Raw genomic sequence first — 115,343 nt, forward strand, 5'->3', positions numbered from 1 at the left:
TAATAAATACTGATAATTTCTGAATGACTTCATCAATGGAGCTCTCCATCGGCATATCAATTGCCTCAAAAAGCTGCGCCTGGAGAGTTGTGTTTACCACATCGGCGATGGAACTTGCTGTGGTATACCCGTGACAGAGCACAATCCCTGTCGTATCCATGAGTTTTAATTTATTATTGTACGAGTGGATATTAATCATAATAAATACCCGGTTCATCGGAGAAAGTACAAGATTAATATTTGATAAAATCTGCTTTTCAAGCAAATCAGCCAAATAATGAAGATCCGGCATATTTTCTACCAGAAATTGATACATCTTCTGAATTCTTTCCTGGTTCTCCCTCTCCCAGATCTTGAGCTTTGAATTATGATTCTGCTGGGCAATCAGCATTCTGGCAATCACATACGAACAATTGGCCGGAAAATTGATATGATATGTTCCTCTGATATTTGCAATCATACCTGCCACAATATTTTCCAGCGGATGCAGCCGGGTATCCAGAAAGGACTCCTGAAAAATCAGAATATCGTAATAATGTTTCAGTGTCCTTTTGCTTCGCTCTAAAAATTCTGAAAAAGAACCCTCCACTTCTATTGTCTCTTTATAATTGTCCGCAAGATTCTGCCACATTTCCAAAATCTTGTCCCCCGAAGAGTCAGCCTGAATCATATCCAGCCGGACCATAGCGGAATCTTTCTCATCCGGGCTTAATATTTCCAGCATACCGGCAGGAAGATGATACTGATAGATGCTCAGTTCCTGAGGTGAATTGCACTGTGCATATGCATTTGCCGAGATCATTTTGATACATTTTTTAAGTTCCGTAATATTATTTTCAAACCGGTAGTTGACAAGCTTGTAAATTAGCTTTTCAGAAATATAAATCATACGGTTCAGGCGGTCCTGCTCTTCCCTGAATGCACGGACTATAAATTCTTTCCTCTCGTCCTCATTCCTTTCTATCCATGAGGGCACTTCACAAACCACGGGGATATTCACCAGAAGGCCGGGCGACATCCGTCTGCCCGATTTGATATCCATACTTAAAATCATCCGGACACCAACCATCTTTGCACTCTTTTTTTCTCCGTCTCTGTTCTTCCCCCCTGTCGTAATATAATCCGCCAGCCTTTCCTGAACCCGCTCGTCCAGCTCTGGGATGTTTTCCAAATACAGAATCCCTCCGTCCAGCTTCTCCAGCAGTCCTGCTTTAAGTCCGCCTTCAGGATCTTCGCTCCCAAAAAGTAATTCTTCATAATGAAGTGCATCTTCCCCTGAACTGAATTTGATTCTTTGAAAGTTTTGAGGATTTTTTAAAATCTTATGTTTTACGCAGTACTCCTGGATTAACTTCATCAGAAATGTTTTTCCGCTCCCCATTTCCCCTTTCAGAAGAATCGGAAGCCCGCCCGGATACAGCAGCGCAGACTTTATTTGTGCAATACAGTAACTTAGGCTCCCCTCGCTGCCAATTGCCTTGTCAAAATCACTTTCCTTTGATACAAATTTTTCAATTTCTTTTGTCAGTTCTAAAATACTTAGATATTCATTTTTTTCAATCTGCATGTGATACTTGTGTTCCAATACCAGACGGTTGAGATAATACACTGGTCTGGAATTCACTTTGATAACCGTTCCTTCCTTTACCATTTCATTCAAATATAAGGAAACCAGAGACCGCGACATATGCAGTTGATTACAGATATCTACCGTTGTATAGGATGATACATATTTCATATCAAATTTCTTTGTCTGTTTCTCAAGATATTCATAAACTTGTTCTTTTGAGCTTACATGTACCATATTTGTCACCTCCTTTACTTTCCTTATGGCACAATCATACTTCAAAACATTTACCATTTCTTTTCTTTTAAAAAATTATAACACTAAATACGAAACATTTTCTGTTTTCGACACTTCTCGGGATAAAAAAAATTAGTGTGAAAAGATTCTTAACACTAGAGTGTAACTGTAAAGGGTGTTGCTATGCACACCCCTGGGCTGTGAATCGTAATAGCAGTAATACCGTCTGGACATTTTAAATGGAGTAAGGTATGATTTAACAAAGAAAAGCCGCACGGCTGATATACGGGCGGCAGCGCATAATAAGGCGGGAAAGAAGGCTCAATATATGGAAGAGTTTACACATTTTGACACCCAAGGCAATGCCATTATGGTAAATGTCAGCCAAAAGCAGGATACTGAACGTGAAGCAGCTGCAAGCGGGATGATATGGATGTCCAGGGAATGCTACGAACTTGTAAAAACCGGAGATATTAAAAAGGGAGATGTCCTAGGGGTAGCCCGGATTGCTGGCATTATGGGCGCTAAAAGAACCTCCGAACTGATTCCTCTGTGCCATATGTTAAATCTGACAAGTGCAGAGCTTCAGTTTGCATATCACGACCAGTGCTGTGCAATAGAAGCCATATGCACTGTGAAGACGGTCGGTAAGACCGGCGTGGAGATGGAGGCGCTGACCGGAGTAAACGTCGCACTGCTCACCATTTATGACATGTGTAAGGCAGTTGATAAGGGCATGGAACTAGGCGAGATACGTTTACTGAGGAAATCAGGAGGAAAAAGCGGGCTTTGGGAAGCGGACAGAGGAGAACACTGACATGGCTGTTGAAATGACGTTTAAAAAGAAACTGGGAAGTTTCACACTGGACATGCACCTGAAAAGCACCAGCCGCCGCATCGGTATCCTGGGAGCCTCTGGGTGCGGAAAAAGCATGACCCTGAAAAGTATTGCGGGAATTGTCACGCCAGATGAAGGCAGGATCATGATAGATCAAAAAGAAGTATTTAATTCTGGAAAGAAAGTAAACTGGAAACCGCAGAAGAGGAATGTAGGATATCTGTTTCAGAATTATGCCCTGTTTCCGAATATGACCGTAGAGGCTAATATTGCTGCCGGTTTAAGAGGATCCAAGGACGAACGGGCTAAAAGAGTTGAGGAGATGCTCGGAAAGTTCCAGTTGAGCGGTCTGGGAGAGCGGCTGCCGGGCGAATTGTCCGGCGGCCAGCAGCAGAGAGCCGCTCTGGCAAGAATCATGGCATATGAGCCGGATATGATCCTGCTGGATGAGCCATTTTCCGCGCTGGATGTATTTTTAAAAGACAGGCTGCAGCAGGAAATGATCGAAATACTAGCCGATTATGAGGGTACAGTTATTTTGGTGTCCCACAGTAGGGATGAGATCTACCGGTTCAGCGAAGAACTTTTGATTATGGACGACGGGCAGGTCATCTGCTGCGGGAAGACAAAAGAAATATTTACAAATCCGCAGTGGAAAGAAGCAGCCAGGCTTACGGGATGTAAAAACATCACGCAGGTCACCCATCTGGGAACAAATGCCCTTATGGCGCCTGACTGGGGAGTGGCGCTGAAGTTACATCGGGGTATTCCCGCGGATATCCGGTATATTGGAGTACGTGCTCATGATTTTGTTCCGCGGTGGGGCGCTGCTGCCAAAAACTGTATTCCCGTAAAGGTAAACAGCATGGCGGAACTGCAGTTTGAACGAAAATATTTTCTGAAAGGAGCCGAAGATGGTGCCGAGGAAATATGCTGGTTTGTACAGAGGAATGATTGGAATATGCTGGACGAAAAGGGAATTCCTGATTATCTGCAGGTTCCGGAAGACAAGATATTGCTGCTAAAATAAGAATGGCTGCCGTTTGTTTTATAAAGGCTAACGGCAGCCGTAATTCTGTTTTAAAATTATATCGAGAACTTTATGTATAAAATCGAGGAAATATCATAAAATATATTGACAGCTCCCATGGAATATGGTATTTTATAAAAGTTGTTGGGAACAATAACATTTCATGGGGGATTAGCTCAGTTGGGAGAGCGCCTGCCTTGCAAGCAGGAGGTCACGAGTTCGAATCTCGTATTCTCCACTATCGCTCAGTGCAAAGGCACTGGGAGACAATTAGATAATAATCCTCGATAGCTCAGTGGTAGAGCATTCGGCTGTTAACCGAAGGGTCGTTGGTTCAAGCCCAACTCGGGGAGTTAAAAAAAACCTGTAAATGCAAGCATTTACAGGTTTTTTTATTCAAAGGAACCTTTCCATAAAGCAAAACAGATCATATGTTTGTAAGAGCGAACGTATGGGTGTAAACAAAAAAATTCGGAATCATATCGCTTATAGGGCAATATTAGGTTCCAAGTTAGGAAACCACAATGGAGCTCTTTGTTATCGGAACTACTTACACTCTGCAGAGTAAAGAAGTTTTTCCGTTTGCTTGATCTGTGTAAGCACATATTGGAGCAAAGCCGACATTCCATCTGAAAACAGGTCAGTATTTTTTTCATCCAAAGCACGATTCATCACCTCAATAGTGCCCGATATTTCGCCGCTTCCCTCTTTCCTCCATTGATCCAGTAGAAAGGGGTATGAAAGGAGCAGAAATCCCGAAAGTTTGCCGAATGTCTCAAAAAAAGAAGATAATGGATAAAGAACCATCAAGTAGTCCATTAGCAGTATAGCTACATCCAGAACACAGCAGTTTTTCTTATCCGACAAGATCTTCTTCATTTCTTGAATATGCTCGTTAGTAAGTTTTGAGAATTCCCTGTCAACCACATTTTTGAATACAACCAAAAGAATTTCGGCGCTTTCTCGTGCCATTACAATGTTCTTTTGTATGGTGGGCCGCTGCAGCTTTTCATAATTGGGAGGACTAAATACAATTCGATTTCCAACGCCGTTCATGGAGTAAATCAGCCCCATATCCCGCAACAAACTCACCGTGCGCCTTACTGTACTTACGGAAACAGAAAGCTCCAACGCCAAATTTTCATAGGATGGAAGCATTTTTCCCTCCCAATACTGCCCGCTGATAATGCCATAAATCATCTTTGCAGCCAACGTGTGGCAGTGCTGAGGCCTGTCACGGTATGTCTGCCAATGAAAGGAAATCTGCTTCGGCTTAGGAGTTGTTTTAGCCGCCTCCGTAATAAATGCCAGCAGCGTGGTCTGCGTAAGAGCCTGAAATCCGGCGAACGCTTGAAATAAGCCGGCTCGGTCTAGAGCCTCACAGCTCGATACGGTCATATTGTAGTATTCCTGATATTCCAAGCTGCTCTCTTCACTGAAGGATGCCATACAAGGAAACTGGAAGAAAGAAACCACATCTGAAAACAAAGTATTAATCAGCTGGTTATCGACAGCGCGCAGCATGATTTCGCAGCAAAACATAGAAATGGATACGATGTTAGAGCCTTTTTCCCTGCAAACGCGCAATATTTGCATCAGATCATTGTCAGTGAGCTTTTGACAACCAGCATAAAAAAATGGTGTTAAAAGGAGCACTGCTATATGGTAAACTACATTAATCTCATCTTTGCGGGCGAGGTAATAATTTTGAGTGTACTGGAGCGCTTCACTTGGCGTGGTCTTATAGATAACTTCTGTATGCCTTCCCGGTGAGACAAAAATCAGGTTGTCCTGCTGCAGCTTTTTTAATGCGTTCCGTACTGTTTGCGGTGCTACCTGAAATGTGTTGCCGATTTGTTCAATGGTTGGCAGTAAGTCTCCTTGATGGAGTTGCCCAAATAGAATGTGACATTTGTAATAGTCATAAATCAAATTATATTTTTCTCGCTCCACAATCAGAGTACCTCCATGCAGTCATAAAATCATGCCGTTTTTTTATAATTATATTTCTATTATACTCTATTTGGCGCTGACAGTCTATTACTTTAAAAACACACAGTTGCATCCGGCTCAATCCCATATTTTAATCAGCTTTCTTCCTATTTTTGCTATCGTAGGGCCGAAGGGATAGGGAAAAAGGCAATATAATGTTGATTTATGGCAAAAAAATTGGTATAATCAGATCATATATACACACATGAACAAGGAGCGGAATCTTGACTTTCGGATATCGTCCCGCCTGAAGAAAGAGGGATAGTATGGACAGAAACATACTTTTAATTGTAGATGATGTAGAGCTTAACCGGATGCTCCTTCGGAATGTCTTTGAGGAAGAATATAATATTCTGGAAGCTGAGAATGGTGAACAGGCGCTTTTCCTGATAAAGCAATATCAGGATTCTATTGCAGCGATTTTGTTGGATATCGTCATGCCGGTAAAAGACGGCTATGAAGTATTGGAGAACATGAAGCAAGCACAGCTGACGGACAAACTTCCTGTGATCGTGGTCACCAGCCGGGATTCTTCGGATGATGAAGTGCTGGCCTTTGATCTGGGTGCCGTCGATATTGTATCCAAGCCCTTTGAGCCCCATGTGGTCAGCCGCCGGGTACATAACGCCGTGGAACTGAGCCAGAACCGGGAGCATCTGGAACAAACTGTGGAGGAACAGGCGGCCAGTCTGCAAAGATCCACCAATTTATTGGTGGATGCACTTTCCTCCGTGATTGAGCATAGAAGCGTGGAATCGGGGCAGCATGTCCTCCGCATTCGGACATTTACCAAGGTGCTGCTGGAGAACGTCATGCAGAGCTATCCAGAGTATGGCCTGAATGAACAGGAAATTGCCATGATCTCCAGTGCTGCGGCGCTCCATGACGTGGGGAAGATCGCCATCCCGGATATCATCTTAAATAAACCGGGGAAACTCACCGAAGGAGAATTTGAAATTATGAAGATCCATGCGGAAAAGGGCGGAGAGATCCTGTCAGTTCTCAATCCCATCCACGATAAAAAATATTTGCAGTATGCTTATAATATCTGTATGTACCACCACGAACGGTGGGATGGCAAGGGATATCCGGAAGGACTCAAAGGGGAAAACATCCCCATCTGCGCCCAGGCGGTCGGTGTGGCGGACGTCTATGATGCGCTGACTACACAGCGGGTGTATAAGGGTGCATATACGCCGGAGACAGCGTTCAGTATGATTTTAAATGGTGAGTGCGGGCAGTTTTCCCCCAAATTGCTGGAGTCATTTAAAAATGTTTTTCCAACTTTCATGAAACTGACTTATCAGTATGCGGATGGTATTTCTCTTAAAGCTACATTTGCGAAAGAGGATCTGGCCGAAAAGAAAACTGTTGTAAATCCCACCACGTTGGAACTTGGACAGTTGAAATATTTCGCTATGCTGCGGTATGAAGGCGCCACTGTGATTGAAGCGGATGTGGACACAGGTGTTTACCATATCACCTATAAGCAGAATAGTGACTTTGATATGCTTAGCACGGACGGGTCGTTTTTTGATGTCTATAATGAGTTCATCCTGCACTGCACCCATCCGGACGATCAGGTCGGGTTTGATGCTAAAACCTATTTTTATGACTTTATTGCCAGCGGCAGCCTGGCAAAGACGCGCCGTTACCGCATTCTCCGCGGTGCGTCGGGAAATTTTGTGTGGTATAAAGCAACGGCTCTGCGCCTCACGGCGGACAACCCGGCAATCCACAAAATCCTGATCATCTGGAAAATAGCGCCAACGGAGCTGTGCGATACACCGGAGCGGAATATCGCCCGGCTGCCTAACGAGGCCAATGCGCTGATAGCCGCGATGCAGTGCGCCTACGATCAATATGGCACGATTTTAAATATCAACGACGGCTTCATGGCCTTGCTGGGTTACAGCCGGGCAGAGCTGACATCTCATATCCAAAATCATTATATAGAGCTGGTCTGCGCGGAGGACCGGGCAACCTTGCTGAAAAATGTCCACAGACAACTCTGCAGAAAAAATGTCTTTGAAACGGAGTACCGCGTTCAGACCAAAGACGGCCGCATTCTTTGGGTTTTGGACAAAAGCCAGCTTTTGGCAAAGCCGGATGGTACAGAGTATATCAATACGATCCTGACCGATATTACCAAGACCAAACAAGAACAGGAAGAGCTGCGGCTGAGCATGGAGCGGCATCGGATCATCATGGAGCAGTCCAACGACATTATTTTTGAATGGGATATTCGAAAAAACAAGGTTCTTTACTCTGCGAACTGGGAAAAAAAATATGGGTATACGCCTATTTCAGAAGAAATCGATCTGCGCATTGCCAACTCATCCCATATTCATCCGAAGGATATTCCTGCCTTTTTGAGCTTGATGCACAGTGTCTCCTCCGGCGCACCCTATGGGGAGGCAGAGCTGCGCATTGCGAATGCAGACGGACAATATATTTGGAACCGGCTGCGCGCCACCACCCAGTTTGACCAAAGCGGGAAACCAGTCAAAGCCGTAGGCGTGATTTTGGACATCGGCACGGAAAAACAGCGCGTTCAGGACCTGATCGACAAATCCGAACGCGATCCCCTCACTCATCTGTTTAACCGGGAAGCTACCGAGCGCAGGATACAGCATATTTTTGAGAAAGCGGAGTCGGACTGCAAATCCGCCATGATGATTATTGATCTGGATAATTTTAAAATGGTGAACGACACCTTTGGGCACCTGTTCGGTAACGTGGTGCTGGCAGAAGTTGCTGCGCAGATGCGGCTGATATTCCGTCCGGGCGATATCCTTTCCCGCATCGGCGGTGATGAGTTTCTGGTCTACATGAATGATATTTCCAGCAAAAATGGGCCCTGCAATCGGGCGGAGCAGTTAATTGAGGGGATTCGGGGCGTTTTGCGGGAAAAGCTGGGCAGTTTTGTCTTGTCCTGCAGCATAGGACTTGCTTACTTCCCAGAGGACGCCCGTGAATTTCAGAATCTGTTCCACTGCTGTGACCAAGCCCTGTATCACGCAAAAGCCCAGGGGAAAAATCGGTATGCGCTCTATGATAAGGCTATCATGGAGCAGTGGGGGGATTTCCCCGGGCAGCCGCTGATGATCGCAACGACCCGTATTGAATCTAATGAAACCTACGAACAGGACACTGTGGAGACGATTCAGCAGGTTTTTCGGGTATTGTACGGGGAGACGGATATGGGACAGGCAATACAAAGCGTTCTCTCACTGCTGGGGCAGAAGTATCAGGTGAATCGTGCCTATCTGGTAGAAAGCGTGGAAAAAGGCAGACATAATAAGGCGGTCTATGAGTGGTGCGCAGAAGGGACGGTTCCGCTGAAAGAGAAATTTCCGCATTTGCCGTATTACGATGTTCAGGCCACCAATCATTTGCTTGATGCCAGCGGAATCTTCAACTGTCCCGATGTTGATATGCTGCCGGAGAGAGAACTTAAGCTGCTTCGTACCCGCAGCGCCGAGGCTGTGCTTGGCTGTGCGTTTTTTGACGGCACGGAGTTTACGGGCTTCATTGGATTTGACAGTGCGGGGAAAAGGCGGTGGACTCAGGGACAGATCAGCGTTTTGAGCTTTTTATCAGAATGGCTGTCCGCTTTCCTCATCAAGAAGCGTGCGCAGGATAGTCTGGCAGATTTTAATCAAAATCTTTGTTCTTTGCTGGATGCACAAAGCTCCTGGATTTATGTGGTGGATCCGGATACCTATACGCTCAAGTACATCAATGCACAGGCACAGCGTTTGCTTCCTGGCGCAAAAGTCGGTATGTGCTGCTATGAGACCCTTTTTGGGCGCAGCACGCCCTGTGGGCGGTGTCCGATGAAGGAAAAGCTGGCCTGTCCGGAGGGAGCGGAACAGATGGAGCTTTATAATTCTATGCTGAAGATTTGGAATTTGGCGGAGGCATTCAATATAAAGTGGGACGGTGCGGACGCCTGTATGATCACCTGTCAGGACATCACCAGATATAAGGCGTAGGGAGAATCGCATATGTGACAAAGCCGGTCGGAGGAATGTGATCTGGCCGCGAATTTTGAAGGAAGAGGTAACTAAATCATGGATGCAAAAAAATTTCTTGCGGCCTGTGGCGGGGATTATGAATGCACGATGCGGGGCTTGATGGGGAATAAAATGTTGTTTTGCCGTCTGCTTCCGAAGGTGTTTCAAAATATAAATTTTCAAAAATGGAAACGGGGGGAACAACAAAGTGAGTGAACGCACTAAATTTGAGGAAGCAGCCTTGGCTGCCGAATTAGGTATGTATCGGGAAATTGCTGATGAAGCGGCCGACACTCTATGCGTAGTGGAGCAGAAGAGCCATAAGATCCTCTATTTCCATGAGGCCAAAAAGTTAGTTTCCAATACGGACAGCTGTGTTGGGAAAAAATGCTATGAGGTCTTTCACGGACGGGTAACGCCTTGCCCCTTCTGCACTCTCCGGGATGGAGTACATGGAGAGGACAGACAGGTGGAATCCCCCTGGGGCAAGAGGATCTATCGCATCCATAGCCGGGCGACGATATGGAATGGAGAACCAGCATTCATCCAGCTCCTCCGTGATGTGACCGAGGAGGAAGCGGAACGGCAAAGGAAAAAACGGCTGGAAGAATATTTTCAAACGCTGGTGGACAGTCTGCCCGGCGGTGTGAGTGTGGTGCGTCGGCAGAAGGACTGGAGCATCACACCGGAATATTTATCGACCGGCTTTGCGGATATGACGCATACTTCGTTAGATCAAGCTTGGGCAACATACAGGCAGGATGCCCTGGGCGGCGTCCATCCGGACGATGTAGAGCGGATCAAAGCGGAACTGGAAGAGGCCTTTACCAACATAGATCGCCACTATGAACTCACCTACCGCCTGCTGGACGGAACAGGCGGATATATTTGGGTGCGAAACACCCTGACAATGCTGCCTGACGAGGATGGCGGCCTGCGGCAGTACTGCTATCTTCGGGATATTACAAAAGAACGCGAAGAACAGGAGCGAACCAGGGCGCAATATAAAAAGCTGATCCTGCGGCATTATCAGGAGCCGGGAGATAATACGCTGGTGCTTGGGCACTGCAACATTACACAAAATAAAATTTTGGAGGTCAATGATTTTACCAGCTCAGGCTCCATTAAATCGCTTGGCACGGATCGGGAGTCGTTTTTTAATGCCATTTCACAGATGATCGTGGATACCGGGGATCGGAAGACCTTTTTGGACAGGTATCTCTCCGCTCCGATGCTGGAGGCCTACCGCCGAAAAGAACTGGAGCAGATTTTTACCTGCCTGACCCAATTTCCAGGCGAACTGGTGGGATGCTATGCGCAGTATAAGGTGAATCTGGTGGAAGATCCTGACAGCGGAGATCTCACCGGAATCCTGTCCGTAACCGATATCACGGAGCAAGTGGTAACCAATTTGGTGCTGCGGCGCTTATCCGATACTGGCTACGACCACATTCTTGTATTGGACATATTCAGCAATCGCTGTACAGTGTTTTCCGGCACTTTACGTACAGATTGTATGCCGCCGCAAAACGGCGACTATATACAGATGATGGAGTATCTGCTGGAGAATTGTATCTTGCCAAAGGATCGGGACACGTATCGAAAGCACCTGGATACCGTGCCTATGATGGAACGTCTGAAGAAAAACGGCGCGTACAGCTTTGATTATTCCATGGTGGATGGGGATGGGAACATTAGCACCAAGCGCATGACCGTATTTGCAATTGACCTGCGGCTTGGCAAGGTGGGGCTTTCCCAGATGGATATAACAGAAACAGTCAGGGAACAGCAGAGCCTTTTGAATATGCTGGCCTATACGTTTGAAATAGCTTCTTTTATTGATATCAATACGAAGCGGATGGTCATGCACACGCGCGAGACGGTGCTGGAAGATCTCTCCCCCTTGTCCATTGAGGACTGTGATTATCACATTCAAGCTGGTCTGGCCCCCTACAATACAGCTGGACAGAATATGGACGAGGTTCGGCAGCGGTTTCTATTGGAAACCATACTGGAGCAATTGAAGGAGCATCCTTTAGGCTATGATTTTGTATATGCCTATCAGGGAGAAGATAATCTTCAGTACAAAAAGATCAATATTCTATGGGGCGACCGGAATCATCGAACCGTGTGTATCGTGCGTGCAGACGTCACGGAAATGCTGGCAGAGGAACGAAAAAACAAGAGGGAACTGGAGGATGCGCTTTCTCTGGCCAAGCAGGCCAGCCAGGCCAAGACTGATTTTTTCTCCACTATGAGTCATGATATCCGTACCCCAATGAATGCCATCATGGGTATGACTGAGTTGGCGCTCGGCCATCCGGAGGATCCAGATTATGTAAAAGAATGTCTTGGGAAGATCTCTCTTTCTTCCAAACACCTGCTGAACCTGATCAACGATGTTCTGGATATGAGCAAGATCGAACACCGGGATATGGAGCTAAATCGGGAATGTCTCTCTTTGAACGAACTGGTGGAACAGGTTTGCACGATGGTCAGGCCCCAGGCGCTTGAAAAGCATCAGCAGTTCCATGTGAAGATCGGAACCATCTCACATGAATACTTTTATGGGGACGGCTTGCGGATCAATCAGATACTGATCAATATTCTGGGTAATGCGGTGAAGTTTACGCCGGAAGGCGGTCAGGTGGATTTCCTGGTGGATGAACTCCCTGCCGTGAACCGTGTGCATTACCAGTTTGTCATTAGGGATACAGGCATAGGAATGTCGCCGGAGTTTCTTACCCATGTTTTTGAGCCTTTCGCCAGAGGTATGCGCGTAAGCCGCGTCCAGAGTACTGGCCTGGGGCTAAGCATTACCAAAGGTTTGGTGGAACAGATGGGTGGAACGATTTCCGCAGAAAGTCAGGAGAGCAAGGGTTCTCTATTTCAAATTGATTTGGAATTTGAAGCGGGAACTGCAGCCCCGCCAAGCACAAACGAAAAAGAGCATCCGATTATCTCTAAAAAAGCCACAGATATTCTGACAGGAAGCCACTTCCTAATCGCGGAGGACAATGAAATCAACGCGGAGATTCTGCAGAGCCTGCTGGAAATGCATGGTGCCAGATCGCAATTAGAAACGGATGGTGAAAAAGTAGTAAAGGCGTTTTCGTCGAACCCACCGGGGACTTATGACGCCGTTTTGATGGATATCCAGATGCCGGTGATAAATGGATATGAGGCGACACGTGCCATCCGGGCGCTTCCGCGGGAAGATGCCGGCACGATCCCCATTATCGCCATGACGGCCAACGCCTTTGCCGAAGATGTACAGACCGCGCTGGAAGCGGGGATGACCGCCCATGTGGCTAAGCCTATTGATCTGGATGTGCTGCAAACGACTCTAAAAAACGCGCTGTCACAAAAGCTGAGGCTTGAGGAGCGCCAACAGAGGTGACTATATGATAAAACATCAAATACATGGAGGTATCCGCTGCCTTGCCGCGGCATTTCTATCGACACTTTTGGCTGTATCTTTCTTCTCCCCCTGCGCGGCCGCAGCGGAGTCAGAGGAGACTGTCCTGCGGGTGGCCTTCCCCGACGCGGAGGGTTACACTTCTCTTTCAAAGGATGGTTCGCCCATCGGTGTGGTAGTGGATTATCTTAACGAGATTTCCAAATACACCGGCTGGAAATACGAATATGTCTCCACGGGCAATGCAGTGGGAGACTTCCAGGATGGAAAATTTGATCTGATGGGCGGAACCTTTTACAACGAAAGTCTGGAAGAAATATTTGGCTACCCGGATTATAACTGCGGCTACACGCAGGCAAAACTGATGGCCAGGAAGGATGACGCCTCCATCCGCAGCTATGACACAGGGACGCTGAATGGAAAGACCATCGGCGTGTATGACCGATCTACCGAAAATATCCAGCGTCTCAAGGAATGGCTGACCATTCAAGCTCTGGACTGCGAGATTCGCTATTATGGCCGTGATGCGCTTGAAAATGGAAATCTATACAATCGATTAGAGAATGGGGAAGCGGATCTGTTGCTGGGCTATGGAACAGATATACCGGACACTCTATACACAGCAGCATCCTTCGGCGGTCAGGCCCATTACATTGTCACCCAGCCAAATAACCAGGCGATATTGGATCAGCTCAATATGGCGCTGGAGCAGATCTATGCCGCAGACCCGGAATTCGCAGAAAAAGAACAATCGAAGAACTTCGCGGACAACCTGACGGGATATGCGGTTTTAACAGAACAAGAATTGTCGTACATCGCAGAAAAAGGCACTGTTACTGTAGCGGTTCCAAATGATTGGCACCCTATGTACTGCGTGGACATCGATGATTATCATGAGGGGTTTGTGCCGGATGTATTGGAGAAAGTGACAGAATATTCGGGTCTGCAATTCACATATCTTACCTGCGACTCCTATATGGATGCAATAACTATGGTACAAGAGGGAACAGCCGATATACTGGGCTTTTTTATGGGCACTGAGGAGAGCGCATCTGATCATGATTTAGCCAGAACGACTGCCTATGCCGGCCTTTCTCCGATTTTGGTCCGAAATAAAAATGTCACCTATCCTTCGGAAGGCAGAGTATGCGGCGTGATGACCGGCCGGAGCAAATCGAAGTCTGTTGTCGCGGACAAGGTAGTGTATTACCACAGCGCCGAAGAAGGATTGAGCGACGTCAACCGGGGGAAGATTGATTTCTTCTATGGAATAGCTGCACATACGGAAAACATCATACGAACAAAAAACTTGACCAATGTAGTCCAGGTGAGCCTTCCAAACAGCAACACAGAAGTTAGTTTTGCGGTTTCAAAGCCGGTGGGCACACCGCTGTTCTCCATTTTGAATAAGGCTGTCAACAATATGACAGAATCAGAGAAAGAAGCCATCAGCAGTTCGAACATGGTTTCCATTGGGGATACGCATATTACACTGTCCAGCATCATCGCCTCCAATCCCCAGTTAGCAATTACCGTAGTCGCTCTGTTTTTGCTGTTGATTCTGCTCTCGGTGAGCCTTTATTTTCACTTTCGGCTGCGGGCTGCCAAGATGCGGTTGGGATGGGAGAAAGCGGAGGCGGACAGCCGGGCCAAAACCGATTTTCTTTCCCGCATGAGCCATGAGATCCGCACACCTATGAACGCCATTGTAGGATTGGCAGATTTGACCGAACAGCTTCCGGGTCTGCCGGAAAAGGCACAGCTCAACCTGGGAAAAGTCAAAGCCTCCTCACATTACCTTCTGAGTCTTATCAACGATATTTTAGATATGAGCCGTATCGAAAGCGGAAAAATGACACTCAACTGTTCGCCCTTCTCCATGGATGAACTGCTCGACAATATTGAAAGTATGCTTGCCACGGATGCCGAACGCCGTGGTTTAGAGTTTCATATAGAGAGCAACGTGCATGCGGAAACTTATCTGGGCGACAGTGTCCGTTTGAGGCAGGTGCTTTTGAATCTGCTGTCCAATGCTTTCAAGTTTACATATGAGGACGGCAGCGTTACGCTTCGTGTAGATGGCGCACCCGCCGGCCAGACTGATCAGGCGCTTACCGTTCAGGTGATAGATACCGGCGTGGGAATCGCACCCGAAAGCCAGGAGCGTGTGTTCCAGAGCTTTGAGCAGGTAGGAACCAGCTCCACCAAGAGTATGGGAACCGGTTTGGGACTTCCCATCAGCCGAAGCATCGTGCGGCTCATGGGCGGTGATTTGCTTTTGCGCAGCGAGCTGGGCCGGGGCAGTACCTTTTATTTTACGATTACCCTTCCTTTTGGGGAGCATAGTCAGCAGCCTGAGTTATGCCCAAAAACGGATTTGACTCTGCACGGTATCCGGATTCTTTTTGCGGAGGACAATGATCTGAATGCAGAGATCGCCATGGAACTCTTGGGAGCCCAGGGAGCCGATATACAGCGGGTGGAAAACGGAAAACTGGCGGTGAAACGTTTTGAAGCAAGCACTCCCGGAGAATTTCAGGCAATTCTCATGGACATCCAGATGCCTGAGATGAACGGGCTGAATGCAACAAAAGCCATCCGAAACCTGAACCGGCCTGACGCCCAGACGATACCGATCATTGCAATGACTGCCAACTCTTTTCAGGAAGATGTAGATGCGGCTCTGACGGCAGGTATGTCTGGCTTTGTATCAAAACCGGTAGATATCAATGTCCTGTTCAGTGAACTGCACAGAACCATTCGAGCGGCGGAAAACACATAACTTTGGTATACAGTTTTATCCCATCCTGGATATGAACAGATCTATCAAAGGGGTTGGGGCGAGGAAGCGTTTGGCGGAAAGAATGGTACAATAGCATCCACATAGATTCGATTACAAAAGCCGTAAAGCGCATTTAAGTTATGGATGTTAAATCCTTTCTCATTAGGCAACGTCTTGGAATAGTTGTCAGGCTCGTGGGGATTCTGGGCTGAATCAAATTTACATCCCTCCGCAGCTAGCCGGCGATCCCCCCCATACCGTCTGATATGGGGGGGAGATTACCCAATTCTGCCATTTTGTTTGATCAGGATGATTAGAATATGGTCTGGAGGACTTATAATACTGCAAAAAAACTGATCCCACCTTCATTCATCGAGTATTCCCATCATCGGTATAATTCCGTTAAAAGTCAGATTGACCATTTTTTGGGTCATAAATTCGGCACTATACTTGAAATTACTTTTTATATAAAACTTAAGCAGCCCATAGTGTGCTCCGATTATGTAATTAGTCAGAACATCCAACGGAATAATATCCTCAAATTTATAGGTAATGGGGCGTAACATCGTAGTATACCAGTCAATTCCCTGCTGCAGAATCAAGGCGTCGAATTCTAAAGAACCATTAGGACCTAATAGTAAAGAAAAAAGTTCACCATGATCCCTGACATGGCAAAACCAGTTATAGTAGCACTCGTATGCCTCGCCCTTTTTCATAAGCTTATTTGGATTTTTAAAAGAATCTGATACCGCTTTTGTTAACCCTTCAGCGGTTTCTCTCATCGTCTGTTCCAAAAAAATATTAATATCTTCATAGTGGCTGTAAAATGTAGAGCGATTAATCTGGGCTTTTGCACATATATCCGTAATTGTTATACAGTGAATACTCTTCTCTTTCAACAACTCGATCAAAGCATTTTGAATTAGTGATTTGGTTTTTATTTTCCGTAAATCTGCCATTGTAATCTCCCTTCCACCTCATTCGGCTGTTCTTTTGTTTTCTTCCTCTTTACTTTACTGGTCTATATAATTATAACATAATATGTCTCCTATTATAATAATCAATTTCTCAGACTTTGTAGGTTTTCTTGGGGTTACTCACCACAAAAAAAAGGGGTGACGGTTAAACAACAAAACTTATTTTTTTAATGGTCGAAATCTGTGTTTTTAACTGTTAATATTAAGAAAAAGCAAAGGCCGATGCAATAGATGTTAACCATGTTTAGTTATTGAAAGGAGAGAAATATACAGTGATAGATATTTATGGAATTTTCAAGAAGATACCAGGTGGATCATTGCTTTTCCCGATGTTTACTGTGGCATTAATTAATACCATTTTTCCGGACTTACTGACCTCTTTTGGGGGAATGACAACCGCAATGTATAAAACAGGTACATTGACCGTTGCGGGAATCATCTTGTTTGCAACCGGTGCAGGTATTAATGTTAAGACATTAGGAACAGTTCTCAAAAGATGCGGTGCTCTTACGATAGCCAAATTTGCAATCGCTTTCGGTTTTGGCACTCTCTTCGTAAAAATGTTTGGTGTTGACGGTATCTGGGGAATTAGCGCAGTTGCATTTGTTACGGTTATCTGCAGTACAAACCCCGGAGTATTCATGGGATTAGCAGCAGACTATGGCGAGCCTGCGGATTTAGGAAACTTCGCAGTAATGAATCTGGCTTCCATGCCTTGTTTCCCTATCATGATATTAGCAACCGCAACGGGCGGAGCTTTCGATATCATGAGTGTTATCACCATATTAGTTCCTTTCTTTTTAGGAATGCTGCTTGGAAATATCGACCCGAATTTTGCTAAAATGATGAAGCCTGCCACCCCAATTCTGATTCCATTTATGGGAGCCTGCTTCGGCTCGTCAATCAACCTTATCAGCGCTTTAAAAGCAGGTTTATCAGGTGTTCTCTTAGCCGTTGTATTTCTGATTATCAACGTTGTAATTATGCTTTTTGTAGACAAAATTATCAACCGGCGTCCTGGTTACTGTGGTACAGCCTGGTGCAGCGTAGCCGGTATCGCAATGACAGTACCCGCAATGCTTGCTGCCGACCCGACTTATGAGGCATACATCGGCACAGCAGGTTCACAGATTGCATTGGCCATTGTTATTACGGGCCTTGTAAGTCCATTTATTACAAAATGGGTTGTGGGGATGTGGGGATCGCCAAAGGTTCCATCTAATAAAGAGAAAGCAGTTGTTATTAAGTCAGCAGCTAATTAAACTTAATGCAGTATTAATATCAGTTTAAAAAAATAATATATAAAAAAGGAGAATGATTTATGAAGATTATCGCAGCAGAAGAACATTTTGTTATGCCGCCAAAGCCTGGTGCACCTGCACCGAAAGGATTACCGCCGCTGGAACAGGGCACTATGCTCGGAGCTCCCTGGTTAACCAATCCAGCGTGTGCAATGGATCTTGATGATGTTCGTATTGGTATTATGGATCAGGATGGCGTGACAATGCAGGTACTTTCCACTCCATTCGGCCAGGTTTGGCCAGCTGAAGTAGCTGTGCAGAACTGTAAGGAAGCGAATGATTTTCTGGCAGCAGCTATAAAACGCCACCCAGATCGTTTTGCAGGCTTTGCAGCAATTCCAACGGCAGTTCCGGAGGCGTGCGCTCCTGAGCTGGAACGTGCAGTGAAAGAATTAGGATTTGTCGGCTGCCTGATCGGTAACCGTGTGAATGGAACGAAATTCCTTGATGATCCTGAGTTTGAAGATCTTCTCGCAGCCTGTGAGAAACTTGATGTACCGATTTACCTCCATCCAGGAGCTCCGCCGGCAGAGATCACAGCGCTGTGCTATTCCGGATTTAATGACGAAATGGTCTCCGCATACTCCCGCTATGGTATGGGATGGCATACAGATGTAGGCCTTCATATGCTGCATATGGTTATGTCAGGTGTATTTGACCGTCACCCGGATCTTCAGATGATCCTTGGTCACTGGGGAGAATTACTGCCCTATTACGTTGATCGTTTTGATACCGCTATGCCGAAAGAATTTGCAGGACTTAAGCATAACCCAAGCTATTATCTGCGCAATAACATGTATGTTACATCCAGTGGTATTCAGTCACCGGAATGCTTTGAATTCTGTGTGAAGGTCCTTGGTGCTGACCGCATTATATACTCTGCAGATTATCCATTTGCTTCTGTTGAAGGAGCTGATAAGCTCTTCAATTGTCCGAGTATCAGCAAAGAGGACCGGGAAAAATTTGCGCATGGCAATGCAGAGCGTCTGTTCAAGCTCTAAAAGCCCTTAATGTAATCGCATTTTCGATGATAGTAAGAAGACTGACTGTAAGACAAATTCCTAAAAACCTCCGGGCTATTTCAGTTCGGGGGTTTTTATATGCCCTTTTCATATAAGATTTCCTATATCCCAGCCCTTATATATCCCATCTCCTATTATCTGTTTTTCCATACATCCCAGCTTTATCTATTAGAAGTTTCCATATTATATTTTACATAGATATGTTTTAGTTTCTATGTGTTTATCCAAATTTCTTTTCTTTTTTATTGTAATCATGCTATACTGGATTTAATGGAGGAATAGATACGTTAAGATAAATAATTGTTTGGATTATACCCCTAAACGAATACAATGAATTCACTAATCAGGAGGATGGATATGAATTACCAGATACGTGAAATAGCTGAAGCAGAATACCCTTTATTAGATACTTTTTTGTACGAAGCAATCTTTATTCCCGAAGGAACAGAAGCGCCGCCAAAATCCGTTACAGCATCGCCTGACCTCCAGGTTTATGTCTCCGGTTTCGGTACACAGGAGGCTGATAAATGCCTGGTTGCAGAAGCCGGCGGTAAAATCGTGGGGGCAGTCTGGGTACGGATTATGAACGACTATGGGCATATAGATGATGTAACTCCGTCATTGGCCGTCTCTGTTTATAAAGAGTACCGGGGTATTGGAATCGGAACCGCTCTGATGAAAAGCATGTGTTCTCTGCTAAAGGAAAATAATTACAGACAGGTTTCCCTGTCTGTTCAGAAGGCCAATTATGCCGCAAAAATGTATCTTGATCTAGGTTTTCAGGTTGTACATGAGAATCTGGAGGAATATATCATGGTAAAATATCTGGAGTGTTGACCGTACGCTCCGGATCCCCCCTATTCTCCAACAGTGGCCGCAGATACGTCCGCGATAACCTATATACTGTTTTTCTCTCCAACTGCACAAAGCCAGCCCTTATCATTTGTGTCTATTTTAATATTTGTAAAACCAGCCCGCTGCAATAAAATCTGAATCTGCTCAGAATTATATACCGTCATTCCTTCGATGATTTCCGCCCATTGTTCCCCTTCTTCATCTTCACCATTGGACTCATTACAAATCATAAAGATTCCATTCTCTTTTAGAACCCTGTATACCTGTTCAAAGGCCTTAGTAAGGTCGGGCCAGTAATATATCGTCTCAAATGCGGTTACCACATGAAACGATGCGTCTGTGAACGGAAGGTCCATCACGTCTCCATGCAGGATTTCACATCGCCCAGCCTTAATTGCCTCTTCATTCATCTTCCTGGACTCTTCTACACTGATCTGCGAGTAATCAATTCCTTTTGCCTTGCCATAAACGCTTTTTTCAAGCAGCGTTTTTATATTTACCCCGCCGCCGCAGCCAATATCTAAAGCTGCGTCACCTTCGTGTATTGTAATGTGGCTGAAGCCCCACTCTGCCATAGCGATGTGTCGGCTGTTCATCTGATGAATCATCTTTTTCCCGTCTAATCCTTCGGGCTTGCATGCATTCTGATAAAATCCCATCTTATTTCTCCCAATAATTTATTAGCTCTAAGTCGTATCATAATCAGCAAAATCTTTCAAACAGGCTGACAATTTGTAACAATCCAGGCTTGGCTGAACTGTTACGACAATTTTCATTATATCCATTTTTTTCAAGTTTGTAAATGAATCTTCTTATATATTTTATATCAGATATAGTAACGGGCATAGTAACTTTAGCTGTTACCGTTCTGATCCAATGAAAGGGCACCATAAAACAACTGGTTCCCCAGTTATTTTACAGCACCCAATATATTAAAACACCAAAAAACTTTGTTGCATCTATATTAAAACTTCAGTAATTTCTGAAGCAGGATATTTTTGTCATACAAGAACGTCAGTATTGCACTGTCCTCGATCAGGTCAAAACACATTTTTCCGACTGCCGTAGTATATACGAGAGTCAGGATAAGAAACGCGATCCATACAATCAGGAGCGCCACAAAAATCCCCGCCAGTGCGCCTGCAAAACGGTTGAGCAGGCCCACGACCGGAAGTTCTCCGATGATATCCACAGCGGCCATCAATGCCCTTACGATGATGATGGCAAGCAGGAATGTCACCAGAAATGATACTATTTTTATAGCCATTCTGGATATATAGGAGGCCACGTATTCCGGAAAGCTGGATACATTGAGCTCGCTGTATATCTCAGAGTTATTATTTTCCAGAATGATGTTTTTCATAAAGGATGGCAGCGCCGAATTCTCGATCTGCTTTATCTGTGCGTCTTTTGGGATCTCCCCCACTACTTTAAGGACATCCTCTGCAGTAATCCCCAGCTGTTCCCAGTCCAGCTCTTTTAGGTTCGCCAGATCGTCTCCGCTCAGCCCGGCAAGGGGGGTACCGCTTAAATCCACTTTTGACAGTTCTTCTGCCGAGATCTCAGGCATGAATGCCTCAGTGCATTTTGTTTCTATCATTTCAGAAATCGGCGTATATTTGGTCAGTGCGTGTGCTACGTAAGGGTTCAGTACAATCATAAGTACGATTGTAAGCACAACAGATACCAAAGAAAGTGCTATTCTGAAAAAGCCTCTCAGATATCCCACTGCCATACAGATTATAAATATAACGCCGACCATGATTAATAACCAGTTATTCATATCTTCTCCTATTTCACCAGATAAACGACTCTCAGTTCATCGGCGCTCATCACCAGGTATCTGTTTATCCCCCGCGCAGGGATGACTTCCAATGCATTGGTCTGCAGGTCACCTTTAAACCGCATGATTCCGTTCTTTGTGATAATACAGCATTTGGTTCCCTCAAACATGATGATCTCATCCTCATGCATTCTGACGCTGCTGTATTCTCCAGCAAATGCTTTGTTCATGACCTGTTTGCCTGACTTATTATACAGGCGGGCCTCGTACCCCGACTTATCCTTATTCAATAGCACAAAGCCTATGTATTTGTCTGTATGAAATACGCTTTTTATTTCCTGATTGATCTCCACTTCCTTTTTCTTCTGCGGTATTTCCTTTCCCTCATATATGATAAAGGAACTGTCACTGACCGCAACGGATGTGGTATCGTCCATAAAATATACCTCCGGGATGATACTCCCGTCGTACTCCTCCATACTTACTTCATAATCGGTTCTGGATTTGCCTTCCTCGCCAAAATTGTAGTAGGCAACCCTGGACTTCACGGCCCCGTCCTTCGTGGACAGGTAAGAAACGGCTAGTGTCATGCCGTCCCGCGACAGATCCAGGGCAAGGGGATACCCCGTGCTGTTTAGTGTGGCCTGATGTTCTACGAGAATATTTCCCGTGGCATCGTATGTTACGATCATTGGGGAGCCTTCATTTTTCAGGATTGCACTTACAATTCCCTGGCTGGATACCGACATTTTTTCGATTGGGAGCGTCGTCTCCATTTCGCCCTTCAGGCCCTTTTCCGTGAACACCAGTATGGAGTTGCCTCCGCTGTCCCCCACAGCAAATGTTTCTTCATTGACATCAATCACCGGATTCTTCATCTGGCATGGCTGAATCCACTGCTCTTCATTCTTTCTGTTCAAATATACGATACCATCCCGGCTGTATCTCACGATTCCGTCGCCGAACTGGGCATACCGGTTGGTGTCCGAAGTTTCTTCTTCGTATGATGCAGCCTTACGTACACTGGTGTAGGACCTGTTTTTCACCAGCAGGTACGATCCGCTTACAATCATGATGATCAGCAGCACGGCTATGCTCCATCGCTTTACCGCGTCTTTTCTGTGCCGCTTTGCCGACTGTTTTATTTTTTCCAAATCCACCGGGCCGGCCAGTTTCAAATATGGATTTTTCTTTTGCGTCATGTCTGTCCCCTTAATGCGTTCTTTCGTCTTACCAAAAGATTATAACATCATTTTATGGTAATAGCAATTTCTGCCCGACGTAAATCAGATTTCCATCCGTCAGACCGTTCATTTTGCAGATCGCATCCACATGGGTGACATCTCCATATGTTTTCCGGCTTATTATCGCCAGCGTATCGCCCTGTTCCACGACATATACGCCATCGCTTCCGTTGACACCCGCATCTGTTTTCGCCGCATCGGCATCCTGACCGCTTTTGTCAGTATCCTGCGGCTGATCCGAATCGGCGGGAGCCTGTCCTTCATCGTCTTTCTGTCCGGTATCCTCCTGAGCATCCTTTTGCCCGGCCTCCTGCTGTAGTGGTTCACCCGATGGTTCATTGGTAACTGCAGTTACATTCCCACTGGTCTCCTTCGCCTCCACAGGCTGCTTGTCCGAGGACGTGGTACTCGTCAGATTGTTCAAAGCGGTCTGCACCGATTTCATTTTATCAAAATTGTTGATCGTGGTGACACCCATGATAATGACAATCAGCACCAGGCACGCGCTGACGGCGTACATCAGGTGGTTGCTTCTTTTCTGCTGCTGTTGTTCCTCGCGGGTTCTAACCAGACTGCGAAAGTCCTTCGCAGCTCTATCCTCAACAGTTTCCGAGGGACACACCCCATTCTTCTTTCTAGTCGAGATCATATAGTTCTGCATACATGGATTTTTTTCATAATATGTATAATGCCCGCCGATTTCCATCAGGTCATTGAACTTCAGTGCAAAGTACACCTCGTCCTTCTCCACAGGATCTTTCATGATAAACACCGTATTTTTCTTGGGGAACGACTTTCTGTGGAGCTTCACCGTACTGTGTTCCGGCGTCAGCGGTACCCCCTGATGCGCAACAAACCAGCCCAGCATCTCTCCGTCTTCAAAATATTGTTTGCAGTCCTCGTAGGCTGTTTTCCATGTATCCTCGTCTATTACATAATCGCTGCCCGATAATTTTAAATCGTGCATTTGGATCGCTCCATATATGTACACATACTCCTCATCATCTGTTTTCTGGATATCTCCTACCAGGAATGCACCGATCGGTCCCTCCCCCGCTTTTTCGCACAACTGGGCGAAAAATGTATCTACATAATCTTCTACATAAATCTTCGGGCTGTCACTGACATTCCCGATTTGACGCACATTTTTAGGAATTTGTCTCTCCATTACACTCACCTCTGAATAAAATTTTTCATAAGCATAGCATAACGAAAAGGCTGAATTTATCGCTTGGTGTCAGGTGCGTTCGACAAAAATACTGTGAAGGGGTCTGACCCCTTTGCACTCCGTTTTCAGAATATTCTCAATTTTTCGCTCCGAAAGTCCTGTATCCTGCATGCATGTTACAAAGAATTCCCGCCTTATTTTCCTGACTGTTAATACGATCTGAATATCTTCAATTTGTTTTTCGAACATGTATTTCTGAACTAAAATTCTAACTCGTTCATAGTTATGAAGCCTCTCATCTTCAACGGTGTCGAGAAATGACTTTTCTTCAAACAGGCGATGGAATCCCCAGAAGTCTTCCGGGTTTGGAAAACGGGTTCTTAACATGTTGTATGAGCCCTCATCTATGAGCTCTGCAGTTTCCGCGTAATATTCCGCCGCACTGCTGAATTCATAGTCAAAAGGGTGTGCTGCTAGGTTAATTTTGACCGGATTATTGTGGATATAACGCAGGCAGCACCAGTAATATTCTTCTGATTCTACGCAGTCACTATAATAACGTCCCTGGAATACGTGGCCGGTTCTGTCGTATTTGGCATTATAATACTCAGCATATGTCGAATTGATGCGCTGCATGAACCTGGGCAGGATATCATACTTGGCTTTCATCATGATATGTATGTGATTAGACATAACGCAGTAGGCATATATTTCAGTCAAATAGTCTGCCTGCCTTTTTTTCAAAATATTCAGAAATGCTATCTTGTCGCTGTTCTTCTCAAATATCTTTTCTTTGTTGTTGCCGCGGGCTATAACATGATAGACTTCTGTTCCGCTCTCTCTTCTGTTCTTCCTTGGCATATAACTCCTCCTCTGTCTTTGCCTGAAACGATTGTCTAAAATGAATTTTAAATATGCTTACTGTGAAATGTTGTTCCGAAACGGAATTGAAAATAATTGGAATGGCTTTCGCCACTGATGATCGGATATTCTACCGAACGGCTTATTGTTCTGTCCTTAAAGAGTATGATCAGATTAAAATTAGAATATCATATTTTTCTTAAATTTTCTATGAAAAATTGAAACTGAATATATGAAGTGTTATTATGGATATAAATTTGGATATAAATTATAAATATTATTTACACATAAATAAATACTTAGAGGTGTCTGTCATGAGATTTCAAAATAAATTATTGCATAACCTCCGCCGTGAGGCTTCCGATAAGAAGGAAGACCTGCGCCGTGACTGGGGGGATGAGTTTTATGAATGCATTAAGGATATTGCCGAACATCCCGTTGTATTACGCATGAAGCTGTATCCTCACCATGGCCATACCAGCTGCTATCAGCACTGCCTTCATGTCGCTTATTACAACTATGTCTGGTGCAGATTTTTTCAGCTTGATGCGCGGTCGGCCGCCCGTGGAGGTATGCTTCACGACTTGTTTCTATATGATTGGCATACACATGCTGCCCGGACCGGAGATCATTTTCACGGAATGACGCATCCAAAATGTGCTTTTAAGCATGCGAAAAAGTTTTTTGAACTAAACTATAAGGAAGAAGATATTATCCTGAGCCACATGTGGCCGGTAACGCTTTTCCGTGTTCCCCGGACTAAAGAGGGTTGGATCACCACATTTACAGATAAATACTGCGGGACTCTGGAGACAAGCCAGCGGTAGTTCAAAATTCAACGGGGTCAGACCCTCCTGCGGAGAGGGTATGACCCCGTTAATATTCTTTAGAACCTAAAGGAAACTTTTTACTTTCTTATATATACTTTCAGCATCGAGCCCGTATTTCTTAACCAGTTCTACTGCCGGCCCTGACTCTCCAAAAGTGTCATAGATGCCGATCTTCATAACTTTTGTGGGCGCCTTCTCTGAGAGCACATCACACACAGCACTGCCCAGTCCGCCAATCACGGAATGTTCCTCAACTGTAACGACTTTGCCGGTTTCCTGCGCAGCTGCAACTACCAGATCCTCGTCTAAAGGTTTAATGGTATGAATGTTAATCACTTTTGCATCGACTCCATCTGCCGACAGCATTTCCGCTGCTTCCAGGCAGTTTGCTACAGGAAGGCCCGTTGCGATGATTGTGAGGTCTTTTCCCTCACGAAGCACAACCCCTTTTCCGATTTCAAATTTATAATCCGTCTTATCGTTGATCACCGGCACGGCCAGTCTTCCAAAACGCATGTATACCGGACCCACATGTTCATATGCTGCCTTCACTGCTGCCTTTGCTTCTATATCGTCGGATGGATTAATCACAACCATACCCGGTATTGTCCTCATCAGGGCAATATCTTCGTTGCACTGGTGCGTCGCACCGTCTTCGCCTACGGAAATCCCTGCATGTGTAGCGCCGATCTTTACATTCAGCTTCGGATATCCAATGGAATTGCGCACCTGCTCGAAAGCACGACCTGCCGCAAACATGGCAAATGAGCTGGCAAACGGCACTTTCCCGGCTGCCGCCAGCCCCGCTGCAACTCCCATCATATTGCTCTCGGCAATACCACAGTCGATATGTCTTTCCGGAAATGCCTTCTTGAATACACCTGTCTTAGTTGCTGCTGCAAGGTCTGCGTCCAATACTACTACATCTTCATGTTCTTTACCAAGTTCAGTCAAAGCATTGCCATAACTTTCTCTTGTTGCAACTTTCTTTACTTCTGACATAATGCTTCACCCACTTTCTCTAAATCTTTCATGGCAACTTCATACTGCTCGTCATTTGGAGCCGTTCCATGCCAGGAAGCCTGATTTTCCATAAAGGAAACGCCCTTTCCTTTTACCGTCTTTGCGATGATTGCAGTCGGCTGCCCCTTTACTGTTCTCGCTTCTTTAAATGCAGCATCAATCTGATCGAAATCATTTCCATCAATGTTAATTACATGGAAATTAAAAGCCTCAAACTTTTTGTCAATCGGGTATGGTGAGTTAACCTCATCAATTGCTCCGTCAATCTGCAGGTTGTTATTATCTACGATTACAACCAGATTGTCCAGCTTTCTGTGCGCTGCAAGCATAGAGGCCTCCCATACCTGTCCTTCCTGGATCTCCCCGTCACCCACAAGGGTATATACCCTGTAAGCATCCCCTGAAAGCTTGGCTGCAATTGCCATTCCTACTGCTGCTGAGATTCCCTGTCCCAGAGAACCGGATGACATATCAACACCCGGAATGTGCTTCATATCCGGATGTCCCTGAAGATAAGAGCCAGTGTGGCGCAGTGTCTTCAGATCTTCAACCGGGAAATATCCTCTGTTAGCCAGTACGGAATATAACCCGGGAGCCGTATGCCCCTTAGACAATACAAAACGGTCACGATCCACTTTCTTAGGATCCTTCGGATCAATATTCATTTCTTCAAAATACAGATATGTGAAAAGATCAGCTGCGGATAAAGAACCGCCCGGATGGCCTGATTTTGCACTGTGAACTGCAGTCACAACGCCCTTGCGGACCTCATTTGCAGTCTTCATCAATTCTAACTTATTCATTGAAATTCCTCCTGCTTCATAAGGGGTCTGACCCCTTTGCCCCTGTTTGTTAAATTATTCACCAAATACCGCTCTATAATCTGCCTGGAACTTTGCGATTCCTGCGTCTGTCAATGGGTGATGTGTCATCTGCTCGATCACGCTGTATGGAACGGTTGCAATATCTGCTCCTGCAAGTGCACAGTCTGTTACATGGATCGGATTGCGCACGCTTGCTGCGATGATCTCTGATTTGATGCCTGCAACTTCAAATATCTGTGCGATCTCCGCTATCAGGTCTGTTCCACGTACGGAAATATCATCCAGGCGTCCCAGGAACGGAGATACGTATGTGGCTCCGGCTCTTGCCGCAAGAAGAGCCTGATTTGCGGAGAAGATTAATGTCACATTTGTCTTAATCCCTTCAGAAGAAAGGGCTTTACATGCCTTTAGGCCTTCTACTGTCATCGGAATCTTAACGACCATGTTCTTGTGAATCTTCGCAATCTCTCTGCCTTCTGCAATCATGCCTTCTGCATCTGTTGTGGTAGCCTTAACTTCGCCGCTGATCGGGCCGTCTACGATCGAGGCAATTTCTGCGATTACTTCCTCAAAAACTCGTCCTTCTTTTGCGATCAGTGAAGGGTTCGTTGTCACTCCACAGATAACTCCCATATCGTTAGCTTTCTTAATATCTTCTACTTTTGCTGTGTCGATAAAAAATTTCATGATTTGTTCCTCCTTGAACGAAAATCCCTTAGTTTCTATATTATAATTATAAGCGCTGGTAAAGGGCGGGTCAATAGCCCGAAAAACTATTAATAATTTTATTCTATTAATATAATCAAAATATTAATTGTCTTTTAGTTGTTATTGTTCCTCTATAATACGACCATAAAATCTATACACGCCTTTTATGGTTGTTTATATGAGAAACTTTTATGAACGCGATTGTTTTCTATTTGAATTATTAATAATAAATTTTATCGCCGCATTAATTTTTCTTTTTTCTGCTTCGGGGATATGAAGTCGTTCCTCTTGTAACGATCCGTGGTTCATACTCAACATGATAAATACTGACAGGTTCCATCTCGGAATACTGTTTGTCCCGCGTCTTTATTTTCTTCATAATAATATCGCAGGCATCCCGGCCTTTATAAATTACAAAGTGCTCTATCGTCGTTAAGGATATGTTATGCATTCTTGCAAACAGTGTATTGTCACAGCCCATTACGGACATATCACCGGGTACTCTGTATTTTTCATCATAAAGAGCATCCAGGATACCGAAGGCAATCATGTCGTTCAGCCCCACAATGGCCGTCAGATTATGATATTCCGCCAGCAGCTCCTTAGTCAGGTCATACCCGATTCTGTACTCAGAATCAATTCCCGGAATATCCTTATCAATCTGCTCATTGGCCGCTTTGATAATCACGTTTTCCCCCAGGCCCGCATCCTTAAATTCTTTGAGAAATCCCTCCACCCGTTTTGAGCGCTGCTTCTGCCTTACTGTTAAAGGCGGCGCAATATATGCCACATGCTTGTGTCCCAGTTCCAACAGGTGCCGGGCCATAATTCTGCCGAGCTTGGAATTGTCAAGCTCAACGGCATCCACATCCAGCTTCTCATTTTGATTATTAATGATGGCAAATGGAATCCGCTCCGACATTTCCGCCACAATGGGCATAAAACATCTGCTTGGGTTGCAGGTATAGATCACGCCCTGGGGGTTCAGCGACGGCATCATTTTCAAATAACGCTCTTCCAGCTCAAGGTTCCTCTGAGTGTTACAGACAAACAGCCCAAATCCCTGCTCTGTGGCCCGGGATTCAATCCCCTGCAGCAGCATCACATAATAAGGGTTCGTCAAATTAGGACAAAGCACAACCAGCAGCTTTTCCCGTTTACTTTCCTTTTTCCTTTTTCTCTTAGGCAGTTCATACCCCAGTTCCCGGGCCGCTTCCTCGACCTTGCGCACCACGTCCTTTGAAAAGGAAACATTATACTTTTTATTAAGGACCATGGAGACGGTGGATTGTGATACCCCCGCTTTGCGCGCCACATCTGAAGATGTCACCTTTTTCTTATACATCATCCCACTTCCTTCGTACCTGATTCATCTGCCTACAGTTCAGTTCTGCCTTCCAAAGCCCGAAGGAGGGTCACTTCATCTATATACTCCAGATCGCCGCCCACCGGAACGCCACTGGCGATCCGGCTGACCTTAATCCCTGTAGGCTTTATCAGCTTGCTGATATACATAGCCGTCGTCTCACCCTCGAGACTGGAGTTGGTGGCTATAATCACCTCATCGACGTCCCCCTGCAGACGCTCCATAAGTTCCTTAAGCCGGATGTCCCCCGGCCCGATACCAAGCATGGGGGATATTGCTCCATGAAGGACATGATAAACGCCGTTGTATTTCCCGGTCTTCTCATAGGCCGCCAGGTCCCGGGGCGTTTCCACCACCATAATTGTCTTCTGATCCCGATCCGGGTTATTGCAAATCGGACAAAGCTCCCGATCCGTCAGCGTGCAGCACTGTACGCAGTACCGCACATTATTGCGCGCATCCACAAGCGATTTGGCCAGATTATCCACCTGCTCCTTTGGCATATTAATAATGTGAAAGGCCAGGCGCTGCGCAGACTTCGCCCCTATCCCGGGCAGACGGGAGAACTCTTCAATCAGCCGGCTGATTTGGTTACTGTAATAATCCATTTAGTATCACTCCTGTTTCTTCGTTACATCCTTAACAAAGTAGTCCAAAAGGGTCAGACCCTTCTGCAAAGGGGTCAGACCCTTCTGCAAAGGGGTCTGACCCTTTTGAGCACCATTGTCAGAATATTTAGAACATTCCCGGCATTCCACCGCCAAGTCCTCCCGTCAGCTTGCTCATTGCTGAATTGGACTCTTCATCCACTTTTCTCAGGGCTTCGTTGGTTGCCGCTACGATCAGATCCTGAAGCATCTCGATGTCTTCCGGATCCACTACTTCTTCCTCCAGTTTCACGCTCAGTACCTCACGCTTACCGTTCATTGTTACCTCCACTGCGCCGCCACCGGCTGTTGCCGTGTATTCTTTTGTCTCAAGCTCTTTTGCCTGCTCCTCCATCTGGCGCTGCATCTTCTGCGCCTGCTTCATTAAATTTGCCATATTGCCAGGCATTCCGCCGCCTGGAAATCCACCTCTTTTTGCCATAACTAATCCTCCACTATGATTTCCATATTAATTTTCTTTTCGATGTCTACAAATGTATCTTCAAAGTGCCGCCCCTCTTCTACATGACGGACCTCCACTTCCACTTTCTTTCCGATCCGGTTCTCAATCAGCTCTTCCAGCTCCTTACGGTGCCCTTCTGTGCCAACCACCTCTGCCTCCAGTGTTCCCGGCATTACAATCATCAGCCGGTTGTCTCCCCCCAGGCTCAGCCTGGCCTTCTTGAGAAAGGTGCGGAGCATTCCGGAGGCCTCATCTGCAATGGGTCTGAAGTTCTTCACAACTTCCTGGATATCTTCGGGGATCGCGTTGGGCAGTTCAGGTTTTGTCTGCTTTTGCGGCCGGCCGGCCGTACTGCCGTCGCTGCTGACATAAACAACCTTTTCCGTAACTGCGCCTGCAGAAATGCCCTGTTCCAGCTTCTCCTCCACAGCGCGGATGCGGTCCAGCAGTGTATCCTGCTCCACTTCCATGGCGGGAGTACACAGTTTAATCAGCGCAACTTCCAGCATAACCCTCTTCTGCGTTGCATATTTGAGCTGCCCGGACAGCTCGGAAAAAATACGGATATAGCGGAGCAGCATATCGGGCTCGATCATCTGAGCCTCCTCCTTCAGCTGCAGCATATTCTCCGTAGATACATCAATCACATCCTCTATATTATCAGATGTTTTCACCAGAAGCAAGTTCCTGAGATACCATGTAAAATCTGAAGAAAGCTGGGTCAGTTCCCGCCCCTGCATCACAAGGTCTTCCACCGTGTCCAATACCCTTGGTATATCCCGCTTTATGATATTACGCAGCAGCTGGCTGAACACATCCGTGTCCACCGCCCCCAGTACTTCCAGCACATTGTCATAGGTCAGCTTCTGCCCCAGATAGAAGGCAATACATTGGTCCAGAAGGCTCAGCGCGTCACGCATGGAACCGTCCGCCGCTTTGGCCACATACCGGATCGCCTTATCTTCCACATCCACCTGCTCTGTCACCATCAGCTCCTGAAGTCTGGCCGAAATCGTCTCGATACTGATCCTCTTAAAGTCATAATGCTGGCACCTCGAGAGAATCGTAATGGGTATCTTGTGCACCTCCGTGGTTGCCAGTATAAAGATGACATACTCCGGCGGCTCCTCCAGCGTCTTCAAGAGCGCATTAAAAGCGCCTATGGAAAGCATATGCACTTCGTCTATGATGTAGACCTTATACCGGCCCTCCGTAGGGCGGTACGCCACCTCCTCCCGGATCTCCCGGATGTTATCCACACCATTGTTCGAAGCAGCGTCAATCTCAATCACATTCATCGACGTCCCCGCCGCGATTGATCGGCACATCGCGCATTCCCCGCAGGGACTGCCATCCGCCGGGTTCTCGCAGTTAACTGCCTTGGCAAATATCTTGGCCACCGTAGTCTTCCCGGTTCCCCGGGTTCCGCAGAACAAATAGGCATGGCCAATCCGGTTTGCCTTAATCTGGTTCTGCAATGTTGTAATAATATGATCCTGTCCCTTTACATCCTCAAATGCGGTGGGACGGAACTTTCTGTAAAGCGCCGTATACGACATGAATCACACCTCTGTCTAATTTTATTTATCCCGCAGCTTACCTAGTATAAGCCAATCTAAATACCTTATACCAGTTACCGGAACACTTCATCCCCGAAACTGATTCCCGTCATCTTCGCCTCTTTAATCAGGCTGCAATTCGGATCCACTGTCTTAAGCTTCCCTGCCACATCCTGAAGCGGCATCTTAGTTGTCTCTCCATTTTTCATGGCGATCATATAGCCGAACTCTTCTTTCAGAATCAGTTCTGCCGCCGCCGCACCCACTCTTGTGGAAAATACACGGTCGTACGCGCATGGAGAACCACCCCTCTGGGTATGTCCCGGAACCGTAATGCGCACTTCTTTGTCCGTCTTCTGCTGAATCTGCTCGGCCAGTTCATAGGCAATAGACGGGTACTTTCTCTTAGCCAGCTTCTCCTTATATTCCTTCTTCTTTAGCTGAGCATCCTTCTTAGAAATCGCTCCCTCGGCAACCGCCAGTATGGTAAATGGCTTACCCGCTGCAGAACGCTTCTGAATCACATCAGCAATGACGTCAATATCATAAGGAATCTCCGGAAGCAGAATAATATCTGCGCCCCCCGCAACCCCCGCATGCAGTGTTACATGACCCACCTTATGTCCCATTACTTCTATAATAAATACACGGCTGTGTGAAGTGGCCGTTGTGTGGATTCTGTCAATTGTATCCGTGGCAATATCCACTGCGCTCTGGAATCCGAAGGTCATATCCGTTCCCCAGAGATCATTGTCAATCGTCTTGGGAAGAGTGATCACGTTCAGCCCCTCTTCCCTCAGCATATTAGCCGTCTTATGCGTACCATTGCCGCCTAATATCACAAGACAGTCCAGGCTCAGCTTATGGTATGTATGCTTCATAGCCGCAACTTTGTCCAATCCGTTCTCATCCGGTACCCGCATCAGCTTAAACGGCTGTCTGGATGTCCCCAGGATCGTACCGCCCCGGGTCAGAATCCCCGAAAAGTCTTTGGAAGTCAGCATCTCAAAATTCGCATAGATTAAACCCTTATAGCCATCTTTAAATCCATATATCTCTACATCATCACGTTTGGAACATACGCCCTTCACCACACCGCGCATTGCAGCGTTCAATGCCTGGCAGTCTCCGCCGCTCGTCAGCATACCAATCCTCAACATAATCGATTCCTCCTTATTTAAGCTTCTGCCGCTTCCGCTGCAGATCTTATAAACTACAATCAGCTCCACCGTAAGGTGAAGCTGCTCTTACTCTTATGATTATACCCCATTTTGGATACCGTAACAAGAAAATATTCATTTCACGGGGTCGTTTCGTGGACTCGTCGTTACTGTGCACACCTTACGGGCGTGCACAGTAACGGCTCGTCCAAATGCACACTGGCTGTACCAAAATGTAGACCCGGTTTTAAGAAATCCCTGGAGACTGGATGCTGTCCCTTCATTCTGCGCCTTATTCTCCAACAAACCTAAAGCTTTCACATTAAAAAGCGGCCATATTTATCTCATTTTTGCACAAAGGGATTGTAAAATCAGCCAAAAAATTGTACAATATGAACAAGTAATACGAAAGAGAGGACACACTATGAAACAGAATAATATGTTAGCGATGATTTTAGCCGGGGGCCGGGGTTCACGCCTGCACGAACTGACCAATAAGGTGGCAAAACCGGCAGTTTCATATGGCGGTAAATACCGCATTGTCGATTTTCCTTTGAGCAACTGTGCCAACAGCGGGATTGATGTCGTGGGGGTGTTGACACAGTACGAATCCATTTTATTAAATAGCTATGTTGCTGCCGGCCGCCGCTGGGGGCTGGATGCCCAGGACAGCGGAGTATATGTCCTTCCGCCGCGGGAAAAAGCGGATGCCAACCTGGACGTCTACCGCGGAACCGCAGATGCAATCTCCCAGAATATTGATTTTATCGACAGCTTCTCACCGGAATATGTCCTTATACTGTCAGGCGATCACATATACAAGATGAATTATGCCAAGATGCTGTCCTACCACAAGGAACACCAGGCAGACGCAACAATCGCGGTAATCGAGGTACCGATGAAAGAGGCCAGCCGTTTTGGGATCATGAATACGGACGAAAGCGGCCGTATTGTAGAGTTTGAGGAAAAACCACCGCAGCCCAAGAGCAACCTGGCTTCCATGGGCATTTACATATTCAACTGGAAGCTGCTGCGCAGGATGCTTCTTACAGACATGAAGAATCCTGATTCCAGCCATGACTTTGGAAAGGACATCATACCTACGCTTCTGAACGACAGGAAAGAGCTGTTCGCATATAAATTCAAGGGCTACTGGAAAGATGTGGGGACCATTGATTCTCTGTGGGAAGCCAATATGGATCTTCTGGACAAGAATAATGAGCTGGATCTCAATGATTCCACCTGGAAGATCTACACTGAAGACGGATATACCCTGCCTCATTATGTCGGTCCAGAGGCCGATATCAAGCGCGCTTTCATCACACAGGGGTGCAAGATCAACGGAGAAGTGAAGAATTCCGTCCTGTTCACTGGCGCTACGGTCAGAACCGGGGCAAAGGTCATAGACAGTGTCCTTATGCCGGGCGTTGATGTTGAGGAGGGCGCATGCATTACGAGGGCACTCATCGCCGACGGCGTTAAGGTCGGTAAGAATGCGGTTGTAGGCAGCGCAGGAAGCGAGCATATCGAACTCGTTTCTAAAAATGTAAAGGGGGAAGAATAATATGGATAAAGCATTTGGAATCGTAAATCCTGCCGGCAACCACATCTCAGTAGAAGGACTTCAGTCATATCGCACCATCGGGGCATTTTCATTCCTCGGCAGATACCGCGTTATCGACTTCCCGATCTCGAATATGAGCAACAGCGGGATCGACCAGATCCAGGTCTATGCGCGCAGTAAACCGCGTTCGCTTGTGGAACACCTGGGAACAGGGCGGCACTATAACATCAACTCCAAGCGGGGGAAGCTGCGTGTCCTTTTCTCTGAAAACAGCTCTGACAATGACATTTACAATACTGATATTGCCGCATTCCTTGAGAATCTCGAGTGCATTGAGAGAATGCATTATCCGTACGTTGTCATTGTACCGAATTACATGGTGTATACGGAGAACTATGACAAGCTTTTGGATACGCACATAAATTCAGGCGCCGACATTACTCTCTTGTATCACTCCACAGACAATGCCAAGGAAACATTTCTGAATTGTGACCTGTTAAACCTGAACCGTCAGAAGGGAGTTCTTTCTATAGAGAAAAACCGCGGAACAGCAAAGAGCAGAAATATTTTTATGGATACCTATATCATGAAAAAGGAGCTGTTTATTGAGCTGATCCATAAGGCTAAAAGCCTGTCCTCCATGTATACGCTTGCACAGATTGTAAATAATCAGTGTAATGAACTGGATATCCGCGGAGTATCCCACAGAGGTTATTTTGCGTCAATTACTGACTTTAAGAGCTATTATGACGCAAATATGTCGCTGATAAATTATAAGAATGCCATGAATCTATTTGACGAGGAATGGCCGATCTATACAAGGACGAATGACTCTTGTCCGACGCAGTATTTCGAGACGGCTGCCGTTAAGACCTCTGTTGTGTCTAACGGATGTCTGATAGAAGGAACTGTGGAGAATTCGGTGATCGGACGGGGATGCACCATCCATAAGGGTGCTGTTGTTAAAAACTGTGTGATTCTGCCCGGAGCGGTAATTGGGAAAGATGTACATATTGAAAATCAAGTTGTGGATAAGGGAGCGAATTTGCTCCATGCAAAGGAACTGATTGCGCCGCCGGAGAGGCCGGGGTATATCAGGCGGGGAGATACTATTTAGCGGAGTTTGTAAGAGAATGGGGCCGTCGGTAAATGATTGATTCATACTATATATTGCAGCCTGACTTCATAGTCCGCCTCAATATGTAGTCTGTAAATATCATTTCCCGACAGCCCCAGCTGTCTTATCTCTTGCCAGGTAAGCAGGAGATGTTCATTTGATTTTTCTATATAAGATCCCCATCATCAAAGGGATCTCCGCATTCGGGACAGAATTTCGGCGGATGGGCCATGTCTTCAGGCTCCCAGCCACATTTGTCACAGCGGTACTGAGGGACGCCCGCAGGTTTCTTCGCACCGCACTCTGTACAGAATTTGCCTTTGTTTACGGTACCGCAGGAACAATTCCAGCCCTCTGCCGGGACTTGCCTTGGGGCACCGCACTCTGCGCAGAACTTCCCCTTGTTGCCTGCACAGCCGCAACTGCAGGTCCAGCCGTCTGCTGACGGAGCCTGGCTGACCGCCCCTGAAGGCTGGCCTGCCTGGTTTGTCTGCTGCTGTCCCATCTGATAGAGGTTCTGGCTGTTCATTCCGCCCATATTGTTTGCCATCCCCATCCCCATAAATGCCATGGCTGAACCTGTGCCTTCATTCTTAGCTGCGGACTGCATGGCAGCTGCCTGAGCTCCTGTCAGATATGCCGCTGCCATAGTCGGGTCTCTGAAGACTGCGGATCTCTGCAGTTCCTTTATGTATGCCTCATCTTTTTCGGATGCGCGGATGCTGCTGATGGCGATGGATACCATTTCGATTCCTCTTGTACCGTTCCACTTATCGGACAGGATGTCCTTTAATGCATTGGTGAGCTCCATTGTATGCCCGGGCAGTGAACTGTAGCGGATACCCATTTCTGATATCCGTGCAAATGCGGGCTGCAGGGAGTTCAGCAGCTCACTTTTCAGCTGGCTTTCCAGATCCCGAACGGTATATTCGTATTCAAAGTTTGCACAGACATTTTTATAGAATAATATCGGATTGCTCAGGCGGTAAGAATATTCTCCGAAACAGCGGACTGAAATATCCATATCCAGGCCTATATTCTTATCTGTCACTCGAAATGGTACAGGATTCGGTGTGCCGTATTTGTTTCCCATGAGTTCTTTTGTGTTAAAGAAATAGACTCTCTGATCCTTTCCTGTGTCTCCGCCCATTGTAAAACGCTTTTTAAAAGTATTGAATGCCTCTTCCACTCCCTCTTCATATCCGTCATAGAAAATAGAGGGTTCCGTGGAGTTCTCCCATACAAATTCCCCCGGCTCCGAAGAGAATGCCACAATCTCTCCCTGATCAACGATCATCATGCATTGTCCTTCATTCACTGCTACGATTGAACCGTTGCTGATGATATTATCCTCTCCACGTTTATTAGAACTTCTCCTGGATGTGCGCTTCATCCCCTTTGCAGCGATGATACCATCCCCCAGGGATTCGCAGTAAAAATACTCTCTCCATTGATCCGCCAGCACTCCTGATGCTGCTCCGATTCCTGCTTTTAATAAGCCCATAGTTAGTTACCTCCTGATTTATGAATCCTCACTTATCTCGTTAAATCGTTTTCTATCTGTCCTAAAATGTATTTCTGCTTTCGTCCGGACGGTTCTTACTTTTTCTTCAAAGGTTTTTTTATGATACTGCTTGTCAAAAACACTTCATCTTTCTGAACCTGCACCGATGCATCTGCGTTTCGGTATACCTCTGCATCTCTCTGTTTATATGCCGTATCCAATTTTGCTTTCATACCAAACATGTAGATGAAGCTGATAATCAGTCCGCAAATCATTGCCGGGATTATGTAGCTTACAGGCGTCTTTGGTTTGGGAGATGTTTTCGACTCTTGTTGGTTCTTCCCGGTTCCTGCCGCTGTTCCACTGTTTGACGGCTGGTAATTCTGACTGCTTTCTGACTCATTTGCGTCGGCATCTCCGTTCCCTGCACTCTGTCCGCCTGTCTGAGAATTCATGCTTTTTTCATACAGCGGCCCAATTTCTTCCAGAAAAACCTTAAATCCCGCTCCGTACTGGCCGGTGCTAAGATAATTCTGAACCACATTATTAAACAGCGGCCTTAAATCATTTTCTGGTATAAATTTATTTTCATATCCTAGTTGAAGAATATTACACATGCCGGTGCTCGTTTCAAATATGAACATAATAGTGTGCCTGTCATCTCCGATACCATATCCATTGTCGTCACGCAGTTTTTTTGCCTCAGCCCCCATATCTGCTTCCGGTATCTGATTTTCTATTACCAGAACTACATCGGTCTGATATTGTGTGATAATAGCATTGATCTGCTCTGTCAACTCTGCCTCTTCCTCATTAGATAAAAGTTCTACTTCATCAATCACTTTCGGCTGACCCGCTTCCTCATTGGCTGATACTGGTATTACATTTACCAGAAACAGGCAAAGCAGAGCTGCTATAAACCGTATTTTTTTCATTCTCTGTCCCTCTCTCGTCATATGTATTCTCAATAATTCCTATCGCACCGCAATTCCATTCACTTTAAGAAAAACAGCAGCATTAGTAAATATATGATCACACTGCTTCCCACAAACGTCCCCAGCGCGTATTTCCAAAACAGCCCCCTGTCGACAGGCAGATTTCCTGCAAACTTGCCTGTCTGCCCATTCACTGCGTAATGGTATGTCTGGCCTTTATACTTTACGTCTAATGTCCATACAGGCATCAGGGCATACTTTACTTTTCCATTTTCACAAGCAAGTTTGCAATACTTCTGCTTAATAGTATGATACTCTTTTTTATTAATAGATTGATTTATGATATCTTCAAATGTCCTTTTGATTCTTTCCTCTGCCCGTCTCCGGCAGTTATCCTTAGGCACATCATACTTAAGCGCTTTATACCCTGACAAATACCCCGCCTCAAACGGTACCGCCTTCTCGATCCCATAAGGTTCAATAGCTTCCATATAGGTATCATCCATCTCAGCAGAGCCATCTACAGGAACATGTTCAAAAAACATATCCCCTTTTCTGGTAACAAGATATAAATCTTTTTGAGTAAACTCATAGTAATCGTCCTGCCACGTGTTTATCTTTTCCGCATCATAAATAACAGACCCTTTTGCCCGGCAGCTGAACAGCCAGAAAGGAACATAGATTCCGGTTATTTCTTTTATATTATGCTCCGACTGGAAACCTTTTAGCAAAAGTTTCTTTCCTTTACAATGCTCCTTAAATATCTGTTTTACCTCGTCCTTGTTCAGTTGGAATGGGATAACCAAATCTGGTTGAAACTCTCCTGATACCTGTCCCGGCAGGATTATCGGACTGTCACAATAGGGACATTTTGTGGCGGCAGTAGTCTCATCAGCATCCACATCGCCGCCGCAGGATGGGCAGGTATAAACTTTCTTTCCATCCTTTTCTTTTACCGCCCATTCGCCCTGGACGCCCCGGGAATCTTCCTCCCAATCGAATGTATCCTCCTGTGCTTCTACTGACTCTACAATCTCTGCATACTGCTGGATTATTTCCATATCTATTTCATTATCACAGGATGGGCAGCGAAGCTTCTGGATATCACTGCTGAACACCAGACTCCCCCCACAACAGGGGCACTTATAGCCTTTTGTACTCATATTGCATACTCCTCTTCTCATTAGTCTTATTTGGGTAAAAATATCGTTTTTGCTTTACATTTATTATATCATAGTCATTGGGAATTTGATATTACCCTCTCTTCTTTTCTTCTACGGACTGATCCTGTTCCTTCTTTATAGGTTTTTTCGTGATATCGCTTGTTAAGAATACCGCCGTTTTACGAGTATGAAACGACGCATCTGTGTTCCGGTATGCATCCGCATTACTCTGATCATACTCCGTCTCCGGTTTCCTGTTCATAAAAGCCCTCCATATTAAGGTGATAATCCCTCCGCATATCATTGCGGGAATCAAGTAAATTAAGGGGGATTTTTTCTTCGGAGCAGTTTTCACATCCTTCTGAGTCTGACTTGTATCTTTGGCTGCGCCTCCGTCTGCCGGCTGCTTTTTTCCATATAATTCTGAAAGCCCTTCCAGATAAATCTGAAAGCCCTCGCTGTACTGACCCGGGCTTAGATAATTAGTAGCCATATTCTTAAGCAGCTGCGTTAAATCGCCGCCGGCCAGAAACGTATTTTCATTTCCAAATTGAACAACTCTACAATTACCGCTGTTTAATTCAATTATGAGCATGATTGCGTTCTTGTCGTCCCCGATCCCATATCCATTCTGGTTATACAGATTTTTTGCCTCGGCATTTAAATCAGCTTCCTGTATCTGCCTTTTCATTACCAGAATTACATCTATTTGATATTTTTCACCAATGCCATAAATCTGTTCTGTCAGTGCTGCCTCTTCTGCCTCGGATAGAAGCTCCGCTTCATCCATCACTTTCGGCGGGCTGGCCTCTCCGCTCGCAGAAACAGGCATAACATTTACCAGAAACAGGCAAAGCAGTACTGCCATGAATCGTAATTTATTCATTCTCCGTCCCTCTTCCGTAATATGTAGTTTTCATATTCCTAATGTCGCTACAGGTTTATGACTCAGAAAAATATAAGAAGCAACAGAAGATATACAATCAAAGTACTTCCCGCAAACACCCCCAGCGTATTTTTCCTGTACATCCCCTTATCAGTCGGCAGATCACCTGACAGTTTTCCGGTCTGTCCGTTCACTGCAAAGGGGTATATTTTGTCTTTATATTTTACATGAAACGTCCAGAGCGGCAACAAGGCATACTGCACCTTACCTTTCGTGCAGGCAATACTGGAGCTTTTTTGAAAGATAGAATAATACTCATTATGGTTGACTGACTTGCTCATAGCTCTTTGAAGTGAGCTCTTTATCTTTTCCTCTGCTACATTCCTGCATTCTTCTTTGGACACATCGTACCGAATTGCTTCATAACCGGACAGGTAACCTTCCTCAAAAGGAACCGCTTTTTCAATCCCATATGGTTCTATGGATTCCATATAACTTTCATCTTTCTCAGAGGAACCGCCTACAGGAAGGTATTCGAAGAACATATCTCCTTTTCTGGTAACCAGGTATAAATCTCTTTGGGTGTATTCAAAATCATCATCCTGCCATTTTTTTATCTTTTGAGCATCATAGATAAAAGTTCCCTTTGCCCGGCAGCTGAACAGCCAAAATGGAACATAACTCCCAGTTACCTCCTGCATTTTATGCCCGGACCGGAGAGCCTTTGGCAAAAACTTCTTTCCTTTACAGTACTCCTTAAATATCTCTTTTACACCCTCCTCATCCATCTGAAAAGGTATAATCAGATCAGGGTGATATTCCCCCGACACTTGCCCCGGCAGTATTACAGGACTGTCACAATAGAGACAGGTTGTAGATGCGGTTGTCTCGTCGGCATCCACCTCCGCGCCGCAGCATGGACAGATATAAAGTTTCCTTCCTTCTTCTTCTTTCACTCCCCATTCAGTCTGGCTCTCCCCGGCATCATCCTCCCACTCAAATGTATCCCCCTGCGCTTCTACTGACTCTACGATCTCTGCATATTGCCGGACTGTATCCATATCGATCTCATGATCGCAGGAAGGGCATTGAAGCTTTTGGGTATCACTGCTGAACACCAGACTGCCACTGCAGCACGGACACTTATAGCCTCTTGTACTCATAGTTCACACTCCTCTGCTCTCTTGTACATCGTCCGTCAAACAGCTGCTCATTTCAATAGACCGCATTTACGATGTACTCCTATCATTTTAGTAAAAATGCCGCTTTCACTTTGCTTTTATTATAACATAGTATTTTTATATTTTATATGATAAAAACGCAAAACCGGGCAGTCATCCGAAAGGATTTCTGCCCGGTTGAAATATATTTTATTTTCTATCTGAGTCTATCCAGTTCTATATTGTCGTAAGCCCACGATTCCATACAGTATTCCAATTGCAGCCGCTCCCGTCACGGCTGCCCCGCCCCCCATAACCTGCATCCAAGTATTATACAGCTCCTGTTCCGGCCAAAACTGCTGAAAGGCTGCAAATTGTCTGAGGGCCTCTGTCTTCGTTTTCCAAAGGCTGCTGAAAAATTCGAAATCCGACCAGTAAGTGGGCAGATAGTCTCTTCCCAGGCCGGAGAACATGATTCCCAGAATCACAATCACTAGCAGCATGATCCAGCCTGCTGCCACCAGGCACTTGGACAGAACTGCCGGTTTCCTGGTTTTTCTGGCGTATACCGCAGCGGCAGTACAGAAGGCAGCGCACAGCATAGCCAGACTAACTGCAAATATGATTTTTGCCGTGGCCGAGTAGAACTGCCCGTCTATTACTTCTTTATGGGATCCTCCAAGATATACTTCCAGCATACTGACAATATTCTGCACGGACTTGCTGTCCGGTTTTCTTTGGACAGAAATGCCGTCAAATGCGCTTCCCTTTTCCGCAGGGATCATACAGACAGCCTCTTCTCCTGATAATATTCCGGTTATGCGGTAGGTCTTCCCACCAGTTTGAATTACATTTCCGGATGCATCTTTGACCCCAAACAGGGCTATAGAAGTCTTTTGATCCAGCAGGCAGACACCGGTTTCACTGCTTAGAAAATACCTGCCGGACTGCAGTGTTTTTCCAAACACTGCTTCCGGCTGTCCCTTGACACTGAAACAGTCTGCCTGCTGTTTCCTGCCCGTCTGCTCTGCGGATATCTCCTTCCGGCCATGATTCTTCCACACCGCGGCTAAGGCAAGCTTTTTTGCTTCTTCACTGTCCATCAGCTGGTCAAAGGATTCCTCCGGGATCATTCCCTCCTGGTAACTCAGAGACAGATAACCGGAATGAGTCTCTGCCGCCTGTGTGCGGCCGAGCAGCCATAGATCCGCCAAAATCAGCGCCGCAGCAAGCAATAAATAGAATGTCAGTTTGCGTTTTCCATTATCCGTACCTGGTCACCTTCTTCCACATATTTTTCCGACGACACAATGATTTGGTCTTCTCTGCTAAGCTCTGCTATGACAGCGGCGTTCTGGCTGTCCTTTTCCAGTACGTTTACAGGAACCCTTTTGGCGCTCTGTACCGTCCCCAGCATTCCGGAGCTTTCAGTAAGAATCAGGCAGTACGTACCGTCAGTGCCTTCATGCAGCGCACTCAGCGGTATCATCTGCTCATATTCCTCCTGGGACTCGGTCTTTGCCGTCCAGGTAAATGCCTTGTTATAAACGCCCTCGACTCTTTCTGGAAGCGGCGCATACCAGAATGCTCCTGCTTCACCGGAGGCACCGCTGCTTGATTGCCCTTCGCCCTGGCTCTGTCCCTCTTCCTTGCTTTGGCTGCTGTCCGCATTTTCGACGGACTCGATTTTTAAGATGCGCTTTTCAGAAGATGGCAGCGTAATCTCAACTTCTTTCCCTGCCGATAACTGCTCTTTATCTTCCCCGCTTACACTTCCACGCAGCCTCCAGCCTCCGTTTCCCAGAACCAGTATCTCTGATCCGGTGGTAACGGCGCCTTCCTGGATTCCAGACCGCAGTACCACACAATCCTGCTCCGCACAGATTTTTCCTCCGGCTGCCTGATACTCACGGAGCTTTTGAAGCTCACGCTCCGCCTGCTCTGTCTGAACGTTTAGGTCCTGTACCCCCAGCTCGGCCGCTTCCCGGGCATTGGCATCATTTGCCTCCTGGGCGGCATCTTCCCGGCATGCCAGGTCATAGGCATTCTGGGCATCCTCCAGAGCCTGATTCGCAGACTGCACTTCTGCCTGTGCACTCTGGAGCGCCTGGTAAAGCGCCTGTTTTTGTTCCTGGATTCCTGGGTCTTCTTCCGTATCAGGCTGTCCGGCGGTCTCCTCTTCCCCCGGTCCGCCGGCTTCTGCCTTGTCGTATGCAGCCTGTGCCTCTGCCGCCTTCTGTTCTGCCTCTGCCAGTCTGTTCTGCGCAGACTGCAGCGTCAGGGCCGCCCCCGCAGCCGAGGATACTCTTTCACTCCCGCGGGCGGTAACCTGCTGCTGTTCCCTCTGCAGGCGCAGCCTCTCTACTTCGGCCTGTTGCTTGTCAATGGTTTTTTGAAGATATTCCTCCCTGAACTGTACCAGACATTCTCCTGCTTTTACCGTACTGCCTTCCTTTGCGGCACTCTCGACCTGCTGCTGGGGCCAGGGAAAAAGTTTTGTCTCCTGTGCCGGTACGATCTGCCCTTTTCCTTCCCAGGTGTAAGTCAGGCGTCCCTTTTTTATTTTCTCCACCTGGACCTGTGCAACCAGCATGGATGCAGCGGCTCTGGAAATTACGGTACAAAGCGCCATCACAGCCAGAAATACTGCCAGAATCCGTATGGCCCGTTTTTTATTCTTATCCATCTATGATCTACTCCTTAATCCCTGATGCAACAATTCCCTGTTCCAGATAATCCTGTCCGAAAAAGAACAATAACAGCGCCGGCGCCAGCATAATAATAGACGCAGCAAATGCAAGGGCCGCCTTTGAGGCTGTTATCTGCGGCAGGTACAGCGATAGCGGCCAGTAAGCCTTTGTCTTGAGATAAGTCATCGGCTGCTCGATTGCATTCCAGCTCTCCAGAAATCCCAGAATCAATATTGCAAAAATTCCAGCTTTTCCAAGTGGCAGGCCCACATGCAGAAAGATCCGCAGGCTACCCGCGCCATCCACCTTAGCAGCCTCAATCATATCCCCTGGTATGGCGGAAAAACTCTTTCGCAGTATGAATACCGGCAAAGTGGAAAACATCCCCGGCAGAATCACTGCCGTCGGCGTATCCATTAGATGTACCGAACTCAGCACCAGATAGCCGGACACCATAGTTACCTGAAAGGGCAGAACCATCAGAAGCATATAGAGAAACCACAGCACCCCTTTTCCCGGAAACCGAAATCTGGCAAATGCCCATGCTGCGGGAACTGCCGTGAGAAGCTGACCAGCCAGTATGCCGCCGGTCTGGATACACGAGTTCCAAAACGCCGTAAAAAATTCCGGCGAATCAAGCAGGAGCCGTACATATGCACGCAGTGTGGGGTAAGCCGGGATCAGCCGGAAACCAGACATCCCCTCCAGGCCGGAAAGTACCGGCCCGCACAGTTCTCTCAATTCCTGTACTCCCATGAAAGAGTAGGAAACCAGCAGGAACAGTGGAAGCAGAATGATCACCAGCACCAGAATCAGACACAGCCGGACAACGGCTCCTCTCCCGGCGGCTGATTTATAACTGACCAAGCTGCCCCTCCCGCTTTTCTCTGTGATTTCTCCATAATTCCTCACCACCCAAGACACCTCCTATTCCCAGCATAAGCAGTACCGCCGCGGCTGTCATTTTCTGGATGTCCAGATTTGTAAACCAATTATTAAATAAATGCTGCAGCATGTATATGCTGTCGTGGGGATAATCCCCCGCAATCAGATATGCTTCCCGAAACACACGGAATGCATTGATAAAAGACAAAAGCGCTGTCACGAATACCGTTTCTTTCATCTGGGGCATCGTGATATACCGAAAACAGCTCCACCTTCCCGCGCCCTGCACCTGAGCAGCCTCATACTGTTCCCGTGGTATGGCGCTCAAGCCTGCCAGCCACAGCACCATATCATATCCCAGGTTCTTCCATATATAGCAGGCCGTCAGCACCCAGAATGCCTGATCAGAGGCCAGCCAGTCCTGTCCCCCGCCCCCAAGCTTTTGAAGCAGGAGGTTGAGCCAGCCATGCCTGTCAAAAATCATCTGGAAACAGACTGCCACAGACGCCACGGGCATAGCCATAGGCAGAAGCACACCGGTCTTTGCCGCTTTTTGAAACATACCGGTATTCCGAAGCGCCAATGCCGTGCACAGTGATAGTAAAAGAAGCAGCGGAATACAGATCACCATAAACCGTGCAGTATTTCCCGCTGCCCTTCCAAACGCCTCGTTTAGCAGCACCGACTGATAATTCCTAGCTCCTACAAATCCCTTTCCGGAAGCCTGAAGAAAAGACCGGCGGATAACATCCAGAAACGGCAGGAAGACAAACCCTCCTACTCCCAAAAGGCTTGGGAGCAGAAACAGGTATGCCGTTCTTATTTCTTTTTTTCTATTCTGCGAGATAGGTATCCACCTTCTGCGCGATTGTCTCCGCCGCTTTTGTGGCATCAATACTTCCCTCCAGATATTTGTCCGTTGTCTCCTGGTAAATGTTCCATACGATCCGATCCTGATTTACCGGTTTTGTCAGAGAATGGCCAAGCTCCATTAAATGATCCACTTCCTCTACCGTGGGATATGTGGCGGATATTTCAACGGTATCATCTCCGATCCTCGTGCTGCTCATCATCGAAAATGAATTTGCATACTCACTGTCCACCTCGGCGGCCACGCCCTTCATCGCGCTTTCCATAACCGGAAATCCATCATCAAGCTGTGCCGACTGTATTTCTTCGGAGAATAAATATTTCACGAAATCTTCCGCAAGATCTTTCACACCGCTGCTCTCATTAATCCCCACAACACCTACCGGATTATACATATTCTGAACTGCGGACGGTTTCACGTTCAGCTCCCGCATCATAGCGTATGGCAGCATCATATTCTGCACACTGGATATCTCTTCCGTGGACACTGCGTCCGGATATTTCATGATACCCGCGCCCATAATATTGTTAAACGGCCCAGGAGCATATTCATAGGAAGTGTTGTATTCTTCTCCTTCAAATTCCGCAGCCCGTGCATTCACGCTGATTTTCGATTCCAGCTCCAGAAGCTGCACCAGCCTGGCCTGGTCAATTTTACCGTCGGGGTCTACAATTTCGTCCTGGTACAGCTGGAATAGGAAATTACGGATATAATCATAGTCTGCAACGCCAAACACGGAGGCCTCCGGATTGGCATCCATATAGGCCTGGAGTGTATCGATGGATTCCAGAGCTGCTTTTACCTCTTCGTCGCCGAACAGGATTGGTATCTTGAACTTTACAGGCATCCCGTAAATATTTCCTCCACTCTGTGCGGTATTCTTCAACATCTCTTCCAGATAAGAATCCTGTCCCATCAGGTCATCAGCAAGGTCTGTCAAATCTTCCAGCATTCCCTTTTCGATATAGGAATCAACCGGCAGGCCATCCAGCAGCAGCACATCGGCTCCGTTCCCGCCAAGCAGTTCCGTATTCAAAGTGCGGATATCGTCTGTGCTCACCTCACCTGCTGTTTTACCGGATGTATTGAACTCTACTTTCACATCAGTATGTTTTTTCTGGAATCGAATAATTGCCTGACGCACAGTATCATTTTCTGACAGGCCGAAAACTTTGAGTGTTTTCTCCGGCACAGAAGGAATACTGGGGTCAAACACATAATACTCCAGTAGGTTCGTTCCCGCTTTATCCTGACTGTATAGTACATAGAAATCTTCTTTATCTCCCATTACCACAGAGACAGGACTATTTACCGGCGAGCCCATAGCTCCCATACTCCCCTCCATCAGAATCTCGCTGATGTCGTTTCCACTTTGTTTTCTGCTGATTCCGTCTTCTGAAACTGTATACCAGTTGCTGCCGTCGCTGCAAAGCTGTCCATGTTCGCCATTTTCCTGCTTCAGTGTCCCTTTCTCAGCCAGGCTGCCACTCTGGTATAAAGTATAGATTCCTTCCTCCGTGTTCACTGCCACCATCCCGTCACTGCCCTTTGCCATTAGCTTCTCTGAATTGCTGACCGACTGGATCGTCTGGATCTCGCTGACAGTTTCCAATGTATCTGGTGAAAGAATCACAACTTTCTGCTGGTATATATCCTGCAGCCAATAATTTCCCGCATCATCGACCAGCAGATCTGCTACCATAGGCGTCCCGTACTCTGTCTCCTGCTTTAAATAGGCTGCATCCAGCGCTTCCCCTGCACCGCCCTCTTTCCCCCGGGCCAGCTGAAACTGCTGTGTCTCCATATTCACACTCAAAAGTACCTGTGTGCCATCCGCTGTCTCCTCCATATCAACCAGATACGGGGGCTGATCCTGGTATAACTCCGCTATCCATTTAACCGGAGTTTCCTTCCATTCTCCATCTTTATATTCGTACCTGTTTACTTCCGGTCCTTTGGACCCGAACAAGAGGGGATTCCCGTCTTTGGATTTAGAAAAGCTGATTCCGCCTTCTCCATCTTTAAAAGGCAGTTCAATATCCTTTTCTATATAGCGCCCCTTTCCCGCGTTATCATCTTTTGTATCTCCTTTACCGCACCCTGTCAGCAAACCGGCCGTAAGAGCCAGCGCCAGTATAAATGCCAGTGTTTGTTTTATTCTGTTTTTCACTGCTGTACCTCCCTTTCTATATCAGAGTACTCTATCAATACTCTTAATCATACAGGCAGAATCTCAAAAAATCTTGAAAGCCTGGAATTATTTCTTAAAGATTTTTTTGAGATTTATCTGCTATACTATATTTAATACACCAGAATGTTTTGAAAAGAGGTATTATTATGCATATACTGATCGTGGAAGATGATAAAGAATTAAGCCAGGCCCTCCAATTGCAGCTCAAGGCCAGAAACCACACTTCTGACTGCTGTTATAAGGGAAGTGAAGCTTTATACTATGCCATGAAGAATTCCTATGACCTGATTCTGCTGGACCGGATGCTCCCGGAAATTGACGGTCTCTCCATTCTGCGTTCTATCCGGCAGAACCATATAAACGTCCCTGTTATCCTGACTACTGCACTGGATACGGTAAACGACCGGATTGACGGACTTGACTGCGGCGCGGATGATTATCTGGTCAAGCCTTATGCAATTGAAGAACTGATGGCGCGCATCCGCGCGCTGTCCCGCCGCCCGGGTGTGCTTCTGGAGCATCAGGAACTTCACTTTTCTGACCTGAGATTTACCCCGGACAGCCGTACCCTGCGGTGCCAGGAAAGAGAAGTGCAGTTGTCCGGACGGGAAGCGCTGCTGATGGAATACTTTCTGCGCAATCCGGAAATGGTTCTTGCACGGGAACAGATCTTTGCACGCGTGTGGGGCTCTGATGCCGCAGTGGAGGACGGCAATCTGGATACTTATATTTATTTTTTAAGAAAACACCTGAAAACACTGCACAGCCAGAGTGCCATTTCTACCGTACACGGCCTTGGCTACCGCCTGGAAGGTTAAGTAACCGCATCTGGCTCATTTAAAGCCGCCAGTGGCGAGGATCCAGACGCCCGGCCCCATTACTTTATTGGCTCGGATGCCGTGCAGCGTGATGCACGGCTCCGAGAATAGCAGCACTGGAGGCACATCATGTTTCATAAATTTAAACAAAACCTTATCCTTTTATATACCCTGACAACGGGTTTGATCCTGACGCTGGTTGTTTTTATGGCTTTCTTATTTTCTGCCTTTTCCCAGAATAACCGCCGGGAGGCTGCATTTCAGAACAATTTATTTACTCTGACATCCAAACTGCAGACCGATTCCCAGTTTACAGACGCTTATCTGGCGGAAATGGAGTTGAGGAACGGCCTGCTGATATACATAGAAGAAAACGGGCACCCGCTCTTTTTTCCTGGCGCCTGGGAGCCGGACGGCGGGCGGGATGCCCTGCTGGACCGTGCGGCTGCTGAAGCCAAAAAAGAGGGCATCTATGAAGGCTCCCAGCCCATTTCCTCCGACCTGCTGAAGAGTTCTGTCTTTCGTATTAAGGGTGCACACTATGATACCTGGCTCGGTAATGTGATGATCATCCGTACAGAGTCAGGTTATAAGAAAATGATCCTGTTATCCGATGAAACCCAAAACCGCAGAAGTATCCTAAAAACAGGGCTGCTTTACCTGCTGATGGATCTACTCGGGATCTTCCTGCTGTATCTAAGCGGCAGGCGGTTTGTCCGCCGCTCTACACAGCCATTGGAAGAAACTTACGAAAAACAGAGAGACTTTGTCTCGGCAGCCTCTCATGAACTGCGCTCGCCTCTGGCCGTCATACAGGCAAATGCCTCAGCCATCCAGGATGCCCCCGGGGAAAGTCCCCGGCTTCTGGCTGTGATTCAAAGCGAATGCGACCGGGGAAGCGCCCTCATCAAAAACCTGCTGCTTCTTGCAACTGCAGACAGCAAAAGTCTGTCCCTGCATAAGCAAAACCTGGAAATAGACGACCTGCTTCTGCATTTACTGGAACTGTATGAACCGGTCTTCCTTGCCAAAAACGCCAGGCTGCTGCTGGAACTTCCCGAAGAAACGCTGCCTTACGTCCAGGCTGATCCCCAGCTCTGTCTGCAAATATTCACAATACTTCTGGATAATGCGGCTGCGTATGGACTGGAACAAAGCTCCAGCCCGAAGGTTCTGTTGAAGGCAGACTGCAGCAGCGGCTCTGTGTACGTATCAGTAACTGACTACGGTGTGGGTATCCCCGGCGATAAAAAGCTGCAGATATTTGACCGTTTCTATCGGGGCGACAGATCCCGCAGCCACAAAGAACATTTTGGGCTGGGTCTGTCCATTGCAGCAGAACTGGCAAATGCCCAGGGGCTGGATCTGGACGTACAGGATACGCCGGGGGGCGGGTGCACTTTTGTTGTCAGATTTCATGTTGTACAGGGATAATCGAGTGGACGGATAAGGCTGTCTATTTGTAGATAGTAATCAGATACACTGGGTGAAACTAACAGGAACATTAAAATATTGTAAACGAAGAGGGATGATATCCATTTTCGATATCATCCCTCTTCACTCGCTTTAGAGATCATGTTTCCATCTTTATTTTCTGTTTTGTTGATACCCAACGGAAGGCTGAAAGTTACTGTGCTTTCTTATGTTTTATTGTGCAGCGTTTCTCGAAAGATGTCAAGTGGAATCAAAACATACTCCTGCAGCGTTAGCCTCCCCCATCAAACTTATAACCAATTTTAATTTCTCTGCAGCGCCGAATCAAATGCAATATTCGAAGGCGAGAAGTTCATTTTCTTTATATATTCCAGGGATTCTCTCGCCCCGCATTCCCGTTCCATCCCGCTGTCTTCCCACTCAACAGAAAGCGGCCCCTCATATCCCATCGCGTTCAGCTCCCGGATAATACCGTCAAAGTCAACATCCCCATGTCCCACCGAGACAAAGTTCCATCCCCTGCGCAGGTCTCCAAACGGCAGGCAGGAGCCCAGTATTCCGTTCTTACCGTTTAGATTCACCTTTACATCTTTAATATGAACATGATAAATCCGTTTCCTGAAGTCACGTAAAAATTGCTTCTCATCAATCCCCTGCCATACCAAGTGACTTGGGTCAAAATTAATGCCGAGTGTTTCTCTGAATCCGAATCGTTTTAACAGCTCCTCCGTCGAATAATAGTCAAATGCAATCTCCGCGGGATGAACTTCTAAAGCAAATTTCACACCATACTGATCAAATACATCAAAAATAGGTGTCCATAGTTCGTAGATTTTCTGGTACCCTTCTTCGATCATTTTTTCCGTTGTCTGCGGATAGGAATACCAGTACGGCCACAGCGGGGAACCCGTGAATCCAGTCACCACTTCTACGCCCATCAATGCGGCTGCCTCCGCCGTACGTTTCATTTCCTCAACCGCCCATTTTCTGATTTTTTCCGGATTGCCCTTACAAGAATCCGGTGCAAAATTGTCCAGGCGCGGCTCCCATTCATCACCAACGCACTGCCCCGTCAAGTGCGCGGATATGGCGAAGCATCTTAAATGATGCTCTTCCAAAGTTTCTTTTAAACCGGATATATAGGATGGATCAGAAACCGCCTGTCCCACATCGAAATGAGCATGTGTCGCCAGCTCGATCCCCTCATACCCCATATCTTCGCATAATCTTGCTAATTCTATAACTGACAAATCTCCAAACTGCCCCGATGCGATAGTAATCGGACGGCTCATATGCATTTCCTCCTTTAGTGAAAAGGGGTCTGACCCCTTTTGTTATTATTCTTTATTAAACAGTTTATCCTGCCTTCCCTCATAGGGATTCTTAATGATAAGGGGCTTCATAAACTCAGCAACCTTTTCAACCCCGTCCATACGGCTCATAGTCACATCCTCATGTTCATAGCTGAGCGATCCGTCGAATCCCACCATCGACAATTCCGTGATCAGCCTTTTCCATTCTACCTGGCCCCAGCCCGGGATTCTGAATCTGTATGTATGGTCCAGTGCGGACATGTCGCCATGCATCAGTGTGCCGCCTAAGGCAATATTTTGTTTTGCCAGCTCAGCATCCTTCGCATGAACATGGAAAATGCGGTCTTTTAACCGATCCACAGCCACAGCGGGATCAATGAGCAGGTATAAAATATTGGCAGGATCAAGGTTATAGCCGAGCGCCGGATGATAGTTAACAAGCTCCAGGGCCCTCTCCGCCGTGTGGATATCATAGACAAAACTGTTCGGATGGATTTCAATTGCAAACTTTACCCCATATTCCTGGAACTTATCTAAAACAGGTGTAAAACGCTCCGCAAACTGCTCTTCATATTCGCTCCATCCTTCTCCATACGGAAAGAAGAAAAATCTCCCCCAGTTTTCAACGCCCGGATACCCCACAACAATCGGAACCTCCAGTGCGTTTGCCGCCTGGGCAGTCCGGATCAGACTCTCTGTTCCGTGTTTGATTTTTTCTTCTGCCGTACCCTGATATATAAAATCCGTTTCTTTCCCCGACGGCCCCATAATCAGGAAGGAATCCGCGTGGTTGCTCAGCGCCTGGATACTCATCCCATAATCAGAAACCATCTTATTGATATCCTTGGCATAATTTCCTTTAATAACATCGATTGTTTCTAACTGTCCGTTGCCTTCATATGCGGGTATCTCAAGTGTTTCATATCCATACTGTGACACCAGTTTTACCACTTCTTCGAGCGGCTTTTCACTAAAATTTGCTGTAAAAAATCCTAACTTCATTTTTTTCCTCCTTTTTTCGGTAAAATATAGCCGTATTACAAAAAATCTGTTATTATCAATTCAGTATCCTTGGACAGAAAGGCGGATAATTAGTATGTATTATATCGAACGCAAAAGTAAAATTCTCGAATTACTCCAAGAAGAACGCAGCGTCAGCGTAGACTCTCTGGCCATGGCTTTTGATGTTTCAAAAGAAACAATCCGGCGTGATCTGCGGCAGATGGAAAGCGAAGGTTTACTGACAAGAACCCACGGCGGCGCTGTTCCGTTAACCACAGCTTTTACGGTTCCCGCCCCTTCTCCGGCAGAACCACCTGTAGACATCCGCAGCACTTTTAATAACGATATTAAACATTCTCTGTGCAGAAAAGCCGCTTCTTATATTAAAGAGGGGGATAATGTATATATCGACAACAGCTCAACTACCGTTTATCTGGCTCAATATATCCCGGAAAATATACAGGTTACATTTATTACGAATTCGATTTCTTTTCTGATCGAATCTTCACAATTAAATAATCCAAATCTGACTTTTGTCTGCCTTGGCGGAATCTTAAATACGAACAATTTATCCACATATGGAAATATTGCGCTCCGTAATTCACATGATTATTTTCCAAACAAGGCCTTTTTGTCCTGCACTGGCATATCTGAAGAAAGACAAATTACAGATTCCAGTATCAACGAAGTAGATATCAAAAAGGAAATGATTCACAGGGCAAAAGAAGTGTTTATATTATCTGACCATACCAAATTCAACAAAAACGGTCAGATTTCCCTATCCAATATCGAAAATATCCACCACATCATAACAGACCCTATTGTGGATTCTTACAGCCACAATTTCATCGACCGTTCGCATACAGATATTATCTTCGCTGAATGATCTTACTTTTCAGAGCTGTTTAAAACCATCTGCAAAAGTACCGCCACAATAATAATTGCGCCCTTAATTGCATCCACAAGGAATGAATTCACGCCCATCAGGTTCATCATATTGTTAATAATACCAAGGGTAAGCGTTCCCAGAACCGTAAAACCAATCTTCCCTTTCCCACCGGCCATGCTTGTTCCGCCGATTACGGCTGCCGCGATGGCGTCCATTTCATAGCTGGATCCCGATGATGCCGAATTCACGCTGCCCAGTCTCGATGTTTCCACAATTGCCGCAATTACAACTAATAAAGATAAAATTGAATAAGCAAAACATTTCACTCTGACTACACGCACGGTTGCCAGCTCGGCCGCTTTCTGGTTGCTCCCCACCGCATAGATGTGCCTTCCCGTTGCGGTGTGCTGGGCAAACAAATATACAAAAACCGCACACACGATCCAGACAATGATGGGCATTGGAATCACACCAAATAGATTCGTATTCGAAATCGAAAGATAGGAATCCAGCTTATCTCCTGCTGCCGTCAGTCCGCCCCCATTCAGCCAGTACTGTGCAACAGAGCGGTAGATACTCATACTTCCCAATGTGGTAATAAATGCAGGAATTCTGAATTTTGCAACCAACAGACCCGTAATGATCCCCAAAACAAGCGCCATGATAATGCTTGCTGCCAATGTTAACACAATGCTCTGCGTCTGGTTAAATATCTGTATAATAATGACGCCGGTAAACGCCAGCTGCGATCCTACGGACAAATCGATTCCTCCGGTAATAATCACCAGGGTCATACCCAGTGCAATAATTCCGATAACTGAATTGTTTCTTAAGATATTAATAATATTATTGAATGACAAAAACATGCTTCCCTGAAATATCACCGCCAGGACAAACAATACGGCAAATGCAATCAGCGCACTGTTGCTGCCGGCCCATCTTTTCCAATCTCTGCCTTTCACTTTCGTATCCATATATTCACCTCATTTCCTATATTGTCCCGCCGGTAGCCGCTATCATAATATTCTCTTCATTGGCCTCTTCCCGGGAAAACTCTTTTCGCATTTCTCCATGGAACATCACGTATATCCGGTCGCAAAGCATTAAGACTTCGTGCGCTTCACTGGAGAGAACTACAAAACTGACTCCCTGTTCCGCCAGCTTCATAATAATACTGTAAATCTCCAGCTTCGCTCCGATATCCACTCCCTGCGTCGGATTGTCCAAAATGACCAGTTCCGGATTTGAGCTGAGCGCCCGCGCCAGCATCACTTTCTGCTGATTTCCGCCGGAAAGGCTTGTAATCAGGTCACCCGTATCTTTTACCTTAATGTTTAACTGCTGCACATAATCATCCACCAGTTTTTTATCTTTCTTATGATGAATAAAGGGCCCTCTTCTGATCTTGTCGATAATGGAGATCGTCGCGTTTTCACCCACACTCAAGTCTTTAATAATTCCATTTTCTTTTCTGTTTCTCGGAAGGTATGCGATTCTGGCCTGCCTGGCTTTCTGCACATGATTCATTTTGCGTTCCGTGTTATGTAAATAAATCTTTCCTTCATAGTCCTTATTGCACCCATAAACCGTACTCATAAGTTCAAAACGGCCGTCTCCAAGCAGTCCGGTAATTCCAACAATCTCCCCCTTCCCGACTGAAATATTAATATCTTTAAATTCACGATCCCGTGAAAGATTTTCCGTTCTCAGTATCTCTCCGCCGATTGTCCGGTCCTTGTACAATTCATCGTAGTTGAGGTCTTTTCCCACCATATACCGCGCAAGATCTTCCTCCGTAATATTCCCATCCACTCTGCCGGACTGCACCACGCAGCCGTCCCGCATGATCGTATAGCTGTCGCAGATCGCAACGACTTCGTTCAATTTATGAGAAATAAATATAATGCTGACACCCTGTTCCCTCAGGTTATTCATAATCTTAAAAACATGCTCTATTTCAACGTTTGTGAGAGCCGTGGTGGGCTCATCCATAACAATTACCTTTGCCTTCTTCATCAGAGCCCTTGCGATTTCGATGACCTGCTTATAAGAAGCGTTCAGATCAGATACCATGGTCTTTGGATCCAGATTGATATCCATCAATTCCAGAATTTCTTTCGACTTCTCATACATCGCTTTTTTCTGCAGCTTTCCCTGCTTTTTTATTTCACATCCGAGAAAAAGATTTTCAAAAACATTCAGATCGTTGATTAATGCCAGCTCCTGATGAATAAATGCAATTTCTGAAGCTTGTTCCACGGCCGTCCCATCCACCTGCATGACCCTTTGGTCCACGGTAATCTCCCCTTTGTTTCCGGGAATGATGCCTGTTAGAATATTCATCAGGGTCGTTTTACCCGTGCCATTCTCACCTAAAAGAGCGTGAATACTTCCCTTTTCAAGCAGGAAATCGACTCCATGAAGCACTTCATTTCTGCCGTATGATTTTACAATCCCTTTCATCTGCACAACATAATCACTCATTTTATCACCTCTGTTCTAAAAACGCCTGAGCAGCTACTCTCAGGCGTTTTATGTTATTTTTAACTGCGGAATTTAATATGGTGAATCCGCATTGATATAATCAGCAACATTTGAGGAATCTACTGTCTCAGGTTCAAGGATTGTATCTTTCTCAAATTCTCCGCCCTGCTGGATTTTCTGTGCAAGCGCAATTGCATCTGCTATCATGGATGGGCTGTATGTTTCCGTAAAACAGTGAATGCTGTCTTCAGACTGGATCTTCTGATACCATGCCTGAGCGCCGCCGCCGCCGGAAATATATTTGATATCGGTTCTTCCTGCCTCCTGAACGGCTTTCAGAATACCAAGTGAAGGCTCATCATCAATGGAGAATACCGCATCAATCTCCGGGTTTGCAACCAGCATATCCGTCGCCATTTTCAGTCCTGCCTCCTGTGTAAATCCGTCCGCCGTTACCTGGATCAGTTTCATGTCCGGGAAGCTCTTTTCCATTTCTTCCGTAAAGGCCTCTGTTCTCTCCACACTTACGGAGCCAACGCTTGGGGCTGACATCACAGCAATTGTTCCTTTTCCTTCCAGGACATCACCCAGGTATTTTGCGCCTTCACGGCCGATTCCCGCATTATCACCCGCCAGATATGCCGTATAATCTCCGGTTACTTTACGGTCAAACACAATTAAGTTAATATTAGCATCCATAATTTTCTGGGCCGCAACAGACACTTCGTCATTATGCGGCAGAAGCACAATAGAGGTACATCCGAGAGAAATTAATTCCTCAATATCATTTGCCTGGTCATTGACGCTGTCAGATGTCAGGATTTTATAGCCTGACCCTTCCTCTAACCCCAGCGCCTTTACCTCTTCCTGTGCGGAATAGATGCAGCCTGCCATCCAGCCATGGTCTGCAGACGGAAGGGCAATTCCAATCAGGCCGTCCTCCGTGTTAACCGTTCCTTTACTATCCGCTTCCTTAGCGTCAGCTTGCTTATTATCCGATTTTGCTGTGCTGTTTTCCTGTTTCGCATCCGTTGCCGCAGAATCTGATTTCCCGTTTCCACATCCTATACACATGGTAACTGCCATCGCCGCGATCAATAAAACTGATAAAATTTTCTTTTTCATTTCCAATTCCTCCTTCTATGTATGTGAAACCCTGAGGTTTCCTTTTTCTTTTCTTGTTCTGACAAGTTCTTCATGTGCTGTTTTATCATATACACAGCAGCCCACCTTGCTCTGCTGAATCAGCAGCTCGAGGCATCTGTCACACAACAGACAGTATTTAATCTCATCTTCTTTTCCCTCTGCCAGTTTCTTCGGGAGATAAGGATCGGCAAATGACTGGCGTCCAAGCCCAACCATATCTGTAACTCCATTCTCAATACACCATGCCCCGTAATTCAGGAGATTGCTTTCCTCCGGTGTTGTTGCACATAAATCATTCTTTCCGCTTCTAAACGGTGAGAAGTTGGAACCGATGACTACGGTTTCCGGTTTCAGCGCCTTTCTGAATTCTTTTGCCCAATACTGATGTAAGTAAGCATAATATGGAACATGTTTGTCAACCTGCGTTAAACCTACCGTAATGGACGGGCTTCCCGCTGACTGAATAATAAAGTTCGCTCCTCTTGCCTCCAGGCCCTGGATCAGCTTAATTGGCTCTGTCAGATCCATAATCGGAGAATCCGGACCCTCTGTTCCAAATCCTCCCGGGAATCCCTCCCAGGCTGAGATCTTGGAACCGACCAGGAAATTGGGATCTGGAACTGCTTTTCTGATTCTTTCGATTAATTCAAAAGCAAAGCGGCTTCTGTTTTCCCAGCTTCCTCCGTATTTCCAATCCCTGCTGTTATGCGGACGGATCATCTGACAACCGAGGTATCCGTGGGACAACTTCATATCAATGCCGTCCGCGCCCGCCCGGTAAGCAATCTCTGCCGCCGTCACGAAAGAATCCATAATTCTTTCAACATCTTCTTCTGTAAGCAGATCCCCGCCATATCCCGGCAGCGGATTCGGTGTCACCCTTCTGGAAAACTCCGGATTGGAAATCTCCCCGGAATGGGTTAACTGGAAGATAAACAGCGTCTCCGGGTTTGCTTCATGCACCCTTCTGACAAACTCAGTCAACGGCTTTTCATTGGCCGGCATAATCGTCAGCTGATTATCTCTTGCCCTGCATTCCCTTGTTACAGTGATTGCTTCTAATGAAATTAACCCCGCGCCTCCTTTTGCAAGATCACAGTATCTCTGGATTGTCTCTTCTGAGGGGTTCCCTGTTTCATCTTCTTTGTTGCACTCCATCGCCTGTATAAAAAATCGGTTCTGCGCAACTCTGTTTCCAATTTTAATTGGCTGTAATAATGTTTCTTTGTAAGACATTATAATCGCTCCTCCTTTGGTTTCTTGTTTTTGTTTATGACCGAATATTAACACACTTGTCCTATTTTTACAACAAATTTGCACGTTTTTATTTCTTTTTGTCTGTTTTTCACAAATATCCATTTCTGTTTTTGTGTGTATTCCACATATTTTAAACTATAACTTGCGTTTATGCCCGTTTAGTGTTAACATTCAGTCATAATCAAAACCAAACATGCTTGTTTTTAGTATGTAGAAAGGAGAAAACATGATTCATACACTTACTCTTAATCCAGCCATTGACAAACTTCTGTTTTTGCCCGAATTCAAAAAGAACATCACCAATCGTCTGCAAAGTGATGATGCTTCTATGGGTGGAAAGGGAACCCATGTCTCAATGAATCTGCATAATATGGGGATCAACAACAGAGCTTACGGTATTGCGTATGGTGAGACAGGCTCCAAAATTATTCAAATGCTTGAGCAATATGGTATTGAAGTACATTTTTTGCAGAAACCAGAAAAAAACAGCCGTACCAACTATATTATTATCGAAGAAAACGGCGATTGCTCTACGCTGGCTTCTCCCGGTGTTTCTCTTGATCAGGATATCATCGATGAAATCACCGCTCGTCTAATAGAAGAACTGGAACCAGACGATTCACTGATCCTATCGGGTGACACCAGCAATTGCTACGATCCCTGTGTCTACAATTATATGCTGCAGAAATTAAAGGATAAAAAAATCAAAATTTTTCTCGATGCAAGCGGCCCGACCCTGGAGAAATGCCTCGATGCATCCCCTTTCCTGATTAAGCCCAACCAGGATGAACTCTCCCAGTTATGCGGAAAGGACCTGCAGACAGAAGCTGATATTGTTTCGGCCATCGAATCATTATCCCGCTGCAGCATCCCCATTATTGCAGTTTCGCTTGGCGGAGACGGTTCCATTGTCAAATATAACGACACCATTTACCGGGTAATCCCGCCGGAAGTATCCGTCTGCAATACCATCGGATGCGGCGACTGTTTTCTATCCGGGATGATCTACGGCATAGAGAAAAATTATCCCATCGAAAAAACGCTTACTATAGCAACGGCCGTCTCCGCTGCAACCGCAGAATCCAGATTCTCTGTCGGTTTCGATCCCGTAAGAGCGAAGAAATTAGCCGGTCAGGTAAAGATCACTCAACTCAACTAGTGTACTGGCACATTGAGATTTAGCCAGCTATTCGGCTGAATATCAATAAGACAGTGAACCAAAACAGAAAGAAGGTATAAAAATGTCAAACTTATCTTATTATGAGATGCGCAAAGAAATGTGCAAGGTCGCAAAAATGATGTGGGACAAGAGGCTTACCAATGCAGCCGGAGGCAATTTTGCCGTCCGCGTTGACGAAAACAGAATCCTGATCTCCCCCTCCCTGATGTCTGAAAGAAACCACTGTGAAATGGAACCGGAAGACTTTTTATTAATCGACTATGACCAGAACATATTGGAGGGGACAGGAAAACTTTCCAGAGAAGGGTTAATGCATGTGCTGATACTAAGCAATTTCAAGGAAATCGAGTGCACCATTCACGCTCATCCCTTCTACTGTATGCCTTTTGTCGCAGAAGCAAAACCCATCCCCAATGTCACAGAGGCCACCATGGGACGCGGCGAAGTCGGATGTATCGAATGGACCAAGGCCTATTCCGAGGAGCTTTCACGCAACGTGTATCAGTATTTTGAAGACCACAGGGAAACTGCCGAGAAAAAACCAATTGGAATGATTATGCCCAAGCATGGAGTCGTCGTGTCCGGTCCAAGTATTTATCTCGCATACAGCATGTTGGAAAGAATCGAATGCGATGCTTTCTGCACGATCGCCAAGTCCTTAATTTAAAAGCAGGTACCCCTTATGTACATAGAAGAGCGGCATGAACGTATTATCAATACTCTTCAATCGACCGGACGGATTGATGTGAAAAAACTTGCAGATACTTTTCATGTTTCAAGAGAAACCATTCGAAGAGATTTAAATATTTTAAGCGAAAACGGGCTGCTGCTGCGCACCCACGGGGGCGCAGTATTAAGCAGGCAGGAATCGGCGCCGTCTTCAGCCTCTGAGGCGCCTGTCAGCGTCCGAACCGTACAGAACATACCGGCAAAAGAAAAAATATGCAGTTATGCGGCAAAATTCATCAAGGATGGGGACACCATATTCGTAGACAACAGTACAACCTGTATCTACTTATACAAGAATCTCCCCCCGGAAATGCAGGTTACCATCATAACAAATTCCATTTCCTTTTTAGCGGAATGCGCCAAGGCAGTTAACCCAAACCATACGGTGGTCTGTCTAGGCGGGATATTAAAAAGTTCCAATTTATCCTTCTACGGAAATATTACGATGAAGAACGCAAGACAGTATTACCCCAATAAGGCCTTTATTTCGTGCACCGGAATCGCATCAAAATCGCGTATTACGGACTCGGGAGTGCAGGAAATCGATATAAAAAGATTTCTGGTCGAAGCGTCAAAAGAAGTATTTCTATTGGCTGACCCCCGTAAATTCCAGCCGATCGGGCAAATCTTCTTATGCGAATATGCCGACATCGACTATTTAATCACCACAAATGAGGCCGATTACGCTTATCTGGGATTAAGCGATTCCGAATCATCCAAAATACACATTGCACCATAACGGAGGTTGCCAATGAATCTAATAGCTTTCGACATAGGCGGCAGCGGCGGAAAAATGTTTCTGGGTAAATATACGGGCGGCAGTATTTCCCTCCACACACTCCATCGCTTTGAACATGCCGCAGTATCAATGAACAACGGATTATACTGGGATGTCCTCAGGATCTATCAGGAATTATGCAGAGGAATCAAAAAAGCAATCGAAGCCGCAGACGACCAGATCGACTCCTTTGGAATCGATTCTTTCTGCAATGATTTTGCTCTGGTTTCTCCGGAGGGCGATCTGGTAACACAAATGCGCAGTTACAGGGATAACAGAACCATCCGCTGCCTGGAGCAGCTCTACCAGATTATGCCGGAAAAAGAACTGTACCAGGCCACCGGGAACCAGAATGCACCTTTCAACTGCCTGATGCAGCTGGGAACAATGGTTCTGGAGAACCAGTCATACCTTTTCAAAAACAATACGCTTTTATTCCTGCCGGATCTGCTGCTGTACTATATGACAGGGATCAGAAAGACAGAGTTTACGATTGCATCCGTCAGCCAAATGTTCGACTTTTCCACAAGCAGCTGGCATCCGGGGATTTTAAAAAAGTTCTCAATTCCAAAACAAATCTTTGCGCCCATAGCGGCTCCCGGCAGTATACTCGGGAGAACATCTGAAGCATTTAACCGGGAACTGGGGACTACAGGTTTTCCGGCTGCCACCGTCTGCGAGCACGACACCGCATCCGCCTTTCTTGCCTCATCAGGCTTGCCCAACTCCGCCATCATCAGCTGCGGGACGTGGGCAATTGTGGGCGCAGAAACGGATGCCCCGGTCATCAACAGTTATGGATACAAATATAACATCGCAAATGAAGGCAGCATAAAAAATCATCACCGGATATTAAAAAATGTTATGGGAACATGGCTGCTGCAGGAAATCCGTGCGGAATACAGGTCACGAAACCTGGAATATACTTATACCGAAATGGAGGCCGCCGCCCTTACCGCACCGCCCTTCGCCTATCTCATCGATGTAGATGATGAAAGATTTTATTCACCCGGCAGCATGATAGAAAAAATACAGGATTATTGTATGCTCCGTTATGGAAGCGCTCCCTCTTCGCTCGGCCAAATTGTCCGCTGCGTAAATGAAAGTCTGGCAATGAAGTATCGCTGGAATATCGAGAAAATAGCACATTTAACTGGAATTCACTTTGAATCCGTGAATATAATCGGGGGCGGTTCCCAGAGCGGCCTCATGTGCCAGTTTACGGCGAACGTAATGAATCTGCCCGTCATTTCCGGTCCTGCAGAGGCCACGGCACTCGGAAATATCATCGTCCAGTTAGCAGCCCATAAAAAGATAGAAACGATAGCACAGGGCAGAGAACTCATCCGGAATTCTTTTGCCGCCAAACGCTATACCCCCGTGAATGCGCAGGAATGGGAAAAACAGTATACTACATTCAAAAATCGATTTTTATCTTAACCTAACGCGCGGCTCACCAAAAGTACGCCAAGACGTGCTTCAATATTAAGAAAGAAGGGATTTTATTATGAAAATTTACAGAGCAGGAATTATCGGTACCGGCTTTATAGGCGCGGTACATATCGAAACACTGCGGAGGCTTGGAAATGTAGAAGTAGCCGCATTGACGGATACATGCAACGCGAAAGAAACAGCCGAAAAATTAAATATTCCGTCTTACTTTTCAGACTACAAAAAGATGATCGACAGCGTGGAACTGGATACGGTCCACATCTGCACCCCAAACAACACGCATTACGAAATAGCAATGTACGCCATGGACCACGGCATCAGCGTGATCTGTGAGAAACCCATGTGCACGACAATTAAAGAGGCTGAAGCTCTTGTCGCAAAGGCTGCTGAAAAAGGGCTGGTTAACGGAATCAACTTTCACAACCGCTTTTACCCAATGAATAACCATTTAAAAAATATAATAAGGGATGGAGAGCTTGGGGATATTTTTTCGATTACCGGTAATTACACACAAGACTGGCTTTTATTCGATACCGATTACAGCTGGCGCTTAAGCGCAAAAGAATCCGGAAACACCCGGGCAGTATCCGACATCGGATCCCACTGGATGGATCTGGCGGAGTACGTGACCGGACAGAAAATCGTGGCAGTCAACGCCGACTTCTCGACAATACACGCGAAAAGAAAGAAACCCAGGAAAACCGTACTGGCCTTCTCAAAAGAAACCTTTCAGGAGGAGGACTATGAACCTGTTGATATTGATACCGAAGATAATGCGAATATCCTCTTCAAATTCAGCGGCGGTGCAATCGGAAGCGCTTTCTTCTCACAGGTAATCGCAGGGAAATCGGTAGATATCAATCTGCAGATCGGAGGATATAAAAAATCTGCGGAATGGCACAGTATGAACTGCAACGCGCTCACCATCGGAAACCGCGACAGTTTCAATGAAACCATTGAAAAAGGAATTGCAACCGTGCATCCCGAAACCAGGCCGCTGATTGCCTATCCATTCGGGCATGCCGAAGGGTTCCCGGACGCTTTCAAACAAAGCTTCCGCAGTATTTACGACCACATCGCCGATCCGACAGGCTCCTATGAGCATGCTGACTTCGAAGACGGACTGCATGAAATGATTTTGTGTCAGAAGATATTTGAAAGTAATCAAAGGCAGGGGTGGGTCAACATAGACGGTGAATAGTGGTAAACGCTGCGTTAATTCAATAGCAACCGTTCTAATTTACAAAGAATGGAACAAAGCGGATTCATCTGCTGCCACCGTATAGCCACACCCAGCGCACAGTCTTTTTCCTGCCTGCCGGATGAACCAACTGAAAAACCGGGAAGCCTGTTCCCCGCATGGGGCAGGCTTCCCAGTTTTTCAGCGTTCCTCCTCTGTTTTAATCTCAACTTTTTTACCTGTCTCTAAAATTAAGAGCTTCACCAGGATTTCCGCCGCCTTCTCAAGTGCATGCATGGCGCCAAACACCAGGGAAAAATCATCCCCCGTAATGATTACCCCGTGGTGCGCCCATATCACAACGTCATGTTCTCTTATGTATTCCGTGGTTAAACTGCTGTTCTCTTTCCCTGTTACCTTCCAAGGAATGATTGCCACGCCGTTCGGGATCACCTTCTCGCATTCTGCACTAATCTTAACCAGCTCTTGAGTAAACTTATCACTTTTCAGCGGCAGGTAATAGGTGAGCGTAATCAGATTACTGGGGTGTGCATGGTACACAACTCTCGCATTTTTTCCGATGGACTTCCGTTCTCTGTGACACAACAGATGGATGGGAAGTGACAGTGTGGGCTCAATACCGGTCTCTGCGCCCCACACCTTGCGGTATCTCCTGCCTTCTTTATCCAGCTCTATCATACAGATTGTTTCCCTCGGGGCATCCATAATATCTCTGAAACTTATATCCTCGCACGTCACTAAAAAGAATTCTTCAGCTAGCTCCGGGACAGACACCAAAAGCGGCTCCCATTCTCCCGGTTGCAATTCCTCCTTCACATCTTCTACTTCACGGGCCTTCACCCTGTAAGAAAGATTCCCTCCATGCCGTTCATTCCAGTTATGCTCCCACCCATCATTCGCCAAACGTATAAAACCATTTACAAAATCCGCATATAGAAAATTCATAAGCTCCTCCTTAGATGATCAATAATTAGGAATCATCACTCCCTATGTATAATCTATCATAACTTTTTTTAAATAAATCCACAACTAAAATTCATTTCCAGGTGATAATTTTGCGGAATTTAGTGACGCGCTTTAGTCTCGGCGCGGATGGGGGCGCTCCATAAAGGGATAGCCGAAAACCTCCCGGAGAACATCCATGTCCTTTCAAAAACGCGGCCGCGGACCTAAGAAATTCTAGGCGGGAAACAGCCCTGAAAATGGAGCACCACTGACACATCACGAGAAATCCGATGATTTCTCGCGCTGGGTCAGCTGATTTTTGGATTCGGAATCCAAAAATCTCTCCATTTTCCGGGCTGTTTCCCACCAAGAATTTCTAAGATCCGCTTTGAGCGTTTTTGAAAGGACATGGATGTTCTCCGGGAGGCTTTCAGCTATCCCTTCATGGAGCTGGCGCATCCAACCGGCAGGAAAAAGCTCGTTTCTAAGGAGGGGCCTCAAGCGGGGGCAGCGTATGGTATTGAATTGGCGGGACTTTTATGTCCCAGTAGGTGTACGTAAGCAAGGAAAACAGCTTCCAGTTAGTACACATCTGGAAGTTGAAAAACACGCATAGCCAATCCACATCCGCTGCCCTGGTCCGGGATCCCGCCCGGTTGGCGAGCTTTCCTGCCGATTGGATGAGCCAGCTTTATGACAGGGAGGCCGGGGAGGTGCAGGGGCTGTATATGCCGTTGCGATATGCTGGAGTGCGCTTAGTGATTCTTGAACAGCCGATGCCGGATAGGCGGGGAAAAACTTGATCTCCAAATCAAGTTTTTGCTGAACCCAGCGCGGGAAATCATCAGATTTCCCGTGATGTGTTCAGCGTACCCGCCTATCCGGCATCGGGTGTTCTAGAATCACTTAGCAGCACGGGTGCATATCGCAACGGCATATACAGCCCCAGCGCCTTCCCGGCCTCCCTGTCATGAAGCGTCCCCGTCCGTCGACAAGTCTAAAGCTTGCCAACTAAATCCCGTTTTAGATTCCTTCGTACTACAGCCACATTTAAATTCCTATAGTAAATTTTTTATGTTTGTGCTAGAATAAAAAGGGTTTTGGCACTCTTTGCCAGACCCTTTTCACCAAATTTAGATTAAATATTAAGGAGAACAATTATGGCAGTCATTCGACCCTTTCAGGGCGTGCGGCCCGCAAAAGAACTAGCTTCATCTATTGCCGCACTGCCTTACGATGTATATGACCGGGAAGAAGCCCGGGAAGTAGTGGACAAGAACCCACTTTCTTTTTTAAAAATTGACAGAGCCGAGACACAGTTTACACCGGATACGGATATGTATTCCCAGCCTGTATATGACAGGGCCAGGGACACTCTGGAGGAGATGATCCAGGACGGTTCTTTCGTCAGGGATGAAGATCCCTGTTACTATATCTATGCCCTCACGATGAATGGACGGACCCAGACCGGGCTTGTGGGCTGCGCTTCGATCGATGATTATATGGAGAACCGGATCAAGAAGCACGAAAATACCAGAGAAGACAAGGAGCTGGACAGGACGCGTCATGTGGATACGTTAAGCGCACAGACCGGGCCGATCTTCCTGGCCTACCATGCCCGCCCTGAGCTGGATACTATGATAGCAGCAGTAAAACTGACTGCTCCTCTCTATGATTTTACAAGCGAAGATTCCGTAAGGCATCAGGTCTGGAAAATCAGCAGTACAGAAGATATTACCCAAATCGCTCATATTTTCGAGGGAATTGATAATATCTATATAGCAGACGGCCATCACCGTGCTGCGTCCGCCGTAAAGGCCGGACTGAAGCGCCGCAAGGAACATCCCGGCTTCAGCGGTGAGGAGGAGTTCAATTACTTCCTTTCCGTCCTGTTTCCGGCAGAAGAACTGCACATCTACGATTATAACAGGGTGGTGGCGGATCTGAACGGTTATGCATTTGACGATTTTCTGGATCTGCTCAGAAGCGGTTTTGACATTACTGATATGGGGCACGAGGTCTGTCGCCCTGCCTGCAAGGGCGAGATCGGACTTTATGGAAACGGCCGCTGGTACCGGCTGACGGCAAATCCGCATCTGTTTTCGGAAGATCCCGTGAACAGGCTGGATGTATCCGTCCTGCAAAATGTAGTCCTTGGTCCGCTGCTGAATATCCGCGATCCCAAAACAGACAGCCGGATCCGCTTTGTAGGCGGTATACGGGGGCTTGATGTACTTGCAGAGGCCGTAGACAAGGCCGGTGACGGCGCTGCATTTGCCATGTATCCGACTTCGATGGAGGAACTGCTTGCAGTGGCAGACGCCGGGCTGCTTATGCCGCCCAAGTCCACCTGGTTTGAGCCCAAGCTCAGAAGCGGGTTCTTTATCCATCAGTTCGAAAGATAGATTGCAGGTACAGTTCCATTATATGAATAAAAAAGGAGATGTAATAAATGGAAAGAAATGGCCTTTGCTGGTGCGGCAGTGGAAAGAAATATAAAAAATGCCACATGGCAATTGAAGAAAAAATAAAGCTTCATGCGGACAGAGGCGAGATCGTACCAAACCGCAAACTGTTAAAAACCCCATTCCAGATTGAAAAGATCAAAGAAAGCGCCGCCCTGAATACCGCGGTGCTGGATGCAGTCGCAGAGCAAATCCACATCGGAATGAGCACCGAAGAGCTAGACAAGATCGTTTATGATGTAACAACAAAGAATGGCGGCATCCCCGCTCCCCTGCATTATCAGGGATTCCCGAAAAGCGTATGCACTTCATTAAATAATGAGATATGCCACGGAATTCCGGATAAGAATATCATTCTCCGGGAGGGCGATATCATCAATGTGGATGTATCAACCATTCTGAACGGCTATTTTTCAGACGCCTCCCGCATGTTTAAAATGGGAAAAATCTCTGAGCGCGCCGAGCGCATTATAAAGGTAACGGAAGAATGCGTGGGGCTGGGCCTGGCTGCTGCTAAGCCCTGGGGACATCTGGGTGATATAGCGGACGCAATCAACACACACGCACAGGCCAACGGGTACTCCGTTGTAGAAGAGATCGGCGGACACGGCATTGGGCTGCAGTTCCATGAAGACCCGTTTGTCAGCTATGTAACGCCTAAGGGAAGCGAGATGCTTCTTGTGCCTGGTATGATGTTCACCATTGAGCCGATGATTAATGAGGGAAGCCCTGATTTCTTTATCGATGAAGAGAATGACTGGACCGTTTATACCATTGATGACGGGCTATCCGCTCAGATCGAATATATGGTTATGATCACCGAGGATGGGGTTGAAGTATTAGCCAAATAAGATCCCATTTAGAGAAGCCAGGGCCGCAAAGAGGGCATCCCCCTTTGCGGCCCCTTTGTATGCCGTAGCGGCGCTTCCTTCTCCCTCAGGCATATCTTCTGACCCTTAATTCCACCCCAATGGATTCCGCCAGTTCCCTGCTTGCCTCAATCTCCTCCTCCGGCAGTACATCCACTACAGTCATCTTTACCTGGGGAATCATTTTCTCACACTTCTCGGCAAATTCCAACAGGGCTTCAAATGCATTTTCAAAATTAGGCCGTGTAACCCGGGTGTACTCTTCTTTAGTAGGCGCATTCAGGCTGATGGATATAGAATCCGCCACCTCCGCCAGTATAGGCACTATATCCTTTCCATGGTACAGATTACCCAGCCCGTTTGTATTAACCCGCACCGAAACGCCATATTTTTCTTTGGCATACTTCGCGGATTTTACCAGATTCTCCAACGCACAGGTCGGTTCCCCGTACCCGCAGTATACCAGCTCCTGATATCCCTGAAAATCAAACTCATCCATAGCCCCAATGATTTCTTCCAGAGAAGGATCCTTTTTATGCCAGAGGGTCTCCGCATCCCCAACTCCGTCCTCGTGGCTGCGAATGCAGAATTCGCACCGGCAGTCACATAAATTTGTAATATTAGCATACACCTGGTTCTTATACGTATATAAAATATCAGCCATCTCATTTACCTCTTAATCTAAATATTTTCAAACCTTATAACTGTTATCGCTATCAGCACAGATGCAGTAATTTCTGCGTCTTATCCTTTACACGCGCCTTATCCAGCGCTGCTGCCAGCGCAAGGAAGATCACCGCGCTTCCGCCGGACTGCACTGCGCTTCCGGCCAGCGATGCCAGCGGAGCCACAAAGGAACCAAAAAGAATCCCCTCTGCCAGATAATATCCCGCCGCAGAGATGACCGCGGCAATAAATGGAGCCGCGATATTTCTGGGCGCCATAATCCGGCCTTCCCGGCTTGTAAATGGCAGTGTGATCAGCATTTTTATAATAATTGTGGCAGGCGCCCACATCGGTGCGGTAAGCAGATCTGCCATCCCCCCGCCGATCGCAGCGGCAGCCAGCGCGTACGGCCTAGGAAGAAATACCGCCCCCAGATAGATCAGTGCATCCCCAAAGTGAATGTAGCCGCCGTTTGCCCCGTAAGGGATATGGCAGATGTAAGCTGTCATAATCGTAATCATAGCTGCAAACAGTCCGGCTGCTGTTATTTTTGATGTGTTATTCCTCATGTGTCCCACTCTCCTTCTCTCTATTCTGACGCTGCTTCGGGAGCAGCATACCAAGGTGCTGTTCATAATCCACACCATCATTGCGCGGGATGCCTTCCCTCACAGAATCTGTGATTGCCCGTTCAATAAAAGCTCCGGCAAGTTCTATACTGGCGGATATCTCGTCCCCTCTCGCCATCCCCGCCGCAACAACGGATGCGAAGAGATCTCCCGTCCCGGAATAACTTCCTCCGATATATGGAAACGCGGAAAAACTCTTCTTTCCTCCGCTAACCGCCAGATTTCCCATTTTCACAACACCGTCTTTAGCATCCCGGAAATGTATACCCGTCACCACTACATTCTCCGGCCCTCTCTTCATCAGGTTTGCGGCCATCTGCTCAACTACAACGAGCAGATGCTTCTCATCGGTTAATTCCCGGATCATTCTGAAGTCCGTATCTGTCAGGAGACAAAGCTCGGTCAGGTTGGGCGTCACCACGTCGGCCTGAAGAACCAGTTCCTTCATGAGGCTGCACAGTTTTTCTGTAAACATGGTATAAACCTTCCCATTATCCCCCATCACCGGGTCTACCAGTAGAAAGATCTTCTTCCTCCTGAACGTATCCAAAAATTCTAAAATATTTTCAATCTGCCGCTCACTGGCTACAAATCCTGTGTAGATTCCGTCGAACCGGGCATCCATCTTTTTCCACTCCCGCCGGAAATACTGCATCTTATCTGTATAGTCATCGCAATAGTAACTGGGATACCCTGTCTGTGCGCTCAGAACCGCCGTAGGTAGCGGACATGGCTGTACTCCCATGACCGATAACACAGAGATGGCGGCCGTCAGGGAGCAGCGCCCGAATCCCGACAAATCATTGATGACTGCAATTTTCTTAGTCATAATATTCCCTCATTCCTTTCTGCCCCAGCTGTTTACATGCCATGATAGCACATAACTGGTTCACTCTAAATGTCCAGTTATACACATTTTAACCAGGCCACTCAAATCTTTAGAATACTGTCTGCATCTCCCAAATGGTTTTATGTATACCCAAAGGGCATCCCGTAATGCATGCCCTGCGGGCGGGTCTGCAGCCTAGCTGCAGAATAATGTATAGGAAATCCCAGCGAAATTTACTATATCACGAAAAAAGGTTCTTCCGACTCTTGGGTACGGGATTTACCCCGTTCCTGTGTCAAAAGAACCTGTTTTATTTTTTATATGTATATCCCCACTGCACTTTGCCTTTTGTTTCTTCCCAAAGCCCCGCATATGGCTTCTATAGCCCGATCATCCCAATTACCGCGCCTTTGGATACTCCGTACAGAGCAGGCGGTAAGGCTTTTCATCCTCCTCTATTTCCGGAAAACGCCCGATCGGCTCATAGAAGCAGTTATCATTTTCATCATCATTACACATGGATACTTCTCCCAGTAATACGGAACCGCCGGTCTCCGGAACAATGAAATCATGATACATATATGGAGTAATCGTAATACTCTGGCCTGGTTTTAAGCAGATCTTCGTCCCCGCAGGAACCACTTCTGTTTTTCCGTCTGTATGTACAACAACGTCTGTATCCAGCATAGATTTGTCTTCCGCTCCATTGTACACAGTGATATATATATCGTTTCCGCCGCGGTTTATAATATCTTCCATCTTGTTCCAGTGATAATGCATCGGAGCCGTCTGCCCCTCGTACAGCATTAAAAGCTTTTCCGCATACGGCTTGGGATATTTATCCGGCAGCTTTTGATTCCCGTTTCGGATTGTAAGAAGAGAGAATCCCACCTTATCAAAATTACCAAGGCCATAATCTGTAATATCCCATCCCAGGCAGTTGTCACGAACCTCATCGTATTCATGTCCTATGTCCTGCCATTCATCTGCAGTCAGCTTTGCAAACGGCGGTATTTCAAATCTGTGTTCTGCGATTAATGCCTCCATGTCCTTGATCACTGCATTGATTCTTGAACGTTTCATACTATAACCCCATCCTTTCTATGTCCAAATAGCAGGGCGCCTGGTCCCTGCTATCTATTATTAAATATAGCTAACTTATATCTTATACTCTGATAAAATCATTTCAGGCCTGTCTGCCTGCTTCATCTTTATCCATTCTTCATTCGTAACAAAATTCAAAAGTGCGTCAATCGTCGCCATTACGTTAGTTTGCGCATAGTCTTTGTAGTAGTTGAAAGGTTCGTCTTCCCCGCTGGACAGCAGTACATAATCTGCAAGCTCCGAGACCGGAGATTCCACATGGTCTGTAATAGCAATGATCTTAAGCCCTTTTTCCCTGGCCAGTTCCATTCCCAGAACTACGGGTTTTGACGTGCCGGATTTTGAGATCGCTATCACAATATCTCCCGGTTCCGCGAGGTTAATATGGTTCATAAAAAATTCCGCTGAGGCTTCAAAGGTACTCCTTATTCCAAGCCTTCCCAGCCGGAACCCCATATACTTTGAAACAGAACAGGTATTCCCGATTGCTATAATATGTGCTACATTGCATATCTTTAAAAGGTTCACGCAGTTCCACATGGTTTCGGCATCTATTCTCCTGCCTATCGCTATCAGCTTCTCTGCATAGTCGTGGAACAGTTTTTCTATTGCCCCGCTGCTCTTCGGAATCACGATGCCTTCGTACTGCTTTTTCCCCAAGTCTCTTGCCAGAGTAATCCGAAACTGATAATATCCTGTATATCCGATATGATGGCACATACGCACAACTGTAGCATCGCTTACCCCGCTCTGCTTTGCAATCTCCGATACATTGGAATCCACTGTTTTCTGTGGGTTTTGCAGAACAAAATCCGCGACCTTTTTTTCTGCTGCAAATATTTCTCCATACTTTTCTTTTATGACATCAAGGACTTCCCTCTGTAAAATATTATCATTTTTCAAAGCTCTCTACCCCATATACTTGTTTCGATCCACGCCCGGCAATTTCCCAGAGGACGACCACATCTTATATAAATGTGTATATTGACCTCATAACTATCGTTAAAATTTCCGAGAGTGTTCCGTTATTATAGTATCATATATGCCGCCCTCTGTCACTAATATTCTGTTGCGCACAGTGTCTTTATGTTCTCTCTTGGCAGCAGTTCAGGCAGGCCCGAACTGCTCCCTTTTTTGCCTAAAAGTGACAAAGAGTTTTCAGACGCTCCTCTAAGTATGGCTGTAACCTGGACTGCACATACTCCGGCAGATTGATAATCTTAACCGGATCCGGATTGCCTGCATTCTCCTGGGAAAATGCCGCCACTGCATCATAATATCTGCCTAAAAATTCTGTCCCCAGGTTGAATTTGTTAATTCCCTTAGAGAATGCTGTCAGCAGCTGGTCGTCCGGTATGCCGCTTCCTCCGTGAAGCACCAGCGATACATCTGTAGCCGCATGGATCTCCTCCAGCCGCGCTATATCCAGATGCGGGGTGTCTTTATATTCACCATGTGCATTTCCAATAGAAACAGCCAGTGAATTCACTCCCGTCTCCCTGCAGAATTTTTCTGCCGCATCCGCTTTTGTAAACAGATCCTCATTTGCATTATCAGAAGAAGCGGCAGCTCCCACATGTCCGATTTCGCCCTCTACACATACGCCTGTCTCATGGGCCTTAAGCACTACTTTTTTGGTCAGTGCAATATTAGTTTCCAGATCGTTCATAGACCCATCAATCATAACCGACTCAAAGCCGGCCCCTATCGTATTCATAATGGCATCATACGTAAAATCGTGGTCCGCATGCAGCCCAATCGGCACCTTCACCTCGCCCGCCAGTTCCTTTACCATGGCCGCATAATTAGCAAATCCTGTTGTGTGCTGGACCGTAACATGCTCCGGGTACAACATAACCATTGCCGGTGTGTTCGCTGCCTCTGCAGCATATACGACCGATCTTGCCATCGTATAATCCATACAGATGAATGAGATCACCGCAGTGTTGCTTTCCTTCGCCATTTTTAATATATTTTCTGTTTTTTCATACATTGTGTATTCTCCTTCAAATGATATCTAATTTTGTCTGTTTTCTTTCAACAGGCCCGGCAGAAGCCCGCCTGCAAAAGAATCGCCCAGGCCGACTACCGTCGGATTCTTCACATAGCTCAAATCTTTACAGGGGATACAGTAAATCTTCTCTCCCAGTCTCTCTCTCATTCTATCACAGAATGCTGCGCTTTCCTTTTTAACCGGAATATCTTTGGTCTGTTCATAGTCTTCCGGCGTAAAATTGTCCCCGATCCGGAAGCGTGTTGCTGCCATCGTGACTCCGCCCTCCAGAGATGCTTTCATTGCAGCTGCATTCTCCCCGTAGACCAGTGCCCACGCGGCAGAATGAACCAGAATCAGCTTGATGCCCGAATGGTCATAGACATAGTTTACCGCTTCTTCCACTGCCTCTGGATCAAGTATATCAATCGACTTCCCAATATACTGCTGCAGTTCGTCTTCATTCATACTCAGCACATCGATCTGAGGCGCCAGCTGCCGGTGGACATAGCCGCGGAAATTCTTCTTCACATAACATCCATCCTCCATGACTACGACCGCCTCATCCGGCAGATAGGAGAAGAGTTTCTTCGTTTTCTCCATCCGGTCTTTCAGCACGTCCGTGTCCAGAAGTTCTGAAAAAGAACCCAGCAGGAACACTTCACACCCGCCGATCATCTTACCGAATTCATCCGGCAGGACAGGCATATTCAGGCTGTCTTCATCCCGGGAAATCAAAATACGGTTCTCTCTGGGAGTCACGAAATCAATGTCATTTGCCTGAATCCTCACGCCCTTATGGCACTGTAAAACCACGTGCGGAAATATCTTATTCTGATCCGGTCCCACCCCCGGCAGAGCCCGGATCTTTGACGGCAGAAGCCGTTTTACATGTTCATTGTAGCAGCTGGTCTGCAATACGCTTGGATACCCCAGGCGGTCCAGAATAATTCCTGCGCGGGTAGGGGTTCCCCCCAGTGTCACTTCATAGTCAAAATGATTCGCAAACTCAACGCACACCTCCGACGTGGACGGTACCATCTCACATCCGATGCCTGCCTGTAAATGGGCAAGGCTCATAATCCAAATTGCGCGTTCCGAATCAACCTCGATATCCAGCTTCAGCTCATCCGCATGGATATCAAATGCCTTAATCTGCGCTTCTACCACCTGTGTATCCCATTTCAGTTCATAATCTACACATGTATGAAAGCCTAATGCAATTCTCTCATTCATTCTGCAGTCTCCTTCGGTCTCATAAAATGTTTCTTTCTTATTATCCTGAAACGGATAACCCTCTAGTATAATGATGCCTTTCCTGCCGCCTGGAACAGATCAATCTTATCAAAAGCCACCTTCTTCATTGCTTCCACGCAGATAGGCTGGATTTGGTTTGGCTCTCGCAGAGACGCATCCTGAAGAACCTCTCTCATCTTCTCATAATAAGCTGCCTTAATATCGCTGGAAATATTAATCTTATTTACGCCGTGCTCCACGGATTTTGCAATTTCTGAATCCTTGTTAGAAGAGCCGCCGTGAAGTACAAGCGGTACGTTTACCACTTTTTTAATTTCATCCAAAATGTCAATACGAAGTTCGGGCTTCTTATCCTTCGGATAAATGCCATGGCAGGTTCCGATTGCGATTGCCAGACAGTCAATCCCCGTCTTCTCAATAAAATCCTTTGCCTGCATCGGGTCTGTATATAGGATCTCATCCGGTGCTGTTGTCTCTACTGAATCCGTATTTCCTATAGTGCCAAGTTCCCCCTCTACGGACACATTCACCGCATGTGCGGCCTCGCAGACTTTCTGGCATGTTGCAACATTTCCCTCGTACGGCTGGCTGGAAGCGTCAATCATAACAGAGGTAAACCCTGCACGGATCGCCGTAATTACCTGGCCGAAAGTTCCGCCGTGATCCAGATGGATAACCGCCGGTATAGAAGAATTATGTATTCTCTCCACAATCCCCTTTACCATCTCCGTTGAGATATGGCTTAATTCATCCGGATGGATTGCAATAATCACAGGTGCATTTTTCTCCTCAGATGCCTCCATGATACCGTTAAACATATTATAGTCGCTAATGTTAAATGCAGGTACAGCAAAATTATTCTCATTCGCAACATCAAGTAATTCTTTCATGTTCATTAACATAGTCATTCTCCTCTTTTCTTCAAATTAATATAATATATCCATTTTCCATTAGCCCTTTACACCGCCGGAAGACATGCCGGCAATAAAGTATTTCTGGAAAAAGATAAACAGAATCAGTACTGGTATGGATCCGAGTACGCTCATGGCCATCATCTGGCTCCAGTCATATGCATGCTGTCCCATCAATAAGTTGATGCCGATCGGAACCGTACGCATATTGGTTGTCTGTGTCAATGCCAGCGCAAACAGATATTCATTCCATGCCTGCATAAAGGTGTACATTCCTACAGAGACCATTCCAGGTATCGAGATCGGTACTAATACAGTCCAAAGAGCTTTCCATCTGGACCCGCCGTCAATCATTACCGCCTCGTCCAGCTCCTTGGACAAGGTATTAAAATAACCCGTCATCATCAGGATACAATACGGCAGTGTCGTAATCAGATAGGTTAGAATCAATGCCAAATATGTATTAAAAAGCTTCATTGCAACAATCATGCCCATGTACGGAATCAGCAGTACAATCGGCGGAATCGCCTGCACGCTGACAATCAGGGAATTAAAAATCTCTTTTCCCGGAAAGTCAAACCTGCTGAATGCATATGCTGCAAGGATTCCGACAAACAATGTCAGCAGAACTACGCAGCCTGCTACAATATAACTGTTAATGAAAAATCTTACCTTCGTGGAATCCGTCAGCACTGCAATATAGGACGATAAACTGGCTGATGAGTCAATAAATTTGGGCGGCCAGGAAAAAATGGCCGAATTGGATTTCAGTGAAGAGCAGATCATCCACAAGATCGGAAATGCCGAAAATAAACCTCCCAAAACCAAAAGAATAGAAACTATGACCTTCGTCGATTTTTTATAACTTCCAACCATCTCCTATTCCCTCACTTTCTTCTGCTGTTTCACATAGAAGATTGCAACGAATATGCAGACTACGAGCAATATCGTGGCTGCCGTTGCCGCCATACTATAATCAACCTTCTGGAACGCTTTTTTGTAAATATATATACTCACCGTCTCTGTTGCATTTACCGGGCCGCCGCCTGTCAACATCCAGATAACATTGAAGGACTGCAGCGTCCAGATAAAATCCAACATTGCGATACTAATCAAAATTGGTTTCAGTTGCGGAATGGTAATATGCAGAAAACTCTTAACACCTGTCGCCCCGTCAATTGCCGCACTCTCATACAAATCCCCGGAAATTCCCTGCAGGCCTGCAAGAATGCTAATCATATAAAATGGATAACCACACCAGATGTTGATAAAGCAGATCACCGCCAACGCAAGCTCTCTATTACTCAGCCACTCCGTATTTTGGGATATCTGCGGAAAAACGGACAGAAGATAGTTAACAATACCCGACGGCTGTAACATTAATTTCCACAGAATCGCAACAACTGATGCCGTAAATACCCACGGAAGAATATAAATAACACGGGCAATTGTTTTGGTTCTGGTCCCAAAATATTTGGTATTCAGCAGCATCGCAAATAACATACCCAGAACCAAATGTGCAACAACACTTATCACCACAAAGATGATAGTGTTCGATATTGCGCCTAAATACTCGCTGTCTGCAAATATGGCCTTATAATTTGCCAATCCGACAAAATCCGGATTCTTTGAGACGACAGCCCCATCCACAAAAGAGTAACCGATTACCATGCAGATAGGGATAACCATAAAAACAATCATTAGCAGTATTGTTGGGGCAAGATATCTGTATGGCGCAGTTTTTTTTGCTGTTAACTTCAAAATCAGTCCCTCCTATTATCCTGTTCTAACTTCATATGCAAAAAATCTTTTATGAAAATGTTAAAACTTCTTTTTAGAAATGGGGGGCAGGGAATTTCCCCCTGCTCCCCAATCTTATTTACCTTTAAATTATTTACTTTCCTGCTTCGTCAAGGTACCCCTGCCAATTTGAAAGCAGTTTAGCGCTGTCGATTTCACCTTCAAGATATGTAGTCAGATCGTTTGTCATAGAAGTCATAACATCTGATGCGTTAGGAAGGCCAATAAATTCATTAATTACATAGTTCTTCTTATATAACTCATAGTAAGACTGGAACTGTTTTGGTGCCTCGCTATAATCCGGTTCAGCAACAGTACTGTTCGGGAATGCTGACATAGTAGCCGCCAGTCCTGCAGATGCGGAACCATCTTTTCCATCCATGCCGCCAAGCAGGTAGTTTACAAATTTAGCTGCTTCTTCCTTATTTTCACTGTTTTCTGTAATACCTACAGCCCAGCTTGCATAGCAGATACCGCTCTGGTCTTTGTAGTCATCTTTTACAGGAATCGTAGTAGCTTCAAAATTGATGTCTGTAAACTGGCTCATAGTAGCTGCAGATGCTACTGTAAATGCACAGTTGCCTGCTGCAAAGTTACTTGTCATCTCGGACTCTTCCAGTGTGCTCATACCTGGATATAAGGAACCATCGTCATAAAGTCCTTTGAACATCTCAGCGAGTGCCGCCAGACCAGCGTTGTCTTTTGTCTTGTATGCACCGCTGTCATCCTTCAGGCTGATTCCTGATCCCCAGCCAGTTCCCATAAAGACATTCTGGATACCGTTTGCGTTTGTTGTACCCAGGTTCAATGCAAATGCGGATTTTCCTGCTGCTGTAATCTTCTTGCAGGCATCCCTCAGTTCGGTCCATGTGGTTGGAATCGCTTCAACTCCGGCCTCTTTCAGGATGTCCATGTTCACATACATTGGATATGCAAAATTCAGAACCGGGACAACATAGCTGGTACCGTCTACTTTCCATGTATCGCTTGCAAGACTGCTGTCTACGCCAGCGTCTTCAGCAGCAGTCAGAATACCCATATCAACAAATTCTGAAAGCCATGCGCCGTCTACACTGATGATATCTGCAATGGTACCGTTCGTTGCGCCTGCTGTAATAGCTGTCTTGGTGTCGGCCCAGGGTGCTGTTAATAATTCTACTTTCACGCCTGTCTCTTCTTCATATTTGGCACAAATATCATCCAAATATCCGTCCGGGAGCTCTGCCCCCCACCACTGCTGGAACTTCAGTGTCACATCACTTTTAGCGTCGGACCCGCCTTCATCAGCTTTTGCTTCTGTCTTGGCATCTGCTTTTGATTCTTCCTTGCCTCCGCCGCATGCTGCCAGACTTACCACCATAATGCCCATCATACCAACGGCAAGCCCCTTTTTCATGATCGTACTCAGTTTCATAATGACTCCTCCTTTAATATTTGTGCCTCTATGCATGTAATTTATTTTCATGGGTTGCTGGATTTCATTTCTTTTAGTGCCAGCTTTCTTTCATCATGCATGTTCGGCTGTTATATTGTGTAATTTTATTTTATCACAATTTCACAATAAGTCAATATTAACCATTTAATCGATTTAATCTTTGTGCATTATTCACAATCCCGTTATATTTTTAACAAATATTTATGAAATAATTTTTCTCCGATTTTAGAAATTTTATTTCATGCCTCGGATTTATTAACCGGACAATCCCCCTGTTTTTCCCTCTTTTAACACACTCTCAATGCCTTAATCTCTGAAAAAGTCTCAAAAATGACAAACAAGAGAATATCTCACGAATATTTCTGCGTGATATTCCCTTGTACATTATTTCTAATATGAAAACAATCTTCACCTGCAATACTTCTCAGCCAAGCATTTTATTTTCCGAAACACAATAGATCACAAATACGTTCTGCACTTATATAGAGCGTCCCCTATCTTCCTAACCTCACGATCATACGTAAATACCCCATTCACTTCTTCTTCCACATCCGAAAGTTGTGTATAGACGCTTGCGCACAGTCCTTCGGGGATCAACGCTTCCACCTCTTTTTCCAGCTTTTTATACGCCCGGTTGAGCTTTCCTCTATCCGTATATATTCCATATCCATACTGAGTCAGGCAGGCGCTGTGGCCCTCCTGTCTCATCGAATAGCCGCCGTATTCAGACAGAACCACAGCCCTTCTCTCCTCCGGTTTTATCCGAAGCTTAAAAAAATAATTATGAAGACTCTGGATATCCCCGCCTCCCTGGTCGAACCATCCGCTGGCCTGGTCAATCAGACGGGTGGGATCTGATTTTCTCAAAATCTGCGTCATATCCGCAGTCTGGAACTGCCCCCATCCTTCATTAAATATTACCCATACAGCAATGCTTGGGTGCCCCTTCAGCCGCTCTGCCGTCTCTTTCATCTCCTTTATAAATTCCAGACGCCCTTCTTTCCTTTCTCTGGCCAGAAGCCTGGTGTACACATCCCTGATTTTCCGGTTCCTCCAGGACAATATGGTGGCTGCATAGGTCACAAACCACGGTTTATACTTCCCGCCCCCATTCACCATGTCCTGCCACACAACCATACCCAGCCGATCACAGTGATAATACCACCTCTGGGGTTCAATCTTAATATGTTTGCGTATCATATTAAAGCCCATATCTTTCATGGACTGTATGTCGAATATAAACGCCTCGTCGGATGGCGCCGTATAAAGTCCGTCCGGCCAATACCCTTGATCCAGCACGCCTTTCTGAAACTGTACTTTATGGTTCAGGCAGATTCTGGGTACTCCAGTCTGGTCAGGCTCAATTGTAAACGTCCGCATAGCAAAATAACTCTCTGCCCTGTCCTCCCCCAATTCCACGGTAAAATAGTAAAGAAAAGGCTCCTCACATGTCCACGGACATACCTCAGGCAGAGAAACCTCAATCCCAGCTCCCGGCATCCCCCGCGCACTGCCCCAGTCCTGTATTTCCTGGATTCCCCAATCTGTCACGTCGCCGGGCGCACACATAGGACTGCTATATAACCCCGGCTTTCTGACACGGATTTCAACCGGAATATCCGCATTTGCCTCCACCGTAATCCGTACCTTTTTTCCGTCAAAATCCGGCTCTGCATGAATACTCAGTATATACTGTTCCGGCACGTCCTCCATCCAAACGGTCTGCCAGATCCCGCTCTGAGCCGTGTAGAACATGCCGCCTCTGTCCAGCTTCTGCTTTCCCCTGGCATGATAGGAAGTATCGCTCAGATCCTTTACGGCCAGCACGATTTCATTTTCTCCCGGTTTTAAATATGTCGTGATATCCGCCTCAAAAGGCAGATAACCGCCTGTATGCCGCGCGGCCCGCCTGCCGTTAATAAAAACTACACAGGACTGATCCACCGCTCCAAAATGAAGCAGCCGTCTACCGGCCTTCCTGCCGGTTTTTGTCTCTTCGCTAACCCGGCAGTCATCCGGCTGCGGCATCTCAAAGGTTCTCCGGTACCAAAGATATTCATCCGGCTGAAGCTGCCTCCCCACACCGGACAGAACACATTCCGGAGAAAAGGGCACCAGAATATGTCCGTTATATTCCGACGGCATGGAAAAAGCTTTTGTAAAAGCGCATTCCCATTCCCCGTTAAGATTGATATAGCTGTCCCTTACCATAAGGGGCCTCGGATATTCCTCCAGCACATGCTCCCTGTCAAGTTCCTTCCCCCATTTGGTATAAAGTTGTTTCATAAACATCCTCCTTTCAACGGCACAATCCGCACACCATGATATATGTCTGCAGCATCGCAGCGTGTGCATCCCCTGGAGGGTTTTATATAATAGGAAAGTTCCGGGCACTTTTCTATTATATAAAAAATCCCTTAGATTATATCATACCACTAATCTAAGAGATTTTCTTCCTTCTGCTTTAATCTTCACGTTTTGTTCTCATAACAAGCGCCGAATGCCGTCCCATATTCAGCACGACCTCCCCGCTGTGGATCAGATAAACATCCGGCTCCACGGTATAGCCCTCCTCGTAACTGTAGAGCAGGCGTTCCATCCTGCCCGTCACGGGCACTTCCGCCATCCAGACCGGAACCGTAACTTCCCGCAGCTCTTTGCTGTTATTGAGGACTACCACAATCTGCTCATCCTCCTGGAATCTGCCGTACGCCAGTATATTATCCGCCCAGTACAGCATCCGCAGCGACCCCTGCTTCAGAGGCTTCTCGCTCTTATGAATGCGGATCATTTCCTTATGGAATTCCAGCATCTGACGGTCTTCTTTTCCCCATGGATATGTCCGTCTGTTATCCGGGTCCGTAAATCCGCAGAGGCCCGCCTCATCCCCGTAATATATGGTAGGCGCACCGATCCATGTCATCTGGATCACAACTGCTTCCCGCATAACCGCATGGTTGACCCCTTCCTCTGCTGCTCTTGAGCCTAGATGCTCCACTCTACCGACAATGTGGTTGGTACGGGTCAAAAAACGGGAATGGTCATGGTTAGACAGTTCGTTCATCGCAACCTGCAGCGACGGTGTCAGCATGGTGGCCATAAAATGCCGCATTGTTTTCACAAAGTTATCGCCATTGCCCCAGAGATCTGTACGCCGCTCATCGCTGTGCTTCTCCATTCCGGTCAGAAACCATGTCACCGGTTCCATAAATGCATCGTAATTCATGACGCTGTCCCACTCATCCCCCTGCAGCCATTCCGCCGGGTCGCCGTAATGCTCCGCCAGAATCAGCGCATCCGGCCTGGCCTTCTTCACTTCCTGCCTGAACCGTTTCCAGAACATGTGATTATACTCGTTGCTGTACCCAAGGTCTGCCGCTACATCCAGGCGCCAGCCGTCTACATTAAATGGAGGGGAGACCCATTTCTTTCCAATATCCATGATATACTGCTCCAACAGCGGAGAATCCTCGTAATTCAGTTTGGGCAGCGTATCATGCCCCCACCATCCGTCATATGCATAGTTGTACGGCCAGGCAGAATCGCTTTCATTAAAGAAATGAAAAAATGAGCGGTACGGACTATCCCAACTGACAAACGCACCTTTTTCATATCCTTCCTGCTGCTCGTAGATCCGCTCTTTATCCATCCACTTGTTGAAGGAACCACAGTGATTGAATACCCCGTCCAGAATCACACGCATCCCCCGGCTGTGCATAGCCTCCACCAGATCGATAAACAGCTGGTTGGAGGCCTCTAGGTTCGCCCTATTACCGGTGCGTTTCTGGTATTTGGTGGCCTCGATATTATCTGCGGCCCACTCCGGAAGAACCAGCCCTCCGTCTTCTGCAATCTTCCCATAGTGTGGATCTATATAATCATAGTCCTGTATATCGTATTTGTGATTGGACGGCGAGACAAACAGCGGATTAAAATAAATAACCTCCACGCCCAAATCCTCTAAGTAATCCAGCTTATCCATGACTCCCTGCAGATCCCCGCCGTAAAATCTCCGGATATCCATGGCCTGAGGCAGCTGATCCCAATCCGTTACTTTCTGGCACGGCTCCCCGATATAAATATATTCCCAGTCCTCCACATCGTTGGACTCATCGCCGTTAAAGAATCTGTCAACAAATATCTGATACATCACAGCCCCTTTTGCCCAATCCGGCGTAGAAAATCCCGGAACTATGACAAAGGCGTAGAAATCCATAATCTCCTTCGCCACTCCGCACCTGTTAAAATAGCAGGTCTCCCCATCTTTTTTCACCTCGAAGCTGTAGGAAAATGGTTCGTTCCCCAACTGCCAATCTATCTCATAATAATCAAACTCCCCACGGGAGTCTGTCTTCTTCATTTTAAACCCACCCGTTTTGGTTAAAATACAAACTTCATCTGCATCATCCTTTGCCGTTCTGAACTTAAGCTTCACTTTCTCATACTCATCAGGCTCTGCAGGAATCACATAGCTGGACGTTCCATCACAAAATAGTGCGTCCTTATTCATAAAAAACCTCCTTAGGGGCAAGCCCTCCCTCCTCTGGAAGTACTTGCCCCATTACTCTTCTACTCTCCAAAAAGTGCTTCGAATTCACTTCTCGTAATTTTTTCTTTTTCCAACAGCAAATTAGCACAAGCCTGTAATACAGAATCGTATTCTTTTAGAATAGATCTTGCTTTCAAATAGCATTCGTCAATGATTCTCTTCACTTCTTCATCAATCGTGCTGGCTACCTTCTCACCGTAGCCCCTGGATGTGTGTCCAAAATCCCGTCCGATAAATACTTCATCGCTGTCGTTATCATAGTTGATCAGCCCCAGCCGCTCAGACATACCAAACTTCATAATCATGGAACGGGCAATCGCCGTTGCCTGTTTGATATCCTGTGATGCGCCTGTGGTGATATCGTCAAACACTTCCTCTTCCGCCACACGTCCTCCAAGTGACACCGTAATCTCCTGGAGCATATGCCCCTTTGTATTGAACATATCGTCTTTTTCCGGCAGAGGCATCGTATAACCGCCCGCTCCTCCTGTCGGAACAATGGATACACTGTAAACAGGCCCCACATCCGGAAGCACATGGAAGAGAATCGCATGGCCGGCCTCATGGTACGCGGTAATCCTGCGCTCTTTTTCTGAAACAATACGGCTCTTTTTCTCCGGCCCGATTCCAACTTTTATAAAAGCGTGGCGGATATCGGACTGCTGCAGGAATACTCGGCCCTCTTTTGCAGAAAGGATCGCCGCCTCATTCAGCAGGTTTTCCAAATCCGCGCCGGTAAATCCAGCCGTGGTCTGTGCAATCTGCTTCAGATCCACATCGTCTCCCAGCGGTTTATTCTTTGCGTGGACTTTCAGGATTTCCTCTCGTCCGCCCACATCCGGGCGCCCAACGATTACATTTCTGTCAAATCGTCCCGGCCTTAAAATTGCGGGATCGAGAATATCTTTTCTGTTGGTTGCCGCCATCACGATGATGCCTTCATTCACACCAAAACCATCCATCTCTACAAGCAGCTGGTTCAGCGTCTGCTCCCGTTCATCGTGTCCGCCGCCCAGTCCACTTCCCCTGCGCCTTGCAACGGCATCAATCTCATCGATAAAAATAATACAGGGGGAATTCTTCTTCGCATCCTGGAACAGGTCACGCACACGGGATGCGCCGACACCGACAAACATCTCCACAAAATCGGAACCCGAGATGCTGAAAAACGGAACTCCGGCTTCCCCTGCAACGGCTTTTGCAAGCAGCGTCTTACCGGTTCCAGGAGGTCCCTCAAGCAGGACGCCCTTGGGAATTCTTGCACCAACCTGAATATATTTTTTAGGAGACTTGAGGAAATCTACAATCTCTTCCAGCTCCTCTTTTTCCTCTTTTAAACCTGCCACATCCGCAAATGTCACCTTTTTGTCCGTATCCGTGGTCATCTTTGCGCGGCTCTTGCCAAAATTCATCGCCTTGGCATTGGCCCCGCCTCCCTGACGGTTCATAAACATAAAGATCACGGTGATTCCCAAAAATGTGATCAGAAGCGGTACCAGTATGGTTGTAAACCACGAATCCTGGGGAACATCCAGCAGTTTATACTCTATTCCCGCTTTATCCAGAATATCCTGCGTCTTCTCTACATCAGATGTAGTAACTTGTTTTACAGCCCCGCTGTCCTTAAGCGTCACGGTCACAACACCGGTGGGAGCGGTCTTATTCTGCTTAATGATAACATCCTGTACATTTTTATCTTTTACTTCCTGTACAAAGCGCTGGTTTGTCATCTCCTGGTCTTTCACCTGGAATCTGTTTGTAAGCCACAGTGCAAGGAAGACAATCACAATAAATGTAAGAAATGTCGCACCGCCCATGCTTTTATACTTTTTGTTGTTCAATGGTGTGTACTCCTTCCTATTCTACTCCTTCCACCACACCTATATATGGCAGATTTCTATATTTTTGAGCGTAGTCCAGGCCATAGCCGACTACGAATTCGTCCGGTATCTCAAATCCTACATAATCTACTTTCACGTCTTTTTCTCTTCTCTCAGGCTTATCCAGGAGCGTGCACAGATGAAGGCTCTTTGGGTGGCGCTGTCTTAACGTTTCCATAAGATAGTACAATGTTCTTCCGGAATCAATGATATCCTCCACAATCAGGACATCCTTTCCCTCGATCGACTCATCCAGGTCTTTGGCAATACGCACTACTCCGCTGGATGATGTTCTGTTACCATAGCTGCTTACACTCATATAATCGATGGATACCGGCACGGTAATCCTCTTGGCAAGCTCGCACATAAAAAATGCGCCGCCCTTTAAGATGCAGATCAAATGAACCTGCCGTCCCTCATAGTCTTTGCTGATCTGTTTCCCTAATAATTCGATTCTTTCGTCAACTTCTTTTTCTGATACTAAAACCGTAATCTTCTCTGACATCACTTTTTTCCTCCGTTACTTTTATCTCCAGCACCCGGTGCGTCTGCACGGTTATCTGGCAGGCACTGCTCATACGATACCCCAATATCCATATAATCTGCTTCTCATCTGCAATCAACGGAACACAGTCCCGCTCTTCGGACGGTATCTTCTCATTAATAAAATAGGACTTGATCTTCTGGCTCCGTCCGTCTTTATCAATCACAATGCTGTCCCGTCCCTGTCTGGGCCTGATAATCAGGTCACCTTTTATTATATCATAGTCAAACCATTTCGTGTAGGTTTTTTGGGGTGCTTGTTTTGCCGAAAAATCAGCTTGTTTTTCCAGTATACTACAGCATATCGTCAGATTCAGTTCCGGCACCCTGGTAATTCCCGGTACACGTAATTGTATAGGGGCAAAACCCTTTTTCTGCATATCTGTTTTCTTCTTCAGCACAACACCGTCATAATTCCTGACAGCCTTCACTGAATATGGCAGGTCCCTGCTTCTGCCGGTCTGTTTCTCAAACAGTCCGGCCACAGCTTCCACATGCGCCATGGTAATATCCCTTTCGGCTCCTGAGGCCCTGCTCAGGCATCTTCTGATCAGAAGGCCCTGCAGCACCCGGTGAAGCTTCCGGTATCCGGCTTCATAAATACAAAGGCTCCCGTCCTTTTGCTTGGCAACGCAGTTCTGGCAGGCCTGCTCCGTCTGCATCTCCATATAATCCTGCAGCCCGCGTATCTGCTCCATCGCCTCATTCATATGGCGCACGGCCTGCGCATTGACCTGTTCTTCCAGAACAGGGATCACCTGATGGCGCAGCCGGTTTCTCGTATAGTCATCCTCCTCGTTCGTCTCATCCTGGCAGAACCCGCAGCCAATCTCCTCTACAAACCGCTCGATCTCCCTGCGGTTCAGGCAGAGCAGCGGACGGATGATATTTCCTGCCACAGGCTGAATCCCGCCAAGCCCCTTCAGCCCGGTTCCCCGGGCCAGATTCATAAGGAGCGTCTCCGCGTTGTCATTCTGATGGTGGGCCATAGCAATTTTAGTTCCCCCGCACGCAAGCAGAGTCCTCTCAAAAGCCTCTCTGCGCACAACACGGCCAGCCTCCTCAACAGATTGTTTCCGTTTTTTGGAAATTGATTCCACATTTTCATGATAAACCACACATTTTACATCCTGTTTCCTGCACAGTTCCTGCACAAACACCTCATCGCGCTTAGCATTCTCCCCGCGAAGCCCGTGATTCACATGTACAGCCACAATCTCAATCCCCATCTTCTCACGAAGTTCCAGAAGCACAAAAAGAAGGCATACCGAATCCGCTCCGCCCGATATACCTGCGACAATCTTATCTCCACTCACAATCATCTGATAACGCTCAATAAACCCCAAAACCTTTTCCATAAGTAAACTATAACTAATTTTTGAGGGAAATGCAAGGGGGAGTACGCCTGGCTGAAATGAGGAGGAGGATGCCGGGGAAGAAACGGGTAAGGGCACGGGAAGTGACCCGCTTACGGAGAAGTACTAACACCAAAGACACCGCCCGCGGGGGCACGTACATCATGCAGCGAGAAAGCTTGATGCTTTCTCGCCTTAGGATGTACTGGGAAGTGATTTTGGAAAATCACTTCCCATCCCCCGCGGGCGGCGTCTTTGGTGTAAGTACTTCTAAACCGTGCGCTCTACACTTCCCGTGCCCTTACCCGTTTCTTCCCCGGCATCCTCCTCCCCATTTCAGCCAGGCTATGTTCATCCTTTTACTTAAAAAATTAGTTTGATGGGGATTCACTGGCGGGGCCAGTGAATCATCTTGGATACTCAGCAATAATCCACCCCAGCCCGAACCGCTCCGCAAATTCTGCAGCCATCCGCCGCCCCCGTCAGTGCGCAACCCGCGAAGCGGGCGACTATTACGGCCGGATGCGCCAAGCCTTGGGAAACGGACATAGCGGCGTCTGGAAGCATGGGATGGCTGTTAGCTGGAGTAAAGTAAAAAAGCAGGAAAACCGGGGTAATTTTTGTGATTTCGAATCACAAAAATTCCTGGACCCAGCGCGGGAAGCCATCAGGGCTTTCCGTGATGTGTCCAGGCTGCCCCGGTTTTCCTGCTTTTTTACACTACTCCAGCTTACAGTCATCCCCCGCTTCCAGACGCCGCTATGTCCGCTTCCCAAGGCGCCCCCTCCGCCAAAAACCTCCTGCTCCCCCTAGCACTCCCAGAGGCCGACTACCAGGACTGTCATGTCATCCATGGGCGCCGCGTCCCCGTTCCAATTTAGTACCTGTTCGAGGATGTGATGTGCCATTTCTTTTGGGTTATTCATGGCGGTTCCCTGAATAATCGTCTCCAGCAGGATGTCCTGCTCTCCTACGGGGAGGGCATCCATGATGCCGTCGGTTACCATGATGACGAAATCGCCGTCCTCCAACTGGCGTTTTACTGAATCTATTTCGATGGTGTGCAGGACGCCGATTGGAAGACTGGTGGAACTCAGGTGTTCTACCTTGTCCTTTTTTTTGATAAAGGTAGAGGACGCACCTGCTTTTATTAATTCACAGGTGCCTGTATATAAGTCAAATACACTCATGTCTATTGTGGAGAAATGAATTTCTTCCCTCCCCATGACCAGGGTTGTGTTGATCATCTGTATGGCGGTTTTTTCCGGGAAACCGGCTTCCAGCAGCTCCTCCAGAAGCTCAATTACGAGCGTGCTTTCACGGCACGCTTTTTCTCCGGAACCCATGCCGTCCGATAAGGCCACTCCCTGACGGCCTCCGGACAGCTCCATCATCATGAAGTTGTCACCCGATATCTGGCTGCAGCCTTTTCCAATCCGCGCAACTCCCTGCAATGTATAGAATGCCGGGCCTTCCATGCATACTACGGTCGTATAGTCTCTTCCCAGCATCTGACAGTGTGCCCCGTCCAGTACGAACCGCCGCCCCATCACTTCTGATACGCCCCTGACCAGCTCCTTTGTTGTGACACATTCATTCTGCATGGCCCGGGCGGTTATATGCACCTCGTACTTTCCTTCGCGGTTCATAAAAAAGTTCGTGTACAATACCCGTATTCCTTTCCGTTTCAGGTGCGCGCTGATCTTCTTCTCCAGACGCTCGTCAGTAAACATGCTGTCCTCCAGCTCTTTCGCCGTACTGCGGATCATATCTGCAAATGTATCCATCTGAACGGCGCACCCTTCCCGGCTCTGGGCAATCCTGTTAATCCAGATCATATTCTGCCGCGCTTCATGGAAAGCCTCCAGCATCTCCCGCAAAAATCTGGGAGCCATAATACACCTTTGCTGCAGCTTTCTTTTTGTCTCCGTGTTCAGTTCATTGCCATAACTGTCCACTGCCGACAGTATCTCGTATCCCATCTGGTAGGTGTGGACAAAGTTCTCTCCCCAGCACCAGGAACACTTTTCACAGTTTTTGCAGACCTTTCCTTTCACTTTCTCGAACATTTCCTCTATTTCTTCGCTACTGAATGTTTTTTTCTTTTCTTCCAGTTTTAAAAATGTGTGGGACAGTTGTTTCAGGGAATCTGCAAATTTTTCAATCTGGGCCACATAGGGGCTGGAATGTAATACTTGTCCTTCTTCCATGCTTTCCCCTCCTATTCTTCGTATTTTCTACAAAACATAAAAATGAGTTTCGTTTCAGAAACCAATCTCTGCGGCATCTGCCATATTGCGCATCTCCCCCGCCGGCTTATCGCAATACGGTATATCCGCTGGAATATTCTATACCACGACAAAAGCTCCAGGAATTCTCCTGGAGCTTATCTTTCGTAGTATTGTTATTGAGCCGGTTTAAATATAATCTCATTGGGGTCAACAAGACCCAGCTTCTCTTCAGCAACTTCTTTTATGTACTCGTCTGTCTTAACATACTCTTCGTATTCTTTTATCTCTTCGGCGCGCTCTTTCTGCTCATTGATCTGAGCTTTCAGCTCTGCCTCCTGTTGCTTATAGCTCTTGTTCTTGGCCTGCAGGGTCACTGCATTCACCGTCAGCACGCATCCCAGTAATACTAGTATCATAGTAATTAAGGCTGCACTGCGCCGATGGTAACCAAAACCAGAACTCCGCTTACGGCTTTTGCGCCGCTGTGTCCCTGTAGATTTCTTATTTGCCATTCATACTCACCCAACTTATCATCTTATTAAACACCCCTGCTTAATAAATTCATTCTATCGGTTTTTCTTTCTTTTTTCAAGGCTTTTCTTCATTTTCCCGTATATTTTTTTCGCAATTGAGAGTATGAAATTCGCCAGCACTATTCCGCATACAACACCTAGTATGAAGAACCATCTTATGCTACCATATGTTGTCATATACATCTGTCGGAACAGATACACGCTCACTCCGAGCCAATACAACAGATCTTCCAGATTTACAACCACGATATGGTGAGGTATGAGGCGCCTCATCAGCCTGAGTATCTGGTAGCTGAAAAGTATCACTATCCCGGACAGCCCCGCGTAAAAAAATATAATCGCTTCTTTTCCGATTCCCAGCATCATAGGCGTGCCTACTTAAACAGTTTTGCGAAAAAATTTTCATTCTGCCGGCCGGCCTGATTTACGCTGGAATATGCAATGCTGTCGATATTGCCTGACAGATCCACTTCTCCCTTTTCTACGCTGAGACGGTTCACATGCAGATCGGTTCCTTTAACCATCAACATGCCCTGTTCCGTCTCCAGCAGGATTTCATTTAAATCAAAAGAAAGAACATCCAGGACACCGGTGACCATACTTGTCTTTCTGTTATTTACAACGAGTTTATGCGCCTTGGGCATTTGCCGCTCTTCCATACACTTTCCCCCTTCAACTTTGCTTTTCTATAGAACTCTTCACTATATATATGAGGGGTTGTATCAAAATATGTATGCCCGTGGAAGATCCCTGGCGCTTACGCCGGCTGTTCCTTTTTACAGATACCGGAACAGCTCTTTTGCTTCTTCTTTTTTTGTGGTGTCCTGCAGCTGAAGCACCTCCGCCTTCACAGTCTTGGTGCCAAATTGAATCTCAATGATGTCCCCCGGCTTAACCTGCAATGATGCTTTGGCAACATTTCCGTTTACAAGCACACGCCCTGCATCGCAGGCTTCATTAGCCACAGTCCGTCTTTTGATCAGCCTGGACACTTTCAAAAACTTATCTAACCGCATTTCTTTTTCCTTTCTTGCTTATGAATAGATTTCATGTTGTCTCACTTTATTTTCATTCATCTGTATGCTTCTTACTCTTCAAAGAGAAAAGAAAGCACTTACAATGCGTACATCATAAGTGCTCTCTGTATGTTTATCTCTTATTGATCCATTACAATTAAGCGTTAACTTCATCCTTTAAAGCCTTGCCAGCTTTGAACTTAGGTGCTTTACAAGCTGCAATCTTCATAGTCTTGCCAGTCTGAGGATTTCTTCCTTCTCTTGCTGCTCTTTCGCTTACTTCAAATGTACCAAAACCAACTAACTGTACTTTATCGCCTTTTTTTAACTGATCGGATACCACATCGATGAATGCCTTCAGTGCTTTTTCAGAGTCCTTCTTGGAGATTTCTGCCTTTTCTGCAATAGCTGCTACTAATTCTGTTTTGTTCATGGATAAATTCCTCCTCTTTATTGTACTAGAATATAATATTCTAACAGTTTAATAAAGGCGCTCATGTACTGGCGTTCACATGATCAACCCTTAAGTACTGTTATAACTGTTTCCCATATTTTTGTCAAGGATTTTTCCGGCATTCCCGCGTTTTTGGGCACTTTTTTAGGCTTTTTTAACATTTCCAAGGCTCGGTTTCCGATTGGAAAATTATCCCTGACACGATATGTTACATCATCTTGTCAATCATTGCAAGGACTTCTTTACCCATTTTTTCTGAAACAGCATCTGCATCTTCAAGAGATGTCCCCTTTACACCGTAATAGAACTTCACCTTCGGCTCTGTTCCGGATGGCCTTACACACAGCCATGCATCGTCTGTCAGATCATAATACAACACGTTGGAGTTTGGCAGACCGGTTGCTGTGACTTCCCCAGTCGCCATATCCTTGATGGTATCTGCCTTATAATCTCTGGCCTTGAGGACTTTATAGCCTGCAATCTCTGTCGGAGGATTCCTGCGGAGCGTCTCCAGGATCTCCTGGATCTTTGCCAGGCCTTCGATCCCCTTAAGCGTGATGGACTGGATATCATCTTTGTAATATCCGTAACGGTCATACATCGCGATCATCGCATCCCACAGATTCATTCCTTTTGTTTTGTAATATGCTGCTGCTTCGCAGAGAGCCATTGTAGCCACAATTGCGTCCTTATCCCTTGCATAGGTACCAATCAGGCAGCCATAACTTTCTTCAAATCCGAATAAATACTCTCCCTTACCACTTGTCTCAAACCCGAGAATCTGCTGTCCAATGAATTTAAAGCCAGTCAGGACTTCTATCAGGCCTGCGTTGTAATAGTTAGCAATAGCGTCTGCCATATTGGAGGTAACAATCGTCTTAATCAGATATCCATCATCCGGAAGTCCCTTTAATTCTCTGCGCTGCCCGATCTCATAATCCGCGAGCAGACAGCCTGACATATTCCCTGTCAGAGTATGATATTCCCCATTCTTGTCCTTCACACGGACGCCAAGCCTGTCCGCATCCGGATCTGTTGCAAGCACAATATCAGCATCGATTTCTTTGGCCAGTTTCAGCCCCAGGTCAAATGCCTCCGCAGCTTCCGGGTTCGGGTATGATACGGTAGGGAATTCGCCGTCCGGCAGTTCCTGTTCTTTTACTACGTAAACATTCTCGAATCCAAGCTCCTTTAGAATACGGCGCGCCGGTATGTTTCCGGTTCCGTGCAGCGGACTGTACACAATCTTGAGTTCTTTGCCGACAGCATCGATGGCATCCTGGTGCAATACCTGCTTTTTCAACTCTGCAATATATGCATCATCGATTTCTGCACCGATCACTTCGTAAAGTCCTGCAGCCTTTGCCTCGTCCAGTGTCATCGTCTTCATGGTAGTATAGTCTTCTACAGCCTTTACCTCATCCATGATTCCCTTGTCATGAGGCGGCGTAATCTGTGCGCCGTCTTCCCAGTATACTTTGTATCCGTTGTATTCCGGAGGATTATGGCTTGCTGTAATATTGATTCCCGCTATGCATCCCAGTTTCCTCACTGCAAAAGACAGCTCCGGAGTTGGGCGCAGGGATTCAAATACATAGGACTTAATCCCATTGGCCGCCAGGCAGAGTGCTGCCTCATTCGCGAACTCCGGTGACATCCGTCGGGAATCATAGGCAACCGCCACACCCTTTGCGGCATTTCCGCTCTTTATAATATAATTCGCCAGCCCCTGTGTGGCTTTTCTTACTGTATAAATATTCATACGGTTAGTACCTGCGCCGATAATACCGCGCAGGCCAGCCGTACCAAATTCAAGATCTGTGTAAAAACGTTCCTTTATCTCATTTTCATCTTCCCTGATACTCGCCAGTTCCGCCTTCGTATCTGCATCAAAATATGGGTTTGACAACCACTCATTGTATCTCTCTTTGTAATCCATACTGGTACCTCCTGCCTTAATAGTATGTCCTTATTATACAACAGGCGCCTATAAAATGAAAGTAAATATATTTTCTAAAAACCGCAGTTTTTCTTCCGTCTGGGTGATAGCTGTCTGTAATTTTTCCACATTTTTTTCCGGAATCCAAGCTTTATTAGAATGGTAATATGTGTTCGCAGTCTTCCAGAATTTCTCCGGGTAGGCAAGGCACAGGGCGATATATTCTAACTCTCTTGGGTCCAGCTCCCTGATACTTTGATAGGCATCCAGCATAGACTGGCCAAGGGCTTCCTGCCACTGATGTTTTTCCATGACTTTCCGCAGAAAATAATAGAGATCCTGCGCCTGCACATCAATCCTGAAATGCTCAAAATTTGTCGTTGCCAGCCCGTTTGAGGTCAGCAGGACGTTATGATAGTTGTAATCTCCATGCACAAGCCTGTGATGTTCTATGCTTTCCTGGTACAAGCTGTCGTATCCGGAATTTTTCAGTCTTTTGACCACCTGCTCAGCCTGCGAGTACATCCGATCAAAATATTCCAGAAATAGAAACTCAAATGAGCCTTTTGAAACTTTATTACGTATAAATGCGCGCACTTTTTTCAGTTCCCTGTTATGGCGCACAAACTCTTCCTGCAGATGCCGGCCCGTTGGCGGCCGTATCACTGCTTCTTTTTCCGGATCACACAATTCCTGCCACTGCATCCTGCAATGCAGATCTGCCAGGTTCCTGGATGCCTGCAGGATCTCGAATTCTTTTTTAACATCACATTCCCTGCCGGAAAACCATTTTTTCAGCATGTACCTGGAACCATCCCGGGATACGCTGACCAGCTGGCCTTCTTTATTATAGACCGGGATATCCACATTGGGATATCCCGCCTTTTCCAGGCTGCTCAGAACGGCATAAAGCAAAGGGGCACGCCTGTCTGAAACGTCCGCTTCTTTCAACAGCATAGTGCCCTCTTTCGTGTCGCAAAAAAACGCACCCCTTATTTTGCGGGTGCCTTTCACTTCTATATCATATTGTTCCAAGACTTCTAATTCATACTCTCTCATGGCTGCCCCCTGATTCTACGATTCTGACTCTTTCTAATGTATGAAAGGGACAGCCCGAGTATGCTATATGCCTTGTTTTTCTTTGACGTAATTACATAATTTTTCTTTCTCGTTCATCTCCGGTTTGTCCAATACCAGCTCCAACAGCTCATTCAACATATCTCCCATCTGTTTTCCTGGCTGCATGCCGAGATCCATCAGATCTCTTCCACTGACCGCAAGCTGCCTGAGAGTCACACAGTGATCATTGATAAGCGTTTCCTGGTATATTTCCCGCATAGCCACAATATTTTCAATCTTGGCACGGCGCTTGTATGGGCTCTGTGCCTTCACGTCTGCCATGCGCACCGCCAGATAATAAGGAAAGAGTTCTACCCCGATCCGATTCATCGCCCGGCGGACATTGGGCGGAGTGGCTTCGATCCGGTAATCATGATAGCAGACAAGCCTGGTCACCTTTTTCACGGTGTCATTATCGAACTTGAGCCGCCGCAGCACGCTGCGCGCGATCTCCTCACTGACAATCGCGTGCCCCTTGAAATGATCCACACCCTTTTCATCAGTTGTCTTCATGGAAGGTTTTCCCATATCATGGAACAGCATGGTCAGACGAAGAATTTTATCCTTCTTAACATTTTTCAGGGCATGGAGGGTGTGTCCCGCCACGTCATACTTATGGTGGCGTGTTCTCTGTTCCACGCCGACCATAGCATCCCATTCCGGCAGAATGACCTTCGTAATCCCCAGCTCATATGCATCCTGAATCAGATCCGGATGATCTGACATGAGCAGTTTCACCAATTCCACCTGTATCCGCTCTGCACTGATATTTTTAAGGGTAGGCGCCAGCTCGCGCACCGCCTGCGCGGTATTCTTCTCAATCGGGAAAGCCAGCTGGGCGGAAAATCTGACCGCCCTCAGAATCCGAAGCGCATCTTCCGAAAACCTCTCCATCGGGTCGCCCACGCACCGGATCAAGTGGTGGTTCAGATCCCGCATCCCCCCAAACACATCGACAAGGCGCACCTCGTCATTATAAGCCATCGCATTAATCGTAAAATCCCTCCGCCGCAGATCCTCCTCCAGGCTGGCCGTAAAAGTCACATCTTTCGGATGCCTGCTGTCCTCATAAAGTCCGTCAACCCGGTATGTTGTCACTTCGAACCCTTCCCTGCCAATCATCACTGTCACAGTACCATGTTCAATCCCCGTATCAACCGTCCTTCTAAAAAGCCGTTTAATCTCCTCCGGCCTGGCAGAAGTCGTAATATCCCAGTCCTCCGGTTTGCGGCAGAGAATAGAATCACGAACACATCCGCCTACCGCAAAAGCCTCATAGCCATGCAGCTGCAGATTATTGATAATCATAATCACTTTTCTCGGCAACTCTATCTTCATCTATATCTTCCTTTCAGATGGGTAAAAGGGGTCTGACCCTTTTGCACTCCATTTTCAGAATTGTTTTATAATTTCTTGTTCACGCTTTTGACAAGTAAATATTATAGCTTGTCTTTGCTGTTCGCTCAACCATTTTAAAGTAGATTTTAATCTTTTTTCGTCATAACATGCAAATGCGTCGTCAAAAATCACAGGCAGCGGCTCTTCATAGAGCATGTCCACGGCAGCCATACGAAGTGCGAAGTATACCTGTTCTATGGTTCCACGCGATACCCTCTCCACAGGGATCCGCCGCCCGCCTTCAAATAAGGTCAGATTCAGGTTTTCATCTGCAAGAAGTTTTTTATACCTTCCGCCGGTTATTTGTTCTAATATCTGCGATGCTTTTTGATTTAAAATGTTCCCAAACCCCTGCGTCATATTACGGGATGCTTCGATCATCTTTTCCTCGGCAAGCCGCAGTGCAGCGTCCCAGTTCTGCAGGTTTTTAATTCTTTTATCAGGCATTTCCAGCTCGGCCAGCAGCTCCTGTAAATTCTGGAATCTTACCTGCTTCTCTTTCCATTGTGCTTTGATTCTCTGATTTTCCCACTCCAGTTTCTGCCTATTCTCTTCGATCTGGCGTTTCTTTTCGTAATCGTATTCCGTATTCTCCTGACGGGAGTTCACTCTTTGCCCGGCATTTCGCCTCCTGCTGCTCTGCACCCTGTACTTTCCATACTTTACAGCACCGGTACAGAGAAGCAGCAGTCCTGCACCTAAAAAAACCCATGACAGAACGGAGATCGCCCCGCCCCCGGCAAATACTTCTCCCCTGCCGGCAAACACGCTCCAAAGCCGTCCCAATACCCCGGCGGCTGTTCCTAATCCCCCCACTGCTATCAAGTTTTTATATTGGCCTGCCTCGTAATTCTCTGCTTCATCTCCCGTAAACGGAATCGTTTCTAGTGAATCAGATAGGGGGTGCTCTCCGCGTAGATGCGCTACACTCCCGGAATCTTCAGCGTTTTCATCCAGTAAACTTTTCAATATCTTTTGATTTTCTTCCAGTTCTCTTTGCAGTTTCCCGGCATCCTCAGATACATACTGGCATTCCTGCCGTATTGTATCCTTTTTTGTTTCCCGCATTTCCCGAAGTGACCTGATTTGCTGTTCTGCGGCTTTTCTGCGCTGGCGAAGAGTTTCCAGGGCGCTTCCCAGGTTTACGTTACTGCTTCCTGTCTCATAATAATTTGCCGCATAATTTTTCAATTCCTCTGCCAGACCCTGTCCTGGTTTTGCACTAAGCTGTCCCATGGCCACAGTATTCTCAAAAGATTCCGCCGTCATTTTACCCAAAAGCATGTCCAGATCTCCGTCATCCACAGATAGTTCTTCCCCATCATCTTCACAGACAAGGCGTGCACTCTTTGTATATCTGTCAAACTTCCGTTCCAGAAAGAAGTTTTTTCCCGCTATGGAAAACCGCATAGATCCGGCATAGTAATTGGGGTTAACCCATGGCTCGTATCTGCTGAACCCATCATTTTGAGCTGCACGCCCGCGTCCTCTCTCCATCCCGAAAAGCATTGCCTTTATAAATGCATAGACCGTAGATTTGCCATATTCATTTTCTCCGTAAAAAACATGGATTCCTTCTTCTATGTAAAAATGCTTATGTGAAAACTTCCCAAAATTCTCCAAATACAACTCTCTAATTACCATACTCTTCAACTCTCTCCGGATCAGGACAAACTATTCTCCAGAAGTGCCTGCACACCTGCCTGTAGCGCCTGATATTCCACACTGCCTTCTTCACATCCTAAAAATTCTTCTATATATTTTCCCAGCACATTATCCCTGTTTTCCTCATAAAGCGTCTGATAATCATATGCAGGACAAGTCTCATCCTCAATCTCTATAATATTTCCGTAAAAATCCATGTATTGTGTTTCAAACTCTACATCCGGATCCCTCAGGCCCCGGAGAATAAATTTATAAAGATTCTGCGTACCTCTTTTTTCCACAGTCTCCCGGATATAGTCTTTCACACTCCCATTCGTCATCCGCTCATTCACACGCAGCGCCAGATGGATGTATTCCCTTACTGCACACGGAACAAACTCCACATGGACTCCCTGTTCTGTTATCTCACCGCGCACAAAACCATGCTGCCCCGTATCATTCTTATCCACTGGTTCAAGAGCTCCCGCGAATACCGCAAAGTTCTTTATCAGAGCCTGAGGCTTATGGATATGCCCCAGCGCGATATAATCAAATCCGGAGGCCTCCAGGTCCTCTTTTTTGAGTGGAACATGCTTCTCGTCACCGCCATGAGCCAGGAGGATCTCATATCGCGCATGTCCCCCGGCCTTCACATTACAGCGCTCTTCCCGGATCTCCCTGGCGTGATAACTGAACCCGTACACCGCCAGATCCAGGTCAGGCAGCTTCACATATCCCATCCTGTCCCCCAGCAGTGGATACACATTTTCATTCCACTGGAAAGTCCGGTAATAAGAGCCCTTTTTCATAAAATCGTGATTTCCTGCAATCAGAACTACCTTTGTATGTGATAATGTGGAGAACAGATAGTTTACTTCCTTCAGATCCCGCAGAAGCGGCTGCCTATGGAACAGATCCCCGGCTATAAGCAGTACATCTGTCTGCTCTTCCTCACATCGTGTAACCACCTGCAAAAAAGTATCCCATAGTTCCCGGGCGCGTCCCGCACTGTAAGCATTCCCTGCATCGGGCTGCGCTCCCAGGTGAGTATCGGCAATGTGGATAAATTTCATAGGTACCTCCATATAATAATACACTGTTAAAAAGTAACTTGAGGACGTAACAATGTCCGGTCTGTTACGTCCTCAATCCATCTCCCCCGCCGCAGGCGGCTGGGTAATAAATATCTAATATTGGCATCCCGGCAGGCTATAGGATCTATGGCCCACAGCCCTTGTGGAAATAAAATCTACAGTTCGCAGTTATTTACAGTTCTCGGGAACGGTACAACATCGCGGATATTGGACATTCCGGTAAGATACATGACACATCTTTCAAATCCGAGGCCAAATCCCGCATGTCTGGTGGAACCATATTTTCTCAGATCCAGATAGAACTTGTAATCCTCTTCCTCGAGATTCATCTCCTTCATTCTCTGAATCAGTTTGTTATAATCGTCTTCCCTCTGGCTGCCTCCGATGATCTCGCCGATTCCCGGTACCAGACAGTCCACTGCAGCCACCGTTTTTCCGTCCTCATTGAGCTTCATGTAAAATGCCTTGATCTCTTTCGGATAGTCCGTTACAAAGACCGGACGCTTGTACACCACTTCTGTCAGATAACGCTCATGTTCTGTCTGCAGGTCTGTGCCCCATTTTACTTTATATTCAAACTTATCATTATTTTTCTCGAGAAGTTCTACCGCCTCTGTATATGTTACTCTCGCAAAATCCGAGTTTACGACGTTTTTCAGCCTGTCCAGCAGCCCCTTGTCTACAAAAGAATTGAAGAAGTTCATCTCCTCCGGCGCATTCTCCAGCACATAAGAAATCACATATTTCAACATTGACTCGGCCAGATCCATGTTATCATCCAGGTCTGCAAATGCAATCTCCGGCTCGATCATCCAGAACTCAGCTGCATGTCGTGTAGTATTGGAGTTCTCTGCCCGGAAAGTAGGTCCGAAAGTGTAAATGCTCCTGAACGCCTGGGCAAATGTCTCCCCGTTCAGCTGACCGCTTACAGTCAGGTTTGTCTCTTTCCCAAAGAAATCCTGGCTGTAGTCTACCGTTCCGTCCGGATTCTTCGGCACATTGTCCATATCCAGAGTAGTCACTCTAAACATTTCGCCCGCTCCCTCGCAGTCACTTCCCGTAATAAGAGGCGTATGCACATAGACAAAGCCTCTGTCCTGGAAAAACTGGTGAATAGCATATGCAATCATAGAGCGCACTCTGAACACCGCCTGGAATGTATTTGTCCTTGGACGAAGATGAGAAATCGTTCTGAGATATTCGAAACTATGACGTTTCTTCTGCAACGGATAGTCAGGTGCTGAGGTTCCCTCAATCTCCACCTCATCTGCCTGAATCTCAAACGGCTGCTTAGCCTGTGGTGTAGCTACTAAAGTTCCAGTAACAATAATGGCTGCGCCTACATTCTGCTTTGAGATTTCATCAAAATTCTCCATACTGTCATGGTACACAATCTGCAGCGGTTCAAAATAGGAACCGTCATTGACCACGATAAAGCCAAACGTCTTTGAATCACGAATACTGCGAATCCATCCCCCAACTGTCACTTTCTTGTCCAGATATTCCTCTTTGTTTTTAAATAATTCCCGAATTGTAACTAAATCCATACCAAATACTCCTTATTCCATCAAATTTTTCCTTTTATTACACACTGGTACTATTATAACACTGAATCCGCATGAAATACAATCCCGTTCTGTCTTCTGGCTTCATCCGTAACACGCAGTGTATCCAGTGAATACTTTCGATAAGGATGCCCGCTGCAGTTTTCCTGCGCAAGCCTTACAAATTCCCTGACTTCATATACCATATTGTTTGGAGCTGGTGTATAGGGAATCGCTTCCCTTTTCCCGTCTCTATACACGATTTCCATAGACTGCGGCATCGCAATGCCATATATAAGAATACTTCCCTCTTCTCCCTGGAATATACCAGGATTCACAGAATCGGTAATCTTTGAATAAACAGCCTCAGCCATCATGTCATCGTACTGCATAAGGACAATACCGCTCCCCTCAAAGCCATTTTCTAATTTAGTTGAGAACGCTTTTATTTCTTTCGGCATTCCCAGCATTCTGACCAGTGTGTGAATACAGTATACCCCAATATCCATAATCGCCGCGTTTGACAGCTCCGGGTTAAAGGCATTCAGAACCTCTCCCTGCCTGAACTTATCATAACGTGAAGAGTACTGGCAGTATTCTGCCGTCACCCTGCGCAGCTTTCCAATTTTCGGAAGATGTTCCCTGATCAGGTTATAAGCCGGGTCAAAATCCGGGCGCATCGCCTCCAGGAGGACGACTCCGTTTTCCTCTGCACAGGCAAACATTGACGCTGCTTCTCTCTCATTAACAGCCAGAATCTTTTCGCACAGTACGTGCTTTTTGTGCTTCATCGCCTCAATGGCCTGCCCGCAATGTGCATATGTTGGTGTAGCAATGTACACAGCGTCAATCTCCGATTCCAGAAATTCATCGTAATTTGTATATACATTGGGTATGCTGTGTCTGTCTGCAAATGCATCCCCTGTCTCCTGCTTCCTGGAGTATACCGCACAAATCTCTGCCTCCGGTACCTGCCCGGCTGCCTCAATCAGCCAGTCGCTGATAAAATTGCTTCCTACTATTCCTAATTTCATAATGCCGCCTCCTAATTATCCTGCCTTTAGCCTTTACTGCTTAGTGATCCTGCTGCTTCATGCATAAGCACAATCTATTCAATTCTTTCTTTTACATGTATTACCAATGAAATTGTAGCAAATATATGCGGCATTATCAATCACTGTTGTACAAAATTGTGCAAGCAGGCTTTCGTTCTGGGTATTTCTTGATTTTCTCCATGCCATGTGGTATACTAAGAGCCGTTCCAAAGCCCTGTAAAAATAAGGTCTAAAGGGCTGTGGCTACAACAAAAAGCCTGCCACAGGCAGCCTTTTTGTACGCTAAGGCGCGAGTGTTCGAGACCTTCCACTCGTAAAACAAAACTTATGAAGCTACCTATTTATATAGGTTTATAGTTGTTTATTCCCCCGCAAAAACTCTGGTTTGTGCGGGGTTGTTTTTTTATCGCTGTTTATCATTAACCATGCAATTTTGTACTTTTTTTGTACTATTCTAAATGTTAACAAAAAGGCAGACCCGCTGGCCTGCCCCGTTAAAATGCTACTGCTATCAATTCCATTTCTGTCGCTTTCGTGTCCGGCATTACATGGCTGTACAAATCCATTGTCATAGACAATGAGCTATGTCCCATGATCGCCTTAAGCGTCTGCGGCTTCATGCCTGACTCAATGGCCCTTGTTGCAAATGTGTGCCGAAATACGTGAGGTGTTATACGCTCAAACTCATTTCCGCTTTGGTTGATCTGCTTTATTATGCGGTCAATTTCATACTGCACCCGATCCCGGCTTAACGGCTTCCCCTCTTCTGTGCAAAATACATACCTCCTTATATTTACGATCTTCTCTCCCCAGTAGTACTTTTGTGCATCCAATAGTTTTTCAACATCCCGGGTTAATGGAATGTCCCTCCGGGAAGACTTGGTTTTTGGTGTATCCTCATAATATCCTTCCCCCTCCTCATATTTTAATGTTCTGCGAATATGAATCACTCTCTTTTTCTTGTCAATATCAGAAAATTTAAGCCCCCGCAGCTCACCGTTCCGCAATCCAGTTCTAAGTAACATGGAATAGAAATTGAAAAGATAGCTGTCTTTTGCATATTCCATAAACATGTGTTGTTCTTCCTTGGTCATTGCTTTCATGATATGCTCTTCCTTATCACTTGGTACTTCTGCCAACTTTACAGGATTGCGCTCAATAAGTCCATTTTTAAAGGCCTGCTTAAAACATCCACTTAGAATAGCCGCTACTATTTTGATACTGGAAACAGCGTACTCCTCTTCAACCAGATCATTGTAAAGAGTTTGTATGTGCTCACCTCTGATATCGGTAATATACTTTTTGCCTATTTTGCCCTTCACCATGTAACTATATTGTTTCTTATATGTCGAAATAGTTCCTTTTTTGAGTTTATTCTTCTTATAAACATTCAGCCAGGTTTCAAACCATTCATCCAGGGTGGTTTTGCTACTTTCTACAAACAGGCCGTGCTGCAGTTTGTACTTTAAGTCAGTCATTTTCTTTTGTGTTTCCGTAATTGTCGCACCATGTACCAGATATCTTTCTCCCTTGTACATGAAACGCCCCTCATAGTCAGTATACCTTTGCTGTATTCCTTTTGGTAATTTCCTGCCTCTTTTATCGACTGCCATATAACCACCGCCTAACTCATTAGGCTTTCAAATATCAGGGCTATTGCATAGTTAAAACCGCTCTCAAATCCTGCTTTCTGTCCATAACTGCTCCCGGCATAAATTAAATCTGCTACAGATTCCTTTGTCATACCGGCAGGCTCCTCGATCCTGTCCACGATTTCTTCCCGGATCATTTCAGACAATCCGCCATCCGCTGATATGGCAGCCGATGATTTGCTGTATGATTCTGTGTATATATTTCCAATTCTTGACATATAACCGTCTCCTTTTCTTTTTCCCGCCGCACGGCAGCAGGTGAATCTTGTCTTGCAAATGGGCTATATGACGGTATATAATCAATATAGCCCGTACTGTGTGTATTGGGTTATGCTTATTTTTTGCCCCATCGGTGTTGCCGCACCTTTGGGGTTTTTGCTTTTCCGGTCATTCGCCCACCTCCCATTCTCCTATGGACTCGCACATGAGCTTTGATCCAATCTGGAAGCCAAGTATGAATCCCACCCGTTCGGCCTGATCAGATATGGATAAGGCTATCTCCTGGGCTTTAGAATAATTTTCTGCACCCATGCTGTTTTTTAAATCATCACGCCGGGCCTTGGGAATGTCATAGTCATATATCTTACGCAATTCCTTATAGCGCGGCATTTGTACATAGTACCGGTACATTTGTTCCAATATATCGGCTTTCATAGAATTCACCTTCTTTCCCTAATGTATTGGACTCTACGTACTCCCCCTTGTAAAAAATTGCTATTCTAATTTACACCCATCCCTCCTATCCACTAATCTTTTAACAATTTCTATGTCCGAGTTATACCGCCCCATCATCTTATATATGTCAACAACCTGAGCAGCATAATCAATGCTGTTGAAAACGGCCTCGCATCCCCTTTCCTGCATGAGATAATTTGCATCAAAGTTTTCAATCAATTCTATATAGGGAGTTCTTTTTTCATAGTCTATTTGAGGGGATATTCCGTATAATGGCTGTCTCTGCATGTAACAGACTCCCTTTAATTCCATGCACCTCCCATCTTCGATTTTAGTAAACTGCTCATCGGTTAGCATTTCTAAAAATGTTTGTTCATTAAGGATTTCAGCTTTCCACAGCTCATCACCGGGTTTAAGTTTTATATATTCAACCATAGATTAATCCTCCCACTAACTTATCAATCATATTTTAATTTTTGGCTGCTGCTTCCCAGGGGGCCGATGTCACCGCACCGCTCCCCCGAAAATCTGTAATGTCCAACTAATAAGTTATATAATTGCCTGACGCGCTCTCGATCCATTCCGGCTATGATCCTGAATACCATACCTCTACATCTATCAATTTGTTTCCTTCTATCAGGAGCCATTTTAATAAAATGGTGGCGTGCAATGGTATATATCTCTTCCAGAACCTCGTTATCTTCTTCCTTATCCATTAGATAAAGCATTTGTACTATGCATTGCCTATATCCTTCATTTTGCATACTCAGCACCTTCTTTCATCTCGATCAGCAACAACATCGTTTGCCCCTTTGGCTTTATATCGTCTTTTCCGCCTATATTCTTCGTTACTCATGTCGGAATCTCCATTCCTCTTGGTTTTCGCATTTCGCATCGTATAAACAACAGGTACTGTTCCATCATTTCTTTGACTCCCAAATAACGACAATAAGTAACTGCTCCCCGATATTGAAAGTCTGCCACGAGTGTTACCAAATGCTTATAATTATATCGCTTATAGCTGGCGGCTTCTTTGCTCCCATTTTCCGCTGCTTCCCATATTTCAAATAGCTTTTCGTAGAGCTCTTCAAACATAATACGGTGGCGGTACCTATCCTTGCTTAACATAATCATCTTTTTACAGGTCAAGACCCGATACGGAACTTGTACATATTCCGAAATATTCCTAACTTCTACCGGTTCAAGCTCCTCCTCTCCCTTAAATGTTGCTTCTAACAAATCCTGCGTCACATCTGCAAACTTTGCAAAAGTACAGATATGGTATGGATGATATTTTATAAGTTCTTCTAAATTAACCAAATCCAATTTATTCTTGCCCTTCCCTCCGGGATTATGCTACTATATATTTGCTTTATAGTGTAGCTCCGGCTATGCCGCCCCTGTCAGTGTTCGCACCACTGGCAAGGGCTATTTTTTATGCGATGGAGAATCTTCTGCTCTCCGTTGTCCTCATGTACTGGTCATACAGCTTTGCATGATCCGCTTTGAAAGCTTTACCATCAAATCTGTTTGAGATAACCGTTGTGAACCTTACCATATAATCCCCGGCCTTCTGCTCCTCCAGATCCTTCCTCTGCATGTCTGCTTTGATCTCCGCTTTCAGTGCCTCAATCTGCTCCTCAATCTTCTTCTGCTGCGCTTCCAGCTCTTTCAGCTTTCTTACGCGGTTGACAATCATTCTCTCTGTCATTTTAAAATCTCCTTTCCTGTGCAATCCCTTGAGCATCTTCTTGACTATTACTGCGTCTCCAGACCGTTCACAAGTATATGGCTCAAAGTTTGTGGGGGCTTTCGGCTTCCCCAATTGCTTTTATTAATTGTTGATATTCGGTTTGGCTTCCGGCTGACTCATCTTCCTGACTATTGATCCCGCTGTCGTTCACTCACAGGTATATGGTTTTCAGCTTCACAGCTTTTCGGGCTGTTCGTTTGCCTTACCTTTATCTTATGATCTTATTATACTAGTTGTGTACACTACAATCAATTGACATATAGCACAAAGTTGTGTACGTAATTTTGTTTATTTTTGTAGTGTACACATCATTGTTTTTGTGTTATACTTTAATCGTAAGGTGGAATGGATCTTCCATTAAAAATCGCCCCATATAGGGAGAAAGTAGGTGTAATATGGCTTTGTCCGAAGAACGAAAAGAATATTTATATGACTACAAAAAGTCAAAATTAAAGCGCATCCCCTTGGATGTCCAAAAAGAAAAATATGAGGAAATAGCTACCGCTGCATCCAAAACAGGAGAATCCGTCAATGGTTACATCAAAAAGGCAATTGACCAGCGAATGGAGCGTGATGCTGAATAAAGCTCTAAATGGGAAAACCAGATTCCTTTTTAGGGCCTCGGAAATCTCTGAATAACCACTGCCACTCCGTCAATACTATTTCATGGAAGGATGTGTTAAAATGCCATTACCAAACCAGAAGAAAGAATACACTACTGATTTTATTTATTCTCTGCCTGATGGGGAACGCGCTGAACTGATAGATGGTCAGATCTATTACATGGCCCCGCCAAACAGAAGGCATCAGGAAATTATAGGTGAAATATTTGCCAATATTCATAACCATATCAAATCTAAAGGCGGTACATGCAAGCCCTATATCGCGCCATTTGCTGTATTCCTCAATCAGGATGATAAGACCTATGTCGAGCCTGATATAAGCGTTATATGCGATCCAAACAAGCTCAATGATAAAGGCTGCGCAGGCGCACCGGACTGGATTATTGAAATTGTCTCACCGGGCAGCAGGCGCATGGACTACTACACCAAATTATTTAAATACCGCACTGCCGGGGTACGGGAATACTGGATAGTCGATCCTGAGAAGAACCGTATTTTGGTTTATAATTTTGAATCTGAGGATACAGGGGACTATACATTCTCTGATTCCGTTAAAGCTGGCATCTATGAAGACCTGACAATTGACTTCGGACAACTGAACATTTAGCCACTGCCGCCCCCATCCATCAGGATTGAGGGCGGTATTGTTTCCCCTTTTAGGGTGTCCGAAATGTCCGAATAACCTTTTTAGGGTGTCACATTTGTCACTATACTCTTTTTAGGATAGCCAAAATAGCCAGAATCTTTTTAAGGACTCAGAAAATGAAGGATGTTTTTAAAGATGGAATAATGGCAGATACTTGATTCCTTTTGCCAGATATGCTATATTAAAGACACAAAGAGAACAACCGCCACGAGAGTGGTAACCTCTAAAGTTAAGTAATCGCCTTACGGCAACCGCCTATCCTGTGGGTCAGACAGGGTAGGCATTTTTATTTTCGCTTATTGTTCCTATCTATGTAGGTAAGCAGCGCAATCAGGAAAATCCCGAATGTCAACATCAATGATATTGCATCTGATATATCCATCAGCACCACCTCCCCTCTTCTGTGAAGTCCGGGAGGCTACCACCCTGTACACGGTTGTTCTACTGGCAGTATAGCATAATCTTCTATATTCCATCAATATTTAAATTATCAATGTACTCTTTATGTAATTCTTATCAAAAAGCCATTTTAATCTTTAGCCTTATATTTATACCCTAAAGGCATTTAGATTGATTCTATCCTATTTCGCCACGACTATAGTCGTTGTTCAAAATATTGTAGCGCATCCGATCAGCCCGATTTTCCCTCTGCTCCTCATTCAGGTTCATTCCTGGATTTATTCTTATCCATGCTGTCGGCACCCTGGCACAAATGCTGCCATCTTTATTCTCTGCAATAATCCTGCATTCCTCCGGCCGGCTCTCTGCCAGTCTCATCACCCTTGTAATGGTTCTGCCCTGTGTAATACTCACTGTAGCGGTCTTGCTGTCTCTCTGCCATTCAATGACATTCTCGTTGTTATTATAGTCTGGCAGAGCGATTTCTTTTGTACCACACTTTACAACATCAGCCAGCCTCTCCAGCGTGCTTATCTCCAGATACTTATTTTCAAAGATCCAGTTAATTGTGCTCATCGAAAGTCCTGTTTTCCTCTCAATGTCCAGTTCATCCAAATTCTTACTTTCCAATAGTTCTTTATATCTATTCACATTTAATCTCATGTTTTCCTCCTTTATGCAGACATAGCCATACCATATCAGCTCTTATTATGTGATAACGATGATCCCTTCCACATACCTTGCCAAAACCTCACCTAAAAGTGATTTATTTCCACATGAACGTAACCATGTCCGAATTACCTCTATCCCGCTTAACGATACCGCCCTAACACCGCTCTCTGGTATTTACCTGCCTGACTCATTACACCGGTTGGCTTGACCTCTGGCTCGTTTCCCGGATATTTCAAGAAGCCAACATCCCAATCATAGAAATACAAATCCAGATCGTACAGATCACAAACATACAGATATAGGTTCCGCTCTTCAAAGATACTGTTAATAGTAGCCCGTGAATACTTCTTACCGAAAAATATAGCCTGGTTCCTCATGTTCTCCAATGCCTGTAGCTTTGTAATTGTCATGTGCCATTTATCAAATTGCTTATATTTTGGTTTCTCATACTCAAGATAATGGAACGGGAACTTAATCGGAATTCGTTCACGCCTTGCAAGCCCGAGCATCCTGTAGGAAATATAGTTATAGCTGCCAATAGATACATTCTTAATTCTGTCATAAACTGGCAGCGGATAGCATTCCCGGCACAGAAGCCCATCTCCATACAGATACAGCTTTGTACGCCTGCTGCCACACTTCGGGCAAACGAGAAACAGCTTTTCTCCATATCCTGTCTTCTGCTTCGTGAACTGTATGTTGTACTCTTTTCCGTTTATCTTTGCTATGGCAGCAGGCATACTCCTCGCACCCAGCTTTATGCAATCCTTTACATCAATATAGCTTCTCATTGCCTTCTCCTCTGTTTTGTAAATATACGAAATACTAAGTATACAACATTGCAGCGTTCCTTTTAAGGGATCTCGAATGTCTTGATTCCATCCCTGATTTACTATTGCAACAACTTTAATAGTATTAGTGTTTGTTCTTAGATTGGGCTGGAAAAAATATTTTCTGGAAACTGCACTATTGGAAACAGTTACCCACACCGGTTCCTATAGCATTTAAACTGTTGCTGGAAGGGTGGGGGGGGGCTTTTCTACGTCTTCAATACCACACCCCCATATATGCGGCCCGTACATTATCTGAATCCCCACAACCGGTCTACTATAGGCTTTCCTGCATTTTATTTTAGGGGGGATTCAGCACAATGTAGCCTGCTGCCAGATCCCAACAAATAAATACCGTTCGCATTCGTCGGTTTCCGAACGTTCGGAACGTCACCATATTCCAATGGCATCCCTCTCAACCTCACTTGTCCATGTACGCCGGAAAGATTCAAGCCCTATATGATGAATTGATGCAGCCGCAATATATTCTTCATAGTACCCTCTGAACTTCCGGCTCCTGCTGGGCTTTCTTAATTCCCGCATAGCTTTGTCCTGATAACTCCGTGCTACCTCCCGTGAAAGATTATACTTCTCTCCTATTTCCTGTAGAGTTTTGCTATCCAGGAACCGGCAGCGTATTACATCCGATTGAATCCCTGGCAAGCTGTCCACCGCTTCCCAGAGCTGTTTCTTCATGCCTTGGTAGTCCAGCCGGCCGATTATATCCCCTTCCAGCTCCTCACCTGATCCAACAAAGTCCTCTACAGTCAGTTCGCCTTCTTCATCTCCTAAAGGTTCATTCAGGCTGCGAATCTGCCCCATTCCTATACTTTCCTTGATGGACTTTAATTTCTCTTGGCTGATCCCCAGGAGCGCACACAATACTTGATCCGAAGGATCGGTGCCGTAATATTTCCGGTATTCTGTCTCCATCTTCTTATATTTGTGCATCCATTCCCGGGCATGTGTAGGTATACGCACTACATTGCCACAATTCTCAATATATCGTTGCATACCTTGTCTGATCCAGAACGCAGCATAAGTGATAAATGCAACTCCCTTCTCCGGGTCATAGTGTCGGACAGCTTCACACAAAGCAATATATCCCTCCTGCATAAGATCATCTAATTCAGCATGGCACGTAAACTTCACAGCCATCATTTTCACGAAACGATGGTTCTGCTGCCATAGCTGTAGCATATTGTCAGCTTCATCCATACCGGCCCGGATCAACGCAACAATCTGCTCATTAGAACGAAAAAGGGGAGCTTCCATCGTCTCCGCAGATGTACCATTTTTTTGTTCATATTCGGAATTTTGTGTGAGGATCGGGGGGACATGCGGTCTGATGAATTTTATCGGAACTTTTCAGACCGCCCCTCCCTGCCATTTCAGAAAATTCCTCATGGTTCGCTCGAGCTTCATCATGAAATTTCTCGCTGTTCCCCCGCGGTTCAATCTGTAATTTTGTGTTGTTCACCTGTGGTTCAACTGGAAAGTTCTCACTGCTTCCTCTTTGCTTATTTTGAAATTCCCCGTTGTTCCTCCGTTGTTCGTTTTGAAAATTGCCGGGGTTCACCCGGTGTTCATTTGACATATACGGCCCACTCCCTTACAATAAAATAAAAGTAAGGTTTGGTAAGGTTTTAACTTGCTCTATAGGTATTGGAGTGCCTATAGGGCATTCTGCATATTATCGCTGATCTCCTGCAACACATGCTCCATACATTCCTGCGACTCTTCTGTGGGGCAGAATGGATAGATCTGATTAACAATAGGCAACATAGGAAAGGCCTGTACCAGTAATGCCAGCCTGTACGCTTTAGATTTACAATAGCTCTGCATACTTTCCAGAATGGTAGATTCATCACATTCCGGATTTCCATAACAGAAACCTATCAGGTATTCCTTTTTGGTCTTATTCGTTTCGTTTTGTACAACGTACCAATATTTATTCATTATCATTATCCTTTCTTCTCTACAATCAAAAAGTATCACCATCCAGAAGACGGTTACTCACTATACGTTTCTGTCGTTCACGCTCTTTTTCTCGGGTAGTTTTAATATTTTGTCGTTCCTGTCTAACCATCAATTTTTGTGCCAATGCTGCCAGATATTCATCTTCCGAATCGTTTAACAGTTCCATAACTTCATCATCTCTTGTATATACTCCATTATTAATCTCAATTCTCATTTTTCTTCTCCTATTTGAAACCTTCTAGTTACTGCGGAGGTTCCGGCGGAGAGTTAGCGGAGGGAGCGTTACAGCCAAAAAGGCTTTATTTATATAAGGTTGAAGCATTAAACGGAAAAGCGGAGGTTTTTTCAGTTCTTTAAACAGTTTAAAAACCTATATAGTCATTCAAAACACTATAAAAATATCTTTAAATGTCATAAAGAATAATCTCCGCTTCTCTGCTTCCATTGATTTTAGAGGGTTTGGCCCTCCGCTTTGGCCTAAAAAACCTCCGCTTTCCCTCCGCTTTTCCTGAAAAACCTCCGCTTTTACCAAAATGGAATCTCCTGCTGTATACAATCGTCTTCTGTAATGCGTTGGAATCCGTCATTTTTCTGTTTAAGATTACGATACACCATTATTCCGCGCCTACCATCTACATTTGCTTTTCCAACCGGGCAGCCGTTCGCTTCCATCCTGTCTTTTATGTTCTGCTTATTTACATTTGTAAAGTTATTGAACTGGCACCATGTAATGTATGCGCTCTCGAAGTCAGGCTTAGAAATCATATCCGTTTTATTCCCTGTGATGATATAGCACTCTGACAGATAGCGGTATACCGTATCTAACTTTTCGCGATACTCTTTTACTGCATCTTCGCAGGCCTGGCACTTTGTAACCTTATAATTGTTGCTGATCAGCCGGTGTAGCCCCTCCAAGAACCAGTTGAATATCGCATTACGTTCCATAAGCATCTTGTCTAATATTGCCCCATCCCTGCGATCCTGCTCTATCGTGTTTAGGCAAGGCACAATACACATCCGTTCAAATATATGCCCACCTTTATCATCTTGAAAACTGGGTAAATTATTGCAGGCAATCGTAATCCCACCAGGAAACGTATAATAATAAGGCTGTTTATTCTTTGGCTCTATTTTTACCGGATCACCGCCTGTTAACTGCTTAAATACAGCGCTGTCCTTTATTTCGCTGCCAGTCTGGTCACCAATGCTGATGACACGTTTACCAACTATACCGCCTAATAAAAACTTTGACCCTTCATTCATGTGCTGTAAGGGGATGTTCGCAATCTTATCTTCTCCCAATATATGGCTTGTCAGATTAAGAAGCTGAGTCTTCCCCGAATTCCCCAAAAGAGACCATAAGACCAAACACAGCTTAGCCCTATATACTTTCACATTCGAAAGAATCAGACCTATATATTCTTGCAGCACAGCTTTTTTCTCCTCGTCAATAATTCCTTCATTGTCACTACACAAATCATTCATATACCGGTCAAATACTGGTCTGTGCACATCCTCTGGGTGATACTCGCAATCCAACTGAATCGTACTATACAGTTTTGGTGTATGCGGCTTCAATGCTCTGCTCCTTATGTTATACAGCCCGTTCCTCATATTGATGTAGTCCTCGTTTGTATCCAGGTCACGGAAGGTGCATATATTTTCTTCTTTGCATAATAGCAGGTTATACACATTGTTAATCATATTGTCACTGGCAAGCCCAATAGGGACATAGCGACGAATAATGGACTTCACTTTATTTCGGTTGCACTTGTTGTATACACCATGTTCATATACGAAAAAATCGTCCTTGTCCTCTTCCGGTCTCCTGACAATCAGATAATGAAGTCCCCTGCTGATGCTATCGGCCAATATGTCACCGTTAATTTTTAGTTTAGAATTCTCCCCTTTACCATCATGATACAACCAGGGTGCCCCAATATTCTCTGCATCGGATACCAGCTTCTGAAGGTTTTCTTTCGAATGCCCTTCTTGGTGGATATAATCAGTTACATCCCCTTTATCTTCCTGAGAAGTGAGCGTCCACCGGATAGAATGAGCAAAATGCTTTAAATCTCTAATAATTTGGTCTTTCAGCTTTAGTCCCACTTCGTCATTATCAGGAAGAATAACCACTTTCGCTCCTGTAAAATAAGAAGCGTATTCTTTTTTCCAATCATTCGCACCGCCTGCTGTGGTGGCTGTATAACCTAGTTTCCTTAAAGTGTCAGCATCCTTCTCACCTTCTACAATATAGACCGGATAGCCGCCTTTCACTGCCCTTAACAGTTCTGACAGACGGTACAATGTAGTACATTCTTTCTTTTTACAGCACCTATACGTATCATTACCCCTGTCTACTGTCACAAACCGGATGTCTTTTCCTTCAAAGCGTACTTTCGAATATAAATAGGTACCATTCGCATCTTTGTAATCATATACGGCTTCTATGTGTTTTCCCTGGCCATACTCAAACCGTTCTTTCCACTTTGGCGGCTTATATCCGCCAATATCCTCAAATGACAGCCCAACCTCTGCCAGGATGTCTTTGGTCTCACATCCCGCATGACAATGGAGCAGCAGCTTCCCATCAATTTCAGATATAGTCAGGCTGGCTTGGTTATCGTAATGTACCGGACATTTACATTGGTAGGAGGTATTGCTAATCTTTCTGCTTATAGCAAAATGTGTCAATAATTCCTGTAATGTCATAAATCGGTGTCCTCCACTAAATTTTCCAGTGCCTGCTGCCCCTCCGGCTGCTTTAATGCCCGAAATATGTTGATAATGAGCCAGAAATTTTGTTTTGGGACTTATTCGAAAAGGACTGAGCAAACAATATAGCATTTTATAATTTTCCTGCTGCATATTCCAATTTTGTACTTTTTTTGTACTTTTCTTGATTTCAGCTTTCCCCCATGCTATACTACTATTCGTTCCCAGCCTCTAAAAATAAGGTCTAAAGGGCGATTCAAACCGAGTGTTCGAGACCTTCCACTCGTAAAACAAAACTAAAGGAGAATTTAATAATGAAAGATTTACAGAGCAAAAAAGTGCTGTTCACAGCACAGGCAGCGATGATCGCTGCGATCTATGTGGTGCTGACCATTGTGTTTGCGCCGTTCAGTTATGGTGAGGTGCAGGTTCGTATTTCCGAAGCACTGACGATTCTTCCAGTGTTTACCCCTGCTGCCATCCCGGGGCTGTTTATCGGATGCCTGATCAGCAACATCTTTGGAGGCTGTATTCTGCCGGACATTATTTTTGGCAGTCTTGCCACTTTGATTGGCGCCGTCTTTACATGGCAGCTGCGCCGCAAAAGCAGATTTCTTGCCCCACTGCCTCCGATTCTTGCTAATGTACTGATCGTACCGTTTGTCCTGCGCTACGGATACCAAGTACCGCTCCCAATTCCTTTTATGATGCTGACCGTAGGCATCGGAGAAGTCATATCATGCGGAGTCCTTGGAATGATCGTATATACCGCACTCAACAAGTACCGGCACACAATTTTCAGAACAGCGTAATATAAAGCGTGCTATTTTTAAATCTGGAAAGGACCATCTTCGGAGATATATTTTCCGGAAAATGGTCCTTTTTCTAATTCTAATATTACATTTTTGTTTACTTCACATATCCTATAAATGTATTGCCGCTTCCCGCCGTCATTGCCTCCATATCATTTACGCTGACTGTATTCTCCTCGCCGCTGTCGGGATCAATGTACGTTACATCCGTCGTACTGTATCCGGTCAGAAGAATGGCGTGGCTGGAATCTGTCATGGCAATTACAGGGAGGCCTTTATTAATAACGTAGAGTACCTGGCTCAAAGTACAGCCGGTCAGATTCACCCTTTTTGCATGATACTGCTTCATCTGATCCTCACAAGCATCAAAAGAGGACTGATCATCCGCCCGCTTAAATACCTGTGCTTCTGTGTAATATACCAGATCCCGGTTACCCTTTTCCCAGATATATGACTGATCCGAAGATATCACTACGCCCGATACCTGTTCCGCCTTTTGAATTGCATACGCCGCCTTGTCGTAAATTTCAATCAGCTCTCCCATGCCATATACATAATATTTATCTGCTTTTACTTTCCCGTCAAACGCAATCCTCACCGCCTCATCCAGCATAACCTGTTTCGGTCTCAGAATCTTCGGCGACTGGTCTTCAATTCCATCCGCATATGTGAGCCTCATCTGCTTTTCTTTTAAATCTGTGGTATAGGATTCCAGTGTGATATTACTCTCTTTTCTTACTTCATTATTACTGATATAATCCTGTTTTGTTCCCGTATATGTGTCTCCTGATTTTGTGACCCGATTCAGCGTCACCAGGTTTTCTTCAATAATAATATCCGAAATATACGTTTCTTCCACAGAATAGGTTTTTACAACTTTATTTTTACTGTCCCGGATCTCCAGCTCATACATAGGAAGCAGATCCTCCCCGGCAACCGTTCTGCCCTTATCTGACGGCCTCTGATATCCATATATAAAGTCGCTGGACACAAACCCGAGCGGACG

The 115,343-nt window shown here is 45.9% G+C and carries 102 protein-coding genes and 2 tRNA genes (2 of these 104 running past the window's edge); 26 read left to right on the top strand and 78 right to left on the bottom strand.

The features are described from left to right. On the bottom strand, positions 1–1,804 hold the 5' portion of the coding sequence (locus MWG26_RS21150) for a sigma 54-interacting transcriptional regulator (RefSeq protein ID WP_025653615.1). 935 nt of this gene lie to the left of the window's left edge; the window shows 1,804 of its 2,739 coding nt (coding positions 1–1,804); its start codon is at positions 1,802–1,804; the stop codon falls past the left edge of the window. A gap of 328 nt (positions 1,805–2,132) precedes the next feature. On the opposite strand from MWG26_RS21150, the gene moaC reads away from it, so the two are divergent. The 4 genes from moaC (at position 2,133) to MWG26_RS21170 (ending at position 4,025) form a co-directional block, all read left to right on the top strand. Beyond that, complete coding sequence (gene moaC, locus MWG26_RS21155; protein ID WP_117440575.1) at positions 2,133–2,621, top strand: cyclic pyranopterin monophosphate synthase MoaC; 489 nt, start codon at positions 2,133–2,135, stop codon at positions 2,619–2,621. Position 2,622: 1 nt separating this feature from the next. Beyond that, on the top strand, positions 2,623–3,672 hold the full coding sequence (locus MWG26_RS21160) for a sulfate/molybdate ABC transporter ATP-binding protein (RefSeq protein WP_025653616.1): 1,050 nt from the start codon (positions 2,623–2,625) through the stop codon (positions 3,670–3,672). A 165-nt stretch (positions 3,673–3,837) separates the two neighbouring features. Then, positions 3,838–3,910: transfer RNA gene (locus tag MWG26_RS21165), tRNA-Ala, on the top strand. Positions 3,911–3,953: 43 nt separating this feature from the next. Further along, positions 3,954–4,025: transfer RNA gene (locus MWG26_RS21170), tRNA-Asn, on the top strand. Positions 4,026–4,218: 193 nt separating this feature from the next. Here the strand turns inward: MWG26_RS21170 and MWG26_RS21175 are convergent. Beyond that, positions 4,219–5,625 carry a GntR family transcriptional regulator gene (locus MWG26_RS21175; RefSeq protein WP_025653617.1) on the bottom strand — a complete coding sequence of 469 codons (1,407 nt, stop codon included), beginning with the start codon at positions 5,623–5,625 and terminating at the stop codon, positions 4,219–4,221. 305 nt (positions 5,626–5,930) lie between these two features. Between MWG26_RS21175 and MWG26_RS21180 the strand changes: the two genes are divergently transcribed. The 3 genes from MWG26_RS21180 to MWG26_RS21190 all read left to right on the top strand — a co-directional run bounded on the left by MWG26_RS21180 (position 5,931) and on the right by MWG26_RS21190 (position 15,883). Further along, positions 5,931–9,662 (top strand): diguanylate cyclase domain-containing protein, encoded by a 3,732-nt coding sequence (locus MWG26_RS21180; RefSeq protein WP_117440574.1) that lies wholly within the window; start codon positions 5,931–5,933, stop codon positions 9,660–9,662. Positions 9,663–9,891: 229 nt separating this feature from the next. Next, positions 9,892–13,083, top strand: a complete 3,192-nt coding sequence (locus tag MWG26_RS21185; RefSeq protein ID WP_117440573.1) for a PAS domain-containing hybrid sensor histidine kinase/response regulator — start codon at positions 9,892–9,894, stop codon at positions 13,081–13,083. A gap of 4 nt (positions 13,084–13,087) precedes the next feature. Beyond that, complete coding sequence (locus MWG26_RS21190) at positions 13,088–15,883, top strand: ATP-binding protein (RefSeq protein WP_117440572.1); 2,796 nt, start codon at positions 13,088–13,090, stop codon at positions 15,881–15,883. Between the two features lie 365 nt (positions 15,884–16,248). Here MWG26_RS21190 and MWG26_RS21195 read toward each other — a convergent pair whose 3' ends face one another. Continuing rightward, positions 16,249–16,842, bottom strand: coding sequence for a TetR/AcrR family transcriptional regulator (locus MWG26_RS21195; RefSeq protein WP_025653620.1), 594 nt, complete (start codon positions 16,840–16,842; stop codon positions 16,249–16,251). A 290-nt stretch (positions 16,843–17,132) separates the two neighbouring features. On the opposite strand from MWG26_RS21195, the gene MWG26_RS21200 reads away from it, so the two are divergent. From MWG26_RS21200 to MWG26_RS21210, 3 genes are all read left to right on the top strand, one after another. Continuing rightward, the gene (locus MWG26_RS21200; protein WP_025653621.1) at positions 17,133–18,122 is read left to right on the top strand and encodes a 2-keto-3-deoxygluconate permease; all 990 of its coding nucleotides are present in this window, start codon (positions 17,133–17,135) and stop codon (positions 18,120–18,122) included. 59 nt (positions 18,123–18,181) lie between these two features. Further along, on the top strand, positions 18,182–19,162 hold the full coding sequence (locus MWG26_RS21205) for an amidohydrolase family protein (RefSeq protein ID WP_025653622.1): 981 nt from the start codon (positions 18,182–18,184) through the stop codon (positions 19,160–19,162). A 378-nt stretch (positions 19,163–19,540) separates the two neighbouring features. Continuing rightward, the gene (locus MWG26_RS21210) at positions 19,541–20,020 is read left to right on the top strand and encodes a GNAT family N-acetyltransferase (RefSeq protein ID WP_025653623.1); all 480 of its coding nucleotides are present in this window, start codon (positions 19,541–19,543) and stop codon (positions 20,018–20,020) included. Positions 20,021–20,079: 59 nt separating this feature from the next. Here MWG26_RS21210 and MWG26_RS21215 read toward each other — a convergent pair whose 3' ends face one another. From MWG26_RS21215 to MWG26_RS21235, 5 genes are all read right to left on the bottom strand, one after another. Further along, on the bottom strand, positions 20,080–20,697 hold the full coding sequence (locus MWG26_RS21215; protein WP_025653624.1) for a class I SAM-dependent methyltransferase: 618 nt from the start codon (positions 20,695–20,697) through the stop codon (positions 20,080–20,082). Between the two features lie 305 nt (positions 20,698–21,002). After that, positions 21,003–21,821, bottom strand: a complete 819-nt coding sequence (locus tag MWG26_RS21220) for a CvpA family protein (RefSeq protein ID WP_117440571.1) — start codon at positions 21,819–21,821, stop codon at positions 21,003–21,005. Between the two features lie 8 nt (positions 21,822–21,829). Beyond that, entirely contained in the window at positions 21,830–23,023 is a 1,194-nt protein-coding gene (locus MWG26_RS21225) for a DUF5711 family protein (protein ID WP_025653625.1), read from the bottom strand. Positions 23,024–23,075: 52 nt separating this feature from the next. Continuing rightward, entirely contained in the window at positions 23,076–24,233 is a 1,158-nt protein-coding gene (locus tag MWG26_RS21230) for a LysM peptidoglycan-binding domain-containing protein (protein ID WP_025653626.1), read from the bottom strand. A gap of 69 nt (positions 24,234–24,302) precedes the next feature. Beyond that, positions 24,303–25,094, bottom strand: coding sequence for a transposase (locus MWG26_RS21235; protein WP_025653627.1), 792 nt, complete (start codon positions 25,092–25,094; stop codon positions 24,303–24,305). A 314-nt stretch (positions 25,095–25,408) separates the two neighbouring features. Between MWG26_RS21235 and MWG26_RS21240 the strand changes: the two genes are divergently transcribed. Beyond that, complete coding sequence (locus MWG26_RS21240) at positions 25,409–25,921, top strand: HD domain-containing protein (RefSeq protein WP_025653628.1); 513 nt, start codon at positions 25,409–25,411, stop codon at positions 25,919–25,921. Positions 25,922–25,987: 66 nt separating this feature from the next. Here the strand turns inward: MWG26_RS21240 and MWG26_RS21245 are convergent, their stop codons facing one another. From MWG26_RS21245 to MWG26_RS21280, 8 genes are all read right to left on the bottom strand, one after another. Further along, the gene (locus tag MWG26_RS21245; RefSeq protein ID WP_025653629.1) at positions 25,988–26,926 is read right to left on the bottom strand and encodes a transketolase family protein; all 939 of its coding nucleotides are present in this window, start codon (positions 26,924–26,926) and stop codon (positions 25,988–25,990) included. Beyond that, a complete protein-coding gene (locus MWG26_RS21250) occupies positions 26,914–27,750 on the bottom strand; it encodes a transketolase (protein ID WP_025653630.1) in 837 nt (278 codons plus the stop codon). Before MWG26_RS21250 ends, MWG26_RS21245 begins: the two co-directional genes overlap by 13 nt. A gap of 54 nt (positions 27,751–27,804) precedes the next feature. Then, positions 27,805–28,458 (bottom strand): fructose-6-phosphate aldolase, encoded by a 654-nt coding sequence (fsa, locus tag MWG26_RS21255; protein WP_025653631.1) that lies wholly within the window; start codon positions 28,456–28,458, stop codon positions 27,805–27,807. A 265-nt stretch (positions 28,459–28,723) separates the two neighbouring features. After that, on the bottom strand, positions 28,724–29,824 hold the full coding sequence (locus tag MWG26_RS21260; RefSeq protein ID WP_025653632.1) for a LacI family DNA-binding transcriptional regulator: 1,101 nt from the start codon (positions 29,822–29,824) through the stop codon (positions 28,724–28,726). 32 nt (positions 29,825–29,856) lie between these two features. Beyond that, on the bottom strand, positions 29,857–30,453 hold the full coding sequence (recR, locus tag MWG26_RS21265) for a recombination mediator RecR (RefSeq protein ID WP_025653633.1): 597 nt from the start codon (positions 30,451–30,453) through the stop codon (positions 29,857–29,859). 127 nt (positions 30,454–30,580) lie between these two features. After that, entirely contained in the window at positions 30,581–30,934 is a 354-nt protein-coding gene (locus MWG26_RS21270; protein WP_025653634.1) for a YbaB/EbfC family nucleoid-associated protein, read from the bottom strand. 2 nt (positions 30,935–30,936) lie between these two features. Further along, the gene (gene dnaX / locus MWG26_RS21275) at positions 30,937–32,514 is read right to left on the bottom strand and encodes a DNA polymerase III subunit gamma/tau (protein WP_025653635.1); all 1,578 of its coding nucleotides are present in this window, start codon (positions 32,512–32,514) and stop codon (positions 30,937–30,939) included. Between the two features lie 74 nt (positions 32,515–32,588). Next, a complete protein-coding gene (locus MWG26_RS21280; protein WP_025653636.1) occupies positions 32,589–33,674 on the bottom strand; it encodes a 6-phosphofructokinase in 1,086 nt (361 codons plus the stop codon). A gap of 424 nt (positions 33,675–34,098) precedes the next feature. On the opposite strand from MWG26_RS21280, the gene MWG26_RS21285 reads away from it, so the two are divergent. Both MWG26_RS21285 and glgD read left to right on the top strand, forming a co-directional pair. Continuing rightward, entirely contained in the window at positions 34,099–35,238 is a 1,140-nt protein-coding gene (locus MWG26_RS21285; protein ID WP_117440570.1) for a glucose-1-phosphate adenylyltransferase, read from the top strand. A gap of 1 nt (position 35,239) precedes the next feature. Continuing rightward, entirely contained in the window at positions 35,240–36,355 is a 1,116-nt protein-coding gene (gene glgD / locus MWG26_RS21290) for a glucose-1-phosphate adenylyltransferase subunit GlgD (RefSeq protein WP_025653637.1), read from the top strand. Positions 36,356–36,521: 166 nt separating this feature from the next. Here glgD and MWG26_RS21295 read toward each other — a convergent pair whose 3' ends face one another. The 10 genes from MWG26_RS21295 to MWG26_RS21340 form a co-directional block, all read right to left on the bottom strand. Continuing rightward, positions 36,522–37,859 carry an SPFH domain-containing protein gene (locus tag MWG26_RS21295; RefSeq protein ID WP_025653638.1) on the bottom strand — a complete coding sequence of 446 codons (1,338 nt, stop codon included), beginning with the start codon at positions 37,857–37,859 and terminating at the stop codon, positions 36,522–36,524. 95 nt (positions 37,860–37,954) lie between these two features. Beyond that, positions 37,955–38,815, bottom strand: coding sequence for a TPM domain-containing protein (locus tag MWG26_RS21300; protein WP_081732959.1), 861 nt, complete (start codon positions 38,813–38,815; stop codon positions 37,955–37,957). Positions 38,816–38,853: 38 nt separating this feature from the next. Further along, positions 38,854–39,957: a TFIIB-type zinc ribbon-containing protein gene (locus MWG26_RS21305; RefSeq protein WP_117440569.1), complete on the bottom strand. Its 1,104-nt coding sequence runs from the start codon at positions 39,955–39,957 to the stop codon at positions 38,854–38,856. A 91-nt stretch (positions 39,958–40,048) separates the two neighbouring features. Then, a complete protein-coding gene (locus MWG26_RS21310) occupies positions 40,049–40,843 on the bottom strand; it encodes a TPM domain-containing protein (RefSeq protein ID WP_025653641.1) in 795 nt (264 codons plus the stop codon). Positions 40,844–40,905: 62 nt separating this feature from the next. Next, the gene (locus MWG26_RS21315) at positions 40,906–42,006 is read right to left on the bottom strand and encodes a TFIIB-type zinc ribbon-containing protein (protein WP_025653642.1); all 1,101 of its coding nucleotides are present in this window, start codon (positions 42,004–42,006) and stop codon (positions 40,906–40,908) included. A 224-nt stretch (positions 42,007–42,230) separates the two neighbouring features. Further along, positions 42,231–43,217: an ABC transporter permease gene (locus MWG26_RS21320; protein ID WP_147324090.1), complete on the bottom strand. Its 987-nt coding sequence runs from the start codon at positions 43,215–43,217 to the stop codon at positions 42,231–42,233. A 32-nt stretch (positions 43,218–43,249) separates the two neighbouring features. After that, positions 43,250–44,689 carry an RND family efflux transporter gene (locus tag MWG26_RS21325; protein ID WP_025653644.1) on the bottom strand — a complete coding sequence of 480 codons (1,440 nt, stop codon included), beginning with the start codon at positions 44,687–44,689 and terminating at the stop codon, positions 43,250–43,252. A 7-nt stretch (positions 44,690–44,696) separates the two neighbouring features. Next, the gene (locus tag MWG26_RS21330) at positions 44,697–45,560 is read right to left on the bottom strand and encodes a carbohydrate ABC transporter permease (protein WP_025653645.1); all 864 of its coding nucleotides are present in this window, start codon (positions 45,558–45,560) and stop codon (positions 44,697–44,699) included. Continuing rightward, the gene (locus tag MWG26_RS21335) at positions 45,547–46,365 is read right to left on the bottom strand and encodes a carbohydrate ABC transporter permease (RefSeq protein ID WP_309295994.1); all 819 of its coding nucleotides are present in this window, start codon (positions 46,363–46,365) and stop codon (positions 45,547–45,549) included. Before MWG26_RS21335 ends, MWG26_RS21330 begins: the two co-directional genes overlap by 14 nt. 46 nt (positions 46,366–46,411) lie before the next feature. Continuing rightward, positions 46,412–48,619 (bottom strand): extracellular solute-binding protein, encoded by a 2,208-nt coding sequence (locus MWG26_RS21340; protein WP_025653647.1) that lies wholly within the window; start codon positions 48,617–48,619, stop codon positions 46,412–46,414. Between the two features lie 167 nt (positions 48,620–48,786). On the opposite strand from MWG26_RS21340, the gene MWG26_RS21345 reads away from it, so the two are divergent. Both MWG26_RS21345 and MWG26_RS21350 read left to right on the top strand, forming a co-directional pair. Then, complete coding sequence (locus tag MWG26_RS21345) at positions 48,787–49,458, top strand: response regulator transcription factor (protein WP_025653648.1); 672 nt, start codon at positions 48,787–48,789, stop codon at positions 49,456–49,458. Positions 49,459–49,587: 129 nt separating this feature from the next. Further along, complete coding sequence (locus MWG26_RS21350; protein WP_025653649.1) at positions 49,588–50,892, top strand: sensor histidine kinase; 1,305 nt, start codon at positions 49,588–49,590, stop codon at positions 50,890–50,892. A 302-nt stretch (positions 50,893–51,194) separates the two neighbouring features. Here MWG26_RS21350 and MWG26_RS21355 read toward each other — a convergent pair whose 3' ends face one another. Further along, on the bottom strand, positions 51,195–52,184 hold the full coding sequence (locus MWG26_RS21355; RefSeq protein ID WP_025653650.1) for a sugar phosphate isomerase/epimerase family protein: 990 nt from the start codon (positions 52,182–52,184) through the stop codon (positions 51,195–51,197). A 45-nt stretch (positions 52,185–52,229) separates the two neighbouring features. Further along, a complete protein-coding gene (locus tag MWG26_RS21360) occupies positions 52,230–53,207 on the bottom strand; it encodes a sugar phosphate isomerase/epimerase family protein (protein WP_025653651.1) in 978 nt (325 codons plus the stop codon). A gap of 94 nt (positions 53,208–53,301) precedes the next feature. Between MWG26_RS21360 and MWG26_RS21365 the strand changes: the two genes are divergently transcribed. After that, complete coding sequence (locus MWG26_RS21365) at positions 53,302–54,093, top strand: DeoR/GlpR family DNA-binding transcription regulator (RefSeq protein WP_244062775.1); 792 nt, start codon at positions 53,302–53,304, stop codon at positions 54,091–54,093. 2 nt (positions 54,094–54,095) lie between these two features. Here MWG26_RS21365 and MWG26_RS21370 read toward each other — a convergent pair whose 3' ends face one another. The 4 genes from MWG26_RS21370 to MWG26_RS21385 all read right to left on the bottom strand — a co-directional run bounded on the left by MWG26_RS21370 (position 54,096) and on the right by MWG26_RS21385 (position 58,962). Further along, complete coding sequence (locus MWG26_RS21370; protein ID WP_025653653.1) at positions 54,096–55,070, bottom strand: ABC transporter permease; 975 nt, start codon at positions 55,068–55,070, stop codon at positions 54,096–54,098. A 16-nt stretch (positions 55,071–55,086) separates the two neighbouring features. Further along, positions 55,087–56,580: a sugar ABC transporter ATP-binding protein gene (locus MWG26_RS21375; RefSeq protein ID WP_025653654.1), complete on the bottom strand. Its 1,494-nt coding sequence runs from the start codon at positions 56,578–56,580 to the stop codon at positions 55,087–55,089. Positions 56,581–56,652: 72 nt separating this feature from the next. After that, positions 56,653–57,705 carry a substrate-binding domain-containing protein gene (locus MWG26_RS21380; RefSeq protein ID WP_025653655.1) on the bottom strand — a complete coding sequence of 351 codons (1,053 nt, stop codon included), beginning with the start codon at positions 57,703–57,705 and terminating at the stop codon, positions 56,653–56,655. A gap of 15 nt (positions 57,706–57,720) precedes the next feature. After that, the gene (locus MWG26_RS21385) at positions 57,721–58,962 is read right to left on the bottom strand and encodes an oxidoreductase (RefSeq protein ID WP_025653656.1); all 1,242 of its coding nucleotides are present in this window, start codon (positions 58,960–58,962) and stop codon (positions 57,721–57,723) included. A 247-nt stretch (positions 58,963–59,209) separates the two neighbouring features. On the opposite strand from MWG26_RS21385, the gene MWG26_RS21390 reads away from it, so the two are divergent. The 5 genes from MWG26_RS21390 to MWG26_RS21410 all read left to right on the top strand — a co-directional run bounded on the left by MWG26_RS21390 (position 59,210) and on the right by MWG26_RS21410 (position 64,323). Beyond that, positions 59,210–60,142, top strand: coding sequence for a 1-phosphofructokinase family hexose kinase (locus MWG26_RS21390; protein ID WP_025653657.1), 933 nt, complete (start codon positions 59,210–59,212; stop codon positions 60,140–60,142). A gap of 82 nt (positions 60,143–60,224) precedes the next feature. Beyond that, complete coding sequence (locus tag MWG26_RS21395) at positions 60,225–60,830, top strand: class II aldolase/adducin family protein (RefSeq protein WP_025653658.1); 606 nt, start codon at positions 60,225–60,227, stop codon at positions 60,828–60,830. Between the two features lie 15 nt (positions 60,831–60,845). Further along, on the top strand, positions 60,846–61,631 hold the full coding sequence (locus MWG26_RS21400; protein WP_025653659.1) for a DeoR/GlpR family DNA-binding transcription regulator: 786 nt from the start codon (positions 60,846–60,848) through the stop codon (positions 61,629–61,631). Between the two features lie 12 nt (positions 61,632–61,643). After that, positions 61,644–63,110 carry a rhamnulokinase gene (locus MWG26_RS21405; protein WP_240285562.1) on the top strand — a complete coding sequence of 489 codons (1,467 nt, stop codon included), beginning with the start codon at positions 61,644–61,646 and terminating at the stop codon, positions 63,108–63,110. Positions 63,111–63,177: 67 nt separating this feature from the next. Then, a complete protein-coding gene (locus MWG26_RS21410; RefSeq protein WP_025653661.1) occupies positions 63,178–64,323 on the top strand; it encodes a Gfo/Idh/MocA family protein in 1,146 nt (381 codons plus the stop codon). Between the two features lie 180 nt (positions 64,324–64,503). Here the strand turns inward: MWG26_RS21410 and rhaD are convergent, their stop codons facing one another. Then, the gene (gene rhaD, locus MWG26_RS21415; protein ID WP_025653662.1) at positions 64,504–65,268 is read right to left on the bottom strand and encodes a rhamnulose-1-phosphate aldolase; all 765 of its coding nucleotides are present in this window, start codon (positions 65,266–65,268) and stop codon (positions 64,504–64,506) included. Between the two features lie 1,160 nt (positions 65,269–66,428). Between rhaD and MWG26_RS21420 the strand changes: the two genes are divergently transcribed. Further along, positions 66,429–67,673 carry a DUF1015 domain-containing protein gene (locus MWG26_RS21420; protein ID WP_025653663.1) on the top strand — a complete coding sequence of 415 codons (1,245 nt, stop codon included), beginning with the start codon at positions 66,429–66,431 and terminating at the stop codon, positions 67,671–67,673. 47 nt (positions 67,674–67,720) lie between these two features. After that, on the top strand, positions 67,721–68,584 hold the full coding sequence (locus MWG26_RS21425; RefSeq protein WP_025653664.1) for a methionyl aminopeptidase: 864 nt from the start codon (positions 67,721–67,723) through the stop codon (positions 68,582–68,584). Between the two features lie 85 nt (positions 68,585–68,669). Here the strand turns inward: MWG26_RS21425 and MWG26_RS21430 are convergent, their stop codons facing one another. The 36 genes from MWG26_RS21430 to MWG26_RS21605 all read right to left on the bottom strand — a co-directional run bounded on the left by MWG26_RS21430 (position 68,670) and on the right by MWG26_RS21605 (position 105,618). Beyond that, positions 68,670–69,266, bottom strand: coding sequence for a TIGR04100 family radical SAM protein (locus MWG26_RS21430; protein ID WP_025653665.1), 597 nt, complete (start codon positions 69,264–69,266; stop codon positions 68,670–68,672). Positions 69,267–69,318: 52 nt separating this feature from the next. Then, positions 69,319–69,837 (bottom strand): TIGR04002 family protein, encoded by a 519-nt coding sequence (locus MWG26_RS21435; protein ID WP_025653666.1) that lies wholly within the window; start codon positions 69,835–69,837, stop codon positions 69,319–69,321. After that, positions 69,827–70,726, bottom strand: coding sequence for a pyridoxamine kinase (locus MWG26_RS21440; protein ID WP_025653667.1), 900 nt, complete (start codon positions 70,724–70,726; stop codon positions 69,827–69,829). The genes MWG26_RS21435 and MWG26_RS21440 overlap by 11 nt, the downstream gene beginning before the upstream one ends. 399 nt (positions 70,727–71,125) lie before the next feature. Further along, complete coding sequence (locus MWG26_RS21445; RefSeq protein ID WP_025653668.1) at positions 71,126–71,809, bottom strand: D-lyxose/D-mannose family sugar isomerase; 684 nt, start codon at positions 71,807–71,809, stop codon at positions 71,126–71,128. A 75-nt stretch (positions 71,810–71,884) separates the two neighbouring features. Next, positions 71,885–72,733 (bottom strand): MurR/RpiR family transcriptional regulator, encoded by an 849-nt coding sequence (locus MWG26_RS21450; protein WP_117440567.1) that lies wholly within the window; start codon positions 72,731–72,733, stop codon positions 71,885–71,887. 235 nt (positions 72,734–72,968) lie between these two features. Further along, positions 72,969–73,823, bottom strand: coding sequence for a class II fructose-bisphosphate aldolase (locus MWG26_RS21455; RefSeq protein ID WP_025653669.1), 855 nt, complete (start codon positions 73,821–73,823; stop codon positions 72,969–72,971). A 24-nt stretch (positions 73,824–73,847) separates the two neighbouring features. After that, a complete protein-coding gene (locus tag MWG26_RS21460) occupies positions 73,848–75,059 on the bottom strand; it encodes an ADP-dependent glucokinase/phosphofructokinase (RefSeq protein ID WP_117440566.1) in 1,212 nt (403 codons plus the stop codon). Between the two features lie 62 nt (positions 75,060–75,121). After that, on the bottom strand, positions 75,122–75,982 hold the full coding sequence (locus MWG26_RS21465; protein ID WP_025653670.1) for a ketose-bisphosphate aldolase: 861 nt from the start codon (positions 75,980–75,982) through the stop codon (positions 75,122–75,124). A gap of 48 nt (positions 75,983–76,030) precedes the next feature. After that, on the bottom strand, positions 76,031–76,867 hold the full coding sequence (locus MWG26_RS21470) for a carbohydrate ABC transporter permease (protein WP_025653671.1): 837 nt from the start codon (positions 76,865–76,867) through the stop codon (positions 76,031–76,033). Between the two features lie 3 nt (positions 76,868–76,870). Next, the gene (locus MWG26_RS21475; protein ID WP_025653672.1) at positions 76,871–77,752 is read right to left on the bottom strand and encodes a carbohydrate ABC transporter permease; all 882 of its coding nucleotides are present in this window, start codon (positions 77,750–77,752) and stop codon (positions 76,871–76,873) included. A 133-nt stretch (positions 77,753–77,885) separates the two neighbouring features. After that, positions 77,886–79,205: an ABC transporter substrate-binding protein gene (locus tag MWG26_RS21480; RefSeq protein WP_025653673.1), complete on the bottom strand. Its 1,320-nt coding sequence runs from the start codon at positions 79,203–79,205 to the stop codon at positions 77,886–77,888. A 480-nt stretch (positions 79,206–79,685) separates the two neighbouring features. Next, a complete protein-coding gene (locus tag MWG26_RS21485) occupies positions 79,686–81,512 on the bottom strand; it encodes a glycoside hydrolase family 2 protein (protein WP_025653674.1) in 1,827 nt (608 codons plus the stop codon). Positions 81,513–81,690: 178 nt separating this feature from the next. After that, a complete protein-coding gene (locus MWG26_RS21490; RefSeq protein WP_025653675.1) occupies positions 81,691–83,736 on the bottom strand; it encodes a glycoside hydrolase family 13 protein in 2,046 nt (681 codons plus the stop codon). Between the two features lie 59 nt (positions 83,737–83,795). After that, a complete protein-coding gene (ftsH, locus tag MWG26_RS21495; protein ID WP_173005542.1) occupies positions 83,796–85,592 on the bottom strand; it encodes an ATP-dependent zinc metalloprotease FtsH in 1,797 nt (598 codons plus the stop codon). A 40-nt stretch (positions 85,593–85,632) separates the two neighbouring features. Next, positions 85,633–86,160 (bottom strand): hypoxanthine phosphoribosyltransferase, encoded by a 528-nt coding sequence (hpt, locus tag MWG26_RS21500; protein ID WP_025653677.1) that lies wholly within the window; start codon positions 86,158–86,160, stop codon positions 85,633–85,635. Continuing rightward, positions 86,117–87,556, bottom strand: coding sequence for a tRNA lysidine(34) synthetase TilS (gene tilS, locus MWG26_RS21505; RefSeq protein ID WP_025653678.1), 1,440 nt, complete (start codon positions 87,554–87,556; stop codon positions 86,117–86,119). Before tilS ends, hpt begins: the two co-directional genes overlap by 44 nt. Before the next feature lie 806 nt (positions 87,557–88,362). Further along, on the bottom strand, positions 88,363–89,763 hold the full coding sequence (locus MWG26_RS21510; protein ID WP_025653681.1) for a SpoIIE family protein phosphatase: 1,401 nt from the start codon (positions 89,761–89,763) through the stop codon (positions 88,363–88,365). Positions 89,764–89,957: 194 nt separating this feature from the next. Then, the gene (locus MWG26_RS21515) at positions 89,958–90,200 is read right to left on the bottom strand and encodes an FtsB family cell division protein (protein WP_330377552.1); all 243 of its coding nucleotides are present in this window, start codon (positions 90,198–90,200) and stop codon (positions 89,958–89,960) included. A gap of 150 nt (positions 90,201–90,350) precedes the next feature. Then, positions 90,351–90,683, bottom strand: a complete 333-nt coding sequence (gene yabQ / locus MWG26_RS21520) for a spore cortex biosynthesis protein YabQ (RefSeq protein ID WP_025653683.1) — start codon at positions 90,681–90,683, stop codon at positions 90,351–90,353. Between the two features lie 8 nt (positions 90,684–90,691). Then, positions 90,692–90,976: a sporulation protein YabP gene (yabP, locus tag MWG26_RS21525; protein WP_025653684.1), complete on the bottom strand. Its 285-nt coding sequence runs from the start codon at positions 90,974–90,976 to the stop codon at positions 90,692–90,694. Positions 90,977–91,093: 117 nt separating this feature from the next. Further along, positions 91,094–91,333, bottom strand: coding sequence for an RNA-binding S4 domain-containing protein (locus MWG26_RS21530; protein ID WP_025653685.1), 240 nt, complete (start codon positions 91,331–91,333; stop codon positions 91,094–91,096). Positions 91,334–91,490: 157 nt separating this feature from the next. After that, positions 91,491–91,766, bottom strand: a complete 276-nt coding sequence (locus tag MWG26_RS21535) for an HU family DNA-binding protein (protein WP_009004621.1) — start codon at positions 91,764–91,766, stop codon at positions 91,491–91,493. 229 nt (positions 91,767–91,995) lie between these two features. Then, on the bottom strand, positions 91,996–93,726 hold the full coding sequence (locus tag MWG26_RS21540; protein WP_025653686.1) for a phospho-sugar mutase: 1,731 nt from the start codon (positions 93,724–93,726) through the stop codon (positions 91,996–91,998). 48 nt (positions 93,727–93,774) lie between these two features. After that, positions 93,775–94,785 carry a CotS family spore coat protein gene (locus MWG26_RS21545; protein ID WP_025653687.1) on the bottom strand — a complete coding sequence of 337 codons (1,011 nt, stop codon included), beginning with the start codon at positions 94,783–94,785 and terminating at the stop codon, positions 93,775–93,777. Positions 94,786–94,848: 63 nt separating this feature from the next. Continuing rightward, on the bottom strand, positions 94,849–96,183 hold the full coding sequence (locus tag MWG26_RS21550; RefSeq protein ID WP_025653688.1) for a CCA tRNA nucleotidyltransferase: 1,335 nt from the start codon (positions 96,181–96,183) through the stop codon (positions 94,849–94,851). 54 nt (positions 96,184–96,237) lie between these two features. Further along, the gene (locus MWG26_RS21555; protein WP_025653689.1) at positions 96,238–97,887 is read right to left on the bottom strand and encodes an ATP-binding protein; all 1,650 of its coding nucleotides are present in this window, start codon (positions 97,885–97,887) and stop codon (positions 96,238–96,240) included. Positions 97,888–97,907: 20 nt separating this feature from the next. Further along, the gene (locus MWG26_RS21560; RefSeq protein WP_025653690.1) at positions 97,908–98,960 is read right to left on the bottom strand and encodes a metallophosphoesterase family protein; all 1,053 of its coding nucleotides are present in this window, start codon (positions 98,958–98,960) and stop codon (positions 97,908–97,910) included. Between the two features lie 176 nt (positions 98,961–99,136). Continuing rightward, a complete protein-coding gene (gene asnS, locus MWG26_RS21565) occupies positions 99,137–100,528 on the bottom strand; it encodes an asparagine--tRNA ligase (protein WP_025653691.1) in 1,392 nt (463 codons plus the stop codon). A 53-nt stretch (positions 100,529–100,581) separates the two neighbouring features. Then, the gene (locus MWG26_RS21570; RefSeq protein ID WP_044925919.1) at positions 100,582–101,559 is read right to left on the bottom strand and encodes a Gfo/Idh/MocA family protein; all 978 of its coding nucleotides are present in this window, start codon (positions 101,557–101,559) and stop codon (positions 100,582–100,584) included. A 515-nt stretch (positions 101,560–102,074) separates the two neighbouring features. Next, positions 102,075–103,193 carry a tyrosine-type recombinase/integrase gene (locus MWG26_RS21575; RefSeq protein WP_025653693.1) on the bottom strand — a complete coding sequence of 373 codons (1,119 nt, stop codon included), beginning with the start codon at positions 103,191–103,193 and terminating at the stop codon, positions 102,075–102,077. Positions 103,194–103,204: 11 nt separating this feature from the next. Next, positions 103,205–103,450: a hypothetical protein gene (locus tag MWG26_RS21580; protein WP_025653694.1), complete on the bottom strand. Its 246-nt coding sequence runs from the start codon at positions 103,448–103,450 to the stop codon at positions 103,205–103,207. A gap of 169 nt (positions 103,451–103,619) precedes the next feature. Continuing rightward, positions 103,620–103,895, bottom strand: coding sequence for a hypothetical protein (locus MWG26_RS21585; protein ID WP_244062776.1), 276 nt, complete (start codon positions 103,893–103,895; stop codon positions 103,620–103,622). Between the two features lie 51 nt (positions 103,896–103,946). Beyond that, the gene (locus tag MWG26_RS21590; protein ID WP_025653696.1) at positions 103,947–104,342 is read right to left on the bottom strand and encodes a hypothetical protein; all 396 of its coding nucleotides are present in this window, start codon (positions 104,340–104,342) and stop codon (positions 103,947–103,949) included. 23 nt (positions 104,343–104,365) lie between these two features. Beyond that, a complete protein-coding gene (locus tag MWG26_RS21595) occupies positions 104,366–104,623 on the bottom strand; it encodes a hypothetical protein (protein ID WP_244062777.1) in 258 nt (85 codons plus the stop codon). Positions 104,624–104,759: 136 nt separating this feature from the next. Continuing rightward, entirely contained in the window at positions 104,760–105,227 is a 468-nt protein-coding gene (locus MWG26_RS21600) for a hypothetical protein (protein WP_147324089.1), read from the bottom strand. A 115-nt stretch (positions 105,228–105,342) separates the two neighbouring features. After that, positions 105,343–105,618: a hypothetical protein gene (locus tag MWG26_RS21605; RefSeq protein WP_025653699.1), complete on the bottom strand. Its 276-nt coding sequence runs from the start codon at positions 105,616–105,618 to the stop codon at positions 105,343–105,345. Between the two features lie 437 nt (positions 105,619–106,055). On the opposite strand from MWG26_RS21605, the gene MWG26_RS21610 reads away from it, so the two are divergent. Together MWG26_RS21610 and MWG26_RS21615 are read left to right on the top strand one after the other, a co-directional pair. Continuing rightward, positions 106,056–106,244, top strand: a complete 189-nt coding sequence (locus tag MWG26_RS21610) for a hypothetical protein (protein ID WP_025653700.1) — start codon at positions 106,056–106,058, stop codon at positions 106,242–106,244. Between the two features lie 100 nt (positions 106,245–106,344). Beyond that, entirely contained in the window at positions 106,345–106,890 is a 546-nt protein-coding gene (locus MWG26_RS21615) for a Uma2 family endonuclease (protein WP_025653701.1), read from the top strand. 325 nt (positions 106,891–107,215) lie between these two features. On the opposite strand, the gene MWG26_RS21620 is transcribed toward MWG26_RS21615, so the two are convergent. The 8 genes from MWG26_RS21620 to MWG26_RS21655 form a co-directional block, all read right to left on the bottom strand. Beyond that, complete coding sequence (locus MWG26_RS21620; protein WP_117440564.1) at positions 107,216–107,311, bottom strand: putative holin-like toxin; 96 nt, start codon at positions 107,309–107,311, stop codon at positions 107,216–107,218. Positions 107,312–107,505: 194 nt separating this feature from the next. Continuing rightward, positions 107,506–107,991, bottom strand: coding sequence for a helix-turn-helix domain-containing protein (locus MWG26_RS21625; RefSeq protein ID WP_025653702.1), 486 nt, complete (start codon positions 107,989–107,991; stop codon positions 107,506–107,508). A 149-nt stretch (positions 107,992–108,140) separates the two neighbouring features. Then, on the bottom strand, positions 108,141–108,791 hold the full coding sequence (locus tag MWG26_RS21630; protein WP_025653703.1) for a hypothetical protein: 651 nt from the start codon (positions 108,789–108,791) through the stop codon (positions 108,141–108,143). 429 nt (positions 108,792–109,220) lie between these two features. Beyond that, entirely contained in the window at positions 109,221–110,105 is an 885-nt protein-coding gene (locus MWG26_RS21635; RefSeq protein ID WP_025653704.1) for a sigma-70 family RNA polymerase sigma factor, read from the bottom strand. 399 nt (positions 110,106–110,504) lie between these two features. Then, positions 110,505–110,789 carry a hypothetical protein gene (locus MWG26_RS21640; protein WP_147324088.1) on the bottom strand — a complete coding sequence of 95 codons (285 nt, stop codon included), beginning with the start codon at positions 110,787–110,789 and terminating at the stop codon, positions 110,505–110,507. Positions 110,790–110,814: 25 nt separating this feature from the next. Next, on the bottom strand, positions 110,815–111,024 hold the full coding sequence (locus MWG26_RS21645; protein WP_025653707.1) for a hypothetical protein: 210 nt from the start codon (positions 111,022–111,024) through the stop codon (positions 110,815–110,817). Positions 111,025–111,192: 168 nt separating this feature from the next. After that, complete coding sequence (locus MWG26_RS21650; protein ID WP_155857907.1) at positions 111,193–111,342, bottom strand: hypothetical protein; 150 nt, start codon at positions 111,340–111,342, stop codon at positions 111,193–111,195. Next, positions 111,336–113,522, bottom strand: a complete 2,187-nt coding sequence (locus tag MWG26_RS21655) for a phage/plasmid primase, P4 family (RefSeq protein WP_081732962.1) — start codon at positions 113,520–113,522, stop codon at positions 111,336–111,338. Before MWG26_RS21655 ends, MWG26_RS21650 begins: the two co-directional genes overlap by 7 nt. Positions 113,523–113,839: 317 nt before the next feature. Between MWG26_RS21655 and MWG26_RS21660 the strand changes: the two genes are divergently transcribed. Next, entirely contained in the window at positions 113,840–114,337 is a 498-nt protein-coding gene (locus tag MWG26_RS21660; protein ID WP_025653708.1) for a QueT transporter family protein, read from the top strand. A 97-nt stretch (positions 114,338–114,434) separates the two neighbouring features. Here MWG26_RS21660 and MWG26_RS21665 read toward each other — a convergent pair whose 3' ends face one another. After that, on the bottom strand, positions 114,435–115,343 hold the final stretch of the coding sequence (locus MWG26_RS21665; RefSeq protein ID WP_025653709.1) for a C39 family peptidase. Its footprint extends 1,527 nt past the window's final position; 909 of the gene's 2,436 nt are visible here — the last part of the coding sequence; its start codon lies beyond the right edge, outside the window — the gene reads right to left on this strand; it ends in the stop codon at positions 114,435–114,437.

It is taken from the genome of Faecalicatena contorta, from assembly GCF_022835095.1.
Classification (GTDB): domain Bacteria; phylum Bacillota; class Clostridia; order Lachnospirales; family Lachnospiraceae; genus Faecalicatena; species Faecalicatena contorta.

Bases quoted from the DNA above. Each gene is read 5' to 3' on its own strand.
- ftsH (WP_173005542.1), bottom strand. From the start codon at position 85,592: ATGGGCGGTGCGACATTTCTTACATTTATTGTGATTGTCTTCCTTGCA.
- MWG26_RS21240 (WP_025653628.1), top strand. From the start codon at position 25,409: ATGAGATTTCAAAATAAATTATTGCATAACCTCCGCCGTGAGGCTTCC.
- MWG26_RS21355 (WP_025653650.1), bottom strand. From the start codon at position 52,184: ATGAGCCGTCCGATTACTATCGCATCGGGGCAGTTTGGAGATTTGTCA.
- MWG26_RS21490 (WP_025653675.1), bottom strand. From the start codon at position 83,736: ATGAATAAGGACGCACTATTTTGTGATGGAACGTCCAGCTATGTGATT.
- MWG26_RS21530 (WP_025653685.1), bottom strand. From the start codon at position 91,333: ATGCGGTTAGATAAGTTTTTGAAAGTGTCCAGGCTGATCAAAAGACGG.
- tilS (WP_025653678.1), bottom strand. From the start codon at position 87,556: ATGGAAAAGGTTTTGGGGTTTATTGAGCGTTATCAGATGATTGTGAGT.
- MWG26_RS21305 (WP_117440569.1), bottom strand. From the start codon at position 39,957: ATGAGTACAAAAGGCTATAAGTGCCCCTGTTGTGGGGGGAGTCTGGTG.
- MWG26_RS21190 (WP_117440572.1), top strand. From the start codon at position 13,088: ATGATAAAACATCAAATACATGGAGGTATCCGCTGCCTTGCCGCGGCA.
- MWG26_RS21575 (WP_025653693.1), bottom strand. From the start codon at position 103,193: ATGGCAGTCGATAAAAGAGGCAGGAAATTACCAAAAGGAATACAGCAA.
- recR (WP_025653633.1), bottom strand. From the start codon at position 30,453: ATGGATTATTACAGTAACCAAATCAGCCGGCTGATTGAAGAGTTCTCC.
- MWG26_RS21635 (WP_025653704.1), bottom strand. From the start codon at position 110,105: ATGGAAGCTCCCCTTTTTCGTTCTAATGAGCAGATTGTTGCGTTGATC.
- MWG26_RS21550 (WP_025653688.1), bottom strand. From the start codon at position 96,183: ATGAAGATAGAGTTGCCGAGAAAAGTGATTATGATTATCAATAATCTG.
- MWG26_RS21260 (WP_025653632.1), bottom strand. From the start codon at position 29,824: ATGTATAAGAAAAAGGTGACATCTTCAGATGTGGCGCGCAAAGCGGGG.
- MWG26_RS21430 (WP_025653665.1), bottom strand. From the start codon at position 69,266: ATGGCTGATATTTTATATACGTATAAGAACCAGGTGTATGCTAATATT.
- fsa (WP_025653631.1), bottom strand. From the start codon at position 28,458: ATGAAATTTTTTATCGACACAGCAAAAGTAGAAGATATTAAGAAAGCT.
- MWG26_RS21370 (WP_025653653.1), bottom strand. From the start codon at position 55,070: ATGGATACGAAAGTGAAAGGCAGAGATTGGAAAAGATGGGCCGGCAGC.
- MWG26_RS21270 (WP_025653634.1), bottom strand. From the start codon at position 30,934: ATGGCAAAAAGAGGTGGATTTCCAGGCGGCGGAATGCCTGGCAATATG.
- MWG26_RS21630 (WP_025653703.1), bottom strand. From the start codon at position 108,791: ATGAGAAGCTATATTGATGTAAAGGATTGCATAAAGCTGGGTGCGAGG.
- MWG26_RS21540 (WP_025653686.1), bottom strand. From the start codon at position 93,726: ATGGATTACAAAGAGAGATACAATGAGTGGTTGTCAAACCCATATTTT.
- MWG26_RS21395 (WP_025653658.1), top strand. From the start codon at position 60,225: ATGTCAAACTTATCTTATTATGAGATGCGCAAAGAAATGTGCAAGGTC.
- MWG26_RS21435 (WP_025653666.1), bottom strand. From the start codon at position 69,837: ATGAGGAATAACACATCAAAAATAACAGCAGCCGGACTGTTTGCAGCT.
- rhaD (WP_025653662.1), bottom strand. From the start codon at position 65,268: ATGAATTTTCTATATGCGGATTTTGTAAATGGTTTTATACGTTTGGCG.
- MWG26_RS21380 (WP_025653655.1), bottom strand. From the start codon at position 57,705: ATGAAAAAGAAAATTTTATCAGTTTTATTGATCGCGGCGATGGCAGTT.
- MWG26_RS21610 (WP_025653700.1), top strand. From the start codon at position 106,056: ATGGCTTTGTCCGAAGAACGAAAAGAATATTTATATGACTACAAAAAG.
- MWG26_RS21235 (WP_025653627.1), bottom strand. From the start codon at position 25,094: ATGCCAAGGAAGAACAGAAGAGAGAGCGGAACAGAAGTCTATCATGTT.
- MWG26_RS21205 (WP_025653622.1), top strand. From the start codon at position 18,182: ATGAAGATTATCGCAGCAGAAGAACATTTTGTTATGCCGCCAAAGCCT.
- MWG26_RS21230 (WP_025653626.1), bottom strand. From the start codon at position 24,233: ATGGAGAGACAAATTCCTAAAAATGTGCGTCAAATCGGGAATGTCAGT.
- MWG26_RS21545 (WP_025653687.1), bottom strand. From the start codon at position 94,785: ATGAGAGAGTATGAATTAGAAGTCTTGGAACAATATGATATAGAAGTG.
- glgD (WP_025653637.1), top strand. From the start codon at position 35,240: ATGGATAAAGCATTTGGAATCGTAAATCCTGCCGGCAACCACATCTCA.
- MWG26_RS21480 (WP_025653673.1), bottom strand. From the start codon at position 79,205: ATGAAACTGAGTACGATCATGAAAAAGGGGCTTGCCGTTGGTATGATG.
- MWG26_RS21390 (WP_025653657.1), top strand. From the start codon at position 59,210: ATGATTCATACACTTACTCTTAATCCAGCCATTGACAAACTTCTGTTT.
- MWG26_RS21300 (WP_081732959.1), bottom strand. From the start codon at position 38,815: ATGACGAGAGAGGGACAGAGAATGAAAAAAATACGGTTTATAGCAGCT.
- MWG26_RS21410 (WP_025653661.1), top strand. From the start codon at position 63,178: ATGAAAATTTACAGAGCAGGAATTATCGGTACCGGCTTTATAGGCGCG.
- MWG26_RS21250 (WP_025653630.1), bottom strand. From the start codon at position 27,750: ATGAATAAGTTAGAATTGATGAAGACTGCAAATGAGGTCCGCAAGGGC.
- yabP (WP_025653684.1), bottom strand. From the start codon at position 90,976: ATGGAAGAGCGGCAAATGCCCAAGGCGCATAAACTCGTTGTAAATAAC.
- MWG26_RS21160 (WP_025653616.1), top strand. From the start codon at position 2,623: ATGGCTGTTGAAATGACGTTTAAAAAGAAACTGGGAAGTTTCACACTG.
- MWG26_RS21555 (WP_025653689.1), bottom strand. From the start codon at position 97,887: ATGGTAATTAGAGAGTTGTATTTGGAGAATTTTGGGAAGTTTTCACAT.
- MWG26_RS21625 (WP_025653702.1), bottom strand. From the start codon at position 107,991: ATGAGATTAAATGTGAATAGATATAAAGAACTATTGGAAAGTAAGAAT.
- MWG26_RS21195 (WP_025653620.1), bottom strand. From the start codon at position 16,842: ATGGCAGATTTACGGAAAATAAAAACCAAATCACTAATTCAAAATGCT.
- MWG26_RS21220 (WP_117440571.1), bottom strand. From the start codon at position 21,821: ATGAATAACTGGTTATTAATCATGGTCGGCGTTATATTTATAATCTGT.
- moaC (WP_117440575.1), top strand. From the start codon at position 2,133: ATGGAAGAGTTTACACATTTTGACACCCAAGGCAATGCCATTATGGTA.
- MWG26_RS21465 (WP_025653670.1), bottom strand. From the start codon at position 75,982: ATGTTAATGAACATGAAAGAATTACTTGATGTTGCGAATGAGAATAAT.
- MWG26_RS21605 (WP_025653699.1), bottom strand. From the start codon at position 105,618: ATGACAGAGAGAATGATTGTCAACCGCGTAAGAAAGCTGAAAGAGCTG.
- MWG26_RS21425 (WP_025653664.1), top strand. From the start codon at position 67,721: ATGGAAAGAAATGGCCTTTGCTGGTGCGGCAGTGGAAAGAAATATAAA.
- MWG26_RS21445 (WP_025653668.1), bottom strand. From the start codon at position 71,809: ATGAAACGTTCAAGAATCAATGCAGTGATCAAGGACATGGAGGCATTA.
- MWG26_RS21345 (WP_025653648.1), top strand. From the start codon at position 48,787: ATGCATATACTGATCGTGGAAGATGATAAAGAATTAAGCCAGGCCCTC.
- MWG26_RS21615 (WP_025653701.1), top strand. From the start codon at position 106,345: ATGCCATTACCAAACCAGAAGAAAGAATACACTACTGATTTTATTTAT.
- MWG26_RS21245 (WP_025653629.1), bottom strand. From the start codon at position 26,926: ATGTCAGAAGTAAAGAAAGTTGCAACAAGAGAAAGTTATGGCAATGCT.
- MWG26_RS21620 (WP_117440564.1), bottom strand. From the start codon at position 107,311: ATGGATATATCAGATGCAATATCATTGATGTTGACATTCGGGATTTTC.
- MWG26_RS21325 (WP_025653644.1), bottom strand. From the start codon at position 44,689: ATGGATAAGAATAAAAAACGGGCCATACGGATTCTGGCAGTATTTCTG.
- MWG26_RS21210 (WP_025653623.1), top strand. From the start codon at position 19,541: ATGAATTACCAGATACGTGAAATAGCTGAAGCAGAATACCCTTTATTA.
- MWG26_RS21470 (WP_025653671.1), bottom strand. From the start codon at position 76,867: ATGGTTGGAAGTTATAAAAAATCGACGAAGGTCATAGTTTCTATTCTT.
- yabQ (WP_025653683.1), bottom strand. From the start codon at position 90,683: ATGATGCTGGGAATCGGAAAAGAAGCGATTATATTTTTTTACGCGGGG.
- MWG26_RS21595 (WP_244062777.1), bottom strand. From the start codon at position 104,623: ATGGATAAGGAAGAAGATAACGAGGTTCTGGAAGAGATATATACCATT.
- MWG26_RS21310 (WP_025653641.1), bottom strand. From the start codon at position 40,843: ATGAATAAATTACGATTCATGGCAGTACTGCTTTGCCTGTTTCTGGTA.
- MWG26_RS21660 (WP_025653708.1), top strand. From the start codon at position 113,840: ATGAAAGATTTACAGAGCAAAAAAGTGCTGTTCACAGCACAGGCAGCG.
- dnaX (WP_025653635.1), bottom strand. From the start codon at position 32,514: ATGTCGTATACGGCGCTTTACAGAAAGTTCCGTCCCACCGCATTTGAG.
- MWG26_RS21510 (WP_025653681.1), bottom strand. From the start codon at position 89,763: ATGGAAGAAGGACAAGTATTACATTCCAGCCCCTATGTGGCCCAGATT.
- hpt (WP_025653677.1), bottom strand. From the start codon at position 86,160: ATGTCAGAGAAGATTACGGTTTTAGTATCAGAAAAAGAAGTTGACGAA.
- MWG26_RS21570 (WP_044925919.1), bottom strand. From the start codon at position 101,559: ATGAAATTAGGAATAGTAGGAAGCAATTTTATCAGCGACTGGCTGATT.
- MWG26_RS21350 (WP_025653649.1), top strand. From the start codon at position 49,588: ATGTTTCATAAATTTAAACAAAACCTTATCCTTTTATATACCCTGACA.
- MWG26_RS21295 (WP_025653638.1), bottom strand. From the start codon at position 37,859: ATGGGCTTATTAAAAGCAGGAATCGGAGCAGCATCAGGAGTGCTGGCG.
- MWG26_RS21420 (WP_025653663.1), top strand. From the start codon at position 66,429: ATGGCAGTCATTCGACCCTTTCAGGGCGTGCGGCCCGCAAAAGAACTA.
- MWG26_RS21455 (WP_025653669.1), bottom strand. From the start codon at position 73,823: ATGTATGAAAAAACAGAAAATATATTAAAAATGGCGAAGGAAAGCAAC.
- MWG26_RS21405 (WP_240285562.1), top strand. From the start codon at position 61,644: ATGAATCTAATAGCTTTCGACATAGGCGGCAGCGGCGGAAAAATGTTT.
- MWG26_RS21535 (WP_009004621.1), bottom strand. From the start codon at position 91,766: ATGAACAAAACAGAATTAGTAGCAGCTATTGCAGAAAAGGCAGAAATC.
- MWG26_RS21640 (WP_147324088.1), bottom strand. From the start codon at position 110,789: ATGAATAAATATTGGTACGTTGTACAAAACGAAACGAATAAGACCAAA.
- MWG26_RS21515 (WP_330377552.1), bottom strand. From the start codon at position 90,200: ATGATACTAGTATTACTGGGATGCGTGCTGACGGTGAATGCAGTGACC.
- MWG26_RS21440 (WP_025653667.1), bottom strand. From the start codon at position 70,726: ATGACTAAGAAAATTGCAGTCATCAATGATTTGTCGGGATTCGGGCGC.
- MWG26_RS21215 (WP_025653624.1), bottom strand. From the start codon at position 20,697: ATGGGATTTTATCAGAATGCATGCAAGCCCGAAGGATTAGACGGGAAA.
- MWG26_RS21225 (WP_025653625.1), bottom strand. From the start codon at position 23,023: ATGACGCAAAAGAAAAATCCATATTTGAAACTGGCCGGCCCGGTGGAT.
- MWG26_RS21400 (WP_025653659.1), top strand. From the start codon at position 60,846: ATGTACATAGAAGAGCGGCATGAACGTATTATCAATACTCTTCAATCG.
- MWG26_RS21645 (WP_025653707.1), bottom strand. From the start codon at position 111,024: ATGAGAATTGAGATTAATAATGGAGTATATACAAGAGATGATGAAGTT.
- MWG26_RS21460 (WP_117440566.1), bottom strand. From the start codon at position 75,059: ATGAATGAGAGAATTGCATTAGGCTTTCATACATGTGTAGATTATGAA.
- MWG26_RS21580 (WP_025653694.1), bottom strand. From the start codon at position 103,450: ATGTCAAGAATTGGAAATATATACACAGAATCATACAGCAAATCATCG.
- MWG26_RS21360 (WP_025653651.1), bottom strand. From the start codon at position 53,207: ATGAAGTTAGGATTTTTTACAGCAAATTTTAGTGAAAAGCCGCTCGAA.
- MWG26_RS21180 (WP_117440574.1), top strand. From the start codon at position 5,931: ATGGACAGAAACATACTTTTAATTGTAGATGATGTAGAGCTTAACCGG.
- MWG26_RS21560 (WP_025653690.1), bottom strand. From the start codon at position 98,960: ATGAAATTTATCCACATTGCCGATACTCACCTGGGAGCGCAGCCCGAT.
- MWG26_RS21375 (WP_025653654.1), bottom strand. From the start codon at position 56,580: ATGAGTGATTATGTTGTGCAGATGAAAGGGATTGTAAAATCATACGGC.
- MWG26_RS21590 (WP_025653696.1), bottom strand. From the start codon at position 104,342: ATGGTTGAATATATAAAACTTAAACCCGGTGATGAGCTGTGGAAAGCT.
- MWG26_RS21280 (WP_025653636.1), bottom strand. From the start codon at position 33,674: ATGTTGAGGATTGGTATGCTGACGAGCGGCGGAGACTGCCAGGCATTG.
- MWG26_RS21385 (WP_025653656.1), bottom strand. From the start codon at position 58,962: ATGTCTTACAAAGAAACATTATTACAGCCAATTAAAATTGGAAACAGA.
- MWG26_RS21285 (WP_117440570.1), top strand. From the start codon at position 34,099: ATGAAACAGAATAATATGTTAGCGATGATTTTAGCCGGGGGCCGGGGT.
- MWG26_RS21655 (WP_081732962.1), bottom strand. From the start codon at position 113,522: ATGACATTACAGGAATTATTGACACATTTTGCTATAAGCAGAAAGATT.
- MWG26_RS21365 (WP_244062775.1), top strand. From the start codon at position 53,302: ATGTATTATATCGAACGCAAAAGTAAAATTCTCGAATTACTCCAAGAA.
- asnS (WP_025653691.1), bottom strand. From the start codon at position 100,528: ATGGATTTAGTTACAATTCGGGAATTATTTAAAAACAAAGAGGAATAT.
- MWG26_RS21315 (WP_025653642.1), bottom strand. From the start codon at position 42,006: ATGAGTACAAGAGGCTATAAGTGTCCGTGCTGCAGTGGCAGTCTGGTG.
- MWG26_RS21485 (WP_025653674.1), bottom strand. From the start codon at position 81,512: ATGAAACAACTTTATACCAAATGGGGGAAGGAACTTGACAGGGAGCAT.